112 protein-coding genes, 8 tRNA genes, 1 other RNA gene and 1 riboswitch (2 of these 122 running past the window's edge) are annotated in these 115,343 nt (G+C 36.0%); of the genes, 63 read left to right on the top strand and 58 right to left on the bottom strand.

Translation table 11 applies throughout. From position 1 onward, the window contains the following. From AC07UM_RS08690 to AC07UM_RS08845, 32 genes are all read left to right on the top strand, one after another. On the top strand, positions 1 to 382 hold the 3' end of the coding sequence (locus tag AC07UM_RS08690; protein WP_494682093.1) for a Kelch repeat-containing protein. It extends 794 nt beyond the left edge of the window; 382 of the gene's 1,176 nt are visible here — the last part of the coding sequence; its start codon lies beyond the left edge, outside the window; it ends in the stop codon at positions 380 to 382. Positions 383 to 557: 175 nt separating this feature from the next. Further along, positions 558 to 1,043 (top strand): ecotin family protein, encoded by a 486-nt coding sequence (locus AC07UM_RS08695; RefSeq protein WP_494682094.1) that lies wholly within the window; start codon positions 558 to 560, stop codon positions 1,041 to 1,043. A gap of 72 nt (positions 1,044 to 1,115) precedes the next feature. Further along, on the top strand, positions 1,116 to 1,769 hold the full coding sequence (locus AC07UM_RS08700) for a DUF4919 domain-containing protein (protein ID WP_494682095.1): 654 nt from the start codon (positions 1,116 to 1,118) through the stop codon (positions 1,767 to 1,769). Positions 1,770 to 1,808: 39 nt separating this feature from the next. Next, positions 1,809 to 2,054, top strand: a complete 246-nt coding sequence (locus AC07UM_RS08705) for a DUF5071 domain-containing protein (RefSeq protein ID WP_494682096.1) — start codon at positions 1,809 to 1,811, stop codon at positions 2,052 to 2,054. Between the two features lie 288 nt (positions 2,055 to 2,342). Continuing rightward, positions 2,343 to 2,543, top strand: a complete 201-nt coding sequence (locus AC07UM_RS08710) for a hypothetical protein (protein WP_494682097.1) — start codon at positions 2,343 to 2,345, stop codon at positions 2,541 to 2,543. Then, positions 2,534 to 3,100 carry a hypothetical protein gene (locus AC07UM_RS08715; protein ID WP_494682098.1) on the top strand — a complete coding sequence of 189 codons (567 nt, stop codon included), beginning with the start codon at positions 2,534 to 2,536 and terminating at the stop codon, positions 3,098 to 3,100. Before AC07UM_RS08710 ends, AC07UM_RS08715 begins: the two co-directional genes overlap by 10 nt. A gap of 17 nt (positions 3,101 to 3,117) precedes the next feature. Next, positions 3,118 to 3,777 (top strand): DUF2461 domain-containing protein, encoded by a 660-nt coding sequence (locus AC07UM_RS08720; RefSeq protein ID WP_494682099.1) that lies wholly within the window; start codon positions 3,118 to 3,120, stop codon positions 3,775 to 3,777. Between the two features lie 98 nt (positions 3,778 to 3,875). Next, positions 3,876 to 4,286, top strand: coding sequence for an SMI1/KNR4 family protein (locus AC07UM_RS08725; RefSeq protein WP_494682100.1), 411 nt, complete (start codon positions 3,876 to 3,878; stop codon positions 4,284 to 4,286). 96 nt (positions 4,287 to 4,382) lie between these two features. Beyond that, positions 4,383 to 4,943, top strand: a complete 561-nt coding sequence (locus AC07UM_RS08730) for an SHOCT domain-containing protein (protein ID WP_494682101.1) — start codon at positions 4,383 to 4,385, stop codon at positions 4,941 to 4,943. Between the two features lie 108 nt (positions 4,944 to 5,051). Then, entirely contained in the window at positions 5,052 to 5,609 is a 558-nt protein-coding gene (locus AC07UM_RS08735) for a hypothetical protein (protein ID WP_494682102.1), read from the top strand. 76 nt (positions 5,610 to 5,685) lie between these two features. Next, on the top strand, positions 5,686 to 6,654 hold the full coding sequence (locus AC07UM_RS08740; protein ID WP_494682103.1) for a hypothetical protein: 969 nt from the start codon (positions 5,686 to 5,688) through the stop codon (positions 6,652 to 6,654). A gap of 65 nt (positions 6,655 to 6,719) precedes the next feature. Further along, positions 6,720 to 7,361, top strand: coding sequence for a hypothetical protein (locus AC07UM_RS08745; protein WP_494682104.1), 642 nt, complete (start codon positions 6,720 to 6,722; stop codon positions 7,359 to 7,361). A gap of 73 nt (positions 7,362 to 7,434) precedes the next feature. Further along, positions 7,435 to 8,193: a hypothetical protein gene (locus AC07UM_RS08750; RefSeq protein WP_494682105.1), complete on the top strand. Its 759-nt coding sequence runs from the start codon at positions 7,435 to 7,437 to the stop codon at positions 8,191 to 8,193. Between the two features lie 37 nt (positions 8,194 to 8,230). Further along, on the top strand, positions 8,231 to 8,887 hold the full coding sequence (locus tag AC07UM_RS08755) for a hypothetical protein (RefSeq protein WP_494682106.1): 657 nt from the start codon (positions 8,231 to 8,233) through the stop codon (positions 8,885 to 8,887). A 63-nt stretch (positions 8,888 to 8,950) separates the two neighbouring features. Beyond that, a complete protein-coding gene (locus tag AC07UM_RS08760) occupies positions 8,951 to 9,712 on the top strand; it encodes a phosphodiester glycosidase family protein (RefSeq protein ID WP_494682107.1) in 762 nt (253 codons plus the stop codon). An 86-nt stretch (positions 9,713 to 9,798) separates the two neighbouring features. Further along, positions 9,799 to 10,338, top strand: coding sequence for a dihydrofolate reductase family protein (locus AC07UM_RS08765; RefSeq protein ID WP_494682108.1), 540 nt, complete (start codon positions 9,799 to 9,801; stop codon positions 10,336 to 10,338). A gap of 18 nt (positions 10,339 to 10,356) precedes the next feature. Then, positions 10,357 to 10,731 (top strand): VOC family protein, encoded by a 375-nt coding sequence (locus AC07UM_RS08770; RefSeq protein ID WP_494682109.1) that lies wholly within the window; start codon positions 10,357 to 10,359, stop codon positions 10,729 to 10,731. A 24-nt stretch (positions 10,732 to 10,755) separates the two neighbouring features. Then, entirely contained in the window at positions 10,756 to 11,529 is a 774-nt protein-coding gene (locus AC07UM_RS08775; protein ID WP_494682110.1) for a hypothetical protein, read from the top strand. Between the two features lies 1 nt (position 11,530). Then, positions 11,531 to 12,049: a hypothetical protein gene (locus AC07UM_RS08780; protein WP_494682111.1), complete on the top strand. Its 519-nt coding sequence runs from the start codon at positions 11,531 to 11,533 to the stop codon at positions 12,047 to 12,049. 48 nt (positions 12,050 to 12,097) lie between these two features. After that, complete coding sequence (locus AC07UM_RS08785) at positions 12,098 to 12,769, top strand: hypothetical protein (RefSeq protein ID WP_494682112.1); 672 nt, start codon at positions 12,098 to 12,100, stop codon at positions 12,767 to 12,769. Continuing rightward, a complete protein-coding gene (locus tag AC07UM_RS08790) occupies positions 12,753 to 13,256 on the top strand; it encodes a hypothetical protein (protein WP_494682113.1) in 504 nt (167 codons plus the stop codon). The genes AC07UM_RS08785 and AC07UM_RS08790 overlap by 17 nt, the downstream gene beginning before the upstream one ends. A 152-nt stretch (positions 13,257 to 13,408) precedes the next feature. After that, positions 13,409 to 15,025, top strand: a complete 1,617-nt coding sequence (locus AC07UM_RS08795; RefSeq protein ID WP_494682114.1) for a serine hydrolase — start codon at positions 13,409 to 13,411, stop codon at positions 15,023 to 15,025. 132 nt (positions 15,026 to 15,157) lie between these two features. Next, positions 15,158 to 15,541, top strand: coding sequence for a 5-carboxymethyl-2-hydroxymuconate Delta-isomerase (locus AC07UM_RS08800; protein WP_494682115.1), 384 nt, complete (start codon positions 15,158 to 15,160; stop codon positions 15,539 to 15,541). A gap of 33 nt (positions 15,542 to 15,574) precedes the next feature. Beyond that, the gene (locus tag AC07UM_RS08805) at positions 15,575 to 16,078 is read left to right on the top strand and encodes a DinB family protein (protein ID WP_494682116.1); all 504 of its coding nucleotides are present in this window, start codon (positions 15,575 to 15,577) and stop codon (positions 16,076 to 16,078) included. A 78-nt stretch (positions 16,079 to 16,156) separates the two neighbouring features. Continuing rightward, complete coding sequence (locus AC07UM_RS08810; protein WP_494682117.1) at positions 16,157 to 17,164, top strand: gliding motility protein GldB-related protein; 1,008 nt, start codon at positions 16,157 to 16,159, stop codon at positions 17,162 to 17,164. Positions 17,165 to 17,784: 620 nt separating this feature from the next. After that, complete coding sequence (locus AC07UM_RS08815; protein WP_494682118.1) at positions 17,785 to 18,615, top strand: hypothetical protein; 831 nt, start codon at positions 17,785 to 17,787, stop codon at positions 18,613 to 18,615. A gap of 96 nt (positions 18,616 to 18,711) precedes the next feature. Continuing rightward, on the top strand, positions 18,712 to 19,956 hold the full coding sequence (locus AC07UM_RS08820; RefSeq protein WP_494682119.1) for a hypothetical protein: 1,245 nt from the start codon (positions 18,712 to 18,714) through the stop codon (positions 19,954 to 19,956). A gap of 148 nt (positions 19,957 to 20,104) precedes the next feature. Beyond that, positions 20,105 to 20,893 carry an alpha/beta fold hydrolase gene (locus tag AC07UM_RS08825; protein WP_494682120.1) on the top strand — a complete coding sequence of 263 codons (789 nt, stop codon included), beginning with the start codon at positions 20,105 to 20,107 and terminating at the stop codon, positions 20,891 to 20,893. Next, positions 20,890 to 21,645: an SMI1/KNR4 family protein gene (locus AC07UM_RS08830; protein ID WP_494682121.1), complete on the top strand. Its 756-nt coding sequence runs from the start codon at positions 20,890 to 20,892 to the stop codon at positions 21,643 to 21,645. The genes AC07UM_RS08825 and AC07UM_RS08830 overlap by 4 nt, the downstream gene beginning before the upstream one ends. 2 nt (positions 21,646 to 21,647) lie before the next feature. Beyond that, positions 21,648 to 22,088 carry a DUF1801 domain-containing protein gene (locus tag AC07UM_RS08835; RefSeq protein ID WP_494682122.1) on the top strand — a complete coding sequence of 147 codons (441 nt, stop codon included), beginning with the start codon at positions 21,648 to 21,650 and terminating at the stop codon, positions 22,086 to 22,088. 126 nt (positions 22,089 to 22,214) lie between these two features. After that, a riboswitch (FMN riboswitch) is annotated at positions 22,215 to 22,340 on the top strand. A gap of 92 nt (positions 22,341 to 22,432) precedes the next feature. After that, positions 22,433 to 23,080 carry a 3,4-dihydroxy-2-butanone-4-phosphate synthase gene (ribB, locus tag AC07UM_RS08840; protein ID WP_103231925.1) on the top strand — a complete coding sequence of 216 codons (648 nt, stop codon included), beginning with the start codon at positions 22,433 to 22,435 and terminating at the stop codon, positions 23,078 to 23,080. Positions 23,081 to 23,212: 132 nt separating this feature from the next. After that, positions 23,213 to 24,211 carry a T9SS type A sorting domain-containing protein gene (locus AC07UM_RS08845; RefSeq protein WP_494682123.1) on the top strand — a complete coding sequence of 333 codons (999 nt, stop codon included), beginning with the start codon at positions 23,213 to 23,215 and terminating at the stop codon, positions 24,209 to 24,211. A gap of 62 nt (positions 24,212 to 24,273) precedes the next feature. Here the strand turns inward: AC07UM_RS08845 and AC07UM_RS08850 are convergent, their stop codons facing one another. Continuing rightward, entirely contained in the window at positions 24,274 to 26,358 is a 2,085-nt protein-coding gene (locus AC07UM_RS08850) for a TonB-dependent receptor domain-containing protein (RefSeq protein WP_494682124.1), read from the bottom strand. 165 nt (positions 26,359 to 26,523) lie between these two features. Between AC07UM_RS08850 and AC07UM_RS08855 the strand changes: the two genes are divergently transcribed. Both AC07UM_RS08855 and AC07UM_RS08860 read left to right on the top strand, forming a co-directional pair. Then, positions 26,524 to 27,276, top strand: coding sequence for a DUF3575 domain-containing protein (locus AC07UM_RS08855; RefSeq protein WP_494682125.1), 753 nt, complete (start codon positions 26,524 to 26,526; stop codon positions 27,274 to 27,276). A 109-nt stretch (positions 27,277 to 27,385) separates the two neighbouring features. Further along, entirely contained in the window at positions 27,386 to 28,678 is a 1,293-nt protein-coding gene (locus AC07UM_RS08860; RefSeq protein ID WP_494682126.1) for an MFS transporter, read from the top strand. A 61-nt stretch (positions 28,679 to 28,739) separates the two neighbouring features. Here AC07UM_RS08860 and AC07UM_RS08865 read toward each other — a convergent pair whose 3' ends face one another. After that, the gene (locus AC07UM_RS08865) at positions 28,740 to 28,955 is read right to left on the bottom strand and encodes a hypothetical protein (RefSeq protein WP_034696179.1); all 216 of its coding nucleotides are present in this window, start codon (positions 28,953 to 28,955) and stop codon (positions 28,740 to 28,742) included. 218 nt (positions 28,956 to 29,173) lie between these two features. Between AC07UM_RS08865 and AC07UM_RS08870 the strand changes: the two genes are divergently transcribed. After that, positions 29,174 to 29,848 carry a DUF4919 domain-containing protein gene (locus AC07UM_RS08870; RefSeq protein WP_494682127.1) on the top strand — a complete coding sequence of 225 codons (675 nt, stop codon included), beginning with the start codon at positions 29,174 to 29,176 and terminating at the stop codon, positions 29,846 to 29,848. A gap of 24 nt (positions 29,849 to 29,872) precedes the next feature. Here the strand turns inward: AC07UM_RS08870 and AC07UM_RS08875 are convergent, their stop codons facing one another. Further along, on the bottom strand, positions 29,873 to 30,370 hold the full coding sequence (locus AC07UM_RS08875; protein WP_494682128.1) for a GNAT family N-acetyltransferase: 498 nt from the start codon (positions 30,368 to 30,370) through the stop codon (positions 29,873 to 29,875). A gap of 337 nt (positions 30,371 to 30,707) precedes the next feature. On the opposite strand from AC07UM_RS08875, the gene AC07UM_RS08880 reads away from it, so the two are divergent. Genes AC07UM_RS08880 through AC07UM_RS08900 form a run of 5 tightly spaced genes read left to right on the top strand, consistent with a single transcriptional unit; the run spans position 30,708 to position 35,063 of the window. Beyond that, positions 30,708 to 31,559, top strand: coding sequence for an alpha/beta fold hydrolase (locus AC07UM_RS08880; RefSeq protein ID WP_494682129.1), 852 nt, complete (start codon positions 30,708 to 30,710; stop codon positions 31,557 to 31,559). Then, the gene (locus AC07UM_RS08885) at positions 31,559 to 32,029 is read left to right on the top strand and encodes an RNA polymerase sigma factor (protein ID WP_152290252.1); all 471 of its coding nucleotides are present in this window, start codon (positions 31,559 to 31,561) and stop codon (positions 32,027 to 32,029) included. Before AC07UM_RS08880 ends, AC07UM_RS08885 begins: the two co-directional genes overlap by 1 nt. Then, positions 32,019 to 32,612: a hypothetical protein gene (locus AC07UM_RS08890; protein ID WP_494682130.1), complete on the top strand. Its 594-nt coding sequence runs from the start codon at positions 32,019 to 32,021 to the stop codon at positions 32,610 to 32,612. Before AC07UM_RS08885 ends, AC07UM_RS08890 begins: the two co-directional genes overlap by 11 nt. Next, a complete protein-coding gene (locus AC07UM_RS08895) occupies positions 32,609 to 33,223 on the top strand; it encodes a class I SAM-dependent methyltransferase (RefSeq protein WP_494682131.1) in 615 nt (204 codons plus the stop codon). Before AC07UM_RS08890 ends, AC07UM_RS08895 begins: the two co-directional genes overlap by 4 nt. A gap of 58 nt (positions 33,224 to 33,281) precedes the next feature. After that, positions 33,282 to 35,063, top strand: a complete 1,782-nt coding sequence (locus AC07UM_RS08900; protein WP_494682132.1) for a GEVED domain-containing protein — start codon at positions 33,282 to 33,284, stop codon at positions 35,061 to 35,063. A gap of 183 nt (positions 35,064 to 35,246) precedes the next feature. Here AC07UM_RS08900 and AC07UM_RS08905 read toward each other — a convergent pair whose 3' ends face one another. The 3 genes from AC07UM_RS08905 to truA all read right to left on the bottom strand — a co-directional run bounded on the left by AC07UM_RS08905 (position 35,247) and on the right by truA (position 38,393). After that, positions 35,247 to 37,004, bottom strand: coding sequence for an ABC transporter ATP-binding protein (locus tag AC07UM_RS08905; RefSeq protein WP_494682133.1), 1,758 nt, complete (start codon positions 37,002 to 37,004; stop codon positions 35,247 to 35,249). Positions 37,005 to 37,291: 287 nt separating this feature from the next. After that, on the bottom strand, positions 37,292 to 37,633 hold the full coding sequence (locus AC07UM_RS08910; protein ID WP_494682134.1) for a hypothetical protein: 342 nt from the start codon (positions 37,631 to 37,633) through the stop codon (positions 37,292 to 37,294). A gap of 28 nt (positions 37,634 to 37,661) precedes the next feature. Continuing rightward, positions 37,662 to 38,393 carry a tRNA pseudouridine(38-40) synthase TruA gene (gene truA / locus AC07UM_RS08915; RefSeq protein ID WP_494682135.1) on the bottom strand — a complete coding sequence of 244 codons (732 nt, stop codon included), beginning with the start codon at positions 38,391 to 38,393 and terminating at the stop codon, positions 37,662 to 37,664. Between the two features lie 109 nt (positions 38,394 to 38,502). Here truA and lpxK point away from each other — a divergent pair, with 109 nt between their 5' ends. From lpxK to AC07UM_RS08945, 6 genes are all read left to right on the top strand, one after another. Next, positions 38,503 to 39,528, top strand: coding sequence for a tetraacyldisaccharide 4'-kinase (gene lpxK, locus AC07UM_RS08920; protein WP_103231910.1), 1,026 nt, complete (start codon positions 38,503 to 38,505; stop codon positions 39,526 to 39,528). Continuing rightward, entirely contained in the window at positions 39,512 to 40,327 is an 816-nt protein-coding gene (locus AC07UM_RS08925; RefSeq protein ID WP_494682136.1) for a purine-nucleoside phosphorylase, read from the top strand. The genes lpxK and AC07UM_RS08925 overlap by 17 nt, the downstream gene beginning before the upstream one ends. Before the next feature lie 201 nt (positions 40,328 to 40,528). Beyond that, positions 40,529 to 41,044 (top strand): TlpA family protein disulfide reductase, encoded by a 516-nt coding sequence (locus tag AC07UM_RS08930; protein ID WP_494682137.1) that lies wholly within the window; start codon positions 40,529 to 40,531, stop codon positions 41,042 to 41,044. Positions 41,045 to 41,132: 88 nt separating this feature from the next. After that, positions 41,133 to 41,585: a GNAT family N-acetyltransferase gene (locus AC07UM_RS08935; protein ID WP_494682292.1), complete on the top strand. Its 453-nt coding sequence runs from the start codon at positions 41,133 to 41,135 to the stop codon at positions 41,583 to 41,585. A gap of 192 nt (positions 41,586 to 41,777) precedes the next feature. Beyond that, the gene (gene dinB, locus AC07UM_RS08940; RefSeq protein WP_494682138.1) at positions 41,778 to 42,875 is read left to right on the top strand and encodes a DNA polymerase IV; all 1,098 of its coding nucleotides are present in this window, start codon (positions 41,778 to 41,780) and stop codon (positions 42,873 to 42,875) included. 44 nt (positions 42,876 to 42,919) lie between these two features. Further along, on the top strand, positions 42,920 to 44,392 hold the full coding sequence (locus AC07UM_RS08945) for an alpha-amylase (RefSeq protein ID WP_494682139.1): 1,473 nt from the start codon (positions 42,920 to 42,922) through the stop codon (positions 44,390 to 44,392). A gap of 85 nt (positions 44,393 to 44,477) precedes the next feature. Here AC07UM_RS08945 and AC07UM_RS08950 read toward each other — a convergent pair whose 3' ends face one another. The 3 genes from AC07UM_RS08950 to AC07UM_RS08960 all read right to left on the bottom strand — a co-directional run bounded on the left by AC07UM_RS08950 (position 44,478) and on the right by AC07UM_RS08960 (position 47,319). After that, complete coding sequence (locus AC07UM_RS08950; RefSeq protein WP_494682140.1) at positions 44,478 to 44,645, bottom strand: hypothetical protein; 168 nt, start codon at positions 44,643 to 44,645, stop codon at positions 44,478 to 44,480. A gap of 249 nt (positions 44,646 to 44,894) precedes the next feature. After that, positions 44,895 to 46,235 (bottom strand): carboxylesterase family protein, encoded by a 1,341-nt coding sequence (locus AC07UM_RS08955; protein WP_494682141.1) that lies wholly within the window; start codon positions 46,233 to 46,235, stop codon positions 44,895 to 44,897. Between the two features lie 181 nt (positions 46,236 to 46,416). After that, the gene (locus AC07UM_RS08960; RefSeq protein ID WP_494682142.1) at positions 46,417 to 47,319 is read right to left on the bottom strand and encodes a helix-turn-helix domain-containing protein; all 903 of its coding nucleotides are present in this window, start codon (positions 47,317 to 47,319) and stop codon (positions 46,417 to 46,419) included. A gap of 131 nt (positions 47,320 to 47,450) precedes the next feature. Between AC07UM_RS08960 and AC07UM_RS08965 the strand changes: the two genes are divergently transcribed. Continuing rightward, on the top strand, positions 47,451 to 47,861 hold the full coding sequence (locus AC07UM_RS08965) for a cupin domain-containing protein (protein ID WP_494682143.1): 411 nt from the start codon (positions 47,451 to 47,453) through the stop codon (positions 47,859 to 47,861). A gap of 14 nt (positions 47,862 to 47,875) precedes the next feature. Further along, the gene (locus AC07UM_RS08970; protein WP_494682144.1) at positions 47,876 to 48,928 is read left to right on the top strand and encodes an NAD(P)-dependent alcohol dehydrogenase; all 1,053 of its coding nucleotides are present in this window, start codon (positions 47,876 to 47,878) and stop codon (positions 48,926 to 48,928) included. A gap of 49 nt (positions 48,929 to 48,977) precedes the next feature. On the opposite strand, the gene AC07UM_RS08975 is transcribed toward AC07UM_RS08970, so the two are convergent. Continuing rightward, complete coding sequence (locus tag AC07UM_RS08975) at positions 48,978 to 49,406, bottom strand: winged helix-turn-helix transcriptional regulator (RefSeq protein WP_494682145.1); 429 nt, start codon at positions 49,404 to 49,406, stop codon at positions 48,978 to 48,980. Between the two features lie 83 nt (positions 49,407 to 49,489). Here AC07UM_RS08975 and AC07UM_RS08980 point away from each other — a divergent pair, with 83 nt between their 5' ends. Next, on the top strand, positions 49,490 to 50,368 hold the full coding sequence (locus AC07UM_RS08980) for an NAD(P)H-binding protein (protein ID WP_494682146.1): 879 nt from the start codon (positions 49,490 to 49,492) through the stop codon (positions 50,366 to 50,368). A gap of 155 nt (positions 50,369 to 50,523) precedes the next feature. On the opposite strand, the gene AC07UM_RS08985 is transcribed toward AC07UM_RS08980, so the two are convergent. From AC07UM_RS08985 to AC07UM_RS09030, 10 genes are all read right to left on the bottom strand, one after another. After that, complete coding sequence (locus AC07UM_RS08985; protein ID WP_494682147.1) at positions 50,524 to 51,807, bottom strand: alkaline phosphatase family protein; 1,284 nt, start codon at positions 51,805 to 51,807, stop codon at positions 50,524 to 50,526. Positions 51,808 to 51,917: 110 nt separating this feature from the next. Further along, positions 51,918 to 52,763 carry a GNAT family N-acetyltransferase gene (locus AC07UM_RS08990; RefSeq protein ID WP_494682148.1) on the bottom strand — a complete coding sequence of 282 codons (846 nt, stop codon included), beginning with the start codon at positions 52,761 to 52,763 and terminating at the stop codon, positions 51,918 to 51,920. Positions 52,764 to 52,794: 31 nt separating this feature from the next. Further along, positions 52,795 to 53,394, bottom strand: coding sequence for a GrpB family protein (locus tag AC07UM_RS08995; protein ID WP_494682149.1), 600 nt, complete (start codon positions 53,392 to 53,394; stop codon positions 52,795 to 52,797). 130 nt (positions 53,395 to 53,524) lie between these two features. After that, positions 53,525 to 54,283, bottom strand: coding sequence for a T9SS type A sorting domain-containing protein (locus AC07UM_RS09000; RefSeq protein WP_494682150.1), 759 nt, complete (start codon positions 54,281 to 54,283; stop codon positions 53,525 to 53,527). A 1-nt stretch (position 54,284) separates the two neighbouring features. Next, positions 54,285 to 54,809 (bottom strand): ankyrin repeat domain-containing protein, encoded by a 525-nt coding sequence (locus AC07UM_RS09005; RefSeq protein ID WP_494682151.1) that lies wholly within the window; start codon positions 54,807 to 54,809, stop codon positions 54,285 to 54,287. Then, entirely contained in the window at positions 54,806 to 55,351 is a 546-nt protein-coding gene (locus AC07UM_RS09010) for a YceI family protein (RefSeq protein WP_494682152.1), read from the bottom strand. Before AC07UM_RS09010 ends, AC07UM_RS09005 begins: the two co-directional genes overlap by 4 nt. A gap of 9 nt (positions 55,352 to 55,360) precedes the next feature. After that, the gene (locus AC07UM_RS09015; protein ID WP_494682153.1) at positions 55,361 to 55,708 is read right to left on the bottom strand and encodes a hypothetical protein; all 348 of its coding nucleotides are present in this window, start codon (positions 55,706 to 55,708) and stop codon (positions 55,361 to 55,363) included. A gap of 1 nt (position 55,709) precedes the next feature. Further along, positions 55,710 to 56,552 (bottom strand): DUF5777 family beta-barrel protein, encoded by an 843-nt coding sequence (locus tag AC07UM_RS09020; RefSeq protein WP_494682154.1) that lies wholly within the window; start codon positions 56,550 to 56,552, stop codon positions 55,710 to 55,712. A gap of 126 nt (positions 56,553 to 56,678) precedes the next feature. Continuing rightward, positions 56,679 to 57,329 carry a Crp/Fnr family transcriptional regulator gene (locus AC07UM_RS09025; RefSeq protein WP_494682155.1) on the bottom strand — a complete coding sequence of 217 codons (651 nt, stop codon included), beginning with the start codon at positions 57,327 to 57,329 and terminating at the stop codon, positions 56,679 to 56,681. A 270-nt stretch (positions 57,330 to 57,599) separates the two neighbouring features. Further along, positions 57,600 to 58,583, bottom strand: coding sequence for a helix-turn-helix domain-containing protein (locus AC07UM_RS09030; RefSeq protein ID WP_494682156.1), 984 nt, complete (start codon positions 58,581 to 58,583; stop codon positions 57,600 to 57,602). 652 nt (positions 58,584 to 59,235) lie between these two features. Between AC07UM_RS09030 and AC07UM_RS09035 the strand changes: the two genes are divergently transcribed. The 3 genes from AC07UM_RS09035 (at position 59,236) to AC07UM_RS09045 (ending at position 63,018) form a co-directional block, all read left to right on the top strand. Next, positions 59,236 to 59,562 carry a hypothetical protein gene (locus AC07UM_RS09035; protein WP_494682157.1) on the top strand — a complete coding sequence of 109 codons (327 nt, stop codon included), beginning with the start codon at positions 59,236 to 59,238 and terminating at the stop codon, positions 59,560 to 59,562. A 39-nt stretch (positions 59,563 to 59,601) separates the two neighbouring features. Then, a complete protein-coding gene (locus AC07UM_RS09040) occupies positions 59,602 to 60,522 on the top strand; it encodes a hypothetical protein (protein WP_494682158.1) in 921 nt (306 codons plus the stop codon). A gap of 315 nt (positions 60,523 to 60,837) precedes the next feature. After that, positions 60,838 to 63,018 (top strand): T9SS type A sorting domain-containing protein, encoded by a 2,181-nt coding sequence (locus AC07UM_RS09045; protein ID WP_494682159.1) that lies wholly within the window; start codon positions 60,838 to 60,840, stop codon positions 63,016 to 63,018. Between the two features lie 342 nt (positions 63,019 to 63,360). Here AC07UM_RS09045 and AC07UM_RS09050 read toward each other — a convergent pair whose 3' ends face one another. The 18 genes from AC07UM_RS09050 to tuf form a co-directional block, all read right to left on the bottom strand. Continuing rightward, positions 63,361 to 63,666 (bottom strand): DUF3467 domain-containing protein, encoded by a 306-nt coding sequence (locus AC07UM_RS09050; protein WP_002976436.1) that lies wholly within the window; start codon positions 63,664 to 63,666, stop codon positions 63,361 to 63,363. Positions 63,667 to 63,753: 87 nt separating this feature from the next. Further along, a complete protein-coding gene (rpoC, locus tag AC07UM_RS09055; RefSeq protein WP_124534786.1) occupies positions 63,754 to 68,019 on the bottom strand; it encodes a DNA-directed RNA polymerase subunit beta' in 4,266 nt (1,421 codons plus the stop codon). Positions 68,020 to 68,141: 122 nt separating this feature from the next. After that, the gene (rpoB, locus tag AC07UM_RS09060) at positions 68,142 to 71,963 is read right to left on the bottom strand and encodes a DNA-directed RNA polymerase subunit beta (protein ID WP_124534784.1); all 3,822 of its coding nucleotides are present in this window, start codon (positions 71,961 to 71,963) and stop codon (positions 68,142 to 68,144) included. Between the two features lie 441 nt (positions 71,964 to 72,404). Next, positions 72,405 to 75,002 carry a T9SS type A sorting domain-containing protein gene (locus AC07UM_RS09065; protein ID WP_494682160.1) on the bottom strand — a complete coding sequence of 866 codons (2,598 nt, stop codon included), beginning with the start codon at positions 75,000 to 75,002 and terminating at the stop codon, positions 72,405 to 72,407. Positions 75,003 to 75,032: 30 nt separating this feature from the next. Then, entirely contained in the window at positions 75,033 to 76,172 is a 1,140-nt protein-coding gene (locus AC07UM_RS09070) for a phage tail-like protein (RefSeq protein WP_494682161.1), read from the bottom strand. A 125-nt stretch (positions 76,173 to 76,297) separates the two neighbouring features. Next, the gene (locus AC07UM_RS09075) at positions 76,298 to 76,801 is read right to left on the bottom strand and encodes a hypothetical protein (RefSeq protein WP_494682162.1); all 504 of its coding nucleotides are present in this window, start codon (positions 76,799 to 76,801) and stop codon (positions 76,298 to 76,300) included. A gap of 273 nt (positions 76,802 to 77,074) precedes the next feature. Then, positions 77,075 to 77,440, bottom strand: coding sequence for a 50S ribosomal protein L7/L12 (gene rplL / locus AC07UM_RS09080; RefSeq protein ID WP_007845452.1), 366 nt, complete (start codon positions 77,438 to 77,440; stop codon positions 77,075 to 77,077). 46 nt (positions 77,441 to 77,486) lie between these two features. Beyond that, positions 77,487 to 78,080 (bottom strand): 50S ribosomal protein L10, encoded by a 594-nt coding sequence (rplJ, locus tag AC07UM_RS09085; RefSeq protein ID WP_494682163.1) that lies wholly within the window; start codon positions 78,078 to 78,080, stop codon positions 77,487 to 77,489. A 17-nt stretch (positions 78,081 to 78,097) separates the two neighbouring features. Next, complete coding sequence (rplA, locus tag AC07UM_RS09090; protein WP_047099699.1) at positions 78,098 to 78,790, bottom strand: 50S ribosomal protein L1; 693 nt, start codon at positions 78,788 to 78,790, stop codon at positions 78,098 to 78,100. A gap of 11 nt (positions 78,791 to 78,801) precedes the next feature. After that, positions 78,802 to 79,245 (bottom strand): 50S ribosomal protein L11, encoded by a 444-nt coding sequence (gene rplK, locus AC07UM_RS09095; RefSeq protein WP_103235446.1) that lies wholly within the window; start codon positions 79,243 to 79,245, stop codon positions 78,802 to 78,804. A gap of 283 nt (positions 79,246 to 79,528) precedes the next feature. Further along, complete coding sequence (locus tag AC07UM_RS09100) at positions 79,529 to 80,401, bottom strand: hypothetical protein (protein ID WP_494682164.1); 873 nt, start codon at positions 80,399 to 80,401, stop codon at positions 79,529 to 79,531. A 366-nt stretch (positions 80,402 to 80,767) separates the two neighbouring features. Continuing rightward, positions 80,768 to 81,436 (bottom strand): hypothetical protein, encoded by a 669-nt coding sequence (locus AC07UM_RS09105; protein WP_494682165.1) that lies wholly within the window; start codon positions 81,434 to 81,436, stop codon positions 80,768 to 80,770. Positions 81,437 to 81,442: 6 nt separating this feature from the next. Further along, entirely contained in the window at positions 81,443 to 82,090 is a 648-nt protein-coding gene (locus tag AC07UM_RS09110) for a hypothetical protein (protein WP_494682166.1), read from the bottom strand. Between the two features lie 8 nt (positions 82,091 to 82,098). After that, complete coding sequence (locus tag AC07UM_RS09115; protein WP_494682167.1) at positions 82,099 to 82,719, bottom strand: hypothetical protein; 621 nt, start codon at positions 82,717 to 82,719, stop codon at positions 82,099 to 82,101. Positions 82,720 to 83,267: 548 nt separating this feature from the next. Continuing rightward, a complete protein-coding gene (gene nusG, locus AC07UM_RS09120; protein ID WP_494682168.1) occupies positions 83,268 to 83,810 on the bottom strand; it encodes a transcription termination/antitermination protein NusG in 543 nt (180 codons plus the stop codon). A 20-nt stretch (positions 83,811 to 83,830) separates the two neighbouring features. Next, positions 83,831 to 84,037: a preprotein translocase subunit SecE gene (gene secE, locus AC07UM_RS09125; RefSeq protein ID WP_103233340.1), complete on the bottom strand. Its 207-nt coding sequence runs from the start codon at positions 84,035 to 84,037 to the stop codon at positions 83,831 to 83,833. Positions 84,038 to 84,049: 12 nt separating this feature from the next. Then, a tRNA-Trp gene (locus AC07UM_RS09130) sits at positions 84,050 to 84,120 on the bottom strand. Positions 84,121 to 84,177: 57 nt separating this feature from the next. Further along, a complete protein-coding gene (gene tuf, locus AC07UM_RS09135; protein ID WP_103233339.1) occupies positions 84,178 to 85,389 on the bottom strand; it encodes an elongation factor Tu in 1,212 nt (403 codons plus the stop codon). 321 nt (positions 85,390 to 85,710) lie between these two features. On the opposite strand from tuf, the gene AC07UM_RS09140 reads away from it, so the two are divergent. Then, positions 85,711 to 87,210 carry a DUF4394 domain-containing protein gene (locus tag AC07UM_RS09140; RefSeq protein ID WP_494682169.1) on the top strand — a complete coding sequence of 500 codons (1,500 nt, stop codon included), beginning with the start codon at positions 85,711 to 85,713 and terminating at the stop codon, positions 87,208 to 87,210. A 91-nt stretch (positions 87,211 to 87,301) separates the two neighbouring features. Here AC07UM_RS09140 and AC07UM_RS09145 read toward each other — a convergent pair whose 3' ends face one another. The 16 genes from AC07UM_RS09145 to rpsU form a co-directional block, all read right to left on the bottom strand. Beyond that, positions 87,302 to 90,400, bottom strand: a complete 3,099-nt coding sequence (locus tag AC07UM_RS09145) for an efflux RND transporter permease subunit (protein WP_494682170.1) — start codon at positions 90,398 to 90,400, stop codon at positions 87,302 to 87,304. A 68-nt stretch (positions 90,401 to 90,468) separates the two neighbouring features. Beyond that, positions 90,469 to 91,554, bottom strand: coding sequence for an efflux RND transporter periplasmic adaptor subunit (locus AC07UM_RS09150; protein WP_124534768.1), 1,086 nt, complete (start codon positions 91,552 to 91,554; stop codon positions 90,469 to 90,471). Positions 91,555 to 91,558: 4 nt separating this feature from the next. Continuing rightward, positions 91,559 to 92,800 (bottom strand): TolC family protein, encoded by a 1,242-nt coding sequence (locus AC07UM_RS09155; protein WP_494682171.1) that lies wholly within the window; start codon positions 92,798 to 92,800, stop codon positions 91,559 to 91,561. A 216-nt stretch (positions 92,801 to 93,016) separates the two neighbouring features. Continuing rightward, positions 93,017 to 94,381 (bottom strand): sensor histidine kinase, encoded by a 1,365-nt coding sequence (locus AC07UM_RS09160; protein WP_494682172.1) that lies wholly within the window; start codon positions 94,379 to 94,381, stop codon positions 93,017 to 93,019. Further along, the gene (locus AC07UM_RS09165) at positions 94,382 to 95,062 is read right to left on the bottom strand and encodes a response regulator transcription factor (protein ID WP_494682173.1); all 681 of its coding nucleotides are present in this window, start codon (positions 95,060 to 95,062) and stop codon (positions 94,382 to 94,384) included. A gap of 112 nt (positions 95,063 to 95,174) precedes the next feature. Next, a complete protein-coding gene (aroQ, locus tag AC07UM_RS09170; RefSeq protein WP_494682174.1) occupies positions 95,175 to 95,741 on the bottom strand; it encodes a gamma subclass chorismate mutase AroQ in 567 nt (188 codons plus the stop codon). A gap of 129 nt (positions 95,742 to 95,870) precedes the next feature. Then, positions 95,871 to 95,942, bottom strand: a tRNA-Thr gene (locus AC07UM_RS09175). A 41-nt stretch (positions 95,943 to 95,983) separates the two neighbouring features. Continuing rightward, a tRNA-Gly gene (locus AC07UM_RS09180) sits at positions 95,984 to 96,056 on the bottom strand. An 87-nt stretch (positions 96,057 to 96,143) separates the two neighbouring features. Continuing rightward, positions 96,144 to 96,224, bottom strand: a tRNA-Tyr gene (locus AC07UM_RS09185). Between the two features lie 21 nt (positions 96,225 to 96,245). Further along, positions 96,246 to 96,319, bottom strand: a tRNA-Thr gene (locus tag AC07UM_RS09190). Positions 96,320 to 96,408: 89 nt separating this feature from the next. Next, a tRNA-Gly gene (locus tag AC07UM_RS09195) sits at positions 96,409 to 96,481 on the bottom strand. An 88-nt stretch (positions 96,482 to 96,569) separates the two neighbouring features. Further along, a tRNA-Tyr gene (locus AC07UM_RS09200) sits at positions 96,570 to 96,650 on the bottom strand. A gap of 20 nt (positions 96,651 to 96,670) precedes the next feature. After that, positions 96,671 to 96,744 (bottom strand) — tRNA-Thr (locus AC07UM_RS09205). A 108-nt stretch (positions 96,745 to 96,852) separates the two neighbouring features. Then, on the bottom strand, positions 96,853 to 97,143 hold the full coding sequence (locus tag AC07UM_RS09210) for an HPF/RaiA family ribosome-associated protein (RefSeq protein ID WP_494682175.1): 291 nt from the start codon (positions 97,141 to 97,143) through the stop codon (positions 96,853 to 96,855). After that, positions 97,140 to 98,027 (bottom strand): phage lytic cycle repressor MrpR family protein, encoded by an 888-nt coding sequence (locus tag AC07UM_RS09215; RefSeq protein WP_494682176.1) that lies wholly within the window; start codon positions 98,025 to 98,027, stop codon positions 97,140 to 97,142. Before AC07UM_RS09215 ends, AC07UM_RS09210 begins: the two co-directional genes overlap by 4 nt. A gap of 83 nt (positions 98,028 to 98,110) precedes the next feature. Further along, complete coding sequence (gene rpsU, locus AC07UM_RS09220) at positions 98,111 to 98,308, bottom strand: 30S ribosomal protein S21 (RefSeq protein WP_045501128.1); 198 nt, start codon at positions 98,306 to 98,308, stop codon at positions 98,111 to 98,113. Positions 98,309 to 98,577: 269 nt separating this feature from the next. On the opposite strand from rpsU, the gene ssrA reads away from it, so the two are divergent. The 6 genes from ssrA to pyk all read left to right on the top strand — a co-directional run bounded on the left by ssrA (position 98,578) and on the right by pyk (position 103,751). Beyond that, positions 98,578 to 98,975, top strand: a transfer-messenger RNA (tmRNA) gene (gene ssrA, locus AC07UM_RS09225). 594 nt (positions 98,976 to 99,569) lie between these two features. Next, positions 99,570 to 99,809 (top strand): acyl carrier protein, encoded by a 240-nt coding sequence (locus AC07UM_RS09230; RefSeq protein ID WP_002976354.1) that lies wholly within the window; start codon positions 99,570 to 99,572, stop codon positions 99,807 to 99,809. A 34-nt stretch (positions 99,810 to 99,843) separates the two neighbouring features. After that, positions 99,844 to 101,088 (top strand): beta-ketoacyl-ACP synthase II, encoded by a 1,245-nt coding sequence (gene fabF / locus AC07UM_RS09235; protein ID WP_103233925.1) that lies wholly within the window; start codon positions 99,844 to 99,846, stop codon positions 101,086 to 101,088. Positions 101,089 to 101,097: 9 nt separating this feature from the next. Beyond that, positions 101,098 to 101,862, top strand: coding sequence for a ribonuclease III (rnc, locus tag AC07UM_RS09240; protein WP_494682177.1), 765 nt, complete (start codon positions 101,098 to 101,100; stop codon positions 101,860 to 101,862). After that, the gene (locus AC07UM_RS09245) at positions 101,840 to 102,313 is read left to right on the top strand and encodes an IPExxxVDY family protein (RefSeq protein ID WP_494682178.1); all 474 of its coding nucleotides are present in this window, start codon (positions 101,840 to 101,842) and stop codon (positions 102,311 to 102,313) included. Before rnc ends, AC07UM_RS09245 begins: the two co-directional genes overlap by 23 nt. Then, positions 102,306 to 103,751 carry a pyruvate kinase gene (gene pyk, locus AC07UM_RS09250; protein ID WP_124534754.1) on the top strand — a complete coding sequence of 482 codons (1,446 nt, stop codon included), beginning with the start codon at positions 102,306 to 102,308 and terminating at the stop codon, positions 103,749 to 103,751. The genes AC07UM_RS09245 and pyk overlap by 8 nt, the downstream gene beginning before the upstream one ends. Positions 103,752 to 103,864: 113 nt before the next feature. Here pyk and AC07UM_RS09255 read toward each other — a convergent pair whose 3' ends face one another. From AC07UM_RS09255 to hutI, 3 genes are all read right to left on the bottom strand, one after another. Next, entirely contained in the window at positions 103,865 to 105,160 is a 1,296-nt protein-coding gene (locus AC07UM_RS09255) for an aldehyde dehydrogenase family protein (protein ID WP_494682179.1), read from the bottom strand. 134 nt (positions 105,161 to 105,294) lie between these two features. Continuing rightward, positions 105,295 to 106,215, bottom strand: a complete 921-nt coding sequence (gene hutG / locus AC07UM_RS09260; RefSeq protein WP_494682180.1) for a formimidoylglutamase — start codon at positions 106,213 to 106,215, stop codon at positions 105,295 to 105,297. A gap of 88 nt (positions 106,216 to 106,303) precedes the next feature. Then, positions 106,304 to 107,527: an imidazolonepropionase gene (hutI, locus tag AC07UM_RS09265; RefSeq protein ID WP_494682181.1), complete on the bottom strand. Its 1,224-nt coding sequence runs from the start codon at positions 107,525 to 107,527 to the stop codon at positions 106,304 to 106,306. 246 nt (positions 107,528 to 107,773) lie between these two features. On the opposite strand from hutI, the gene ruvB reads away from it, so the two are divergent. The 4 genes from ruvB to coaE are packed head-to-tail and all read left to right on the top strand — an operon-like array spanning position 107,774 to position 110,968. Further along, the gene (gene ruvB, locus AC07UM_RS09270) at positions 107,774 to 108,796 is read left to right on the top strand and encodes a Holliday junction branch migration DNA helicase RuvB (protein ID WP_494682182.1); all 1,023 of its coding nucleotides are present in this window, start codon (positions 107,774 to 107,776) and stop codon (positions 108,794 to 108,796) included. 42 nt (positions 108,797 to 108,838) lie between these two features. Beyond that, positions 108,839 to 109,450, top strand: coding sequence for an FMN-binding negative transcriptional regulator (locus AC07UM_RS09275; RefSeq protein WP_494682183.1), 612 nt, complete (start codon positions 108,839 to 108,841; stop codon positions 109,448 to 109,450). Between the two features lie 13 nt (positions 109,451 to 109,463). Further along, positions 109,464 to 110,330 (top strand): MBL fold metallo-hydrolase, encoded by an 867-nt coding sequence (locus tag AC07UM_RS09280; RefSeq protein WP_494682184.1) that lies wholly within the window; start codon positions 109,464 to 109,466, stop codon positions 110,328 to 110,330. A gap of 8 nt (positions 110,331 to 110,338) precedes the next feature. After that, positions 110,339 to 110,968 carry a dephospho-CoA kinase gene (gene coaE / locus AC07UM_RS09285; protein ID WP_494682185.1) on the top strand — a complete coding sequence of 210 codons (630 nt, stop codon included), beginning with the start codon at positions 110,339 to 110,341 and terminating at the stop codon, positions 110,966 to 110,968. Positions 110,969 to 111,106: 138 nt separating this feature from the next. Here coaE and AC07UM_RS09290 read toward each other — a convergent pair whose 3' ends face one another. Then, positions 111,107 to 115,343: the 3' portion of a GEVED domain-containing protein gene (locus AC07UM_RS09290; protein WP_494682186.1), read on the bottom strand. The gene runs 440 nt beyond the window's last position; the window shows 4,237 of its 4,677 coding nt (coding positions 441-4,677); the start codon falls outside the window, past its right edge; the stop codon is at positions 111,107 to 111,109.

Genomic DNA, 115,343 nt, shown 5'->3' on the forward strand with positions numbered 1-115,343 from the left:
AAGACACGCAGCAGCGGAAATATATAACGATAAACTATACATCATCGGGGGAAGTACAACGTCTCTCACCAGCTCAGCTATTAAAAGTATACAGGTAGCAGATATCAGCGATAGTGTACTCGCAACCAATACACCCCCTGAAGATCCTGTATACAAGACAAAGGTCTATACAAATACATCCAGAGACGGTTTTGTCATCAGTAATAAAAATAACAGCAATCAATTTGAATACACTGTTTATTCCACAGATGGCAAGCAGATCAACAAGGGTTTTGCCTATTATAATAAAATGATAGATTTATCAAGAGTACAGCGCGGAACTTATATTTTTAGTTATAAAGATGAGAAAGGGGTTTTGCAACAGATTAAAATTTTCAGATAATCATAAACCCCTTCTTTTTTTAACTCTGTTTCAAATAATACTCTTGTATAACTGAAGTATTGAAACCAAAATTGACAGAGAATAAAAACAATGCTGACAAATACTTTTGAAAAATAATGAAACTTACAGTCATGAAAGAAGAAAAACAAATGTTATTCAATAATCCCCCCTTACTATGAAAAATATAATTTTATTCTTTTCTATTTTATATTCGTTCAATATTTATTCACAAGAAAAACCCGATTATCCGGGTCCTGAAAAAGGGATGAAAAGAGTGGATCTTCAACTCCCAAAAATTGAGAACTACAAAGACTATAAAGTTGAAATAAAATTTGCAATGGAAATAGAAGTTTCTGAATGCTCAACAATTACAGATTTTGGTTTTAATATCAAAAACTTAGAAGAAAAATATGCCATTCCACCATATAGATTTCCTTATTACGTATTGCCCAAAGAACTCCCAGTAGATATTATTTCATTAAATAATAACAAATCTGATTGTGATAAAACCAAAAAAGTAAAAAAGAAAGTTTTAAGTTCTCAGAATATTTTCAGAGAATATACCGGCTATTATGCGATTCCATTCTATATCCCTGAAAAATGGACTGTAGAATATAGATTGTGGAAAGTAAATTCGGAATTTAAAAACGCTGAACACTAAAAACATTATACCTTACTGTGTTGATATAATATAAGGTTATACAAACAATTTTTGAATTCAAATAAAAAAACAATGAGAAAAAATATTATTTCAGGTCTTTTAGTTTTAATTTTTCAGGTCTTCTATGCACAAATAAATACGGATCTGATCAAAAAGAATGTCACCGAAAATCCACAGGAAAATTTTTATAAACTTCTGGATGTATTCAAAGTAACCCCTTCTGAATTGACACAGGAGCAAATGAACCAATTGTATTACGGAAGTAAATTCGTGAAAATTGATTACACCATTGGAAATTACAACAGTGAATCCGGCACGTTTTGGAAACCAGCTCAAAAAAGATTGTCCAAAAGTAAAGCAGAAAAAATGGTCTCTGAAGCAGAATCAAAATATGCTATCAATCCTCTCAATAAAAATTTATTAGACGATATGATGAATATTTACCGGGCACTCGACGAAAAACAAAAAGAAAAACTATGCTCTAAGCAAAAAGATGCGATCATTCAAACGATAGAAAAAAGTGGGGATGGAAAAAGTGAAGAAACAGCAATTTGTGTTTTAACACCTGGAGAAGTTTTGCAACAGCTTGATAAATTAGCGAAATCTGGCCCCAGAGCCGAATTTAGTCAAAAAATGAAACAACTTTCAGACGGAAGTATATTGACGATATATCAAATCGGAGACAGAGAGGTATTTGTAAAATTAGTGGGCGGATATTTTTTTTAAAGCTCCTCACTGACAACCACACACTAAAAACAGCTAAAAATGATTGAAAATATTCAAGATTTAATTCCAAAAAATAAAGGTGATTTATCTACAGCTGAAAAACTAAAAAACTATTCCTACGAGGATCTCAAAGAAATTATTCCGAAATTACTTGAATGGCTGCAAGATTTGAACTGGCCCGTGGCAAAACCTGTTTCAGAATACTTAGAAAGTATCCATGATAAAATGACAACAGAGTTACTTGCCATTGTAAAAAGCAACGAAGATGAAGTATGGAAATATTGAATTATTACTATTTTTGGCCCTATCACTGAAAGTCCTGTTATCAAAAATGAAATAATTCGGATTGCTGCTTCTCCAACAAAAAATGAGAGGCTTGAAGAAGTAGATGAAGTTGCGAAGGAAATTGTGACTCGTAGAAATTGGAAATAAAAAACTGTTGACACCCAACTCCTCCGATACCTTCGATCTTACATGTGAGAATGAAAGGGTTTTCCAAATCATTGATTAAAGGAGATTACTTATATTTGAATGAAAAAAAATAAGGTACTTCCGCTAATATAACATTGTAAAATGATACACCTCCGGATCGATAAAATTAAAGAGAAATGGACCCGTGAAAATATAAAACTGAGTCCTCCTGCAACATCAGAATCCATTAAAATAACCGAACAAATTATTGACTTTCAGTTTCCGGATGATTTTAAAGAATTGTATTTAAAACTGGATGGATTTGCAGATTGGGACTCACAAAAAACATCCAAATGCTCATAGAAAACAAAGGAATAAAAACAGACCTATTCTACGTTCCCCCATTTACACTAAATGCAGGGGAGATTATTATTATAAACCTTTTCAATGGAGCACACTTTTATGAAACAGAAATGTTTCTTAAAGATATATTTTGTGGTAAGATACACCATGAAAGTGCTATTATCCACAAAAAAATGACTTTTGCTGAACATTTCAGAGAATCAAAGTTTAGAGATATTTTTTATCCTGTGACTGTGGGAAAATATTTAAAAAATAATGCAAATCCTGCCAGTCCTTATGCCTCAAAAATTTATGAGACGGAATCGATAAATAAAAAAATAAAAGTCAATACTCTTACAGGCATCCCGAGACGGCTATTATCATTGTATACTACTCTTTCAAATACAAATAATATTATTTTTGATTTAGTTGGACTAGGTCCTGATGCAGCCCAAGAAACTTATAAAATAGTAAAAGAAGTAGTGAAAAAAGGAGGTTCAGCAATTTTACTAGATGGGTATGATGATATGAAAAACGACTGTACGAAATACATTGAGCTGCAATGGGCTCAAGCATAAACTCACTTAATAACAATATGAAAAAAGCATTTGAATTTCTCAATCATTTAAAAGAAAATAACAATCGCGAATGGTTTGCGAAGCACAAATCTGAATATGATCAGATTGTGAAAGAAAATAAAGTTTTTTTCAATCAGATCTATACCGAACTTCAGGAGCATGATCAGCTCAAAGGAATCCATATTTTCAGGATTTACAATGACGTTCGCTTTTCCAAAAACAAGGCTCCCTATAAAAACAATTTTGGAGTTGGATATTCCCGTTCTAAGCCCATGCTGAGAGGCGGATATTATATTCAGCTGGAACCCGGAAACAGTTTTGTAGGAGGTGGATTTTGGGGTCCCGAAGCAAAGGATTTACTCCGTATCCGTAAAGAATTTGAAATCAGCAGCACAGAAATTGAAAAGGTTACTTCAGACAAAACCTTCGTAAAATATTTCGGAGAGCTCAAAGGCGATTCCGTAAAAACGGCACCAAGGGGTTTTGATAAAAATCATCCGGCTATAGATTTAATCAGAAAAAAGCAATTCCTGGTGATGCGGAAATTTACTGATAAGGAAGTTTTATCTGACAATTTTCAAAAGGAAGTCATTCTCACCTTACTGGCAATGCGTCCTTTTTTTGATTATATGAGTGAGGTACTGTCGACAGATCTCAATGGGGAGCCTTTATTTTAATTCTGAACCAGCTATTATCAAAAAATTCGCTAAAAAAGTTCACCAACTTTGAACTATACAAATACTTTAAGTTTTTTCAGAACATAAGCCTCATTAAAATGATACATCTTCGGATCGATAAAATTAAAGATAAGTGGGCAGGCGAAAATATAAAACTGAACCCTCCTGCAACATCAGAATCCATTAAAACAACCGAACAAATTATTGATTTTCAGTTTCCGGATGATTTTAAAGAATTGTATTTACAACTGGATGGATTTGCAGATTGGGACTGGGCAAAGAATATGTTTTCTATCTGGCCATTAGCGAAAATTCTGGAGGAATATCATAACGAAAGTGGCAAGAGTTTCATTGTATTTGCGGACTATTTGATCAATTCACATCATATTGGTTTTGTGAAAGGACAAAAAGGAGTATTTAAAAATTGTGGTGAAACACCTGAGTTAATCGCACATACTTTTTTCGAAGCGATATTTCTTATCAATTCGGATGCAGACATTTTGTACTGATACAAATAAATCCCCTACAGCTAAGGATTCCCGTAAGGCAAACCTCACCACTTGTTTTACTTTTGGTCTTCAATTTTGAATATTAAAAATAAAACAATGAAAAGACTAGTCGTAGTATTGACGCTCCTTATTTTTGGAATTTCTTACGCTCAAAGCACTCCCAAATTTGAAAATGACACCCTTACCACCTCAACAGGTTTTAAAGTGTATGAAGGGTTAGACCTGAAAATAGGGACAGGTTCTATGAATGATGGAGATTTTAAATTTATCCGAACCAATGCCTCTTCCTTATTCAACTATTCTTCAACTACGGGATATCAGGGATTGGCTAATCAGGCTAATTCTTTCAGAAGAAGTAATTCCGGACTGACATTCAAAGTCAAGAAAATAATGCCCAGAGGCAGCAAAAAAAATGGTTTTGTCTATTATGCTAAAATAGGAAGCGGCCTCATGAACTATGAAATTGATCTGGAAAATGCCATCCGATCTGGTGAACTGATTATTCCCGATGAATTCTTACCGAAAGAAAAATCCCAACATCTCAACTCGGAAACAAAATATGACAGATTGAAAAAAATTAAAGAACTGCAAGATTCAGGAGTCTTATCCGAAGAAGAATTTCAAAAGGAGAAAGATAAAATAATGGCTGAAAAATAGATATCATTCAGAACCGTTCTGTTTTCAGAGCGGTTTTGTTTTTTGTACAATTATATATGCTTAATATCAGTATAATACATAAATTTGAGGCTCTGTAACCATGCCCTTATGAAAATTATAACATTATACTTTGCTGTTTTCTTTATTATATTAAGCTGTTCTGAGAATTCCCAAAAGACAAAATCAATGGACTTTGGCGGCTTTACATTTCAGGCTCCTAAAGGTTGGAGCAGATTAAAAATGACGGCTTATGATAGTAATGCAGGAATTATTATTACAAAGAATAGCGATTCTATTTATTATGATTTTGGACCTTATTCAAGTTCCCTGGAAGAACCTTCGGCTCCTATTATCAGCAGACAGGATTTAAAGGAATTATTAAAGGTAAATCCCAAAATTGATACTTCAGAATTTATTATCATTAATGACAATGCAAATCATGAAGATTTCATCCAAAGTAAAATCACCTATAAAAAAATTGATGGATACAAGGCAAAAATATTAGAACCTAAACATATCGGAAAAGGTATGACCGGGATTTATATTGACAGCATTAAGACCGGATCCTTAGGAAAAATCAGATTCAACCTATACGGAACAAACCTGACGAAAGAAAGTCAGATTGAACTTTTAAAGGCTATTCAGACTTTTCAGTTTAGAAAATGATATCTGCAACACAACATTACCATCAGAAAAAATATAAAGCACAATTTTTGTACTTTATGCCCCTGAAAAACAACTCATGAAAATAAAAATCCTTCTACTCTTATTATTCATCGTAAGCTCAGCTAAAGCACAAGTCACAGAGAAAATAACCATTCCTAATGGAGTGGTTTATAATTATGCTGATGACAAAATAAATGAGAAAGCAAAAAAACTACTCACTGAAAGCCTTAAGAATATGACCAATGATGATCTGTTGGGAGATAACTTAATCATAGGTCCAACGCTTTGGAAAAGGTTTAAAAATCTTGAAAGCTTAAAAAGTATTCCGGATAGTGTCATTTTTCATATTGACGATATGGAAATAGAAGGAAAAATGTCAAAGAACCTAAAGGACTCCAAAAAGATTTGGGATGAAGTAAAAAAAGAAGTTTCTGGAAAATTTCAGATACGAAAAGCTAATGAAGATGAATTGAAATATTACTGGTCAACCATTTCATTTGATATTGAAGAACCCTTGTTTATGCTGCAAACCGAAAATCATGATTACATCGTAAATTTCCTGAAAGAAAAGCTGAAATTATTCTGGCTTGATGAGTTTCCCAATAAAAATGCTTACAATAATCCCATTGATAACGGAACTTATACAACGGATGGAACTTTCAAAAAGTATAGAAATGGTAATGAAGTTTACATGACCGATAAGGGAAACAAAGAAACAAAACTTGAAAAAGTACTCTTCTTAAGCAGTGAGCCTGAAATACAGGCTAATTCTTCCGTTGAGGATATTCAGTTTGTTATAGAAAAGACCAACAGAATCTTTGAGAATCTGTTCAAAAACTCTAAGAAAGAAGGAAAAATAATGGTTCAATTCGAATTAGGAAAAAAGAAGAATGACATCCAATATGCAGTTAAAGATGATCTGGATCTGGAAATTATGAAAGAATTCGAAAAACAGGTCAATGAAGAAAAATATCCCAATTCCAAGAAAAATACCGTAAAATTTCAGCTGATTTATAAGGTCAATTCTTATAATGACACAGAATAAACCATCTTTTATTCTATTTCCCTATTCACTTATTTGTAATTTAGTCACTAAAAAAAAACAAAACCATGAAACTGTATATTTTATTTTCTCTTCTTTTTATTTCCGGCATCGTAACCGGACAAGAGAAAGAATATCCATCTATCAAAAAAGGAGATTTTCCGGAAGGCGTTTATATGACACTGGAAGATGTTTTAAATAAAAAACCTTCTTCCACCGAAGAAGTATATTTCAAAGTTTGTGAAAAATGTGATTCTCTTGCTCTGCCGGAAAAAGCTCTTTTTTACTTTAAGCAAAAGAATAAAAGGGTTAAATTTCCGCTAGCCGTTTCGCATAAAGGGGAAATGTATTTTCAGACCTATAGAAAATATACCAACAGGGATGACAAAGGATATGATCCTGATCAATATTCAAGATTTTGTAAAGTCCTGAATTATGGAAGATTCATTTATTTTGAAGAAAATATGAAAGGCTTATGGTCTAAAGCATTCTTAGGGGCATTAAGTCCTCTTGCCTATTCTATCAATGGAAAAACCAAAGGAATTGTTTTAGATTTAGACAATAAAGAATTTAATATTCTCCAAAATTGTGATGATTTGAATGATTTCCTATCAGCCCATAATATTCCGCAAATACAGTGTAATTCGGAAACGTATACCATTGGAGATTTGAGAGCAAAAATTGAAGAAATTAATCTGCCTTACCGCTAAGCTGATGTTGACAATATATTGAAAGCCGTTCCCTTGTAAGAACGGCTTTATTCCTTTATAAAACTTTTAACCGATGAAAAAATATATCACAGTGTATCTAATTCTTTTCTCCTGTCTGCTATGGTCACAGGAAATAATTTATCCTAAATATATTTACGAAAAAGATTTAAATAACATTACAATAGAAAAAACTGAAGACATCAATTTTTTCAGATATAAGCAAATACAGTATATAGGTCATCCTCAAAAAAATATTAAGCTCAAGTACACTGGTAATGAATCATATAGTAAAATTTTAGAAAGAAATTACAGAAATAAGGACTTTATAGCTCTTAATAAAGAACTTAATGAGCGTCAGTATAAAGATCTCCGAATTTTTGTAGATACCTCCCAAAAAACACCATTAACTATAACCGATATTGATACTACAAAAATATCAAATGCAGCCTATAATGCTAAAATGGATAGTTTATTTGCAGGTTTAAAGCTCTCAAAAGAGATCCCACTCATTATAACCTATTACGGTGGATTTCCTGTTACCATTTATAACATGGAAGAAAAGGAGCGTGTAATTGGTATTGGTAACAATGTGTTATTAGAGCTGGAAGGTTTAGATAAAAATCATCAATGGAAAAAAATATATAATTTCAGAAGATATACTTGTGGAACAGGTATTAAGTTTTTCGTTTTAAAGCCAAAAGAAATAGCAACTGTATTTGAGCCTCGATTAACTGGTAATTTTAAAACAAAATTCAGATACAGACTGGGCAATATTGTTTCAAATGAATTTGACGGGAGTATCAATGATACCTATTTAGAAAATAAAAATTAATTCGCCCTTTCCTCCAATCAAGAAAAAAATCATTTCCATGAAATTCAGACTTTTTTTATTCTTCCTGTTATTATTTTCTGTAAAAATTGCAGCCTGCAAATGTAATGGTGAGCCCACTCTGAAGTCTTCCTTTGAAAACGCAGACTTTGTTTTTATCGGTGAAGTATATGATGTCACAGAAGTTCCTTCGGGATTCAAAACTGCACAAAATATTCTAAGCAAAGTAAAAATCAATAAGATCTACAAGTCAGATTACTACGATGAATTTTATACACAGAATGCTACTCTTTTCGGTTCTCCACTGCATTCCTGCGACGTTCTTTTCACAGAAAAAGGGAAATATTTAATTTTCGCTTATGATGAAAAAGATACAGGACTCCTCTACTCCAGTCAATGTTTTGTACAAAAAAGGCTGGATCAGCTTTCTCCGAAAGAATTAAAGGAGCTGGAATCTTTAAGTACTGAATATAAAAAATTAGCTGAACGCTCCAATGCCTCCAAGCATGCTGAACTTACGGATTGGGTTGTGGACGATTTTAATCAATCCGATCGAAAAATCAATGAACAGAAAAAAGAAATAGCAACGCTTATCCAACAAAATAGCAGGTACAAAATAATCATTTATATTTCAACATTTGTGATCGTCATGTTTCTGATGGCTTTAATTATTTTACGCAAAAAATATCAACGTTGAAATACCACAAAACCGTCTTAATGAATAAGCAGAAAGCAATATATTTGCTTTGAAAACTACATTATGACCAAAATTTCCAAAATAAAATACAAGAGATTTAATATAAAAACAATCCGTTATTTTCTCCTTTCACTTCTGCTCTTCTCTGGCTTTTGCTGTAAAGAAAAAGTAAAGGATGATACTCGTTTTATTACTTATCAGGTGAATCCTGAGAAACACAATATACAATTGTATTGGAAAAATAATAAAGGGGAAATTCTGAAAAGTCTTGATCATCTCAAGAATGATGTTCAGTCTAAACAAGAAAAATTAGTATTCGCTATGAACGGAGGTATGTTTGAACCAGACAATGCTCCCAAAGGGCTGTATATTGAAAATTTTAAAATACTGAAACCCATAGATACATTGCAGGGCAGCGGCAATTTCTATCTTCAGCCTAACGGAATATTTTATTTAACCCAACATAAGAAAGCAGGCATCGTAGAAACTAAAAAATACAATCAGGATAAAAACATTAAATACGCCACTCAATCCGGACCAATGCTGATCATCAATGGAAAAATTAATCCAATCTTTCAGGAAAATTCTAAAAATATGAACATCAGAAACGGCGTAGGAATTCTGGAAAACGGAGAACTCATTTTTGCGATGTCTAAGAAAGAAGTCAGCTTTTATACCCTGGCACAGTTTTTCAAAAATATAGGCTGTAAAGATGCGATTTATCTTGATGGATATGTTTCAAGAACCTATCTTCCTGAAAAAAACTGGATTCAGAAAGACGGAAATTTCGGGGTGATGATAGGGGTTACAGAGTCTGAAAAATAAAATAAAGTGATCTCATTCTGCCATAAAAAAGGTGAAAAATCCCTATCTTTCATGGTATTTCAAAATATTCAACACGTATTATAAAAATGAAAAAAGTAATATTAGATCTTGCCACTACTTTAGACGGTTTTATTGAAGGTCCCAATGGAGAAACAGACTGGTGCATCATGGATGATGATATGGATTTTGATGGATTTCTTTCAGGAATAGACACTATCTTTTACGGAAGGGTAAGCTATGATGCATGGGGAAATTATCAGCCGGAGGAAGGTGCAGGTCCGGAAGAGCAAAAACTATGGGAATCCGTTCATTCAAAAAACAAATTTGTGTTTTCAAGTCAAAACAGGGAAGATGAAAACGCTGTTTTTATCAGTTCTGATATTGCAGAAAAAGTTTCGGAAATAAAAAATCAGGGTGGAAAAGACATCTGGCTGTATGGAGGGGCAAGTCTTATTAAAACTTTTATTCAGAACAATCTTATTGACACCTATAGAATATCCGTTCATCCGGTCGCTCTGGGGAAAGGGAAACCTCTTTTTGAAGATTTGAAGGAAAGATTAAATTTAAAATTAATTAAAACCAATGTATTCAGATCTGGTGTAGTACAGCTTATCTACGAAGCTTAACCTAAAAATTGATACAACATGAATGCTCAGCTTAGTACCATCATTCTCTATGTAAAAGATGTGCCATTGCTTAAGAATTTTTATGTGGAAAACTTTAGTCTGAAAGTGATTGAAGAAGATCCGATCTGGGCTTTGCTTGATGCAGGAGCTGCGCAGATTGGGCTACACAAAATTGGAGATCAATATCTTGAGAAAATAGAAACTGGATATATCTTTGACAACAATACCAAAATCGTTTTTGAAATTGATAGCGATATAGAATTGGCGAGAAATGAACTGATTTCAAAAAATATTCAGATGAGAGAAATCAAAACTTTTGACAACTACCCCTTCTGGATGTGTGACGGAATAGATCCTGAGGGAAATGTATTCCAGTTAAAAAGCAAAAAATAAGACTAAAACAAACACCAATAAACCATGAAAAAAACAACCGGAATTTTATTCTTTCTGCTTTTGTATAATAGTGTATCCGGACAAAGTATAACTGCTATTGAAAAAGAACTGGATCTTTCTTTCCAGAAAATCAGTCACTGGTATGCTGATCTCAATCATAATACGAACGCTTATGACTCGCTTACTGTAGCCAATAATCAATTCGAAAAGTTATTGCTTCAGTACACATCCAATCCCCAAACGATGAGGCATGATTTTAAATCGCTCAGAAAAAATGGGTTGCAGGTTTCTTCTTCAGAAGATGGCAAGTTCAGGATCTACTCCTGGGATACATGGAACGGAGGAACCATGCACTTCTTTAGAAATATATTCCAGTATGAATCTGATCAGAAGGTATATTCTAAAATAATAGGTGATAACAGCGAAATGGATCCACAAACATTTTATTATCAGATCAACGATATTGTATCACAGGATAAAAAATATTACCTCGCTCAAAATACAGCGGTATACAGTTCTGCCCTCACTTCCCACAGCATAAAAGTCTTTTCCATTGATGGTGGCCAACTCAACAGTAATGCTCAACTTATTAAAACCAAAACCGGCATCAGAAACCAACTTGGTTACGAAATTGATCTTTCGGCAAAATCTAACCGGGATAATGAGATCAGAAATTACGATATTGAATATGATGCTAAAAAGAAAATCATCAGCATTCCATTAATCCTTGATGATTATAAAGTTACGGATAAAAAAATACGATATCAGTTTACGGGTAAGTATTTTGAAAAAATATAGCATGAAAAAAATAATTGCAGCCAGTAGTCTGGTCTTGCTTCTGAACCTTTTTTATTATCCCATTTTGGATGACGAAAAGATTTCCTTTGCTGTTATTTTCCTGTGCTTTGTTGTTATTATATTTTCGGCAGCAAAACTCTATTCTCCCGTTGAAAAAGAGGATTATGAATCCGTTGAAAAAGAAATGGACAGGTTACATGGAGATGATGGAATCTTTCGATATACAAACAGTGGATTTTACTTCAAGCAGAATAAAGAAACGGAATTTATAAAATGGGATGAAATCGTTTCAGTATATACATTTATTATTCCTTCTCCATTTGATAAAAAACAATCCGGACTGGAAATCATTACAAATGAAAAAAGTTATGAATTTGATGATAAGGTAACCCCAGGAATAGTGAAGCTAGCGGATCAGCTTTCCACCAAGCTTCCAAGCTGGAAAGTAGATTCACCAACGGTTAGGATGAACAATTTTGGGCTTGAGAAAACAAAGTTATATGAAAGGAAAAATCTTTAATATATTAAATACATCAATTTTATTCTAGTTTGATACCTTATTAATACCATGAAATATCTACTAACATTAACTCTATGTTTTTTCTTAAGCTTCATTGATGCACAAAAATGCGGGTGTTCAAAAAATACTGAATTAAAAAATTTAATCTCATGTAAAACTACTCAGTTTCAAAATGGAGCTAAGATATTTTGGGAATATGATTGCAATGCATCATGGATCACTTTTCAAAACGGAAATATTAAAAGAAAAATCTTTGAACTCAAAAAAGATGTTATAGAACTAAGCGGAAGGTTGGGTTATAGAAACTGGACGGAGTACAAAAAGTCGTTTCTCATAGAAAATAGTTTGGTATCTGGTTGTTGTCAACCTGGAGAATATATCTTGTATGACAAGAATAATGGCAAAAAAATAGCAGACCTGGGGTCTATCATTTTTAACAGTAATTATAAAAAAATCCCATATACTTTAACTTTAAAAACAAATAACAAATTACTGTATACCAATCTTAACAGCAATAAATCGTATTCTATAAAAATTCCAAAAGATAAAATTGAAAAAACATTGAAAAATAGCAGTGAATTCTATTCTGAAAATCTTTTTGAAAATATTAAAATCAAAAATAATATACTGTACATTCATCTAAAGTATAAAGAATCCAAAAAAGCTAACTGGAAAATAGAAACCATAACAATGAATATAAAAAATGCCAATCACTATTAGAATAAAAAATAAAACCAATTGGGCAGTAACCATTATACTGGGTTTAGGTTTACTCATGGCCTCTTTTATTATTCTGATTATTATTCCTCTTATGAGCGTTGAAGCAGATGGTTTTTCTTCTATTTTACACTATATTTCATCCGTTATTCCTTTTGCAGCCTTTTTTGTACTCTTCCTGTATATCTGGTTGTGGAATACTTTCGGGAAAACAATTCTCAAGATAGAACCCGAAAAAATAACAGTCCAATATAAAAACAAGTTATTTACAGCTCCCAAAACTTATCTAAAAAATGAGATTGATCAGATGCTGGTAAAAAATTTTGAAGTAGAAAAGTATAAGTTTGGGGTCCGTTACCACCTTTCGTTGAGTGGTTCAACGTATTCTGTTGTTCTGGTACAAAAAGACAACGAAACAAGAATTGTAGACTGGATCACTGAAAGCAGGGCAGATGAAATTACAGATGAAATAAAAAAAATGTGGTATTAAAATGCAGGATTTACCTCATACTTAAATTTACAATTAGCAAAGACATTAATCCAAATTAAATAAAAATGTCTCCAACTCTTCATCAATAAAATATTTTTTGCAATCACATGTAATATTATCACACCCAAAAGTGTCTTATTTAAAAAAAATAAATGAAATCCATTCTAACCTGCATTATTGTAATGCTTGTAGCCAGTCCTCTTTTTTCTCAGAAATCCAAACAGTTGGAACAATTATTCACCACCTATGAAAAGGCGGGTTTGTTCAGTGGTTCTGTTCTGATTGCCGAAAAAGGAAAAATTATTTTTGAGAAAAGCTATGGCTACAGAAATGCTCCTAAAAAACAAAAAAATACCAATAACAGCCTTTACCGGGTTTTCTCAACCACAAAAATGTTTACCACAACTGTGATTCTTCAGCTGGAAGAACAGGGGAAATTATCTTTGAACGACAAACTTTCAAAGTATTATCCTGATTTTCCAAAAGGAGACAGCATTACTCTTGCTCATCTTCTTTCTCACACTTCAGGAATTCCCAATGATACGAACTCTGAGTACACCGTAGACGAAGAAACCTTTATAAAATATATTTCCGCAAAGCCTTTAAACTTTTCTCCGGGTAAAGATTGGGACTATTCCAATTCCGGGTATTATATTCTCAGCTATATTATTAAAAAAGTTTCAGGCCTGAACTATGACGAGGCTATAGAAAATTATATTCTGAAGCCTTTGAAAATGGATCACAGTGGATTTCACTTCAATAGTGTTACCGATGAAAACAAAGCATTAGGATATGAATTCATATCTGATAAAAGATCTAACGAAGCATTACGTTTCAAAACCGATCACCCTTTTGGTGCAGGAGCTATGTATTCAACGGTCGGCGATTTGTTCAAATTCAACGAAGCCCTCAAGAACTATACAATCCTGAAAAAAGAAACCCTTGAGAAAGCTTTTACCCCTTACCTTAAAGATCACTATGGATTAGGCTTTCAGATTTCGTCTGTTTTTGGTAAAAAAAGAGTGGGTCATGATGGTGGTGGACCAGGTTACAGAAGCAGATATTACAGGGTTTTAGAGGATGATATATGCCTTATCGTACTCTCCAATTCAGAATTATCACACACTCATTATATCATTCCTCAAGTTGAAAACATAGTGTATAATAAGCCTTATACAATTCCAACAGTTGCAAAAGTGAGTCAAGAAGACTTAAAAAAGCTGGAAGGCGTTTATTCTACAGAAAATTCAAACTTCTATATAACCCCTACTGACGGACATCTGATCTTCAAAGAAGGAGGTTATCCAAGAAATTCCTTATTGCCGGTAAGCAATACATCATTTCAATTGGATGATAAATTCACCTGCACTTTTCAACCGGATCAAAACGGAAAAATAAATACTTTGGTGATTCATTTTTGGGATGGAACCGTGAAAACAGCGAAAAGAAATACTAATAAATTTTCCTGGGGAATCATAGGAAATGCTACTCCTATCGGCTGGGAAGGAAAAGAAAAAGACATCCCTCTACAGACAGATCCTAAAAATCCAACTATTTATTTTCTGAAAAATTATAAACTGAATAAAGGCAACTTTAAATTCAGGTATAATAACGACTGGGGATATAATTTGGGGTTGAATAATGATGGCAAAAGCGTTGCCTTTGATGCCTATGATTTTCCAATACTTGAAGATGGAGTTTATAATATCGTTCTTGATATGACCAACACAGTAGAACCACAATACAGCATCAAAAAATCTATTCAATAAAACTGACGCCTGTACAGTAAAAAATATATATTCTTTAACCGTTCTGAAAACAGAGCGGTTTTTATTTTGAATTTTCGTTAATATTTTTTATTACTTTTATGTCACACAAAATCAAACTACAAAATATAATCTATGCCTCATTTTATTATAGATTGTTCACAGGATATTCTTCAGCTGAAATCACCTGATGAATTAATGGATGCTGTATATGAAGTGGCTGATGAAACAGGTCTTTTTGCTCCCAATGACATCAAAGTAAGACTTCAGCCTTATCAATATCACCGATTAGGTACTCACAAAAAAAACTTTCTGCATGTGTTCGGATATATTATGGAAGGGCGCACCACAGAACAAAAAGCCCATCTTTCAAGTAAAATCAGTATCCGGCTTTCCGAGCTATTGACTGATATTTCTTTCCTTTCTGTAAACATCAGTGAGTTTGAAGCCGCCACCTACAGCAACAAAGCACTCATCAATCCTGAAAACACAAATAAAAACCGGCATTTCGGATTATAATATCTTCCATGCAAACCACTAAATAGTAATCATATGAACTTAAAAACATTAGTCAGCAAAAGTGCGCAGTACAACAATTGGGTAGTCAACAAATACATCGACTGGTTATCCACAAAGTCTGACGAGCAACTTAACCAGGAAACAATTTCAAGTTTTCCTACTATTTTAAAAACCTTACACCACATCTGGCAGACCCAGGAATATTGGTGGAGCCACATTTCTGAAAGCAATGATTTCGATTTTACTAAAACTGCAGAAACTACCAGTAAAGAAGATATTTTTAATGCTATAAAAAACAATTCACAAAAGCTGGTAGATTATGTGGAAAGCCTGTCTGAAGAAGATCTTTCAAAAAATGTAAAGATAGAATCCCAATGGTTTCAGTGTGATTTTTCCAAATATGAATACATCCAGCACGCCATTCTTCACAGAACATACCACAGAGGACAGATTGTAACTATGGGAAGAAATGTCGGGATAACAGATGCTCCTATGACTGATTTTAATTTTTGGAATATTTATAAAGATCAGCAATAGGAACTTTAATTTTGTGGATAAGTTTGACAGTTCCTCTCAAGCTTTCAGTATCATAGTAAGAAATACAACCTATTCCAAATGAAAAGAAGCATTCTGTTTTTATTACCTCTTACTTTTCTATTATTCTTAACACAACCATTGACCGCTCAAAGCATCGATTTAAAAAAAATAGAGCAGATTCCCGACAGTGTAAAAATTGAGAATATCCTTATCCTTAATTTATTTAAACATCAGCTTCTTGCTCATAAAAACAATAAATATGACTCTACAAGAATTGTTAATAATGTTTATTTGCCCCATAAAAAACTTTGGGACAGTTGCTATGGGGTGATATTTGGTGAAGAAAATGGCCGGCTTTTCAACAATCCAAAGGGCATGATCTCCTGGAATAAAACCTTGTACAGAGACAATAAAAAACAGTTTGAAGAAAAAATCAATCTTCTTTTAGGAATCGATGTTGAAAAAACATTTAAGAAAACACTCACAAAATTCAGAACATTGGTTCCTTTTCAGCCAAAAGCTAAAATAAGCCTACTTTTCACTCCTTTGACAGGAATTGCTTTTGGAGGCTGTAATGATGAGCAATTTGCATTAGAGCTCAACAATAAAGACCTAGATATTCTCTATGCGCTTGAAAAAGGTCTTCCTCATGAACTGAACCACCTCGTATATGAACATTTCAGAAAAACTGATCCGGATGGAGAATCTGCCTTAAGCCAAACCATCGATGAAGGTTTTGCCTGCTATTTTGCGTATGTATTTTTCGACAGGAAAATAGGAAAAAATGAAGCTGTTGAAAATATGACTCAGGAAAACTGGGCTTGGTATTGTAAAAATGAAAAAGAAATTTTCACAAAACTGAAACCCTATTTTTCTGATACATCCGGTAATAATCCCTTACTTCGAAATGATCAAATTAAACTATTTCCGGAAGCTCCGAAATCTATAAACTATTGGCTTGGATTCAGAATTATTGAAAAATATGTAGAAAAACACGGCTCAGATTCATGGAAAGATGTTTATAACATGACTCCAAAAGACCTCTTGGAAAAAAGTGGCTATGAAAAATATATCGAAAGCTTATAGTTATCCACAATACTATCCTCATTATAAAAAAAACAACTTCATAGACAGACTATAATCAATTGATTTTATGAATACTTAAACTCAAAATAGCTGTCTACCCACCTATTATTAAAAAATGTTGATAACTTTTTACACACTTATTACCTCTTGTGGATAAAGTATGGATAACTTTTTCAATGGGTACAGAGACTGGATATAATAGACTTATATTTAAAAGTTTACAATAAATATAGATTTTTGTGATATTTCCACAAAATAAAATCATGTGGATAAGTTTTGTGGATAAGTTATCCACCTTTTTTTACCTCATTTTCATAATCACGAATATTGATTCATCATTATTTTTGAATTGTTTTTTGTAAATTGCATTAGAAAAACAATTCACATATAATAGAAATAAATTCTTTAAATCAAAATTAAAATACTGATTTAAAGAAAAATATACTTAAAAATAAACCAAACGACAATAATTTAACATTCCCACTAGTCGAAAAAACATTAGAATTGATCAGATAAAAAATAAAACACATTTCAAATTTTAAATAAGCTGATTACCCACAAGAAAAAAAGTTATCCACAAATGAAAAATAAATTCACTAACCTAATAGCCCCTCATTCACATGACAACAACCGACATCCAAAAAAACATCATCCCCTATCTTGGGGAAGCAGCACCGTACATCATTATTCCTGAAAACATTATTTTCAGAGACGATAAGATTGAAACAGAAATAAAAAACTGGAATTTTGAAAACGAAAATTTTTCTCACCTGGTAAAGCTATTATTTTCACTAGGAAGCCTTGGTCTGTATAAGCTCCTAAACGATGACAGCAGGGAGAAAATTTATTTCCTGGGAGAAAAAGTAAGAATCAGAAAATTATCTTTCAAAGAACCCCGGACAGCTACTATCACCAACGAAAGCATTCTTGAATCTGACAGAAAAGGAAAATCTTATATTCATATAAGAGACAGCCAATCCGATGAGCTTCTATATTCCGGTGAATTAGATTATTATATTGTAGCTCAGGAAGCATTTGAGCTTTTTTATAAAGATCTGCACACTACAGTTCCTGTGGAGTATCACGACCGCAACCTCCCTCAAAGTAAAATAATCAATACGGATGTTCCCCATCATTTTACTATTTCAACAGAACCTTTTACCTCCAACCAGTGTAAGGGACATTTTGAAAATTATCCCATTGTCCCTTTTGCATTTATAGCCAATTGTATTTTAAAGGAGATATTTAACTTCCTCAATAATGAAATGTCCTATGAAATAGAAAGCCTTGAAGGATATGCCTCGAATGCACTTCCAACAGGGATTACTTTCCTGACCGAAGTTTTCTACCAAAAATATTTGAAAAACCTGATGTACTTCAAATGTGAGATAAAAGATACTTCCGGAAATTCATACGGAGTGGTTATTTTCAGTATTAAATCAAAAAAATAAAAATAAACACTGCTATGATGCAGTGTTTATTTTTTATATTAGAACGACATTAACATACAATTAAACCAGAAAAGTTTACAATAAAAATACAATTCAATGGAGAACACTACAATCCAAAAACAATGGTTCTCGGAAGGAGAACACTATGCAAAAGAAATCAATGAAATGATTGAGTTTGGTGAAAAAAACGGATGGGAAAACTGGAAAGGTGAAGAACCTGAAGATAAAAGATCAGAAATTGCCCGCGAAGTTTTTGAATTACTTAAAACGGCCAATAAAAACGGAGAAACAGAACTTTTCAGAGTGCATTTTCCTCCCGCCCATACCCCCATCATTCCATTAATGGAAAATAAAGCGCAGAATATTGAACATCTACATTGTATTTCTGATGAAAAAATGGTTTTCATGACAGGCAGTTCCTATGAAAAAAGGCAGGCTTATCTTCTTGATCAGGAAAGGATCACTCAACTTGATGAAAACATCCATGCTATCGGGAAATCCAAACAGGGAGATGTCTTTGCTATTGCAGATTCACATAGAATTTCTTTATACAAAGGTTGGAACGGAGACCTCATCAATGAATTTGAATTGGATGAAAACCCCGATTTTGGAATTACCGATATATACCCTTTCAATGACGGAAGCAAAGTTGTTGTTGTTTCCTCAGACGGGATTTTCCTGATTTCAAACAGAGAGAAAAAACTCATCCATCCTATCAATGAAGATCATGAAGAAGACTGGAGTTCTCAGATCGATATGGAAAATGCAGCATTATCCAACGACAACTCTTATATCGTAGTCGGAGACCAGGGGTATGATCACAGAATATTGGATCATGAAGGCAATACATTGGGGGCTATAGGACCTCAATCATCTTATCCCCATTTCTGCTTGTTTGCAAAAGATGACAGCCAGTTGATTACCAATTCATGTCATTTCTACAATGGGATTACTATTGGCATCAATGCGGATCAATATGTAGGTGCAGATATTGAAGCGTATACAGAAAGTGAAGACTTCACAGTCATTGATGAAGAAATGAGAGTATATGAAGGAGTTGCTGTAAAAGATTATTATATCCTGGGAGATGCTTATGGCTACATCAAAGCTTTTGATAAAAACGGGAAACAGCTTTGGAGACACTTTTTAGGTTCTACCATTACCGGAATGGCCCTTTCTGACGATGAAGAAACACTATGGGTAGCTGCCCACTCAGGTATTCTGCACAAACTAAAATTAGGAAAAGGACATAGGGATACCCATACCATTGGCAACGGAAAACATTTTGAAGAATTCAGATTACTGATCTGGAAAGATGAGCCGCAAATCTGGAAATGGTAAATAACTGACCAAAAATGGCTGCATCAACACTCAACTAAACATTAGCGTGCAGCCATTCCCCACTTTCAAATCAAAGAATATATTCAGCTTTAAGAGTCTTTTTGTAAATTAGACTTTAAAACATAACACACCAATTCAACAATTTTACATGGAAAAATACGCAATATCCTCAGACGGTCTGAAAATCCATTATAAGGAATCCGGAAACGGAAATACAACATTGATCTTCATCCACGGATGGCTTGGCAATACCGAATGGTGGACCGACTCTCAGAAATTTTTCAGCAATCAATATCATATTGTGCAGATGGATCTTGCAGGACACGGAAAATCTGATTCTTCAAGACAGGAATGGACAAGTGCCGGATATGCGGATGACATTAAAGCTGTTGCTGATGCTCTCAATTCAAATGAAATTATTCTTGTAGGACATTCTATGTCCGGAGCTTATGTACTTGAGGCTTCATTAAAAATCCCACAGGTAAAAGCTTTAATTCTAGTTGATACCCTAAAAAATCTGGATGAAGCTTTTACGGAACAGCAGGCTGAAGAAATTTTATTTACTCAGTACATGAAAGATTTTAAATATGCTGTGGAAAACTTCCTGCCTCAATATTTATTCGTTGAGCAAACTCCCGCTGATGTAAAAGAAAGATTGCAGCACGAATTTCTTCGGAATGCTCCTGAACTGGCGATTAATCTACTCAGACCTTTATATAAAACTGATTTCAATACCATTGCAAAACAGGTTAAGGTCCCTGTAATAGCCGTCAATTCTGACGCTTCTCCTACGAATCTGGAAGCCAACCGCAAATATTTGAAAAACTATGATTATGTAATCATTGAAGGAGTTGGCCATTATCCTATGTTGGAAAAGCCTGAAGAATTCAATACGATCTTAGACAAAGTACTAAAACAGTTTGAAAGCAGGATATGACACAGGAAGGGATTATTAAACAATTTACAGATCTGTCAGAAGGGAAGCTCGCTGCTGAAGAGTGGGCTGAATGGTTTAAAGCATATAAAGATGATATAGAAAAAATCTGTGGCAGAAGAGCTTTTCTTAGTATAAAACCTAAAGAAAGCTTCAGTGGGATCAGAAACCTATACATAGGACAATTAGGAGCTTTTGAATGGTTAAAATCCCAAAATAAAACTCCTCATTTATCAGACCTTTATCAAAAAGGATGGGAAAAAGAATTTGAAGATTTTTGTCAAGAAGAAAAACAAAAAGAAAAGCAGCTTCAAAAAGCCGTTGAAGATAAATTTGGCTACTTAAAAAATATATATCCTAAGTTTTTCAAACAGCTCACAAAATCATACAGTAGTTCTGATGGTATTGAGGCGGGTGTAAAACCCGATATGATTAAAGCCAAAGAAAAAGAACTCTCTATACAATTTACAGATGAGCTGTCCATTTTTTTTCAAAATATTTCAAAGCTTACACTGGAAGGAATAGAAATTGACTTTACAGAGCTGTCTGATGAAACAATTCAAAAAAAACAGTATTTGACCTTAGGTGAATTTTGGCTGTATGGAGATGGAGATCAATTGCTGTACAATTTAGAAAATCACCACATTTATATTTTTGCCCACGAAAGCCAACCTCCTAAAGCAATAAAAGTTGCCGATTCATTCACCGACTTTATTGAGAAAAAAATGGTAACTTATTTAAAAGAATATGAATAACTATGGCTAAACCCAATAAAACCAACGAAACAGATGTAAACGTAACCGATTTTATTAATTCATTTGTAGAAAAAGAGCAAAAAAAAGCAGACAGCTTTCAATTAATAGAGCTTATGAGCGAATGGTCTGGATTTGAGCCTAAAATGTGGGGACCCTCCATTATAGGATTTGGAAGTTATCATTATCAATATGCAAGCGGGCATGAAGGTGATATGCCGCTCATTGGGTTTTCACCCCGTAAAGCCGAGTTTTCCCTCTATGTGTATTCCCCAACTGAAGAAAGTAAGCTTTTATTAGATGACTTTGGAACGTTTAAAATGGGAAAAGCCTGCATCTATATCAAAAAGCTTTCTGATATCAGTATTGGCACCTTAGAAAAAATGTGCAAGGCAACCATTGCCTATTTAAATGAAAATCATGAATGTGCCTGTAGAGAAAAATAAGGTAAGCTAATTCATAATAAATCTCTTCTCCAATTCAAAAAACTTCCCGAAATTAGCAGTCTGTGCGTTAAATATAATTCAATGAAATAAAAATTTAAATTACAACATATAACAAAACTTAGTATAAGTTTTCTTCGGGGCAGGGTGAGATTCCCTACCGGCGGTTACAGTCCGCGACTCCTTTCTTCGGAAAGGATTGATCTGGTGAAATTCCGGAACCGACAGTTAAAGTCTGGATGGGAGAAGAAAATGAAATGACCAATAAGATTCCTTATGGACTCTTGCTGTGTCGTATTTCATTTCCATGTACCGAAGACTATTTTAACTTTTAAAAGTAAAATAACATGGAAAAATTATTAGAACAATTCGGAGCGACCTCCAGAGAACGTGTAGAAAAAGCACTTCAAACATTACAAAAGGGAAAAGGTATTCTTTTAGTAGATGATGAAAACCGCGAAAATGAAGGTGATATCATCTTTCCCGCTTCCACAATTACAGAACAGGACATGGCACTTCTGATCCGCGAATGCAGCGGTATCGTCTGCTTATGCATTTCTGAGGAAAAAAGCCGCCACCTCAACCTTCGTCCGATGGTGGAAAACAACAATTCAAAAAATCAAACTGCATTTACTATTTCTATTGAGGCCAGAGAAGGCGTGGAATCCGGTGTTTCAGCTAAAGACCGTGTAACAACGATCAGAACAGCTGTGGCAGGAGATGCCCAGGCAGAGCATATTGCGAGCCCGGGACACGTTTTTCCTCTGATCGCCAGAGAAGGGGGTGTATTTGAAAGACGTGGTCATACCGAAGGCAGTGTAGATCTTGTAAAAATGGCCAATCTGGGTGACGATGCCGTACTTTGTGAACTGACAAATGAAGACGGTTCTATGGCAAGGCTTCCGGAAATCGTAGACTTCGCCCTCAAAAAAGGGATGTGTGTCGTGACCATCGAAGATATTTATGCATACCGTAAAATGGTGATGAGCAACTAAACTTACATTTATTTAACGTACAGAACCGCCGGATGATATGATCATTCGGCGGTTTATTTAAATATTTAACCAAAAACAAGTTAAATTAAAATTCGAATTGTGATTTTAATTAACTTTAACAAAAAAATTACTATGAAAAAATCTATACTCTTTCTATTGGGAACTTCTGTCATGCTTTCTGCGCAGATCACATTAACAAAAGCAGCCAACGATCCTATTTCGGGAGATATTGTGAACTACAATCAATTAAACGGAACTGTAAACAACTCTGCAACAGGTGCTAATGCTACGTTTTCAAACGGAAGTCTTACCATGGGTGCTTCTTCACAAACTACCTATTCTGCTCCTACTTCTCCTGAACTCACAACATTTCCGGGTTCTACGATTAAAATGGTAGATGGGACAACAACTATTTATTATAAAGCATCTGCAACTAAACTGGAAATTACAGGAATTGTAAATCCACAGGCTACTTTAAACTTCAGTGTAGATAACGGTACTTATAATAATTATCCGACAACCTATGGACCGGCTCAGAATGACACTGCTAAAGGAACCTTCACCTCATCTGTTGCCAACGGATTGTTCAGCGGTACTCTGGCAACTCAGGCAGATGCATATGGAACCTTGATTATTGGAAATCAGACATACAGTAACGTTCTTAGAGTAAAGTATACACAGAACTTTAATTTATATGCATCTTTTGATGTTATTTACGCCAACCCGATCGGAACAGTTACCAATACAGCATATGCTTATTATGACGCTTCTCACAGATATGCATTATTGAGCACAACCAATGGAAATATCAGTGTTCCATTGCTAGGTATCAACCAGTCGACTTCAAGTGCACAGGCTTTAAGTGAAACATTCCTATCTATAAGCAATGTGACAAAGAAGGAAAATTTAATTGTTTATCCTAACCCGGCACAGGATTTCATCGGCTTTAAAGGAAATACCGATCATTATTCAAAAGCAAATATTTACAGTCTGGATGGAAAACTGGTTAAAACTTCAGATGTAAAATCAGGAAACATACAAATCTCAGACCTTCCGCCAGCTTCTTATTTTATTGAGATCAGTGGAAAAAATACAGCTGATAAAAAGAATACAAAATTCATTAAGAAATAAAAAAACAAAATCCCCGCTCCTACAAATGAGCGGGGATTTCTTATTAACATTCAAAATTGTTTCTAAAAAGTAGCTGCAGGAGCAGTTTCATTATTAAGCTTTCGCTGAATCTCGGTCTTTTTACCTTTTGAGAAATCATAACTTAGTCCTAGCACAAACATTGATTTATTGTTCATAATCTGGGTATGAACTTTATAGTCTACTAAACTTTCCGGCAAACTTTTCGTTTTATATTCCGATGGCATTCCTATCCAGTACATTCCGGTGGAAAATGTCCAGTTTTTGTATTTATAGCTGATAAAAATATTATTCTGATTCTCGTTGGTATTAAGGAAGGCACCACTAAGATTATACACGGGAATATTGAACTGGTATTGAACAGAGAACGATTTATATTCCGAGGAAAGCGAAAAATAATTTCCTAAATAATCATTTTTGATCAAATCCCCTTTACTTGTTCTCACGGTCTCAGAAGTCGGTGTAATAACTGCTTTTATAACAAGCAGGCTATTTCCAAAAGGTTTATAAGACCCCGTTAACTGTATTCCATATCGCTGTCCATTTTTTCCGTTTTCATACGTCAGCGCGTAGCCTCCCAATACATCATCCTGAACGTAATATTGATTGATCACCCTGTTGGTATACCGGTAAAACAGGCCTGCATTAAAATCAAAATATTTATTATTAAAAGAATATGTCAGGTTATTAGAAAAGACCTGCTGAGATTCTAAAAAAGGATTTCCTCTTTGAACAATATTGGGTGCCAGCTGCACAACGTTACTACTCAAAGCATTACTCCATGGGCTTACAGGATTGTAACTTGCTGTAAAACGAAGATTCTGATTTCCTTTAATCTGATATGCTAAAATAACCTTTGGAGTAAAGGTCCATTCATCAAAAGTATTCTCTGCACTTTTGTTGTGAATATTCGTAAGCCCTGCTCCAATACGATAACTGAATTTATCCACTTTTCCTGCAAACTCAGTGTACAAATACTGCTCCAGATAGGTAACACTGTATTGAGAATACCCTGCAAGATTATTCAGGTCATTGGAAATAGATGATCTTGAAATACGATATCCGGATGAAAGTTTTCCTGCTTTGAAATCATGGGTATGAGCAAGCTCTCCCACCAGACTCGTCTGTTTTGCTTTCAGAACCATATCATTGTCATATACTGAAAGTCCTGATCCAACCACCCATTCTTTGGCTGTTTCCGATGTATTGGTTGTATAATGAGATCCTACCACATTAATGCTCAGCTCATCTTTTTCACCCATTTTTTTAGAATAATAAAGATCCAGCTTGGGAATCACATAATCTGAATTATTATTTTTAAACATCGCGTGTTCTTCTTTCAGATTATCCTCTGTAAAGACACTCTGCCCTACTCCTTTTGAAAATCTGCTGAAAATATCCATATTCAGTTTTGCCTGAAAAGCATAATCATCAGGAACAAGCCTGGTATAGCGCAAGGCAACATTCTGGAATGTATATCCAAAATGATCAGTTCTGTTTTCATCAGAACGGTAATGATTTCCGTTCAGCTGATAATCATAGACACTATTTACTCTTCTGTCATTATAATCTCTCAGATTCAGGGAATATTCAAGTCCGAAGTTATTTTTTCCTTTGGTATAATTGGCGTAGGCAGAACCATTCACGAATCCGGTATTGGGAGCAGTAGAAACATCCGCTCCGAAAACATACCCCGTTTCCGTAGATCTTGTCAGAATATTGACCACCGTATCTGCCCGTGTTGCCCATCTTGCAGGCGGAATATCATAATACTCTACCTTGACAACCTCACTTGGAGCAACACTTCGGATCTGCATGTCTGTAGCTTCAATTCCGTTGATAAGAAATAGCGTAGTCCCTCCTTTGGTACTGGTAATTGTATTGGCTACTGGATCCAGCTGTAATTCGGGAAGTGTACGAAGCAGATCTTTTGCATAGCGTGCTCTTTCCAGGGCTTCTTTATCAAAAGTATAGACGGCTTTATCGGCATACTGTTTTTTACGTTGTGATTTCAAAATAACTTCCTGAATTTCTTTGGTTGCTGAAGCATCAGCCGTATCATTTTTTTTCTCCTGAGAAAAAATAAAAGTTCCGCAAAGAAAGAATATGGTATAAATAGTTTTTTTCATGTCTGAAGATGAATTATACTATTAGGACAATTAATGACCGATGTATATTACATTTACAATCATAACCAAATAAAATGATCAATAAATTTTCTTTAAATTCCAATTATTATGTTAAATTCAGCCCGTTTTTTGCTGGTATTTTTTTACATCACAAAATATAGAGTCATGAAAAAAGCATTCATATTAATTCCGTGCTTCCTGTTTTCTGCGTTGGAAGCTCAGGAAATCGAAAACAGTCCGGCAGAAAAGATGAATATCGTCAAGACCAATGTCACGGCTTATGCATTCAGAAACATAAATCTGTCTTATGAGCGGGCCATCAACCAATGGTTTTCCTTAAACATCGGTTTCGGAACAATGCCGGAAGGAAAAGTACCTTTCATCAATGCTTTTCTAAAAGATGAAGACGAGAAAAGATTCCAGAATCTTAGAGTAAAAGCAACGAATTTCACCATAGAACCAAGGTTTTACATTGGAAAGGGTTATGGAAAAGGATTTTATTTTGCACCGTATTACAGATATTCAAGTGTTTCTTCCAATACCTTTGATTTTTATTATGATTACAATGGTCCTAATGCAATTACCTATCAAATTCCGCTTAAAGGTCAGGGAGATACGAAAGGAAACAGCGGAGGATTAATGGTCGGAGTTCAGTTCTTTCTGACCACAAGTCAGAATCTTGTACTGGATTTCTGGATCGCGGGAGCTCACTATGGAAGCGGAAAAGGTGACTTTACTATGACCTCCGATTATATATTAACTCCTGATATGCAGGCTCAGCTTAAAAAGGAAATTGAAAATCTGGATATTCCATTTGTAAAGTATTCGGTAGAAACCAATGCCAATGGAGCAAAAATAAAAGTGGACGGACCGTGGGCTGGTTTCAGAAGCGGGCTTTCTATAGGATATCGGTTTTAAAATATACAACCCCATCATACTCAAGCCGTTCTTTTTCAGAGCGGTTTATTTTTTATAAAATTTATATCTTGGCAGCCATTATGAGAAAACTTGCCTGAAAATAACATCTATGAATCCAATCTCTATTACTACCGCTCAAAGAATCAAAGCCATCATAGGCGGGTCTATCGGAAATCTTGTCGAATGGTATGACTGGTATGCCTATGCAGCCTTTGCCATTTATTTTTCACATTCTTTTTTTCCGGATTCTGACCTTAATGCACAACTGATGAATACCGCAGGAATATTTGCTGTAGGCTTTCTTATGCGTCCTATCGGCGGATGGATGTTCGGGAGCATTGCAGATAAGGTGGGAAGAAAGAAAGCGATGACCCTTTCGGTGTTGCTTATGTCTTTCGGGTCCCTGCTTATTGCACTTACCCCAACTTATCAATCAATCGGTATTCTGGCTCCCTTATTACTTTTGCTTGCAAGGTTACTTCAAGGATTGAGTGTAGGTGGAGAATATGGTGTTTCGGCAACGTACCTCAGTGAAATGGCTACACAGGAGAGAAGAGGATTTTATTCAAGTTTTCAATATGTCACTCTGATTGGCGGACAGCTTATCGCTTTGGGAATTCAGCTTATTTTACAGAAATTACTGCTGACTGAAGCTCAACTGGAAGATTGGGGATGGAGAATTCCTTTTGTGATTGGGGCTATGCTTTCTATCATTGCATTGTACCTTCGGGCTAACCTTCATGAAACGGAAGCTTTTGAGAATAAAAAAGAGATGAGTGAAAAGAAAAAAGGAACTGTGAAGGAACTCCTGAAACACCCGAAAGCCTTGCTTACCGTTATAGGACTAACTTTAGGGGGAACATTGGCATTTTATACCTATACAACTTATATGCAGAAATTCCTGGTGAATACGGTACATCTTACGAAAGAAGAATCTACCTTGGTCTCTTTTATTTCATTGTTTATATTTGCTTGTCTTCAGCCCGTATTTGGAGCATTGTCTGATAAGATCGGAAGAAGACCTCTTCTTTTAGGCTTTGGTATCCTGGGAACTTTATGTACTGTTCCGCTTCTTACAGCACTCAGTACAACGACTTCAATATGGGGTGCATTTTTATTGATTATGGCCGCTTTAATTATTGTAAGCGGATACACTTCTATCAATGCCGTAGTAAAGGCAGAGCTTTTCCCTTCCGAAATCAGGGCACTTGGTGTAGGACTGCCTTATGCCGTTACAGTAGCTGTATTTGGGGGAACTGCAGAATATATCGCTCTTTGGTTTAAAAAGATGGGTTCCGAAGAATATTTTTACTGGTACATTACGGGATGTATTCTTTTTTCTCTTGTCGTGTATATCGGAATGAAAGATACCAAAAAGACCTCAACACTGGATAAAGATTAATATTTTATACCCTTATAAAAAACATGCGCCACAGAGGATCTGTGGCGCATGTTCTATTTTTTTAATGATAGGCTTGCTTAAATTTTTCAATCATACTGTCCAGATTATGACGCTGAACATATATACTTTTTACCTCCTCATACCTCGGCGATTTGTAGAAAACCTCATGGAAATCCATACTACCGTTTCCTACTTTCACAACTTTCTGTACTTCGATATTCAACTTTCTCAATTCGTCTTTGAAGACTTTAAATTCATCTTGTATACTACTACTCATTAATATTTTTGGTTTTTTAGTTAAAAATTACATTTACCCCTCTCAATGTTAGGGGTAACCTCTCAAATTCCGAATAAAGTTAGTAAATTTATCAACACAAAATAACACTTTGATAATATTTTATTGTATTTTTTACAAATTGTCGGAGAATATCATTCAATTGATACATATTTTGTATTTTTAACGCTACGAAAAATTGTAACAACGCTATACAATCCATGAATATCAAAGCATTCTTCTTATTATTCTTTTTAATACCGCTTAGCTTTTTACAAGCTCAGAAGCTGGAATTCAAAGCACCGGATTATGCTTTAATTCAAAAAAACATTGAGAATAAAAACTCAGAATTCTATTATCCGAAACTTTTACAAAGTTTAAAAAAGAATGATACGCTTCTTACAAGCAATCAATACCGTCATCTTTACTTCGGCTATACCTTTCAAAAAGAATATAAACCTTATAAAATAGGGAAGAAAGCGGAAGAAGTAGCCAAATATTATCGCGGTGAAGGTATTTCACAAAAAGATCTTTCGAAAGGCATCCAGCTGTTTCTGGATGCTTTGGATGAAAACCCACTGGATCTGCGTGCCATGAACTATCTCGCTTATTTGTACCATTTGAATAATGATGATGACACTGCCAAAAAAATTGCAGGAAACTTCCACGGATTATTAGGAGCAATTCTTACTTCCGGTGATGGTTTGAAATGTGAAACAGGTTTTCATGTCATTTCCGTTACTGATGAATATGTGCTTTTGAACAGATTTCAAATGGAAACCAAGGCACAAAGCCACAACGGAAAATGCGACTATCAGGAATTTGAAAAAGGCAAATATAAAATCCCAGGATTTTATTTTGATATCAGCAGGTTTTACGGAAGAATAGTAGACTAATCTGTTTTTAGTATTTTGAGTTTGTCAAGATGTAATATACTGGTATTCAATTTCATTATCTGGTAAATCTGCGATCTTTACAAAATTCAGGCGTTCCATTAGTTTTATTGCGCTTGCCTTATCTTTAGAGGTGATTGCCCCTACATGAGTGAGTTTTATAGTCTCTAACCCAAATTGTACAGCCATTTTGATTGCTTGCGTCATATACCCTTTCCCATAATATTGTGGAAGAAGCACACAGCCCAGCTCTCCCTCACCGTGATCCAGCCCTCTGTAATAGCCGCAAGTCCCTACAATTTTATTGGAAAACTTATCTGCTATTCCCCAGTGTATAGAATCTCCTTTAGCATAATCTGCATTGATTTTATCCTGCATTGCTAATGCTTCATCTACACTGGCAGCAGCTACAGCATCATAGTATGATATAGAAATGATATCAGGAACATCACTGGGTTCTATTTTTCTTAGTATAATCGTGTCTCCGATGATGGTAGGGAAATCTGCGTATGGTGGTAAATTCATTTTTAAAATTTATTTTGCTTATGGATATAAACTCCCTAATCGATCAGGATGTGATAAATATACAGTAAAATATTCATTTTCAAAGGTTTTTACATCACATAGACACTACTTAAGTTATTTTTTTTCACTTTTTTACTATGGAGATTTTTCTTCCAGCACTACTAGCTCCTTATTTATATTCCATTACAACCAACACCATTAAAATACTATATTACAATCACTTACAACAACAACCAGTAATAAGTTTTAAATTTTTTTCAAAAAAAATAAAATTTACTGTAACATTTTTAAAGGGTTCGTCTCTAAAAGACAAATAAACCTTAAAACTTTAGAAATCATGAAAAAATTCACATTCCTTCTTATCATCATGTTATTTTTTTTAGCAGTATGCAATATATTCGGACAGGAAACAGCATATCCATTTGAAGTAAAGAAAACCGGAAAAGGAACTCAGTCCTTACTATTTATTCCAGGGTTCGCCTCCTCAGGAGATGTATGGAACGAAACAACTGCAAAATTTGAAAAAAACTTTACCTGTTACACCTTAACAATGGCCGGGTTTGCAGGAACAAAACCACAGGCAGATGCCAGTTTTAAAGATTGGGAAAAAGCAATTGCCATTTATATAAAGAAAAATAAAATTGATAAACCTATTATCATCGGACACAGCATGGGAGGTGGTCTTGCTCTCGCAATTGCAGCAGACTATCCGGAGCTTGTAGGTAAGATCATCATTGTAGACACTCTACCTTGTCTGGCAGCATTATCTGATCCTAATTTTACTTCTAAAGAAAACAATGACTGTACCTCTACCATCGAGAAATTAACAGCTATGGATGATGACCAGTTTCGTAAAATGCAGACTCTGACTATTCCACGCCTATTGGCTGATCCTTCTATGCAGGAAACTGTGATCGGCTGGAGTATGAAATCAGATCGAAAAACATTTGCCAAAATGTACTGTGATTTTTCCAATACTGATCTCAGAGAAAAAATAAAAAATGTACAATGCCCTTCGCTCATTCTTTTGGAGTCATTTTTCGTAAATTTAAAACCTTCAATTGAAGAGCAATATAAAAATTTGAAAAACACTAACATACGGTATGCTTCAAAAGGTTTACATTTCATTATGTATGATGATAAAGATTGGTATTTTAATCAGCTTACTCACTTTTTATCTGTGAAATAATGGTTTTTGAGGAGATATACGAACTCTACTGGCAAAGGATATTCCGTCTATGCATGGGATATGTGAATGATACTGACCTCGCTCAGGATCTTGCTCAGGAAACATTTATCATTGTATGGCAGCAGCTCCCGAAATTCAGGAATGAATCCAGTGTAGGAACATGGATCTTCAGAATTGCTTCTAATAACTGTCTCCGGCAGATTGAAAAAGAAAAGAAATTTACCAAAACTGATTTACCCATCAATCTGGAAGAGAAAAAGCAGGAATCCATAGAACCTCAGATACAATTGCTGTATCAATTTATCTCAGAATTGCCCGAAACGGACAGAATCATCATTTCATTGGAACTGGAAGAGGTAAAGCAGGCTGAAATCGCCCACATTGTAGGACTTTCAGAATCTAATATCCGGGTAAAAATTCACAGGATAAAAGAAAAATTAACCCAAAAGTTTAAAGAAAATGGCTACTAATATAGATTTCAAAAATATATGGAAGCAGCAGACTTCCAGCAAACCCAATCTGGAAGAGCTTCTCGGAAAGCTGAAAAAATTCAGAAACCAAAATCTACGCAGATTGATCTTTGCCAACATTGGCTTAATCACCACTTCATTATTAATTATTTTCATCTGGTATCATTATCAGCCTCAAATGATTACTACAAAGATCGGTATCGTACTGGTTATTCTGGCCATGGTTATGTTCCTGTTTGCCTATAACAAAATGTTTATGGTGTTTTACAAAATTGACCAGACACAGTCGAATAATGAGTATCTCCAAAGCTTATATGTGGTAAAAAGCAAGCAGAAGTTTATGCAGACAACGATACTTAACTTGTATTTTATCATGCTTTTTCTGGGAATTTGCTTCTATATGTATGAATATACTTCAAAAATGACTCTTGGCTCAGGTATTCTGGCCTATGCCGTAACATTTGCATGGATTGCTTTCAACTGGTTTTATCTGAGACCGAGAACAATAAAGAAACAAGAAGGAAAACTTAACGAATTAATCAATAAATTTGAAGAGATCAATAATCAATTAAAAGACTCATGAGTTCTTCTGACAACAAAAACCACTGGGAAAACGTATACGAAACCAAAAATCCTGATCAGGTAAGCTGGACCCAGAAAAAACCTCAGACCTCGCTTGACTTTATCAAGTCATCAGGATTGGGAAAAGAAGCCCGCATCATCGATATTGGCGGCGGAGACAGCAATCTTGTTGATTTTCTTCTTGAAGAAGGCTATGAAAACATCACAGTCCTTGACATTTCCGCCAAAGCTTTGGAAAAAGCACAGGAAAGACTGGGAGATGCAGCCGCTAAAGTAAAATGGATTGCCACAGATATTACTTCATTCCAACCTATGGAAACCTATGACATCTGGCATGACAGAGCTGCATTTCACTTCCTGACAACTCCGGAACAGGTTGCAAAATATATTGATATTGCAGAGAAGAATGTGAATAACTTTATGATCCTCGGAACTTTTTCCAAAAACGGTCCTACCAAATGCAGCGGATTGGATATTCAGCAGTATGATGAAGAATCATTATCCGGAAAATTTGAAGCAGATTTTGAAAAGATAAAATGTATGACTGAAGATCATATGACTCCTTTTGGAACCACTCAGAATTTTGTTTTCTGTAGTTTTAAAAAGCTTTAATTATTTATAAGTATTTTTTATTTATTTTTAGATTCACAACTCTTAAATGAAAAATACTATGAAAAAATTATTATTTCTGCTTATTTCAGGAGCATTCTGCTCTCATTTTTATTCACAAAATGTGGAATTTCAAGAGTGCGGAACTGATGAATTAATGAAAAAACATTATGAAAGGTATCCGGAGGAGAAAGCACAGGATGATGCTTTCAACCTGAAATTATCAAAAATGATCAAAAGCGGAAAGCTCGCTTCAAAACTTAACAACCAGGTGTATGAAATTCCTGTTGTTGTACATGTTGTAGGAGATGGAAGCGCTGTAGGTACTACCAATAATAAGTCTGATGCCGATATCATTGCCTGGGTAAATTATACCAACGGGGTTTTTGCCGGCAACTCTAGCAGTGGTATGTCCGGAACAAGTGCTATTCTTCCTGTGAAATTTGTTTTTGCAACCAAGGATCCCAGCTGTAATGCGACCAATGGAATCAACAGAATCAATGCTTCCACACTTCCCAAATATGTAAGCGGAGGGGTAAATAACGACAATACCACCAATGCTGTAACGGCTTCTGAGATTACCGCAATGGGAATGTGGGACACTTCAAAATATTACAATATCTATGTTGTTAAAAAATTAACATCCAACTCCGGAGGCCTGAATGGTTTTGCCTATTATCCCGGAGGAAGCAATGACTATGCTTTTATGGCTACAAGTGCTTCTGCAGTGAATGCTCAGACTTTAGCCCATGAATTCGGGCATGCTCTAGGTCTCAGACATACGCATCAGGGATATAATGAAACGACAGGAGACTGCCCTGTAAACAACGATTGTACATTGGATGGAGATCTTGTTTGTGATACAGAGCCTATGAAAAGCCTTTATCACTCTACTGTTCCTCATACCTGCCAGACAGGACAGATAAACCCTTGCACCAGTCAGTTATACAGTGGAGGTGAGAGAAATGTGATGGCATATACGTACTGCTTCAGAAATTTATTTACCCAGGGGCAGACTGACAGAGCAACGGCACAGCTTTTACAGTACAGACTGTCATTAATCAATTCACCGGTAGCATCTACAACTACTATTAATAACAGTGCAACATTAACGAATGCATGTACTCCTGCTTCAATCACGAATCCTGGGGGATACAATGTAGGGATTACTTCAGTAAAATTCGGCAGCATCAACAATTACTCCAGTAATTTTAAACAGGCTGCCAATAACTTTTATGAGAACTTTACCGGTACTTATTGCTCAGGGATCTCAAAAACCACTATTCCTCAAAACTCCGCTACAACCCTTACTGTAGCTCCGGGAACAAACAACGCTCACGTTATCAAAGCGTATATTGATTATAATAATGACGGTCAGTTTAGTGAATCCACAGAATTGGTTCTTAACCAAAGCGGAGTGAGTAACGGCTCATTTGCGACCGCTCAGGTAACACCTCCAGCCAATGCGGTTCTCAATACTCCTTTAAGGATGAGAGTAATTGGGGAATTCAATGGAACAGCTGTAACAGCGTGCTATACTCCAAAATACGGACAGGTGGAAGATTATTCTGTAATTATTGAATCTCAGGGCTTATTGGCAGTAGAAAATGCAGGATTGAAAAATTCACCTTCTATTTTTAAAGATGAAAATTCTGTATCGGTAAGAAGTCATACGAAAATCTCTTCAGTGCATATTTATGATGCTTCAGGAAGGTTACTGATGAGAAAAACAGATGTCAAATCTTCAGAATTCAAATATCCGGTTGATCAGAAGAATCTGGTTATTACTATAACAGCAGTATTGGAAGATGGAAAAGTGATCACTAAAAAATTAAAATTCTAACATTCATTTATAAAAGCAGTCTCAACTTTACAAAGTCACAAAAGCTTTCATTTTAAAATACTTTTATGGCTTTTGTGGTTAAAATAATCAATCTAAATGGTTAGCCTGCGTCATAAAAAAAGAGAGTCATTGATGGCTCTCTTTTTTGTTTATATAATTTCTCAGGAATCATTTCTTCCTGTATTATGATTCCTTTTCTTCTTCCACTTCTACTTCGTGACGCAACTGGGCTTTGTACAGAGTAGAGTAATATCCGTTTTTATCAAGAAGATCAAGATGCCTGCCTTCTTCCACAATTTTCCCGTGCTCCATTACAATGATCTTATCCGCTTTTTCAATCGTAGAAAGCCTGTGGGCAATAATAATGGACGTTCTGTTTTTGGTAATTTTTTCCGTTGCTCTCTGAATCAGTTTTTCACTTTCGTGGTCTATGGAAGACGTTGCTTCATCCAGAATTAAAATTTTCGGATCGGATAGATAAGCTCTAAGGAAAGACAGCAATTGTCTCTGACCTAAGGAGATTGATGAACCTCTTTCACTTACTATATAATCATATCCCCCTGGAAGCTGCTCGATAAACTTATCTACTTCAATTTCTCTGGCTCCAGCTTTTATTTTATCAAGCGTTATGCTGTCGTCCCCGAAGGCAAGGTTTTCAAAAATACTTCCATGGAAAAGGAAAACATCCTGTAATACCACTCCGATATGGCTTCTCAGGTTATAAAGCTCGTAATCCTTTAAATCCACATCATCAATCAGAATATTTCCGGAATTGATATCATATAACCTTGTGATCAAACTGATAATAGTAGATTTTCCAGCACCAGTTGCCCCTACAATCGCTACTGTTTCGCCCGGATTTACTTTAAAATCAATTCCTTTAAGAACTTCCTGTTTCTCATCATAAGCAAAATGCACTTTCTGGAATTCAATTTTTCCGGCAAAATGATCTTTCTTCACCGTTCCGTGGTTCGGCATTGAATTTTCTTCATCCATTAATCCCAACACTCTTTCTGCTCCTACAATTCCTCTCTGGATATTATTGAAACGGTCTGCAATCTGTCTCAAAGGACGGATCAACATTGAAATATACTGAATAAAGGCAATCACTACTCCGGCACTGATCGTAATATAACCTCCGTAGAAAAGGATAAATCCTATAAATAATGAAGAAATAAGCTCCACTACAGGAAAGAATAGTGAGAAAATAAAGACCGTTCTCAACAACGCTCCTTTCAATGTAATATTGATATCATCAAATTTCTTAAACTCGGATTCCTGTCTGTTGAATACCTGAATAATTGACATTCCGGCCAGTCTTTCCTGAACAAAAGAGTTTTGGTTGGACGTCCAGTTTCTTTCATCCCCAAAAGCTTTCTTCAGTCTTTTCTGGAAGAATCTTGTAATAAGAACCATTAAAGGTAGAATAGCCAGCGTAATATAACTCAGGTGAACATTGGTACTGAACATCATTACCAATACAAACAAAATCCTCAGAATATCCCCGAATACCATCAGGAAACCATCTGTATACACCGTCGCAATTGTTTCCACATCTCCTACAGCACGCGTTACTAACTGTCCGATAGGTGTTTTATCAAAAAATGAGGTCTTAAAATAGATCAGCTTGGCATATAACCTCTCTCTTATATCCCGGATCACATTCTGCGAGATAAAATTTGAGAAATACACCAGGAAAAAGTTTAAAATCGTTTCTGCAAATACTAACCCTACAAGGATATAGATATGTTTCATCATCAAAGCTTTATCATGCAGCTTTGTAATATCGTTATCCACCACCTGCATGGTAAGATAAGGTCTATAAGTAGAAACTATTGAAAGGATGATGGAAATTACAAGAGTAAGGATGAACCATGAACGAAATTTCATTCCGATAAAGAACAGCCTTTTTATAATTCCCCAGGTATCTTGTTTTTTCATTGTACGAATCGAAAGAAAGAATTAAAATAAAATTCTATGCAAAAATAAGACTTTATAAATTGCCAGCCTTTACAACTTCAACAAATCGTCATAGAAAATTTCAGATACCTATGATTTACAATATGAATATATTAAGCATTCTTTTGTACCCAGTCCAAAACATATCCTTCTGCGGCTTCCCAATTTTTTTCTTCACAAATGAAATGACTTCTGCCTGCAAACTCTTTGAAATCCCAGTACTATTGGAATCTTAATTTCTGATACTAAAAAGAAAAATGTTTCTGTTCTTACTGATCAATAGTCTTCCCTATTTCTTCAATTTCAATTGTTTTTGTCGGCCTTTCTCTTATAAATTTGTTTTCAAGAAGTTTATAAACTCCCCAAACTGCGACAATAGAGATTAGCCAACTTAGAATATTAATTCCTGAAAAACCTGTATAATTTACATTATCTAAAGATTTAGGATCTGTTGAAGCTAAATACACACCATAGCTGAGTCCTAAAATAATCTGGGTTCCCAAATAAATACCTATTGCCAGAAGACCGTAGTGCCATTTTGTTTTCCCAAATCTTTCTGCTAATTGTGCGTAATATCGGTAGGCACCGATAAGAATAAAGATTGATAACATGATTATTATTTTGTTTTTAGTTTTTTATTTAAAATTCGTATCCCACATCCACCAGATACAATCCATGTCCCGGTGCTGAAGTTCCTGCTGCATTTCGGTTTTTATCTTCAATCACTTGACGAAGATCTTCCGGCTGCAGTTTTCCGGTTCCTATTTCTACCATGGTACCGACAATAGCACGAACCATATTTCTGAGAAAACGGTTGGCCGAAACGGTGAATTTCAATTCCGTTCCATTTTGTTTCCATTCTGCTTTATACATTTTGCAGATATTGGTTTTGTTGTCAGTCTTTAACTTTGCGAAACTGGTAAAATCCTCATATTCAAAAAGAATTTTGCAGGCCTCATTCATTTTATCAATATCGAGAGTCCTTTTCCAGTGCTGCCAGGCAGATTCCTGTGTGAATGGATTTTTTTCCAGCGAGATATAATATTCATACGTTCTGTAAGTAGCATCAAAACGGGCGTGAAAGTCATCTTTTACCGGAAAAATCCTTTTGATGGATATATCAGGCGGCAGAAAACTATTCAGCCTGCGCGGAAACTGATCGTTCAATTCCTGCTCTGTATCAAAATGGGCAAATATTTTTTTGGCATGAACACCTGTATCCGTTCTACCTGCCCCTGTCGTTTTAATCTCTTCCCTTAAAATCGTGGAAAGTGCTTTTTCCAGTTCTTCCTGTACAGAAATAGCATCCGGCTGTATCTGGTAGCCAAAATAATTCTTTCCGTTGTAAGAAAATTCTATAAAGTATCTCAATGTATTATAATAACTCCACAAAAATACTTTAATTTAATGAAATATTTATTGAAAAGTCTTTGAGAATATTGCTCAAAATGCTTGTGAAAATTCCTATTTTTGCAATCGTATGAAAAGATGGTACCTTTATCCTTTTTCCCTTGGTTATCATTTGGTAACGGGTATCCGGAACACGATGTATGATCTGGGAATTTTTAAGTCGACAAAATTCAAAACACCGATAATCAATGTCGGAAACCTTTCTGTGGGCGGAAGCGGAAAGTCACCCATGGTGATGTATCTTGCCCAGTATTTATCCAAACATTACAGAACCGGCGTACTTTCACGGGGTTACGGAAGGCTGACCAAAGGTTATGAAGTAACCAATTACGAAAGCAACTACAAAGTGGTAGGTGATGAAGCCATGCAGCTTTTTGAACGTTTTAAAAACCGTTTTGTTATTGCTGTTTCAGAAGAACGTGTTCCCGGAGCTAAAAAAGTAATTGATGATATGGATCTTCAGGTCCTAGTATTGGATGATGCCATGCAGCATAGAGCTATTAAGGCTGGATTCAATATTTTGATGACTGATTTTAATGATCCTTTTTTTAAAGATTATGTGCTTCCTGCAGGAGATCTCAGAGAGTCAAGATCCGGTTACAAAAGAGCAGACATCATTATGGTCAGTAAATGTCCTGATGAGCTTACTGAGGAAACAAAAAGGTATTACATTTCAAGAATCAGACCTTCTTACGGACAGAAAGTTTTCTTTTCATCCATTGGTTATGACGAAAATGTATACGGAAAAGATAAAATGCTTCCGGATAACAACCTGAATTATTATGATATTTTACTGATCACCGGAATCGCCAATCCTAAACCGCTTCTGGAACATCTTGCAAAATTTTCAAAAAGGGTAAAACATTTAAAGTTCAGAGATCATCATAATTTCACCGATGACGATATTAAAAAAATCGTTGCTGAGTATAAAAAATTAGGAGAATATAAACTGATATTAACCACAGAGAAAGATTATGTACGTCTGAAAACTTTTGACTATCTTAGAGATATTGTTTACTACTGGCCTATCAATGTACTTATTGATAAGAAAGAAGAATTCAATCAAATCATCTTAGATTATGTTAGAAAAAATTAAAGAGACTGCAGATTTTATTAAAAATATTATTCAGGAAACCCCTGATTTTGCAGTTGTTTTAGGATCCGGACTGGGAAAATTACAGAATGAAATAAAACCTATTCATTCTTTAGAATACAAAGACATCCCCCATTTTCCACAAACCACCGTAGCCGGGCATACCGGAAAGCTCATTTATGGACTCCTGGAAGGGAAAAAAGTTCTGATGATGAGCGGCCGTTTCCATTATTACGAAGGGCACTCAATGGAAACTGTAACTTTCCCTGTAAGAGTTTTTCATCTGCTGGGAATTCAAAATCTTATTCTTTCCAATGCCTGCGGCGGAGTGAATCCTGCTTATAGTGTTGCCGATATCGTTATTCTGAAAGATCACATCAACATGATGCCTGAGCATCCCCTTCGTGGAAAAAATATTGATGAGCTTGGACCTCGTTTTGTGGATATGAGCGAGCCTTACAACAAAAAAATGATTGCCACAGCAGAACAGGCTGCTGCTTACCATCATATTAAAATTCATCAGGGTGTTTATGTCGCATTACAAGGACCAACTTTTGAAACTCCTGCCGAATATGGTATGATCAAAGCCATTGGTGGTGATATGGTAGGAATGAGCACCGTTCCGGAGGTAATCGTTGCCAGACATATGGGAATGGATGTTTTCTGTATTTCCGTAATCACAGACCTTGGCGGACCAGATGTAGCTTTTGCCGTTTCTCACGAAGAAGTTTTGAATGCTGCTAATAAAGCAATGCCCAATGTAATTGCCGTTGTAAAAGGTTTGATTAAAAACTATCAATAAAAATATTTCACAAATATTACCACCGAAGATACAATATTCACCTCCCAAAAAGGGATGGCGAAAATTCAAAGAGTTTTTGACGGGGTGGTCCACTCTCATACCCCATAGAATTCATCAATATTATAAATTTTTCCTAATTCAACAGAAATCAATCTCAGATTGCGATTCATTGTTTAGATTTGTACAAATGAAATTGTCGAGATGAAAAAGTTGATAGTAATTTTTATGTTGGGTATTTTTGGGATAAGCTATTCACAAAAAGTTCCTGCCACTCTTAAAACAGGATTTTCAAAAGAAGCGTTACAACAGAAACTGGAAGATGAAGATGGAAAAACCATTAGTATCCAGCAGATTCTTGATCAGCATAAAGGAAAAGTTCTGGTTATCGATTTTTGGGCAGGATGGTGTAGAGATTGCTTAAATGCCCTTCCCAAAGCGAAGGAACTGGAAGAAAATAACAAGAATATTGATTTTGTATTTCTATCATTAGATCGTTCAAAAGAAGGGTTTGAGAAAAGTCTGGAAAGATTTGATATGAAAAACAAAGAAAATTATTGGTTTGCTTCCGGATGGAAAAATGATTTCAATAACTATGTAGATCTTAACTGGATCCCAAGATACATGGTGATTGATCAGAAATCATCTATTGCAAAATATTATGCAATATCACCTGAAGACCCTGAACTTCAGCAAACCATAAACAGACTTTTAAAATAACCGTCATTTATTTTAATTCGAAAAACATAAAAACTCATTGAAAATCAGTAGATTTCAATGAGTTTTAAAATTTTATTTATTGAACACCATGATCACAAGAGAAGCCAAAGAACAGGATTTAGAAATTCTTTTAGAATTCGAACAGGGAGTTGTTACTGCAGAAAGACCTTTCAACAGTACACTTATTGAAGGAGAAATTCATTATTATGATTTAAAGTCTCTGATACAATCTCCAGATGCAACCGTAATCGTTGCCGAAGAGAATAACGAGATTATTGCATCAGGATATGCCCTGATCAAAAAATCGGAAAAATATTACAATCAATTTGAGAAGTATTCTTATCTGGGATTTATGTACGTAAAGCCGGAACACAGAGGAAAAGGAATCAATAAAGTGATTACTGATGAACTTATTTCCTGGTCAAAGTCGAGAGGAATCAGCGAGATAAGACTGGATGTATATGCCCAAAACGAATCTGCCATAAAAGCTTATGAAAAAGCAGGTTTCGAGCCTCACCTTCTCACCATGAGACTGAAATAGAAAAAGGCTTGAAGCAGGAAGATCGAAGATGGAAGTAGTGTATGTCCTAAGAATAACTTTTATTTTTTTAATTAATTTTTAATAAATAAGACATAAATTTCCTTATCGATTTCATTAACCTTAAGCCTCCAGCCTCAAACATCCATTCTATAAAAAAATTTACCGTAAATAAAGGAATCCATATCTTTGTATATGGATTTTTCTTTGCCTCTTCGTAAAATTATTCATGTAGATATGGATGCATTCTATGCTTCTGTGGAGCAGCATGATAATCCTACCTTGAAAGGCAAACCTATTGCGGTTGGAGGACAACATCGTGGCGTAGTGGCGGCAGCGAGCTATGAAGCCAGAAAATATGGAGTACGCTCTGCAATGCCCAGTAAGACAGCCAAAGAAAAATGTCCGCATCTTATTTTTGTTCCTCCCCGATTTGCCAGATATAAAGAGATTTCAAAAAAGATCAGGGAAATTTTCTATGAATATACTGACCTGGTAGAACCTCTATCACTCGATGAAGCCTATCTGGATGTCACGGAAAATAAGAAAGGGATGGAATCTGCCAACCTCATCGCCAAAGAAATCCGTCAGAAAATTTTTGAACAGACCGGCCTTACAGCTTCTGCAGGCATTTCAGTTAATAAGTTTTTGGCTAAAGTAGCTTCTGATATTAATAAACCGAATGGCCAGAAAACCATTCATCCCGATAAAATGGAGCATTTCCTTGAAGAATTGCCTGTAGAAAAATTTTATGGTGTTGGAAAAGTTACCGCTAACAAAATGTTTAGTTTAGGAATTTATAAAGGGAAAGATTTAAAAAAGAGGTCACTTGAAGATCTGGTAAGGCTTTTCGGAAAGTCAGGAAAACATTATTACAATGTGGTACGCGGTATTCATACTTCTGAGGTAAAACCTCATCGGATTCAGAAGAGTGTGGCCGTGGAAAGAACTTTCTTTGAAGATCTTCTGGATGAACAGCAGATCAACGAGAAACTGCAAAGTCTTGCAGAGGAAATCCATCAAAGATTACAGAAGAATAATATTCTCGGAAGGACTTTAACTTTAAAGATAAAATATAAAGACTTTTCTCTTTTCACAAGAAGTATAACAAGGGAAGATTATTTCTCATCCCCGGAACAATATTTCAGCACCGGAAAAAAACTTTGGGAACTTCGCCCTTTTGACAAAGCGGTACGCCTGCTCGGATTATCTCTCTCTCAACTGAATACGGAAGAAAAAAAGCAGGTTTCCGTTCAACTAAAAATCCCGTTTGAAGAATTCGAAAATGAATAGGTCATATTTTTTCGCTACCTTGTATGAACCAAATCAGCAAATTTATGAACCCAACCATGATTCAGTTTTTCCATTGGTATTCTGAAGGCGACGGAAAATTGTGGAAAGAAGCCGAAAAACAAGCCGGATACTTAGCAAAACTTGGAATTACTTCTGTATGGTTTCCCCCTGCCTATAAAGGCACCAATGGTGGTTATTCTATCGGATACGATGCCTACGACCTGTATGATCTTGGAGAATTTGATCAAAAAGGAACCCTTCCTACCAAATACGGTACTAGAAACGATTATACAAAAGCAATTAAAGCCTTAAAGAAACAAAATATACAAGTCATTGTGGACATTGTGCTGGGGCATAAAGCCGGCGGTGACGAACTGGAAAAATTTAAAGTCGTAAAAGTAGATGAAGAGAACAGGGAAAAAGTAATTTCCGATGTCATCGAAATAGAATCTTACACAAAATTTACCTTTCCCGGAAGAGGAAAAAAATATTCTGATTTTGAATGGAACTTCACCTGCTTCAGCGGTGTGGATTATGCTGAAGGTATGGATTCCCATATTTTTAAAATACAGTCGGAATACGGAAATGACTGGGAAGAAATGATTGATGATGAAAAAGGAAATTATGATTACCTGATGTATAATGATATCGAGCACCGGAATCCTTTTGTACGGGAAGAACTCAACAATTGGGCTAAATGGTATTTTGATCAGACCGATTTCGATGGGGTGAGACTGGATGCTCTAAAACATATTTCTTTTGATTTTTATAAAGAATGGCTTATGCTACTTCGTTCCAATTCCGGAAAAGACATTTTCGCTGTCGGAGAATACTGGGCTCCCGGATATCTTCATCTGCTTCAAAAATATATTGAAGTGACAGAAGGCTGCATGAGTCTTTTTGACAGTTCATTACAGAATAATTTCCATACAGCATCCAGAGAAGGAGATTCTTATGATCTCAGGAGAATTTTTGAAGAAACTCTTACCCAGGCAGATCCTATGCATTCTGTAAGTTTGGTGGCCAATCATGACACACAACCTTTACAGGATCTTGAAGCTCCTGTAGAACCATGGTTCAAACCAATTGCCTATGCCCTTATTTTGTTGAGAAAAGATGGTTATCCATGCATATTTTATCCAGATCTGTATGGAGCTCATTATGTGGATAAAGACAGAGAAGGCAATGACCAGGAAATATTTATGCCCAAAGTAGATGGCATTGAAGAATTATTAAAAGCAAGGAAAGATCATGCTTATGGTGACCAGCAGGATTATTTTGAAGACGCCAACTGCCTTGGCTGGGTACGGATGGGCGATGGTGAACATAGCGGATGTGCTGTTGTTCTGAGCAATAAAGATTCTTATAACAAGCCTATGGAAGTAGGAACTTTATATGCAGGAAAGAAATTCAAAGACCTGTTGAAAAGATCTAAAGATAAAGTGACCATTGATGAAAACGGATGGGGAGATTTTCCTGCTCCGGCAGGAAATGTGAGTGTATGGATCCCTGAATAAGAATAAGATTAAAATTCAATACAAATAAAAAGGCATATCTGTTCAGATGATTAGGTATGCCTTATATTTATCAGCAGGCTATATTTTAGCAATAAATGTATCTGCAATTCCAAACGTCTATAGCCCATTCACAGCATTGTCCATCTTCGTTGGAAGTACAGCATACTTTACCCCAATTTAAATCTCCGGCTTTTACACTCTTCAATTCCTGACGGTTCAATTTTCTTACTTTAACATCTTTGTTTGTTTTCATAATTACTATTTTTTATGGTTTAGTAATTAAATATACATTAAAAATAACAATTATGAGTACATATTCAACACCAATTACATGATTAAACATACATAATCCACATGAAAACAGGTAAATATTGAAGATATGACTGACCGCCCCGTCAAAAAATTCTTTGAATTTTCGCCACCCCTCCAGAGGTGGGAAATTTTTACGTCTTCAGTTGAGGAATTTGTTAAAATGAGAGATTTTATAAGTTTTGATGTGTGGTTATATTTTTCTGAGTTCCAGGATTTCCGGTCTTTCGGAGGTATCAGATATTTTTCCGGTGCGGGCAAATTCAGCCCATAGAGCCCTCAACTTTTTACCATTCTCATGAATACGGCTCCAGGGAATATTTTTCAGCAGTTCGGAAGATTTCCAGGCTGATTCATTCCCAAAGATCAAAGGAAGATCAATGCAATGCGGTGCTCCAATAGGATTATCTTTCAATTTCGAATGAATTTTGAAGAGATAGACATTTCCACCAGCTTCAGCCAGATTTTGGGCCAACTGTATTGCCGGATTCCCATAGATAAGTGCAGTGGTTTTTTCAACAGCTTTATCCATAAGTTTTAAGCCAAATCCTTTTCCGAAATATTTATTTAAAGCCTCTGAAGTTTTAAGATAAAAAGCCGTTTCGTCATTATTCAAACCCATCAGCACATCATATTTCTGAGCATTCTTCCTCCACATTTCTACCGACTCCTCTTCTTTGCACAACGGAAAATGTCCGTATTGAGTACCAAAAGGCATGACTGCTTTGAGACCATATTTTATTACAGACGGTAAAAATTTTCTGTACCCATCCATCATTTTTAAAACATCGGTTTCCTCTTTCAATATTTCTGTTTTTGCCAGAAATTCCGCAGACATTTTCTGTCTTTTATGCCGTAGTCCCAAAGGAGCACTTTGAATAATCACACGCTGAAATAAATTCTCCACTCCTTCTGAAATCATTAAGTGTGCTATGGCATCACCTCCTGAAGACTGTCCGAGAAGGGTTATATTATTTTCATCACCTCCAAGATCTGCAATATGGGCTTTTATCCACTTCAATGCTTCAATCATATCCAAGAGCCCAAGATTAGCTGGTCTACCCTCATCTCCACCTAAGAAACCAAACAATCCTAAGCGATATGAAACAGCAACCACGATAATATGCTGTTCCCTCACCCATTCCGCAGGATCGGCAGTGGCGAGATCGCCACACCCTATCTCATGAGAACCTCCGTGAATCCAGACTACAACAGGAAGTTTTTCGTTTTCAGAAATTACTTCCGGGCGGGTTATGGAAAGGTATTGTGTAGCCTCATCGACCTCGAAACTTTCGACAGGTGTTGCTCCGATCATTTTTTCCACAAGCGGGCTTAAAACCTGCGGACATACCGGCGTCTTTTCCGGAGAAATAATCATCGAAAATAATGAGGGTTCTACAGAAATAGGTTTTTTAAATCTTTCAGAATGGGCATAACGAATACTTCTAGCCCTGATAATTCCTTCTTCTTTTAGTGCTAAAATTCTTCCGAAACGGGTTTCAAAAATAGGAGTGTCTTGCTGATTTGGTGCCATCTTTAAAACTGTGAAACTTTTCTCTTTAAATTTAATTATTTAAACACAAATTTCACAAACCATCATTGTGTTATTCGTGAAAAAATTAGTGCCATTAGTGTTAAAAAAATCTAAACACAAATTTCACAAATGAAAGCACGAATATCCACTAACCATAATAGTGTTATTTGTGTTGAAAAAACTAGTTCAGCATTTTGTATTCGCTTGGAGAAATTCCTACTTTGGTTTTGAATAGTCTTGTAAAATGCTGTGGATATTTAAAGCCTAAATCGTAAGAAATTTCGCTGATTGTTTTTGCCTGATCCAGAATTTGTTCTTTAGCAATATCAATAAGCTTATTGTGAATAAATTCCTGAGCGGAAATTCCCAATTCTTTTTTTATCAGGTCTCCGAAATAATTAGCAGACAGATTCAGTTTTTCTGCAAAGTAATTGACCATAGGAAAACCTATATTTTTGGGATTCTCGGATTTTAAATAATCATCTACCAGATTTTCAAATTTCCCGATAACCCCCTGGTTGACATGATCTCTTGTAATAAACTGACGGTCGTAAAATCGCATGCAGTAATTCAGGAACAGTTCAATATTATTAACAATTAAAGATTTACTGTGTTTATCTATAGCCTGTTCAAGCTCCAGTTTAATATTTTTAAAGCAATCCAGCACCACTTCTCTTTCTTTCTCGGAGAGATGGAGCGCTTCATGTACGTCATAAGAGAAAAATGAATAGTCTTTGATATTTTTTCCTAAGTTGGTTCCTTTTATTAAATCCGGATGGAAAATTAAGGCAAAACCTGCAGGCTGAACAAATCTGTCTTTATTATAAATTCCATAGGTCTGCCCGGGAGCAATAAAAACTAAAGTTCCTTCCTGATAATCGTAGCTATGTTTTCCATACTGCATGTCTCCACACATTACATCTTTCAGAAAAACGGTATAAAACCCAAACATTCTTTTATACTGGCAAATAGGATCGGATTTGGAAAAATCTATGATACTTACCAGCGGATGCAAGGTTTCATGATTCGCCATTTTATTATATTCCGAGACCGTATTATAGATTTCAACCTCCTGATTTTCCATGAAGTACATTTTTATTACTATTCAAAATTACCACTTTCATTTGTAATTGAAATGATGTCTGTAAAATTGGTAAGTAATTCGGTAATCTGTATAAGTATGGTTTACGGGAAAGTTTCGACTTTTGTATCGTTATGGAAACTTTTAATACAACCATCTTTCCGAAAGGGGAAAAAGCTCCTTCAGATTATTTCTCCGGAGGAACAGCATGGGTTCATATCCTGAAACCCAATGAAGATAACCTGAACTGTCAGATCGGAAATGTAGTGTTCGAACCGGGATGTAGAAATAACTGGCACTCTCATGGCGGTGGACAGATTTTAATCGTAACTTCAGGAACAGGATTTTATCAGGAAAAAGGAAAATCTGCTCAGGTTTTACATGTTGGAGAGATTGTCAACATTCTTCCAGATGTCATCCACTGGCATGGTGCTGCTCCAAACAGTGAGTTTACCCATATTGCCATCAACCCTAATACCCAAAACGGAATTGTGGAATGGCTGGAACCTGTAACAGACGAAGAATATAATAAATTATCAACCTAAACTAAATATAAAAAATGAGTACAATCACAGTAAAAGCTTATGGTGCAGAGTCTACCACAGCAGATCTGAAAGAAATGAATATTGAAAGAAGAGAAGTAACCCCAAAAGATGTAGAAATTGAAATTCTATACTGCGGGGTATGCCACTCTGATCTTCATACCGCAAGAAACGACTGGGGCGGATCTTTGTATCCTGCAGTTCCAGGGCATGAAATCGTGGGAAGAATTACTAAGGTAGGAAGCGAAGTTTCCAAATTTAAAGTAGGTGATCTTGCAGGAGTAGGATGTATTGTAGATTCTTGCGGACATTGCGAAAGCTGCAAGCATGATCTGGAGCAATATTGTCTGAATGGTTTCACAGGGACATACAACGGAAAGGACAAGCATTTGGGAGGTCATACTTTTGGAGGATATTCTCAAAAAGTAGTTGTAGATTCTCACCACGTTTTAAAAGTGCCTGAAAATCTTGACCTTGCAGCTGTAGCTCCTCTTCTTTGTGCAGGTATTACAACCTGGTCACCTTTAAAACACTGGAATGTAGGTCCTGGTTCTAAAGTAGCTGTTGTAGGACTAGGTGGTTTGGGCCACATGGCTATCAAACTGGCAAAAGGATTGGGAGCTGAAGTTACCCTATTCTCAAGAACTCCGGGAAAAACAGATGATGCTAAGCAGCTGGGTGCTGATCATGTTGTCATTTCTACAGATGACGCACAAATGGATGCTGTAAAAGGAAAATTCGATGTAATCATTGATACGGTACCTTATGTACATGACGTCAATCCATATGTTTCCACGTTAAATATTAATGGAACGCATGTTCTTGTAGGATATTTGGGAGGTTTAGAGCCTATTCTGAATACTGTTCCTATGATTTTAGGGAGAAAGTCTGTAGCCGGTTCAGTAATTGGTGGTATTGCGGAAACTCAGGAATTGCTGGATTTCTGTGGTGAACATAATATTGTTTCAGAAATTGAAATGATCAAAATGCAGGACATCAACGAAGCTTATGAAAGAATGTTAAAAAGTGATGTAAGATACCGTTTCGTCATTGACATGCAATCTTTGTAATTCTTCTATAGAATTACAAAATCAGGCTCTTCGGATTGAAGAGCCTGATTTATTTTTTAAGGTTTTGGCTAAAGGCATTATGATCGTTATTCAGCATATATTTGTTTTCTTCAGCATATTGATTATTATTTCTTTCCATATCCTGAAAAGCCCATGCTGCCATAGCATCAATAACAGGTGCCAGTTTATTGCCTGCTTCACTCAGTTTATAAGTCACATGAGGTGGCACTACAGATCTTGCTATTCTGATAATTAATCCATCTGCTTCCAGTTGTTTCAAGTGCTGGATCAGCATTTTTTCTGTTACCGCAGGAATTGCTTTTTTCAATTCACTGTATCTTTTTTCTCCTGTAGAAAGATTGAACAGGATAATGGGTTTCCAGAATCCGCCAATTCTTTCCATGACGTACATTACAGGACAATCCTGTACTGTCTTTTTATTTTCCTGGATAGTTGAACTCTCTTTAATCGCTGTCATAGTTACATACTTTAGGGTAAGTACTTGTATAAAAGTAAGTACAAATATAACTTTGTTCTCAGAAATAAAAAAATATTTTACCTATGAAAATTATAATCACAGGATCATTAGGAAATGTAGCCAAACCATTAGCACAACAATTAGTTGCAGAAGGACATGATATTACCATTATAAGCAGCAGCGATGCAAGAAAACAGGATATTGAATCTCTGGGAGCAACGCCAGCAATAGGGTCTATCACAGACGTTCAGTTTTTAACTCAAACATTTGAAGGAGCAGATGCTGTTTTTGTAATGACTCCTCCAGCGATCAGTCCGGATAAAATTGTGGAAAATACGACCAATGCGGGAAAAAATTATGCTGAAGCTTTAAAAAACACCCACGTAAAAAAGGCCGTAATGCTAAGCAGTGTAGGCGCTGAATCTCCAGTTGAAAACGGTCCGATTGCTGGTCTTCACAATATTGAAAAAATATACAATGAAGTAGAAAACACCTCTTTCACTTTTTTAAGAGCAGGGTATTTCTATAATAACTTTTTCAATGATATTCCATTAATTCAGAATGCGGGCATCATTGGAGGAAATTATCCTGCAGATATTGAAGTACCAGTAGTACACCCTACTGATATTGCAAAAGCTGCTGCTGAAGAACTTGTGAAAGTCGAAAATAATAACAGCATCAGATATATTGTAAGTGATGTACGAAAAGCTGCTGATTTTGCGAAGGTTCTGGGAACTTCTGTTAATAAACCTGAACTTCCATGGGTAGAATTTTCTGATGAAGATTCTTTAAACGGAATGCTTCAAGCCGGATTGCCGGAAGATATGGCTAAGCTTTATGTTGAAATGGGTAGAGGAATAAGAACAGGCGTTGTACAGAAGGATTTTATTGATCACGGTTCTCCTGTTGCAGGAAATGTTAAGTTAGAAGATTTTGCCAAAGAATTTTCTTCTCAATTTTAGTTTCTTTTGTCTTGAAATCGAAGATTCGACTTTGTCAAACGAAAGAAACAAAAGTTCAAGACTGAAATTAAAATGCTAAATCAGTAATAAAACAATTTTCGGCGCACCAAAGGTGCGCCGAAAATTTATTAACTATTATATTTTAAACCTTGAGACTATTTTTTATTTTTCAGGGTTTCTTTTAAAACTTTTAGCTTTCCATCGATAGGCTGATCAATTTTTAATCCTAAAACTTCAGCAACCAAAGGATAAACATTAATATTGGCAAATTCACTGATCACCAGATTATTTTTAAACTCAGGTCCCCAGGCAAAGAAAGTAGCTTTCATTTCCGGAACAACTTTAGGATTGTACCCATGTTTTCCTACCGATGATTTTTTACCTTTTTCAAGAAAAATTTTCGGAGCTTTCGGGATGAGAAGAATCTGTCCTATTCTGTTATATTGGTCATCTCTTGTTGCAAAGTGCAGATATTTAGGAAGTTTTTTATCCAGATATACTTCGTAATCATCTGTTTTATCCGCTTTCAGTTGTTTGTAAACTGCCTTTACCTCATCAGGATTTTTAACGTAAACTCTTAACAAAGTCTGGGAATTGTAAAAGTCAAATCTGTTTTTATCAAAAAGAATTGCCGGAATTTCCAGCGGTGTACCTCCGTCTACTTTGATCATTCCGTGATCAGAAACAAAAATAAAGTTGACATTTTTTAAGCCTAATCCATTTACTTTCTGAACAAGCCCCCCTATTGCCTGATCGATCAGATGAACAGCATCTTCAGTTTCTTTGGTATCGGGGCCGTAATGGTGCCCGCTTCCATCCACTTCCGGGAAATATAATGAAATAAAGTGGGGTCTCTTATCTTCCGGTAATTTCAACCAGTTGACTACTTTTTCTACTTTTTCGGAAGGGGTAAATTTTTCATGATAAGGATAATAATAAGAAGGTCTTATTCCACCGGCATCACTGGCAGATCCTACCCACATTAAAGAAGCTGATACCATTCCTTGTTTTTCAGCGAGTCCCCAAAGTGGAGTTCCCCCATACCAGCTGCCGTCTTCAGCATTTTTCTTGCTGCTCATCGCATAAGTTTCCTTTCTCTTGTAATCATAGAAAAAGTTATCAATCAAACCATGATGAGAAGGATAAAGTCCGGTGATCAAGCTCCAGTGATTGGGAAACGTAATACTTGGATAACTGGGAATCATTGCTTCTGCTTTTACTCCACTGTTAGCCAGCTTCAACAGGTTTTCAGCATTATATTTTTGAGCATAATCATAACGAAAACCATCTGTAGATATCATAATTACATAAGGTTTTGACTGTGCTTCCGTACTGTTTTGTCTACCCGGTATAACAACCTGGGCCGTATCAACATTTACCTGTTGCGCAAAAGCCGTAAAGGAAATAAGCAGCAGTAAAAAATGGATTCCTCGCTTCATTATTTAAAAATTTTCAGCAAAGTTACATCCTATACTTCTCCCTGAAAAGTTTAAGAGATTAAAAGTATATTAAAACCTCTTATTTTTTTTCGAATCAAAATTAATATCTGTTAAATAGGTCTTTTCATTTCAAATTGTGACAGCCAATTGTTGAGGCCAATCTTTTCACTGAGAAACTTACTGATATTTTCTGAGGAGTCATCTACATTGTTCAGGGCTATAGACTGTCCGTTATTTTTTTGTAAGACAGCATTGAAAAGCATGGTGCCAATTCCTTGATTTCTGTAATTTTTATCAACGGCAAACTGATATACTTTTTTTGATGCAGGACCGTAGATAATATAACCAACCAATCTTTCACCATCATAAGCTCCCAGCGTTACATAATTTTCGGGCATGGGTTCCAATACAAAAACAGATCCCTGCCAGGAAGGTTCAATATCCCAGAATGAACATAATTTCTCCCATTGAAAGTCTTTCAGTTCCTGGATAGAAACCTCAGCATTTTCTTTTCCTTTCTTAATATTTCCATTAAAGCAAAGCAGTCTTCGAACAATCGTAAAGCCCAAATTTTCATAGGCTCTGATCGCATTTTGATTTCCTTCAATCACTTCAAGCAGTAATATATTGGCATTTCTTTCTTTCAATATAGGAATGATAAAGTCATACATTTTCCTCACCAATCCTTTGCCTCTGCTCTCCGGAACGACACCTGTGCCTCCATTATAGATCGTTTTCTCTCCATTTTCATTTTTTTCAGACTGAAGAATAAAGCTTACCAGTCGCCCTTCCTCAAATGCTCCGACAGAGATATTCATATCCAATTTTTCAGCTGCAATTTTTGAAATAAGTACCTCTTTTGTTAAATGAAAAGGAACAATATAATCAGAAAACGAATGGTTGAATACTGATAAAAGTTCATCAATTGTAATATTAGCTAAGGTTTTGACTTCCATATACATTTAAAATTTATATAATAATTACGCTTTATTTCTGTTGGTTCAAATACCATTGAATGGCGTTTCGCTCTTCTCTTTTTATAAATGGGTCTTTTTCCTGATTATAATCGTTACCATCAAACCATTCTTTTTTACTCAATTCCTCTTTCAGTTTTTGATATTCGTCCTTTACCTCTGGATGAGTACGAAGATAATCTCTGAAAGCCAAATGGCGAAGCCAATGTTCTGAAGAAGTCGGAATAACATGAATATGAGCAATGCGGAGATGATGATTGTGAATTCTCTCAGGAATTTCATCCTTTGAATAAATAACATCAGGAAATCCTAATGCATGGGTACTATCTATAAGTTTAATAAAGAAACGACGATACGGCATATCTTCATTATACTTTTCATAATAGACATAATCTTTGCCTTTTAGTAAAGGCGGAACTTTATCAAGTTCTTTTTCATCCTTTACCCCAATCATAATATCAATAACAGGTTTTGCAGATAAATTTTCTACAGACGTGCTGCCAATATGTTCAATTTCCGGATTCAAAAAACCGATACAGTTCTCAAGTTCTTTTTTAATGGTTTCAAACTGTTTTTTCCAGAAAGGATTATATTTTTCAAAGGTAACTTTCATAGGTGTACAGATATTATACAAATATAAAAATTTTCTCAGCAATCCCTCTGGAATGGATACTTAACAAAAAATGATACCCCTGAAAAATCAGAGGTATTCATTGCTAAATATTTAAGGTGTATTAAAAAAATTATTCTTTAATCAGCTTTTCGTAAGATGTAGTTCCATCTTTAAGCTGAATTTCAAGATAATAGCTTCCTGTTTTCAGATCTCCGACACTGATGTTTTCTCCATCCGGTCTTACTGACTTCACTTTTCTTCCAGTTGCTTCGTAGATATCAATGGATTTTATCTTATCAGCGTTTTTGAAATTTACTATTGTTTTAGCAGGATTTGGGTAAAGATTTACCTTCTTGTTATTGGCAGCAATTTCATTGGTGGATAAAGTAGCGGCTGCCATTGTTAATGATGCATATCCTCTTCCTGCATCATGATAACCTATCCCTGTTCCTGTTTTTCTTGAATAAAAGATGTTGATTGTTCCGGCTGCATTAGCAATAGCAAAATCTCCCGCTCCTCCGGAAAGTGATCTTGTTGCCACCACAGTTCTTGTAGATCCAGATATGGTATTGGAGGTTTCCGTCCAATCTTGTGCAGCATCCGTGTTAGGTAGAGTCATTCCAATAAACGTATAATCTCTGTTAGCAGAAGAATTATAGATAAATCCATCTGAACCTGGGGCCATACCCCCTGTATTTACACCATTTCCTCCAAAACCTATACCCAACATAGAGTTGCTGTCTCCTGTTATGGTAAGAGTTACTCCTGCTGGAGTCGTGTCTAATTTCACCGTCATAGCTGTTGCCGGTAAATTTACCGTTCCTGACGAAAACTGTGCCCAAGCAAAATTTGCAAGAGCTAAACTAAGTGCTAGTAGAGTTTTTTTCATATCAATTTTTTAAAAGGTTAATAATTTCTTTGTTATTGGTTTGTAATGCGTATTCAAAAGGCGTCATTCCCATAGAATCTTTTTTTGTTTTATCTGCTTTATATTGAAGCAACTGTTCTATCAGTTCCTTATTTCCAGATTTTACAGCCCAGAATAAAGGGGTATATCCTGTAGCATCTGCAATATTGGGATCTGCTTTTTTCTTCAATAGATGTTCTACCAGATCTTTGTTGTATTTTATGGCGAGACCTGCAAGCGCCGTTCCTTCACGGCTTTTATAGTTCACATCTTTTACGTTGTCGATCAAAAAATCGGCAACACTTGTATTTCCTCTGTAACAGGCTAAAATAAGGGGAGAAAATCCGTTTTCGTTAACCTGATTAATGACCTCTGGATTTTGTTTCATCAGTTCCTGTACTTCAGCCACTGTTCCGCTTCTGGCAATATCAAATATTGATTTCGCCTTTTCCTGACCCAATAGCAATGAACTCAGAAATAGTCCTAATACTAAGATGATGTTTTTCATTGTTTTATCATTACATAGTTGTATTCAACATTCACATTCTCAGCTACTTTCTTGGTTACCATTTTAGGAATGGTTACTTTATAGTCTACAGGCCTGGCCACAAACCCGCCCTGCATATAGATTTTACCATCTTTTGCATATAAAGTGGCTGCAGAGGTAACAGCTTTGTCTACTCCATGAAAGTTGAGTGTTCCCTGTACGGTATATTTCTGCGGACTTGCGGTAAGTTTTGTTTTATCAAAGTTCACAATCTTCCCTTTGAAGGTGGTTTTCGGATATTTTGCAGATTCAGCATAACTTTCATTGAAATGTTCTTCCATTAATTTTGTTTTAAAATGAAAGTTTTTAACGTTTGAAACCGATGCCATCTCACCATTATCTGCATTGAGAATAACAACATTATTGTCATCCTGAGCAAAAATATCATCAAACAGAGGAACAGAAGCTTCAAAAGTCAATTTCCCTGTTTTAGAGCTGTATTTTTGTGCTGAAGCGTAACCCGCAGAAAGGAGTAATACGCTTAATAATACTAATTTTTTCATATCAATTTTTTAATTTTCATTTAATCCGTCAGCTTTCCATTTGATGAAAATATTGATCTGGGCTGCAGACAGCGAGCCTCCCTGCGGCATTTTCCCGGGATCACCATTAGGTCTTTGAATACGGTCCAGAATTCCGTCTATATTATTTTTCACCTGATCATAGGTAACCAGCGGTTTAAAACTTCCTGCTGAATGGCAGCCTATGCAGCTGTTGTCTACAATTGGTTTCACCTCTGCTGTATATTTTACAGGTGCAGTAATTGGTGTATTATCAGAAATCTCTTCATAAGTTCTGCTGTCACAAGCCATCAGTATAATTGCTGACGACAATATCAATAAGGATGTTTGCTTTTTCATATTAAAAAACTCTATAAAGATTAAACCCAAAGAAAATATGTCCCTTTCCCCATGCTCCTGTGGCATTAGTAAGATATCCGATATCGGAGTTTATCTGGGAGTTCGTTAATAAAAGCTGGAAAACATGTCCCCCAGTTTCTATATCCATCCCCAACGATAGTGGGTTTTTATAAAAACTGTGATCGTCGAAATTCACAAAGTATTCTGCATTCAGAGAAACTCTTTTTGAAATTTTATACCGTCCTCCCAAACCTGCCAGAAATTGATTTTTGTTTTCAATGGTAGGTTCGTAAAGGTTTTTATGAACAAAGGAAGGAGTAAGCTGTAATGAAAGCTTATCATTGAACCTTCTTGAGATTAATGCCTGGGTAAGATAAGAAAGCCTGTCACTGAACTTAAGGTGTGGATAAGTATCTTTATCCAACTCTGTATTGGCAGCCATCACATTATAACCTACAATATCTACAGGAAAGTTTTCGTTTTGCTTTACCAGTCTGTATTTCACTGCCCCTTCAAACGTTTTCATATTTGTTTCTCTGGAAAGGCTTACGGAAACTGCATCTGAAATACCGTAGATAACGCCCAATTTGGTTGAGGCATGATCCAGACCGAAAAAGTCTTTAAACCCTGCACTTATATCTCCAAATCTATGAGCTACGATGATGTACCATTCTTTTTTGGCAGCCAGTTTTGTGGATTGTCCCGTAGCAATCTGAAGGGCTTTGAAAGCGGGTTGTGAGGTTTCTGTATTGGTTTTCACCGTGTCAATATCTTTCAACAGATCTTCCTGTGCAAAGGCAAGACCTGAAGAAAATATTGACAAAAATAAGAGAGTTTTTGTCATATACAATTTAGATTAAATTATTGCTATGACAAACTTATTGAGTTCTCAATTCATAAACAGGTGATAAAAGTCACCAAAGAAATTGTTTTTATCAATTATAGAGATAAACTTTCCAAACAAATAAAATTAGCCAACTCTAACATTTTCATTTACAGGAACTTTTATTCCTTCTTTCGTCTGAACAATTTCACCTTCACTTTCAATTTTTTTCAAAACTCTGCTTACCACTTCTCTGGAAGTTCCCAAACTGCTGGCAATTTCACGATGGGTTATCTTAATAGGATTATTTCCGGTAGATGAAATCTGTTGGTTAATATAATTCAGAACCCTTTTATCCAATCTGTGGAATACGGCATCATTCACCATACTCATGACTTCTGAAAACCTCCGGTCATATTCATGGTAAAACACTTTATTGATCTCAGGAAATTTTATCAGCCATTCATGCATTACAGAAACAGGAATCAAAACAGCTTCTGAATCTTCTTCTGCAACGGCGTACACTCTGCTGATATAATCTGTCAGAATAGAAGAAAAGGTCATAAGACAGCTATCTTTTGGCTTAATATAATAGTAGATGAGTTCTCTTCCATCATTAAGGGTAAAAACCTTGATAGAGCCTTTTATTAAGAAGGGTACAAACTTATTCTTCTGCCCTTCTCTTATGATTTCAGTTTTTGCTTTTATATCTATTGCAACCGCATGTTTTTCCAGCTCAGATAAAAAATCAGAACCTAAAAAGCCAAATTTACTTACAGCGAACGAGTTATCAATCATATCTTATATTTTCTACTTTTTTCTAAAACAAAGATATAAAATTGCTATATCGTTAGTATATAATTTTATTTTATTAAATAAAATTAACAATTAGATAAATTTAATCTTCATTTCTTTATTGCAGAGTTGGGGATATAAAAAATGCCCTGGTAAAAACCAAGGCATTCTTATTTTATTGTAAAAAGAAATCTTACGCTTAAACATTCCTCCGCTCAACTTTTTTGATTGTTCCGAACTTCTATTTGAGAGTATATTCCTATTCTTAAAAAATTAAATAAACTCAGATTTAATTCTTTTTTTTTCTAAGCATTGTGCTGCGTATTCACTTGGAGTAATCCCTTCTATCTGTTTAAATACCCTATTGAAAGTAGCCTGATTACTAAATCCTGCTTCTGTATAAATATACATAAGGGTTACCTTCTGCAAATCACTTTCATTCATTAGTTTTTTTACATAATTAATTCTAAATATATTCAGATAACTGTTAAAGTTCTTATACCCTTTGTAACGAATAATCCTTGAAATATAAGTATAATTTACGTTTAGACGGTTACTTACCATTGATATATTGAGATTTGAATTTTTAAATAATTCTTCATCTCTCATGCTCCGTTCCAACTGTTCTGCTATTTCCTCATTAATCCCCTCATCTTTTTCTTCTGATTTTTCTAAAACAGGTACTTTTTGAGCTTTAAGTTTATGATGAATTAAATCCCGTTTTTGAACTTCTAACAAAAATTTAAATTTGTTGATTTCGTTATTAAACATAAACAGCAGCATGATGAATCCAAAATTAGAAACAAAACCAACAGTATCAAGAAGAATAATTTCTCCGCGAGAATAGTCTCTAAAATTAAAACTAAAATAATTGTAAACAATAAAAGTAGCGAGTATACTGACAATGATATACAATGAATAGGCTGCGGCTTCTTTTTTTGAGAAAAATACGTAAGCAATTAATGGCAAAGGAAGTAACCACGCAAAAGTGCAAACTGTACTATCCCAATGTACAAGCATGCTAAAAAAAAGATACAAGGGAAAAATAATTATATAGGTATGAACTATTTTATTAGCAGCATATCTTTCTCGCATCAGTATATAGCCATTAGATAAAAGTATAAGTCCACCTATATTATATAAAGCCATGACTGTATCATCTATAAAGAATCTAATCCCAATCTCTAATAAGACCATACTGCTCATTAAAATAAAATACTGATGTATAAAACGATGTTTAAGTTCTTCCATTTTCATCTTATAAATTATATTTAGTGTTTTTTTAAATATTTTTCAAATTTATTTCATTTAAAGCATTGTTTTTAAACACATTAAATAAACAATAAATTTATTTTCAAATTCAGTTTATATCCCCTGTATATGATTTGTAAAAGTACATAATTTTACAAATCATATACAGGGAAAGTATAAAAACAAAAAAACACCATTTACAAGTAAGATACAATGAATCAATCTATACAAGAAAACTTTAAATGTATCCATATAGGTCAATACCTAAAGATTAAAGTTGAGGAACTCCAAATTTCACAGACTAGAATATGCAATTTTTTAAATATCCTAGAAGAAGAAATAGAAATAATGTATCAATCTGAAAGTATAGACAGTCAGCAATTATTGAGGTGGAGCAAATTACTGAAATATGATTTTTTCAGGCTGTACTCCCAGCATTTGGTGCTTTACTCTCCGCCTTCAAAGCAGGGACTGTGTATTCCTGAAAATAATCGAAAAAGCAGACTCCCGGCCTTTAAAAAGAATATTTATACCCGAGAAATAATCAATTTTATTTTAGATCTGATCAATAGCCAACAAAAAACAAAGCAGCAAGTTATTAATGAATACAGAATCCCTAAAACCACACTTTACAAGTGGATATCAAAAAACACCATGTATGAAAAGCCCTAATTACAACAAAATTTATAGTGATCTGATTGAAAGAAAATATCCTGAAAGAAGGCAAGAGCTCAATTCATTATTATCCGAAGAAATAAAAACTTCTCTTAAATTCATTGAAGTTCATAAAAGTATTTTCACTCATGAAAAAAAAGAGATATATGCTTTTAATCAGAAACTCCATTCTTATGATGAGATAAGTGTCAGAACAATTATAGAATATCAGACAATGAACAAACTCAACAATACACAGACCTCTAAATTATTTAGAATAAGCAGAAATACACTTGCCAAATGGAAAAGTCAATTTCCACTAATACAATAAAGAAACAATTAATTTTTAAATATTCAAACACAAGGAGTAATGAAAAAAAAAAATTACTATTTAACAATTTGTATAATTTACTCATTATCAACGGGTAACATCTTTGCTCAGATCGGGATAGAAAACAGCACTCCAAGGGGAGCACTTGATATCAACAAACCTACTGCCACCAATAACATGGGATTAGTATTGCCTACCAATGCAGACCCTAATAATCTTATCAACCCAATGGGAGGTTCTGTAGCAATAGGAACCATTATGTATGATTCTACTCTCAGCTGCGTCAGGGTTTTTAGATCATCAGGCTGGTCCAACTGCTTATGTGATGAATGCAACAACACAGGCTCTGCCTCTAGATTAACCTGCAATGGAGCTCTTACAGGGATCTATAAATCGGGAATTAGCAGCTCGGGAAGCAAAGTCATTAACTACACAGCTCGCCAAGGACAAGCATACGAAGCCATCAGTATTGCATCTACGGGTGTTACGGGTCTTACCGCTACAGCACCGGCAGGTATTATGGCAAATGACAATGGCACTATTGAGCTAAGTATAAACGGTATACCAAGTGGTGAAGGTGTTGCTAATTTTGTGATAACTCTGGGAGGACGAACATGTGACTTCCAAATACAAGTGACCTCCGCTAACAACTTCGAATTCAAATGTGGAGAAGCTCAATTTTTCGGTAACACTTCTGTAGGAGGAACATCTTCAGGGCAACTAAGAATCCCCTATATCAATGGAAATGGTGCAAACTATGCTGGCGGAAAAATATTTAATTCAACTGGAGTTACAGGCTTAACTGCCACCTCTCTTCCTTCAACTCTTAATAACAACAATCCTCTTGATTTTACAGTAACCGGAACTGCCAACCAGCAAGGCTATGCTGTTTTCAATATAAGCATTTTAAATTCAGTACCATGTGTAGCTACAATCCAAGTACCTATTGAAAATCATTAGACCAAAAGTATTGAAAGGATCAGAATTCAAATAATCCGATCCATTCCCACTATAATATTTTCACAGGGTCGTTCTTAGATAAAATGCCCAAGTTTACGGTATATCATTCTGAAAAAATATTGGCAATAGAATCTTCGTAAGCAATAAATATTAAAAAAACATAGATGAATTGTATAGGCATACCATGTTATATACTACGGTTTTCCACAGAAATATAGCGTTATTCTTGTATTTGCTTTTTTGTTGGCAACCTTAGAAAAATTACCTGTACAAACTAAATTATTAAATAATTTTTTTACTTAAATAATCTCAGTTATGAAAAAAATCATTCTTCTATTAGCTGCTTCAGTACAATCACTGGCAATGGCTAATGAAACCCATTTTGATAACAAAATGGAAACATCAAAATTAACGGCAAGCAGATTCACCGTGTCTTCAGGAATCTCACCCTCCGGCGTTAATTTTGTTAATTCGGAATATTACGCTAATGTATATTCTTCAGGAACTCTGGCTGTACCATACACTGGGGGAGCCTATTCGGCAATGAGTATAGCATCCCAAGGAGTAACAGGATTAACAGCCGTAGCCAATGCCGGAACTGGGGGAAATATTACGTTCCATATAAGTGGAACTCCCTCTGCCGTAGGTACGGCATACTTCTGGACCATTATCAATAATACTCCTGTTCTATTTCAGGTTACTGTAAAAGAAGCGTTAAGCAGCGAAAGGGTAGCCTCTTTAGACTGTTCTTCTACAACTGTTGTCGGAACTTTTTCAGCAAACATGCCAAGCGCAGGAAACAAGGATATTCTATATACAGGGGGTAACGGACGTACTTATTTTGAGAAACAAATAATCTCTACCGGAGTAACCGGATTAACGGCTGTATTGAATAGTGGAACATTGAACTCCGGTAATTCAATCCCGGGAAAAATTTCACTTCATATTTATGGTGTTCCAAGTAGTGCAGGAAAAGCTTATTTCACAGTAGCTTTTGGTGGACAAAATTGTACTTTCTCTGTAGATGTGACCGATGCTGAAGGAAGTGTTCTTTCCTTAAGCTGTGCTGAATCAGAAGCAACAGGATCATTTATAGTAGGCGCTAACAGCAGTGGAACAAAAATAGTACAATATTTCTCTGGTAATGGAAAATCTCATGCTCCGCAAGTGATACATTCTACTGGGGTAACAGGGTTGACAGCAGTACTTACTGCCGGAGTATTGAATTCTGGTAATGGCAACGTTACTTACCAAATTTCAGGTGTTCCTGCTAGTGCAGGTACTGCAAATTTTGTAGCAAGAATAGGAAATCAAACATGTGCATTCTCAGTTAATATAGGAAGCCATCCTACTGTTACAAGCCTAAATTGTAATGGTGCATTAACAGGTACTTACAGAAAGAGAAGTTATACTTCCAATGGAACTAAAGTAATCAGTTATCAAGGAGGTGCATCAAGCACTTACAATCAAATGGTAATCAACTCAACAGGAGTAACAGGATTAACCGCAGTGGCACAGGCTGGAATATTAAATAACGGTTCTGGTACTATTACTTATAAAATTACAGGAACTCCTCAATCCAGTGGTATAGCAACATTCACTGTAAACATTGGAAACAAATCCTGTTCATTTATGGTAAGAGTAGGAGATGAAATCTTAGATGCAAACTGTACTGATGAGTTTGGTTATAATATCTCAGAGAATCCTAGTGCACCTACAACCCTTATTATTGGAGGAGAGCAGGTAAGGGTATACAGAAAAACAACCTTTAGAAGGGTATATCCAGCTTGTAATATGTCATTTGCGGCATCTCAGAGTGGAGTAACCATGACTAATGCATGTGCTCGTTTCAGAACAGGAGCTTATGTAACCAGTATGACTTTAGTTTTTGACAGACCTGTAAATAATATTGGATTCAAATCATCATGGTATGACGCTAGAAGTGATTATTCTGTCATAGAAACCAATGGAGGAGGAATTCTGGAAATGAAGGGAGTAGTAGGTAACGCAGGATTAATCACAAGCAGCAGCGGAAGCAGCCTGAGAACCCAAACTAATACTGGAAGAACAGCAATTGCCTATGTTATTTCATCAACGCAACCCTATACAGAGCTAACTTTATCAGGAGGTGATGTTATGGCGGTATTTACCAAATGTAGTGCACGTGTGGAAGAAGAAGATAATGGTACAATTTCCAATAGAATGGCACCAGTTTCAACAAATCAAATACAAAAGAACATTGAAGCAAATACTACTGCCCCTAAAGAATCAACCCCTTTAAAATTGTATCCAAACCCGGTAAAAGATTTCCTTAAGGTATCTCCGATTAAAGGAAAAGGGTCTTATCAGATCTTTAATATAGGAGGAAGACCTATCGTTTCAGGTACAATTTCAGAAGATACTGCAATAGATGTGAGCAATCTTATGAAGGGTGCTTATATCCTTACAATAGAAGATGCTGACGGAAAGCATACTAATAAATTTTTAAAAGATTAATTCTGGTCTTTTAATATAAAACTGCTTAAAATTCTATTCTATATTGAAAAATAGAAAAATTATAAAACAGTAACAAATGGTCGGATTTTTCCGGCCATTTCTATTTTATAAATCAATTTGTATCAAATAATCCGTGGTATGAGTAGAGCTTTTTAGCCTGAAATACGATCTGTAATTGTATCAATATTTACTTACTGGGTAAAAATATAATTCTAATATTTTTAAGCATCACATCAGAATTTTAGATATTTTTTTAGATTAATTTTTATTATTAATCTTACGTGAAATAATAAAAAAATGCCTCAATACATTGAGGCATTCTGATTTATTTTAAGAAAAATCTTACGCTTGAACGTTGTTCCCTCCTAATACGAAAGGCTCAACTTCTTTGATTTCTCCGAACTGCTGCTCGTAATTAGCGATGTTCTGCTGAAGAGCGTTTAATACTCTTTTAGCGTGAAGTGGAGCAAGAATAACTCTTGATCTTACTTTAGCTTGCTGAACACCTGGCATCAACTGAATAAAGTCTACTACAAATTCAGATGGAGAGTGGTTTACTAAAGCTAAGTTAGCATAGATACCAGCAGCTACCATTTCGTTTAATTCGATGTTGATGTTTCCGTCTTGTGGATTTTGATTGTTGTCCATTGTTATAAATTATGTTTTTAAAATTCGAAATTTGAGATTGTGAAAATATAAAAATAAATTCAAACCCCAAATTTCAAATCATTAATTTTAGTTAAGGTCTTCGAATTCTTTCTTAGAACCTACAATAACATTCTGATATTCTTTAAGACCTGTACCTGCAGGAATTCTGTGTCCTACAATTACATTTTCTTTAAGACCACCTAGTGCATCTACCTTACCAGCAACTGCTGCTTCGTTAAGAACCTTAGTTGTTTCCTGGAATGATGCTGCAGACATGAATGACTTAGTCTGAAGAGCTGCTCTTGTAATACCTTGTAGTACAGGCGTTGCTGTAGCAGGTAAAGCTTCTCTTACTTCAACTAAAGCCTGATCTTCACGCTTCAACTTAGAGTTTTCGTCTCTTAATTCTCTTGCAGTAATCATCTGACCTGGTTTGAATTCTTTAGAATCACCAGCTTCTACTACTACTTTAAGACCGAATACTCTGTTGTTTTCTTCTAGGAAGTCATATTTATGTTCAAGAGCTCCTTCAAGGAATTGAGTATCACCTCCATCTACGATAGATACTTTCGTCATCATCTGTCTTACGATAATTTCGAAGTGCTTGTCGTCGATTTTTACCCCCTGTAGACGGTAAACTTCCTGAATCTCATTTACTAGGTATTCCTGAACCGCAGTTGGTCCTTTGATCTTCAAGATGTCGTCTGGAGTCACTGAACCGTCAGAAAGTGGAGAACCTGCTCTTACGAAGTCATTCTCCTGAACCAAGATCTGGTTAGAAAGTTTTACCAAGTAAATTTTTCTTTCTCCAGTTTTAGCTTCTACGATCAATTCACGGTTACCTCTCTTAATTTTTCCGTAAGAAACTACCCCGTCGATTTCAGTAACAACCGCTGGGTTTGAAGGGTTTCTTGCTTCGAATAATTCGGTAACTCTCGGAAGACCTCCGGTGATATCCCCTGTCTTTGCAGCTTTTCTTGGGATCTTGATTAAAACTTTACCCGCTTTAATTTTTTCACCATCGTTTACCATTAAGTGGGCTCCTACCGGTAAGTTGTAAGCTTTTTGCTCAACTCCTTTAGAGTCTACCACCTTCAAGGTAGGTACGGCTTTCTTATTTCTAGATTCAGAGATTACTTTCTCTTCGAATCCTGTTTGTTCATCAATTTCAAGTTGGAATGAAATACCCTGGATGATATCTTCATATTCTACTTTACCAGCAGTTTCTGCAATGATAACCGCGTTATACGGATCCCACTTACAGATGACATCTCCTTTTTTCACTTTATCACCTGGTTTTACAGATAATATAGCACCATAAGGTACGTTAGCGATCATTAATGGAGTTTTAGTCTCATTCTCAGCTACCAATCTGAATTCCGTTGTACGTGAAACCACTACTTCTGCAGTGTTACCGTTTTCGTCTTCAGAAGTAATTGTTCTTACCTCATCCAATTCAACGATACCATCTCTTCTAGCAACAATAGATGGGTTTTCGGAAACGTTTGTTGAAACCCCTCCCTGGTGGAAAGTTCTCAATGTTAACTGAGTTCCCGGTTCACCAATTGACTGAGCGGCAATTACCCCTACAGCTTCACCCATATGGATCACTTTACCTGTTGCTAAGTTTCTACCGTAACATTTTGCACAGATTCCTTTCTTAGCCTCACAAGTTAACGGTGAACGAACTTCAACCGCTTCTAGTCCAGCTTCTTCAATTCTCTTAGCTAATGCTTCGATGATTACCTGATCTGCAGTAGCAATTAGCTCATCAGTTTCAGGATCATAGATATTATGAAGAGATACTCTACCTAAGATTCTTTCAGAAATCTTTTCAACGATCTCATCATTTTTCTTAAGTGCAGTAACTTCTGTACCTCTTAGAGTTCCACAGTCGTCTTCTGTAACGATAACGTCCTGTGCAACGTCTACCAATCTTCTCGTTAAGTAACCAGCATCGGCTGTCTTAAGAGCGGTATCCGCAAGACCCTTACGAGCACCGTGGGTAGAGATAAAGTACTCTAGAATCGAAAGACCTTCCTTAAAGTTTGCAAGGATCGGGTTCTCGATAATCTCCGCTCCGGTAGAACCGGCTTTTTGCGGTTTTGCCATCAAACCTCTCATCCCTGATAACTGACGGATCTGTTCTTTAGAACCCCTCGCCCCAGAGTCAAGCATCATGTATACAGAATTGAATCCACCTTGGTCAACTTTCATTCTGCTCATGATCATTTCAGTTAATCCTGCGTTGGTGTTTGTCCAAACGTCGATTACCTGGTTATAACGTTCTGTATCTGTAATTAGACCCATGTTATAGTTGGCTCTAATTTCGTCTACTGTTTCAATAGAAGTAGCAATCATTTGCTTTTTCTCAACAGGAACTACAATATCCCCAAGTGAGAATGAAAGACCTCCTTTGAATGCGTTTGAATACCCTAGGTCTTTCATTGCATCCAAGAACTTCACAGTTGTAGGGAAATCCGTATCAGCAAGAATCTTACCGATAACGTTTCTCAATGATTTCTTCGTAAGAAGTTCATTGATATATCCTGACTGCTTAGGAACGATTTGGTTAAATAAGATTCTACCAACAGAAGTTTCGATTAATTTCGTAGTGATTTCACCGTTTTCTTTGATTGGAAGTCTACATCTTACCTTAGCATTTAAAGATACTCTACCTTCAGCATAAGCGATTTCCGCTTCCTCAGGAGAATAGAATGCAAGACCTTCCCCTTTTACTTTCATATCTTCTGTAGAGCTCAATTCTTTAGTCATGAAATAAAGACCAAGAACCATGTCCTGAGAAGGTACTGTAATTGGAGAACCGTTTGCAGGGTTCAAGATATTTTGAGAACCTAGCATCAATAACTGAGCTTCAAGGATTGCTTCTGGTCCTAACGGTAAGTGTACCGCCATCTGGTCACCATCGAAATCGGCGTTGAATGCTGTTGTTACTAACGGGTGTAGCTGGATTGCCTTACCTTCGATCATCTTAGGTTGGAAAGCCTGGATACCTAGTCTGTGAAGCGTAGGTGCTCTGTTCAGTAGAACAGGGTGACCTTTCATCACGTTTTCAAGGATATCATATACTACAGGTTCTTTTCTGTCAATAATTCTCTTCGCAGATTTTACAGTTTTTACAATCCCTCTTTCAATTAGTTTTCTAATGATAAACGGTTTGTACAATTCAGCTGCCATATCTTTAGGAATACCACATTCGTGAAGCTGTAAGTTTGGACCTACAACAATTACGGAACGTGCCGAGTAATCTACCCTTTTCCCTAGTAAGTTCTGACGGAAACGACCCTGCTTACCTTTCAATGAATCTGAAAGTGATTTCAATGGTCTGTTTGATTCAGATTTTACTGCAGAAGATTTTCTTGTGTTATCGAATAATGAATCTACTGATTCCTGAAGCATACGCTTCTCGTTTCTCAAGATTACTTCAGGAGCTTTGATCTCCAATAATCTCTTCAAACGGTTATTTCTGATAATAACTCTTCTATAAAGGTCATTCAAGTCAGAAGTTGCGAAACGTCCTCCATCCAATGGAACTAATGGTCTTAGTTCTGGTGGAATAACAGGAAGTACACGCATGATCATCCACTCCGGTCTGTTGATCATTCTTGTATTAGCACCTCTTAATGCTTCTACAACGTTCAATCTTTTTAGAGCTTCTGTTCTTCTTTGCTTAGAACCTTCGTTGTGAGCTTTGTGTCTCAAGTCGAAAGACAATGCATCAAGATCGATTCTTTTTAATAGATCTTCAACAGCCTCAGCACCCATTCTGGCGATGAATTTGTTTGGATCAGAATCATCAAGATATTGGTTTTCTACAGGAAGGGTATCCATGATGTCAAGGTACTCTTCTTCTGTAAGGAATTCCATATTTTCAAAATCAGAACCGTCTAATTTTTTAGCAATACCCTGCTGAATCACTACATATCTTTCGTAGTAGATGATCATGTCTAACTTCTTAGAAGGAATTCCTAAAAGGTAACCAATTTTGTTTGGTAAAGAACGGAAATACCAGATATGAGCAATAGGAACAACCAAACCAATATGTCCGATTCTTTCTCTTCTTACTTTTTTCTCGGTAACTTCTACACCACAACGGTCACAAACGATCCCTTTGTAACGAATTCTCTTGTATTTACCACAAGCACATTCGTAATCCTTTACAGGACCAAAGATTTTCTCACAGAATAGCCCGTCTCTTTCCGGTTTGTGAGTTCTGTAGTTAATAGTTTCCGGTTTTAAAACCTCCCCTCTTGAGTCTTGCAAAATAGACTCCGGTGAAGCTAAACCGATGGTTATTTTATTAAATCTACTTGATTTATTTTTATTTGACATAATTTTTTTTAGATTTTAGATTTCAGATTTCAGATTTCAGACGAAATCATCATTCCAAATTCAAGGATTATAAAATTCTTAGAGTGTCATAGTCTGACATCTTGTGTCTGACATCTGATATTCTACTCCTCCAATCTTACGTCTAATCCAAGACCTTGTAACTCGTGAAGTAATACATTGAATGATTCTGGAATACCTGGTTCAGGCATAGATTCACCTTTTGCAATTGCTTCATAAGTTTTTGCTCTACCAATCACGTCATCCGACTTCACAGTCAAGATTTCTCTAAGGATATTCGATGCACCGAATGCTTCAAGTGCCCAAACCTCCATCTCTCCGAATCTCTGACCTCCGAACTGAGCTTTACCTCCTAACGGCTGCTGAGTAATCAATGAGTAAGGACCGATAGAACGTGCGTGCATCTTATCATCAACCATGTGTCCTAGTTTCAGCATGTAGATAATACCTACTGTAGCAGCCTGAGTAAATCTTTCTCCGGTACCTCCATCATAAAGGTGAGTGTGACCGAATTTAGGAACTCCTGCCTTCTCAGTATATTCAGTGATCTGATCAAGGGTAGCTCCGTCAAAGATCGGCGTAGCGAACTTCATACCTAACTTCTGACCAGCCCATCCAAGAACTGTTTCATAAATCTGACCGATGTTCATACGAGAAGGTACCCCTAGTGGATTCAATACGATATCTACTGGTGTTCCGTCTTCAAGGAATGGCATATCTTCTTCACGAACGATTCTTGAAACGATACCTTTGTTACCGTGACGTCCTGCCATTTTATCTCCTACATTCAGTTTACGTTTCTTAGCGATGTAAACTTTAGCCAACTTCATGATCCCTGCAGGAAGCTCATCTCCGATTGAAATTGCAAATTTCTCACGGTTTTTAACTCCTTGGATATCGTTATATTTGATTTTGTAATTGTGAATCAATTGTTTGATCAATTCATTCTTGTCAGCGTCAACTGTCCAGTCTGCACCACTAACGTTTACATAATCTTCAACTGAAGTCAATAATTTGTGAGTGAATTTTACTCCTTTACCGATAATTTCCTCATCAAGGTCATTTTGTACCCCTTGAGAAGTTTTACCGCTTACCAGTGTATTTAATTTTTCAATTAAAGTATTTCTTAACTCATCAAATTTAGCCTTGTAAGTGTTTTCAATTTCTTCAAGTCTAAGTTTTTCTTCAGTTCTTTTCTTTTTGTCTTTGATGTTTCTTGAGAACAATTTCTTGTTGATCACAACCCCTCTTAATGAAGAGTCTGCTTTCAATGAAGCATCTTTTACATCACCAGCTTTATCACCGAAGATTGCTCTAAGAAGTTTTTCTTCAGGAGTCGGGTCAGATTCACCTTTTGGAGTAATTTTACCAATCATGATATCTCCAGGCTTCACTTCAGCACCGATTCTGATCATACCGTTCTCGTCAAGATCTTTAGTAGCTTCTTCAGAAACGTTTGGAATATCTGCTGTAAGCTCTTCCATACCTAGTTTGGTATCACGAACTTCAAGAGAGTACTCATCTACGTGGATTGAAGTAAACCAGTCTTCACGTACAACTTTTTCATTGATTACGATTGCATCCTCAAAGTTGTATCCTTTCCAAGGCATGAACGCTACTACTAAGTTTCTACCAAGAGCCAATTCTCCTTTTTCAGTAGCATAACCGTCGCAAAGTACCTGTCCTTTCTCTACTACATCCCCTACTCTTACGTTTGGTCTTAGTGTGATCGTTGTACTCTGGTTCGTTTTTCTAAACTTAGTAAGTTTATATGTTTTAGTAGCAGACTCGAATTGTACTAAATCTTCGTCTTCGCTTCTTTCATATTTAATAACGATTCTGTCAGCATCTACGTACTCTACAGTACCTGTACCTTCAGCGTTAATTAAGATTCTTGAATCTCTTGCAACTTGCTGCTCAAGCCCAGTACCAACGATTGGAGCTTGTGGCTTCAATAGAGGAACGGCCTGACGCATCATGTTAGATCCCATCAATGCACGGTTCGCATCATCATGCTCCAAGAATGGAATTAATGAAGCGGAAATACCAGAAATCTGGTTGGGTGCAACATCGATAAGGTTAACCTGAGCCGGTTCAACTACCGGATAGTCACCATCTAATCTTGCAATAATTCTATCTGTTAAGAAATCACCGTTATCGCTCAATTCAACGTTTGCCTGAGCAATTACTTTGTCTTCTTCGTCTTCTGCATTCAGATAGATAGGATCTGCATTAAGCTCAATCTTACCACCTTCTACTTTTCTATACGGAGTTTCGATGAAACCTAGTCTGTTGATTTTTGCATAGATCCCTAAAGATGAAATCAAACCGATGTTTGGTCCTTCCGGAGTTTCAATCGGACAAATTCTTCCGTAGTGAGTATGGTGAACGTCACGAACCTCGAAACCTGCTCTTTCTCTTGATAAACCACCAGGCCCTAGTGCAGATAATCTTCTCTTGTGAGTGATCTCTGATAGAGGGTTGGTTTGGTCCATGAACTGAGAAAGCTGGTTGGTACCAAAGAACGAGTTGATTACAGATGTTAAAGTCTTAGCGTTTACAAGATCAAGTGGAGTAAAGATTTCGTTATCTCTAACGTTCATTCTTTCCTTGATTGTTCTTGCAATTCTTGAAAGACCTACCCCGAACTGTCCTGCTAATTGCTCACCAACAGTTTTAATTCTTCTGTTTGATAAGTGGTCAATATCATCAACATCAGTTTTTGAGTTTACTAACTCAATTAAGTGTCTTACAATCGCAATGATATCTTCTTTTGTAAGAACTTCAGTGGTAGTTGGGATGTTTAGGCTTAACTTTTTGTTTAGTCTGTAACGTCCTACTTCACCTAAAGAGTATCTCTGCTCAGAGAAGAATAATTTTTCAATGATTCCTCTTGCCGTTTCCTCATCGGGTGGATCTGCATTTCTTAACTGACGATAAATGTACTCTACCGCTTCTTTTTCAGAGTTAGTAGGGTCTTTTTGTAATGTATTCTGGATGATAGAGAATTCGTTGCTGTTTTCTTTGTGAATCAGGATAGATTTCACACCAGCATCCAAGATAAGATCTAAATGTTCTTTTTCAAGAATAGTTTCTCTATCCAAGATGATTTCGTTTCTTTCGATAGAAACTACTTCACCTGTATCTTCGTCTACGAAATCTTCGAACCAAGTGTTCAATACTCTCGCAGCCAATGTTCTCCCTTCTACTTTTTTCAGGGCAGCTTTAGAAACTTTCACTTCTTCAGCAAGGTCAAAGATCTGAAGGATATCCTTGTCAGATTCGTACCCGATTGCTCTTAATAAAGTTGTTAATGGTAATTTTTTCTTACGGTCGATATACGCGTACATTACGCTGTTGATATCTGTTGTAAATTCCATCCAAGATCCTTTGAAAGGGATAATTCTTGAATAGTATAGTTTGGTTCCATTCGCGTGGTAAGTTTGTCCGAAGAATACACCAGGTGAACGGTGAAGCTGCGTAACAATAACTCTCTCTGCACCATTGATGATGAAAGAACCACTTGGCGTCATGTAAGGAACCGGACCTAAATATACGTCCTGAACCACAGTTTGGAAATCTTCGTGTTCCGGGTCAGTACAATACAACTTAAGTCTAGCTTTTAGAGGAACTGAATAAGTAAGTCCTCTTTCCACACACTCATCGATTGAATAACGTGGAGAATCTACCAGATAGTCTAAGAATTCTAATACGAATTGGTTTCTTGAATCCGTAATTGGGAAATTCTCTTGGAAAGTCTTGTAAAGAGCTTCTGTCTTTCTGGCTTCAGGAAGTGTATCAAGCTGGAAAAATTCTCTGAAAGACTGGATTTGGATATCCAAAAAGTCAGGAGTGATAATTTTTCCTTTCGCTGATGAGAAATTAATTCTCGGATTTCCTTGAGTTGTTGATTTTGTTTTACTCATAAAACTTTTAAGAAAGGGTTAAAAAATATTTTGATTTAAAAAAAATATCAGAAAAGAACAAGAAACAAGGTAAAAGTAAAAAGGTAAAAGTGTTTTTGGCGCTTCACGAAGGACCTTAGGATCTTTTAACGTTGTACTTGGCTCTTTCTAACTGCAACACTGGTATATCTTTTCACAGTGTAATGCAAAATATTTTTATTACTTTTGAGGCTGTATTACCGCAATATCTATATATACGAAATCCCCCTTCATGTTTTCACAATGAAAGAGCTGATTTTCAATATTTTATAAATTTACAAACAATTTTCCGCGCCAAAAGAGGGGCAAAGATACAAAAATTCATCCACAATAACAAATAAATCATCTCATTTTGAGGCTCTTAAAATAAGAGAGACTGCTCAAACATGAGCAGCCTCCCCACAACACAAGCTAATCTTATGATTATTTTACAATAACCTTATAAGATTGTATTTTTGATCTGGTTTCTATTTTAATAATATATACTCCTGTCGGAAGTGAAGAAGTATCAATCCCTGTATTGGCATTAAACTTATCTGTCTTCACAACTTGTCCCTGTGCTGAGAACAATGTATACACCCCTTCTTCAGCTGATGTAATTCTAAGGTTGTCTCCCGCTTTTACCGGATTCGGATATACTTTTACATCGTTAGCTGCATCATTGATTTCCGTTGCAGTGATTCTTGCAGCAGCATTAGATGCATTTTTCAGCAATGAAGCGTACGGTGAAAGTGGAGAATTTGGAGATCCTCTCTTCACAAGATCTGTATCTACAACTGCCTGAATACCATCCCTATCCTTATCATCAATCGTAGAAATGAATCCACCACCTAGCGTATCAAGATTCCCTTTTCCAATCTGATAAAGGTCAAGATCTGAACCATTGGAAGTAATATCCAGGAAGTCAGGTTTATCATCTCCGTCTGTATTTTTGATAGGATATTTCAAGATTCCTGAATCAGGTGAAGTTTCCAGAATATCTGCAATACCATTTTTACCTACCGGAACATTACTATCAATCGCTCCATTATGGTCTGCATCAATCTGATTGATTACCGCCACCGGAATTCCCGATTCGAACAGATCTAAAACACCGTCGTTATCAGAATCCAGATCAAGATAATTAGGAACTGAATCTCCTAATACAGGTGTTAGAAGGATATCCCCTTCATCATCATCATCCTGGAACTTACCATTTTTATCAAAATCTTCAACAGCATCAGGAATACCATCATTATCAGAATCCAGATCACATGCATCTACAATACCATCACCATCGGTATCCAATGTTGGAGATTTATCATTTACAGCTGTACATCCTTCTGCACAGTCAGGAATTCCGTTTCCATTATTATCTATGCTGTCATCTCCTCCTGAGCACTGATCGAAACAGTTGGGTACTCCATCATTATCATCATCCCTACTAGCAAATGCATTGTAGATATAATAATTCTGAGGAATACGGATTGCTGTTCCACTATTGAACGTAATCTTCATACGGTTGAAAGGTTTTGTAGCCTTCCCTCCAACATAGAACTTATTGGAATTTGTAGTGAAGAAGTTTCCACTGATAAGGCTTCCTGAACTTGTAAAAGTATCAGTTAATGTATTTCCATTGTATAATGTTACCGTGATATTTTCCAACACGCTTACCCCGAGAAGATTCCCTGCTTTTTCTACCGTGAATCCAGCCATCGTATTGACAGGAAGCACAGCATTACTGCCTACAGTAGCAAATGCTGAGAAAAGGCTAAGGATAGAAGCTGCCGGAACGGTAGCGGTTGCATAATTGGACGGATTATTATCTACAATCGCTTCCGGATTGGTCATTTTTGCTAAAATAAGACCTAGAAATCCTGGTCCTGATGTCCATGAAGCTCCTGTTACCAATTTTCCAGGAACAGAAGAACCACTTGTCTGGATCTTATCATCACATTCACAAGAAATAGGCTCTTCGAAAGCATAGTATACTTTAAGTGCTCCTAAATTAAATCCTACAGTCTGGGTAATTTTTAATCTCACTTCATTAAAAGGCTTAGTGGTCGTCAATGTAACTTTTTGTTTTCCTGAACCATACCCTAAAACTTTAATATTAATCAAGCCTCCTCCGTCAGATAACTGCTTAGAATCCTGAAGCTGCCCGAAAAGATAAGTTTCTATCGTAATATTCTTTAAAAACTCAGCACTTAATAGTTTCCCTTGATCATCCGGCTCTATGACAAATCCAGTTCTGTTCCCTGCAGGATACACCTGATTTTTATCTAAAACCCCCACGGAATAAGATCCCAGTAATCCGATTGGAAGAACGATCGATCCATAAGAGTTCTTATTTCCATCCCCTATTCTTTCTTTATTCTGAACATAAGAAAGCGGAGCCAGGAAACTGCTGCTTCCGGATACATTCCCGTCAACACCGCTTCCCGCAATGATATCATCACAAAGACCATTATTATCTGTAGGTACTTTCGAAGGATCAAATGCAAATGCATAATACACATTCATCGCACTGAATACGGAAAGAACATTGGTTTGATATAATCTCACCTCATTAAATTCTTTTGATGTTTTGAAGTGGAGAAAAATCCTGTTCTTACTTCCTCCAAATGCAGGCACTGATAAAAGGGTACTGCTGGTAGTTGTTTCCTGAAGAACACCATTTTTATAAGTACTGATCCTCAAAGAACTCAAAAGATCTATCGTAATAAAACTTGTCCCAAGGTCTACATTAAATCCTGTAACATAGCCCGCAGGATAGGTTGTATTTTTATTTTTCACAGATATTCCGTTTCCACTTAATAAGGAAGCGAAATTTCCCATGCTTACGCTGTTATCCAGGCTGGCATCCACCACCGGATTCATACTTCCGTTATAACATGCTAAGCAAATCCCTGAATTGTTCACAGGTTTTGCTTCTACACCCATCCCACGGATTGGTTCATAGCCCTGCTGCCCAAATACTACTGCAGACATTATGAATGTCATGAGCATAGCAGCTAGCTTTCCGAATAATTTTTTGGTCATATTCATTTTTTTAAAGTTTGTGTTTTTTGATTAATTAGTATAAAGTGCTTTCCAGTTGGTTCCATTACAGCCCTCGTGTACTTTTGCGGTCGTATTATATCGGATAGCTCCTTCCTCAGCGCCACTACATGCTGCATCAGCACCAGAAGCAATTCCTTTCATCTGAATCGCAGCTCCCGTAGATGTGGCTGCAGTAGGGACCATATTGATTCCTAATATAGTATCTGTCCCATTACTTTTATTGAAGAAAACATGCGATTTATTGGCATAAACCATTTGCCCGGCAGCTGCCTGGCCTGAAAACCCAATCACCAGAGCTTCTGTACCAGAGGCTGTATTTGCAGAACCGATAGCAATATTATTCAATGATGTTGTATTTCCGCTTCCTACGGTAATTCCCCCACTGTTTATATTACTGTTCCCAACCGTTAGTCCCGTTAAACCTGTTACTGTATTTAAGTTACCAAAGACTAAATTATTCGGTCCGGTAGCATTATTCGTATTCCCTATTACTTTAGCACCATTGTTGGCTGTATTCCCTAGTCCAATAGCTACTGCAGGAAAGTTTCCCTGCGCAGAGACTGAGTTATCTTTTCCTAAAGCCACATTTGAAGAAGTACTGTTGGTTAATGTATTATTTGATCCCCAGGTAAATGAAGCATAAGGACCTGTTGCAGAATTAGAATTCCCTCCTTGTAATGTTCCATTAATATCCAGTATTCCTTTTACATTTTTCTGAGTGGCCAAAACCAAATTCTGACTATCACCTGTTCCTAAGTAATTTCCGGCACCAATATTTGATCCCAAAGCAGCCGTTGTTGCCGTTGTTCCAGTATTTCCTACCGTACGCCAGCTCCCACTTAAGCTTCCCCATTTGGCACCATCAAAATAATAGTACCCTGGTGAAACCACATCAGCAGTCTGCCCGGTAGGTGCAGCTTCAGCTACAGTAATGTATACGATTGCTCCTGTTTGAGCGGTAGTATAATTTTTGGCTTTCAACTCTACTCCTGTAAGTCTTGGAGCAATCACGCCATCAAGTTTACTTGTATTGGAAGGTGATCCCACTATATCAAAGGTTGCCTGAGGCTGAGGAGTATTAATCCCTACCTGAGCGAATAAAGGTAAGCCGGATGTTAAAAGAGCTAAGGTTAATAATTTGTTTTTCATTGTTAATGATATTTGCTGTTTTTATGTATATGTGTTTTTATTAAAAAGGCAATTCTCTGGCTTTCTCATTTAAATAGTAAATGAGTTATCGGAGATTCGCTAAAGAGTGGTAAAAATTATTAGAATTATTTAGATATAAGAGTATGGGCTGTTTTATCGGGGATTTTAATAAGAAATTTAAAACCATCAACGAGTTTAAAAGAATTCGTATAGAACTCTTTAATGTCTTTGATTGCCGGAAGAGCATATTCTTTATTGATTGAATAGGAACCTACCCATTTATTCCAGGCTGAAACAAATTTTACACCTCTAAGGAATACGATCTGAATATGGCTATCATTAAAAGAAAGAAAGCTGGATTGTGAAGGGATACTATAGAATCTATTGGATTGTTTTTGGTAAGCAGACTGTTCATTTACCTCTATAAGATTTCTCCCTTCTGCAGACCATTGATGAATTGAAGCACTTGCTAAGCATTGTTGTAGATAGCTATTTATATCTGTGTGATATGGTAATTCAGGCTTACCCATAGCTACAGATATAAACTTAGCGTTTAGTTTTCCTACAGCCGCCATCAGCAAAAGAATTGCTATCTTATGGCCACAGGAAAGAAAATAATTTCTATCCAATTATGTTGTGTTTTTTTTCGATACAAATATAATATTTTTTCAATAAAAACAATAATTTATTAGATAAAAATCAATTAAAATAGATAAATAATAAAATAAAGATGAAACAAACTATTAATTTTTATCAAATAATCAATCATAATAAAATATTACACAATAAGAAATAAGGATATTCAAATACTATTATATATTAAAGATCATATTTACAGAGTGTTACAACAAAAAAAGCCCGGGCAAATGCCCGGGCTTCTATATTTAGAATAAAATTGAAAATTATTTCAATTCTACTTCAGCACCAGCTTCTTCTAATTGCTTCTTAAGAGCTTCAGCTTCGTCTTTAGAGATACCAGTTTTGATTGGAGCAGGAGCACCATCTACGATATCTTTAGCTTCTTTAAGACCAGCACCAGTTAAATCTTTTACTAATTTAACGATAGCTAATTTAGAAGCACCTGCAGACTTAAGAATTACGTCGAATTCAGTTTTTTCTTCAGCAGCTTCTCCACCACCTGCAGCAACTACTACAGCAGCAGCAGCTGGCTCAATTCCGTACTCATCCTTAAGGATAGTAGCTAATTCGTTTACGTCTTTTACTGTTAAGTTTACTAGCGTTTCAGCTAAATTTTTTAAATCTGACATTGTTGTAATGTTTTTGTTGATTATTTATTTAATTTTTTGAGAGTAATTATTCAGCACTTGGAGTTTCTTCCGTGCTTTCTGCAGCAGGAGCTTCTGGAGCCGCCTCAGCAGGAGTTTCTTCAACGGCAGGAGCAGCTTCTTCAGCTTTAGCTTCTACAGTTTCAGATTTGTTTTGAAGAGCAGAAACAACTCTTTGAATTGGAGATTGAAGTAATCCAATGATTTCTCCGATCATTTCTTCTCTAGACTTGATGTTAGCAAGTGCAGATAAGTTTTCGTCTCCAACATAGAACGTTTCCTGAACAAAAGCAGACTTTAAAGCTGGCTTTTCTTCTTTCTTTCTGAACCCTTGGATTAATTTTGCTGGACCGTTTGCAGTCTCAGAAATCATTAATGCAGAGTTTCCTTTAAAAGTTTGGAACATTTCAGAGTAATCTACTCCTTCAATTTGTTCCATTGCTTTTTGTAAAAGTGTATTTTTTACAACTTTTACTTTGATATTTTGCTTGAAAGCCTGTCTTCTGAATTCTGAAGACTTAGCAGCGTTCAAACCGTCTAGATCCGCTACGTATACTACTTTTGCATCCTGAAGCAAGTCTTTGATCTCTTGTATTGCTACAACTTTTTGGTCTTTTGTCATTGTCTTAAGGATTTATATTAGTTAACAGATTTAGTATCAATTGCAATACCAGGGCTCATTGTAGAAGACAAATAAATGCTTTTTACATAAGTACCTTTAGCAGCAGTTGGCTTCATTTTGATCAATGTAGAGATCAATTCCTGCGCGTTTTCTTTGATCTTAGCAGCATCGAAAGATACTTTACCAATACCAGCGTGGATGATACCATACTTGTCTACTTTGAAATCAATTTTACCTGCTTTCACTTCAGTTACTGCTTTACCAATTTCCATTGTTACAGTTCCTGATTTAGGGTTAGGCATTAGACCTCTTGGACCTAACACTCTACCTAATGGACCTAATTTACCCATTACAGCTGGCATAGTAACGATAACGTCAACATCTGTCCAACCTTCTTTGATTTTTTGTAAATATTCGTCAAGACCTACATAGTCAGCACCAGCAGCTTTAGCTTCTGCTTCTTTATCTGGAGTTACAAGAGCTAATACTTTAACATCTTTACCAGTACCGTGAGGAAGAGATACAACACCTCTTACCATTTGGTTTGCTTTTCTAGGGTCTACACCTAATCTTACAGCGATATCTACAGAAGCATCAAACTTTGTAGTGTTCACCTCTTTTACAAGAGCAGAACCTTCTTCAAGGTTATAGATTCTTCCTTTTTCTACTTTACTTAAAGCTTCCTTTTGCTTTTTTGTCAATTTTGCCATTTCTTTAGGTTTTAAGCGTTAGTTGGTTTAGTTCCTGTTACTTTTAATCCCATAGATCTAGCAGTACCTGCAACCATAGAAAGAGCAGAGTCCAGTGTAAAGCAGTTAAGATCTGCCATTTTATCTTCAGCGATCTTTTTCACTTGATCCCAAGATACAGAACCTACTTTGTTTCTGTTTGGTTCACCAGAACCACCCTTGATTTTAGCCGCATCCATTAACTGGATTGCTGCAGGAGGAGTTTTAATTACGAATTCAAAAGATTTGTCTTCGTATACTGTAATTACTACAGGTAAAACTTGTCCTGGCTTATCTTGGGTTCTTCCGTTAAATTGCTTACAAAACTCCATGATGTTCACACCTGCAGAACCCAATGCTGGACCTACTGGTGGAGAAGGGTTAGCTGCGCCACCTTTCACCTGAAGCTTTACCATTTTAAAGACTTTCTTAGCCATTGTTTGTTTTTTAAATTTGAATAATTAATGAGTTTGGAAGCATTTATTATTCAGCAGGTTATCCTACTCACTTATGATAAACCTACTTTTTGGACTGCAAAAGTATAAAATATTTTTGAAATAGCAAACGGAAAGACTTGATTTTTAGAAAGATTATCAAAAAAAATGACATTACCTCTTAATTAGGTCAAAAAATACCATCTTATAAAATAAAACCCCTTCTAACTATATATCATAGTATAGAAGGGGGGGGGTATACAAAAATTAGGAACTTACTTAAATTCTATAATAGCTTATTGATTATTAATCGAGAAATGGTTTTCCTAATTTTTAAATCACCAAGATTTCCTACCATATTATTTGTTCCATACGTTAAAAACTGTAAGGAAACCTTTTGCCCAACTTTTAACCAAATCGTAGCATTACTTGTCAAAAAATATAAGTTGACGTTTGGAGGAGTTGTTATTGAAGGATTTTTATCCCCTCTGTGAATTATCGCATTGGTTGTTGAAACTCTTCCTGTGTCTACATACAAAGCGGTAAAAGCACTTCCCGAAGTACCGTCAAAAGTACCGGATCCACTTCCGGGTGTAGTAAATCCGCAAACACCATATAAAAAGTACAATCCATCTTTTGGTACAGTATATACTCCTGTTGCAGCATCATATGCATTTTGAGGATCATATTGCTCATCTAATTTCAATGTGGTGAATTCATTATCGTTCCAGTCAGCAGATGCACTTATATCAGTACCCCCAACAGCACTCAATACTCTATTTCCGCTATCTGATGCAGAAAAGGAATCTCCACCTGCTACTTTTATTAATCCATCTGGGTCAGCTACCAATAATTTGTCACTGGAAATTCCTACAGAATTATTTATATTTCTAATTCTTAAGTTACCGTTAGCTATATCCAAACTTTGGGTGGGAGTTGTAGTACCAATCCCCACTGTTATAGTACCCGTACCTAAACCTGATGATGTAATAACAGAGAAGTCATTTGATTGTTGGACAATATTGGGAGCGCCAGTTATTGGGTTATCCTTACTGCCATCAATATGAAATATACCTTGCGGATTTACAGTGTTAATTCCTACCTGAGCATAATAAAAACCGCTTATACCTATTAAAATAATTGATAATTTTTTTTTCATCGTCTTATGATATATTTTTAAAAATCAAAAGTAGAGATGCTAAACATTTAATCAAAGTAAACATTCCTAAAATCTATTTATAGGATAATAAACCAAAAAAAAAGGAGTCGTAAATTTAATAACATAAATCACTACAAAAGGAAATAAAAACAAGATTAAATTGCAATACAATGAAAAACAAAAAAAATAATTGGAAAATTGAAGAATATTAAAAAAAAATAAAGCAACACTTAAAAAATTAATAGTAATTACTAAAACAGAGATAAATGTTAATAATTTTCTTAAATAATAGTACTTACTCATGTATAAATAACAAAAAAACACCACCAAATTGGTAGTGTTTTTTGTTATTATGTAAAAGTATTTTTAAAAACCAGATGGTTTATTAATCGTTTTTGTAGAACCATCAGTTCCACCAAGATCAGCATTGATATCGCTGATATTCTGTTTTTCAATCAATCTTCTATATGCCATCAAATAAAGGTCAACCGTAAAGTTATTATACGTTCTTGATGGAGTGGATGAAGTTACTGCAAGAATTCTGCTATCAGTAAACCTTGCTCTGATATGCCATGTTCCGTTACTTTTAAAGGCAACAACATCCGGAGATCCCTGTTTGTTATCATTCACACCATTGTCTCCATAATCAAGCATAACATTTGTAGTTCCATCGTTTAGTTTGAATGAGTAGTTATGAAGTATAACCAGAAAATTGTTTGCATCAATTTTGGTATCATAGTCTGTAATTCCTGCTCCAGATATTCCTGTAAGGGTAAGCTTAAGATAATTAAATAATCCACTGCTTTCCAAAGTTGGATCATACAATTGCAAACCATTTTGTGAAGTTGCTAAAAAGCTACCTCCTGTCATAGTAGGCTCTCCCGGATTTCTTAAATATAAAGAATTCGTATATGTTTTTCCGTTAACGTCAAGTGTTTCTGTAGGGGTTGCGGTATTGATCCCTACTTTTCCTTTTTGGGCATTCAAAAATATCCCAAGGCACATGATTATTGTGATATAAATTTTTCTTTTCATAGTTTTTTATTGAAGCCCTATAGGCGTATTGGTTGATACTCCTGAATAAGCAGGTGACGATGATGCAGAAACTGAACCATTGAAGGTTCCCCAGTCTTTCACTAGTGATTTTTCAAAAACATTCAGCGTAAGTGTCCATGTTCCGTTTTGGGAAGAAACGGTTCCGGCACCCTTAAAAGCTAAATTAATGGCATGGTAATTTTTACCTCCACTCGCAACCTGAGTAATTTCTGTGGCATAAGAACCATATGATTTGGGATTTGTTGTCGTGTTTGCTGCCGACACCGCTCCTGTAAAAACAGCACCTGTAATTGCTACTACATATTTATTAACATCCAATCCTGTATTGAGATTCACAACTTCATCTTGTCTTACATTGGTCAATACAACATTATACATATTTACAGGGGCTACATTACGGAGCGAGATATCCAGCAGCTTCACTTTACCTACCGGTGAAGTATCTTTAGAACGAGTAAGGAGAAGATAATTTCCGCTTGCCTTCGTGTTTTCAGTATCAATTAAATAGGACTCTACCAATGTTTCTCCTTCAACATCAAGAGTTCCTTTAGGTGTTTTAGTATTAATTCCTACTTGAGCGTTTATGCTTAAAGCAGCAAAACCCGTAAAGAGTATCGCAATAATTTTTTTCATATTGTATTTTATTGAATTAATGGAGCTGCTGCAGCACCTGTAGTTGAACTATTAAGATTTTGGGTAGAATTAAAATCTTTGGCATATGATCTGTCAAATACCAATAAATTCAGTGTCCAGACCCCCGTCGGGAAAGAGTTATCGGGAGCAAATCCTTGATAATCTGCTTTAAGTTTCCATGTTCCTCCGGATGAATACGCAAAGATCTGAGGCATTGGAGTAACCCAGTCCGCAGTAAAAGTTCTTGTAGGCTGTGTAAACCCAAAAGATGAGATAACCACTAGAAATTTAGTAGAATTAATCATTGTATCAAACTGATTTACCCAATCTTTATCAGAAGGATCACAGGTGATTTTGAACTGAATAAGGTTAATGGGTGCCGGTGAATTGGGTACAAAAGAATCATTGTACGCTGTAATTTTGTTTTCTGGAGAAGGAGATTTGATAATGAAAGTGTAATTCTCATCCGCATTCAGTTTTTCCATCGGCTGCTTGAAAACAACTCCGGATGTCTTCATTGTACCGTTTACAGTAAGTTCCTTCTCTGGTGTCGCAGTGTTGATACCAACTTGAGCACTAATGAGCATAGATGTTCCCATCAAAATGATCATCGAAATAATTTTTGTCATTGGTTTATGTGTTTATATAAGCTTGTGTTTTGAATAGCTAATCCAGATTTTTATGCTTTTAGTTAAAAAAACATAAAATATTCATACACTTATAAATAATGTATAAATAAAAAACATAAAATTTATGGATTTGTTAATTCCTTGTTGGCAAGAAGTATGCCATCTAAAAGTGAGTTAAGTAAAAGAAAAAAGCTTTGAAGTAAAAAAACATAAGTAATCCCCAAAAGGGGAAAATTATTATAAAGCAAACTACGCGATAGAAGTAATTAACAGCAGAATATATATTAAACCGTTAAAAAAATAATCATCAGAAAGTTTATATACATTTAATATATATACTATATAGACAAAATCGAAATTCATTTTTAATATCTAAGCAAAATTTTACAGTAGTAAGACTTTACCTATTGAAAAATTTAAAGCTAAAATCTATTTTCATGGATTGCTTCATACGCTCACCTTATCATTTATAATTAATTAGTAACTCATGTATAAAAGTAAAAAAGACCGCTTAATAGCAGTCTTTTATATTTTTATATAAGTAATTATTATACTTTTTCTACTTGCATATAGCTAAGTTCCATTGGAGTTTTTCTACCAAAGATCAATACAGAAACTTCAATTTTCTTTTTGTCTTCAAGAATTTTCTCAACTGTACCATTGAATCCGTTGAAAGGTCCATCGATTACTTTAACGTTTTCACCTACTACATAAGGAATTTCAATATCGCTTGCAAATTCTGAAAGTTCATCCATTCTTCCAAGCATTCTGTTTACCTCTGATTTTCTCATTGGAACAGGATCTCCTCCTTTTGTTAAACTTAAGAAAGAAATAACCCCAGGAATATTCTTGATAGCGTGAGGAATCTCTCCCATCAGATCAGCTTCAATCATCAAGTATCCAGGATAGTAAGGTTTCTCTTTAGGAACTTTTTTACCGTTTCTAATTTGGATTACCTTTTCCATAGGAATAACCACTTGAGTAACGTACTGCTCAAACCCTAGACGTTTGATTTCTGTCTCAATATAGTTTTTCACTTTATTTTCCTGTCCGCTGATTGCTTTCAGCACATACCATTTCAATTCGCTCATTATGGGAAAATACTTAATTATTAATTGAACAAGTTGATTAGCATTCCTATTATGTTGCTGACTGCTTTTGAAAACAATTCATCAACTCCAAAGGTAAATAATGCCAGAATCACTGTCGCAATAGTCACCACGATTGTAGAAGACTGAAGGTCAGCCCATTTTGGCCATTCAACCTTATGTCTGAATTCGTTATAAGAACCTTTTAAAAAATCGACAAATGAACTCATAATTTATATTTGCACGGGCACAAGGATTCGAACCCTGATCAACGGTTTTGGAGACCGGTATCCTACCATTGGACGATGCCCGTAGATTAAAAGCTCCGTAAAGAAATTCCTTACGGAAGCTTTTTATATTTTTAAGATGATTAGTCTAGGATTTCAGTAACCTGACCTGAACCAACTGTTCTACCTCCTTCTCTGATTGCAAATCTAAGACCTACGTTAAGAGCGATTGGTTGTAACAATTCTACAGTGATCTCTAAGTTATCACCAGGCATTACCATTTCTACACCTTCTGGTAAGAAGATCTCACCTGTAACGTCAGTAGTTCTTACATAGAACTGAGGACGGTACTTGTTGTGGAATGGAGTGTGACGTCCACCTTCTTCCTTAGAAAGGATATAAACAGAAGCTTTGAATTTTTTGTGTGGCTTAACTGAATCTTTCTTAGCGATAACCATACCTCTTTTGATGTCAGTTTTTTCAATACCTCTCAACAATAGACCTACGTTATCTCCAGCTTCACCTCTATCTAGGATCTTTCTGAACATCTCAACTCCTGTAATAGTAGAAGTTAATTTCTCATCACCCATACCTACGATATCAACTGGATCACCAGTGTTGATAACACCAGCCTCGATTCTACCAGTTGCTACAGTACCTCTACCTGTAATAGAGAATACATCTTCAATAGGCATCAAGAATGGCTTATCCATATCTCTTGTTGGTTGCTCGATCCAATTATCAACAGCATCCATTAATTCTTCTACACTTTTGAACCATTTATCTTCTGTGTTAACAGGAGATGAAGTAGCTGCAGTAAGTGCACCTAGTGCAGAACCTTGAATTACTGGAGAGTTATCTCCGTCAAAATCATAAGTAGACAATAAGTCTCTAAGTTCCATTTCAACAAGCTCTAATAATTCAGCATCGTCTACCATGTCAACTTTGTTCATGAAAACAACAATTCTAGGTACGTTTACCTGACGGCAAAGTAAGATATGTTCTCTTGTTTGAGGCATTGGTCCATCAGTTGCAGCACATACTACGATAGCTCCATCCATCTGAGCAGCACCAGTTACCATGTTCTTAACATAGTCGGCGTGACCTGGACAGTCAACGTGAGCATAGTGTCTATTTTCAGTTTCGTACTCAATGTGAGCAGTATTGATAGTGATACCTCTTTCTTTTTCTTCTGGAGCAGAGTCAATAGCAGAGAAATCTTTTTTCTCAGCAAGACCTTTGCTAGCTAACACAGCACTAATTGCTGCAGTAAGTGTTGTTTTACCATGGTCAACGTGACCAATAGTACCAATGTTCAAGTGTGGTTTGTTACGATTAAACGTTTCCTTTGCCATGATTTAAATTATTTATTTATTGTTTTTCAAATTTTCAGTGTGCAAATATAATGAATTTTTAAATACCAAAAACTTTTTATTAAAAAAACTTTCAATATTCTCATCCACTGAAGGACAAACCTTACATTTCCACGTATTGAGAATGCAAATTTACACAAATTTCTTAATTGAAAAAAATCCTTAGAAACGTTTTATTAAAAATATAAACTATCTTACTAATTATGAATACAATATACAGGTGAAAAATCCTAAAAATAAGTCTGTCCGTAAATCCATTTGTATTTTTTTCTCGTACATACAAAAACAACTAAAATTAATATTATGAGAAAACTATTACACATCTACTTCGCCCTGTTTGCCATTGCAACTTTGTTTTCGTGTGACAATTCGGATGAAAACTATATGTCGGAAAATCCCCCTCAGGGTCCGGATCTTATGGTATACGGAATAACAGCAATGAATGAGCTTGTTTATTTTAATTCCAATAATCCAAAGACTTTCGCTTCAAAAACTGCTGTAACAGGTATTACATCAGGAGAAAAATTGTTAAGTATAGATTTCAGACCTGCAACAGGAGAACTATATGCATTATCTAATGCCAGTAAATTATACATCATCAATACTTCCAATGCTTCAGCAAGAGCCGTAAGCTCAACAGCATTTGCTCCTTTGATTTCGGGTGCCATAGCTTCTATTGATTTCAATCCTACCGTTGACAGAATTCGCCTGGTGAGTAATACCGGGCAAAACCTGCGTTTGCATCCGGAAACCGGAGCTGTTGCCGCTACTGACATTAGTATTAACGGAACGGGAAATCCTTCAATAACAGGATTAGCCTATACAAACAGTAAAGCAGGTGCTACTACAACTGTTTTATATGATATTGATCCGGCTTTAGGAAAGTTATATAAACAAGATCCTCCCAACAATGGAACTTTAGTGGAAGTGGGAAGTTTGGGGACCTCTTTTACCGGGCAGGCTGCTTTTGATATTAAATTTGATAACAGTACTGCTCTATTGGCTCTCAGTGATAAATTGCATGTTCTGGATCTGAATAATGGAAAAACAACTTATGTAGGTTCTCTTCAGCAGGCAGTCATTGATCTTGCTATCCCCACAGAGCCGGTAGCCTATGCCATTGACAATTCCAATAATCTCCAAATTTTCAATCCAAACAGTCCGATGCCTGTTTCCAAGACGGTGGCAGGGTTACAAAGTGGCGAGAATATTTTAGGGATAGATTTCCGTCCTGCAAACGGACAATTGTATGCATTAGGAAGTTCAAGCAGAATTTACACCATCAATTTGGGTACAGGTGCCGCTACTGCTGTGGGTACTACTCCTTTTGCTACTTTACTTTCCGGAACAGATTTCGGCTTCGATTTCAATCCTACTGTGGATAGAATAAGGGTAGTGAGCAATACTGGGCAGAATCTTCGCTTAAATCCTAACGACGGAACAATTGCCGCTGTAGATCTTGCATTAAATCCTGGAAGTCCTATGATAAGCGCTGCAGCGTATACTAATAATTTTGCAGGAAGCACCGCTACTACTCTATTTGTCATTGATCATAATACGGATAAATTATACCAGCAGAACCCTCCTAATAATGGAACTTTAGTAGAGACGGGTTCTTTAGGAATTAACATTACAAGTGCTAATGGGTTTGATATTGGAAGCATGAGCCAAAAAGCTTATTTAATGGCGTCGGTAGGTTCATCTACAAAAATTTACTCCATCAATACAACAACAGGAGCTGCAACTTCAGTTTCCGATTATCCGAATGCTGTAAAAGCTTTTACAGTGGGATTAGGATTTTAAACTTCGACTCATCCTATTTTTATTTCAATAAATGCAGAAGCGCGGAAAACAAAGTTTTCCGCGCTTCTTACTAATATAAATGAAAGATAATTTAAATTTGACTGAGCTTCTTCGTCCTGTTGAATATCCAGAAGATAATCGGAAAAATAAGCAGTGTAAGAACTGTTGCCGTAATAAGTCCTCCAATAATTACAATAGCCAGAGGCTTTTGAGATTCCGATCCAATACCTGTAGATAAAGCTGCCGGCATCAATCCGATAGACGCCATAAGTGCTGTCATAATTACGGGTCTGGTTCTGGATTTCACTCCGTTTAATATTGCTGAGTCTATATCCATACCGTCTTTAACGTTCTGATGGAACTCCGTGATAAGGATGACACCGTTCTGGATACAAATTCCCAAAAGGGCAATCATTCCTACTCCGGCAGAGATTCCAAAATTGATTCCCGTAACATGTAGTGCAATAATACCACCGATTAAAGCAAAAGGTACGTTGGCCAATACCAAAAGGGAATCCTTCATATTTCCAAACAGAATAAACAGCAGGAAGAAAATCATCAGAATGCTCACTGGTACCACCTGCGTAAGCCTGTGCGATGCCCGTTGCTGGTTTTCAAACTGACCGGTCCATCCTACAGAATAACCATCAGGTAGTTCAATAGCATCCACTTTTTTCTGGGCATCGGCAATAGTACTTCCTAAATCTCTATCACGAATGGAGAATTTAACTCCAATATATCTTTTGATATTATCTCTATAAATAAATGCCGCACCGTTATCTTTAACGATAGTACTGATTTCTTTTAAAGGAATCTTTGCTCCATCCTGTGTAGGAACCATCAAAGCTGCAATGTCATTTTCATTGGTTCTGTATTCCTGGGAATATCGTAGACGGATTGGAAACTTTCTTTCGCCATCGAACATTTCTGAAGCGGTTTTTCCTCCAAAAGCCATTTCCAATACAGCTTGTGCATCCGCCGGCATTACTCCATAAGCAGCCATTTTATCTCTGTCCAATACAACACTTACTTCCGGCTGTCCGATATTTTTAATAATTCCCGGATCTTTTACCCCTTGTACATCTTTAATTTTTAGTACCACTTCGTTGGCTAATTTATCCAGGGTTTCCAGGTTATCACCATAAATTTTGATTCCGTTTTCGGCTTTAAAACCTGCTACGGCTTCTGCTACGTTATCGGAGATCGGCTGGGAATAGTTGAATGTAATTCCCTGATAACTTCTGAGCTTTTTATCAATTTCATTAATCAATTCATCGTAGGTGATCTTACGTTTCCATTCTTCTCTTGGCTTAAGATTAACCGCAAACTGTACAAATCCGAATCCATTGGGATCTGTTCCATCGTTACTTCTCCCCGTCTGTGCAAGAACATCTGTGACTTCCGAGAAGCTCATTATGTCTTTCTTTAAAAGATCTGCTGTTTTCAATGATTCTTTCAATGAAGAACTCATAGGCATCTCAGCAGTGATCCAAAGCGAACCTTCGTTAAGTTGCGGCAAGAATTCTGTTCCTAAAAACTTACCGGAAAACAAAGTGACTGCCAGAAAAGAGATCGCAACGATCATACTCGTTTTTTTATGCTTAAATGTTAAATTAAAGCCTTTCAAAACGATGCTGTCCCAAAAATTAACAAACGGATTATTTTTTTCTCTTACATTTTTATTTAAAAGGAGATGAGAAAGAACAGGAACCAATGTTAATGTAAATATCAATGCTCCTATCAATGCAAATCCCAACGTAAACGCTAAAGGTGAGAACATTTTCCCTTCCACTTTCTGGAATGAGAAGATGGGAATAAGAGAGGTAATGATAATCAATTTTGAAAAGAAGATTGCTTTTCCTAATCCTGTTCCGGTCTGCTTGATCCAGCCTCCCTTTGCGAGTTTATTAAATTTCTCCATGCCATACCGTTTGGCTTTATGATCCAGCATTACGAAGAGTCCTTCTACCATGACGACGGCTCCGTCAATGATAATCCCAAAGTCTACTGCTCCTAATGAAAGCAGGTTGGCACTCATCCCGGCCAGTTTTAAACATAAAAATGCAAATAGCAAGGATAGAGGGATAATGATGGAAACAATTAATGTTGTTCTCCAGTCGGCCATAAAGATCAAAACAATTACCGTTACCAGTACAATTCCTTCAATAAGATTATGCATTACAGTATGAGTCGTAAAATCCATCAGATTATCGCGGTCATAGAACGTAACCATTTTCACATCTTTTGGAAGAACTTTTTCGTTGAGCTCTTTAATCTTAGCTTTCACTCCCACCAAAACTTCTCTCGGATTTTCTCCTTTTCTCATGACCACGATTCCTTCTACCGTATCATCGTGATTATTAAGAGCCGCCTGCCCTACTCTAGGCATAGAACTTTCATGAACTTCTGCCACATTTTTTACCAAAACCGGATTTCCACTATCATTTTGAATGGTAATATTTCCGATGTCGGCAATCGATTTTACCAAACCTATTCCTCTTACGACATAGGCCTGGCCATTTTTCTCAATAACATCGCCCCCTACATTCAGATTACTCTTGGTAACGGCATCATATACCTGAAGCGGTGTCAGGTTGTATTTATCTAATGCCCGTGGATCGATACTCAATTCGAACACTTTATCCTGTCCTCCGAAAACGTTAATATCTGCTACGCCAGGCACTCCTCTTAAAGCACGGTCGATCACCCAATTTTGCAGCGTAAGCAGACTACGGGAATCCTTTGTTTTACTTTCCAGCGTATATCTGAAAATCTCACCGGTTGGCCCGTAGGGTGGCTGTACTTCCGGGTCTACCTCATCAGGAAGGCTAATGGTTCTTAACTGGTTATTGACCTGATTTCTGGCAAAAGTATCGTCCACCCCATCATCAAACAGAATTTTAACAATGGAAAGTCCAAACATCGTGGTACTTCTCACACTTGTTTTCTTCTGAACCGGGCTCATCGCCAATTCAATGGGGGTAGTAACAAAACGTTCTACTTCTTCTGCACTACGTCCATTCCACTGGGTAATGATTACAATCTGGGTATTGGTAACATCCGGAAAAGCTTCAATAGGCATATTTTTGAAACTTATAAACCCGGAGATCGCTAAAATCGCCACCCAGATAAAGGTAAATGCTTTATTTTTTAATGAAAAAGCGATTATATTTTTTATGAATTTATTCATGATAGATAAATTGATGACCTAAAAAAGCCGTTGAAAGAAAATACAATATTCTTAATGGTTTAATAAGACTAGCTGTTCAGTGAACGGTATATCAGCAGCTGATTGTTGGTAATCACTTCTTCTCCTTCTTTCAGTCCATCTGCAACATAGGTAACATCTCCTACCTGCTTTAATACTTTAATTTCTCTGATTTTCACATCTGTTCTGGATTTGAAAATAACGACAAAGCTTTTATTGTCATCAAAAATGACAGCCTTCGATGGTAAAGTAAGCATCGTACTGCTTTCTAAGCTGGATACTTTTATCGTAGCTTTACTATCCGGAATCAGAAGTCCATTAGCATTGTCCAGCACCACTCTTGCCTGCATGGCATTGGTCTGTGGATCAATAATCTTGAATATTTTATCAATTTTTCCGTCAAAAAATTTATCCGGATAAGAAAGAGTAGATACCTGCGCTTTCATTCCAAGGCTGATCTTATCAATATCAGATTCATTGACGTTCATGATGGCCCATACATTAGTTGTATTGGCAACGTCAAAAATATTATCACTTCTGTCACTTCTCAGCTGCATATCTTTATTGATACTTTTCTGAACAATATAACCGCTGATAGGGGCTACTACACTGTATATATTTCCGCTTTTTACATTATAAACCGTACTTATTGCTGCTGTTCTCTGCATTTGGTCTTCGGCTTTTTGCAATTGGCTTTTAGCTTCCAGGACATCTCTTTCTGTATTAAGTTTTCCTTCATACAATTCTTTGGCAACACGAAGGTTATTTTTAGCCACTACCATATCGGTTTTAGCATCACTTACATCTTTTTGAATTTCTGCAAGCTCAGTGCTTCGGATTGTTGCCAGCACCTGCCCTTTTTTCACATAATCTCCCAGCTCTACATTTACGCTCATCACGTTTCCTCCTACCAATGGATAAACATCTATATAACTATTTTTATCTGCAGAGATCTTTCCATAAAAGCTATACTGATCTTCTATATTCTTCTTTTCAACTTTTGCCAGAGAAATAGAACTCAGCATGGTATTGCTAAGCTCAAATCCTTTTTTGGCCTGATTGGGTTTTTCTTCCTCTTTTTTTGAACATGCCAATAATGAGAGGGCTATCAATACGGGGATAATATATGTTTTCATGATTTTAATAGAAGATTTTCGTTTGTACTAATTGATTAAGCTGTTCTGCCGACTGCATGATTTCATTTTTCATATCATAGATCTGAAGGGCTGTTTCCCTATAGCTGTCCATGAAGTCTGTAAATTCTATCAGGTTGACATTTCCTTTTCTGAAATTGGTCAGCATTCCATTGTATACAAGATCCATATTCTGCAGATCTGTCGTTTTAATATCCAGAAGCTGATCATACTGGGTCTTCCAGGTTTTATAGGCAGACTGAATTTTGGTTTGTAGCGTGAGTTTCTGGAAATCTGCATTTTTCTGGTTCTGCTGAATAGCATAATTTGCTTTTTCCACATTCCCTTGATTGGATTTCCATAAAGGCAAAGGAATTCCCAGAGTCAGGTTCGCTTCATTATTAAATGTTCCTCCTGCCTGATCCCATGCAGCTCCTACTGTAATATCAGGTACATTCAATGATTTCTGCCATTGTGCATATAGCTTGCTGTTATCAATAAGTTTCAGATTATATCGGTAATCTGCATTATTTTCGAGTGCCTTACTTTTAAGCTCTTCTTCATCACCGAAGGGTTGTGCCGCCAATGCTTCTTTAGCTTCAGTCTCAGACATTGTGGGCTCTATATCTTCTGAAGTTCCCGTTAACACTTTTAAATTCTGTTCAAAATCAAGAATGTTTTTATTGATCTCCAGTTTATCATGATTCAATTGGATCACAATACTCTGAAGTCTGACAGCATCTTTAAGAGAAACATTTCCTTTTGCCGACTGTACACGATAGGCATTTAAGAGGTCATTCATATACCCTAGCTGCTTATTGGTGTTCTCAAGTTTTAGTTTTTCGTAATAAAGATTAAAATACGCAGAACGAAGCTGAGATCTTAAATCGGCAAGCAATTGGGAAAACTGAAGCTGCGCCAATTCTTTATTGGATTTGGCAAAAGCAATTTCATTTTTCTTTTTCCCACCCATATAGATCAACTGTGTAATTCCTGCTCCTTTTGAATGTCCTATATCAAAAACCTTTTTGTCCTGAGGGTTGTAAGCATTAAACTGCCCGCTCAATTGGGGCAATTCCCAGATTTTAGCTTGCAGAATATCTGCATCAGCCATATTGATGTTGTATTGTTCGGCGAGCAGTTGTAAGTTGTTCTTCTGAAAAGCTTCTTCGCAGTCCAAAAGAGACATCTGCTGTTGTGCCGCCATGAATGAGGAAATGGTGAGGCACAGCACTGCAATTCTGTTCATTATTTTTCTTTTTAAAATACAAAATTGCTTTGAAGTGATTAAAAGAAACTTAAATGACGCTTAAAAAAATATTAAAATAGGCTTGAATAGCGCATTTACAAGAAATCTGAAAAAATAAAAAAAGTATTTTATTCTCTTATTGTTGAATTTTTAATTAAAAATTCAATCTGTAGTTTAACAAAAAGCAACTGTTTTTTAAGACAATTGCTTTTATACTTATTTTTTAAAAAATAATGTGAATGTATTAATGTAATCTTCAGGAGAAGAGTATATAATATCAGCATCGTGATATTCCAGAATTCTTTTAACGATTCTAAGGCCCAAGCCTGATCCTGATATATTTTGAGCATTATTTCCTCTAGTGAAAGCTTCAAACAGTTTCATCTGCTCTCCTTCAGAAATCGTATTTCCGTGAGAAATAACTTCTATAGAAAGATTATCGTTTGTTTCGGTAATCAAGACATTCACTTCTGTATTGTCTGAATATACCGCTGCATTTTTGAACAGATTAATAAAGACAATCACCAGCAGCGACTGGATCCCTTTTATGGTCAGAAAAGCATTTTCAGAACTATCTTCATTAATCAGGAAATCCATCTTAAGTTGCGGATAACTTTTCTCGACTGCTTCAAAGGCTTCAAAAATGACTTCATCAATCCTTACTTCTTCATAGATACTCTGAATATTTTCTTTATCAAATTTCGTAAGCAGCAAAAGAGAATTCGTCAGATCCGATAACTGGTATACATCCCGCTGAATCTGCTGCAACGCTGATAAGGTTTCTGGAGAATGTTCCTCAAATTTAATAAGGTTTTCCAACTGAAATGCCATTCTTGTAATGGGTGTCCTGATCTCGTGTGAAGCACTTGCTGTAAAATCCTTTTGTGACTGAAATACATCATCTAATCTTCCGATCATCGTATTAAAAGATTTTGCAAGGACACTCACTTCATCATTCGACTGCTGAACAGGAATCTGTGTTGTTAGTTTATGAGCAGTAACTTCAGAAATTTCTTTATTCAGGTCTTCCAGCGGACGAAGGAATTTTTCAACAAAATAATAACTAAAAAAACCAATAAGCATTGTGCTCATCACATACGCTGTGATCAAAAGATATTTAAGATACCCCAGCTTTGATTTTCCATTAGTATCAAAAGCACTGGTAAGAATATAATAGTTTTCACCATTGATATTTCTAAGTGCAGCATAGATCTCCGGAATTGTTTTCTCTGTATAAATAATCTTCTTTCTATCCAGCTCTTTAAGCATCGCACTGTCCCAAGTGACATTCCTGTCCTTGATTGTACTATAGATCAGTTCCTTTTTTTCATTGAAAATTAAAATCTTTTCATTCAGAAGGATATTATCTGAATTTTCATTGAAAAAAACCGGAGCTTCTTCTTCAAAGTCTTTGGATTTTGAAATGAAATGGGAAGTAAATTCAAGTCTCTGCCTGAATCTTTCTTTAAACTCATCTCTTCTAAAATCATTAAAAGATAAATAAATGACCGCCATCACCATTCCAAAGAGTAATGAAAAGGCGATACTGATCGTTAAAGCTATCTTTCTTTTTAAAGACATTTATAATGGGCTTAAATAATATCCGAAACCGGAACGGGTATGAATTAATTTTACTTTGAAATCTTTATCAATCTTTTTCCTTAAGAAATTGATATAAACTTCCACTGTGTTGGTATTTGTATTAAAATTGTGCTCCCATACATGTTCTGTGATCTGCTGTTTGGAAACCGTTCTCCCTTGTGCTTCCGCAAGATAGACCAGCAGTTGAAATTCTTTCAACGTGAGTGTTATTTCATTTCCACCTCGATAGATCTTTTGCTCAGTTTTATTGATGATGAGATCATCTATCCTCAGAATATCCTGATCCGAATTATCAGAGGGTGCTTTTCGCCTCAACAAAGAATTTATTCTTAAAAGAAGTTCTTCAAACTGAAAAGGTTTTACCAGATAATCATCAGCCAGCCTGTTAAAGGCATCTTTTTTGTCAGAGATATCTCCATAAGCAGAGATGATAATAATGGGTGTATTCTTGTCGAAAGAACGAATCGTCTGGCATACATCAAGTCCATTCATTTTGGGAACATTGATATCCAATAAATACAGATCATACGTATTGTTTTTTATCTGACGGAGAAAGGTCTCTCCATCATATATTTTATCACAGGTAAAATTATTGGATTCTAAAAATCTGCAAAGCTCTGCAGAAAGAATGAGATCGTCTTCTAACAAAAGAATATTCATCAAGATTTATTTTACACGAATTTAACGAAAATTTTTATGTTTTTAGAAGGAAATAAGTATCAGCCAAATTTTAAGGTTTATCTTTTATTAAGAAAATAGTATCCTGATTGAGTTACTTTTTTCTACAATAGTCATCAATAGGCTTTACCGCAATGTCAACAATGTTATCATCAAAAGAAGAATCAATCATTTTTCGAGCTTCTGTTCTTATTTTTTTCAAAGATGAAGTGTTGCAAGAATTTGGCTTTACTTTTTTAAGCTCAATTAATAAAAGTGGTGTCAAACTATCCAAAACCGGCCGAACCTTCGTTGCCAAATCAGGAGCAGGATCGAAAGGAGCTTCATTTTGAGCTTCCCACTTTTTATGTAATTGTCTTTGCTTTACTTTTCCGGCTTCAAATTGTGCCTGAAAAAAATTATGTGCAAATTGCTTGTCAATATTCAATTTTCCAGCCTTTCCCTCTACACTATCCAAAATAATTTTCTCACGTACAGGATCATCAATTGGAGCTTTTGTATTCCATTTGCTTTTCGCAACCAGAGGGGCAACCTGAAGTCTTTTGTTTACTAACTTTAAGAGAACTTCTTCTTCGCATTTATCAAGAGAATGATCCTGAACTGAACAAGAAAAAATATTTAATAAAGTTCCTATTAATAATATGTAATATATGATCTTCATTATTTTAAAATTCAAGTATTTACAAGAACAATTGCCCATTTTAAATTTTCAAACACAAATTGATATTTATGATTAAAAATAAAAAAAAATATTACAACTAAAAGCTGTAATATTTTTTAGACTAAAGAGAGCCAACTACGGGACTTGAACCCGTGACCTCTTCCTTACCAAGGAAGCACTCTACCGCTGAGCTAAGTCGGCATTAACTAAAAAAATCACACTAAGTAGCGTGATTTTTATTGAGCGGAAGACGGGGGTCGAACCCGCGACATTCAGCTTGGAAGGCTGACGCTCTACCAACTGAGCTACTTCCGCAATTTTGTTTCCAAAACTATTGGTAAACGCTGTGCAAAACTAAGAAAACTTCTTTGATTTTGCAAGTTTTTTTTATAATATAAAAAGTGGGGAGAGCAGGATTCGAACCTGCGAAGCCGAAGCAACTGAGTTACAGTCAGTCCCATTTAGCCACTCTGGAATCTCCCCAAATATGTTATATTAAAATTGAGCCTCCAGAGGGATTCGAACCCACGACCCCGAGATTACAAATCACGTGCTCTGGCCAACTGAGCTATGGAGGCATTTTAATAAAAGACTGAAAGTGATAGAGAGACTCTACTCTACACGTTTCAGTGTTAAAAAAAACCACTTTAAAAGGGTGATTTTTTTGAGCGGAAGACGGGGGTCGAACCCGCGACATTCAGCTTGGAAGGCTGACGCTCTACCAACTGAGCTACTTCCGCAATTTTGTTTCCAAAACTATTGGTAAACGCTGTGCAAAACTAAGAAAACTTATTTAATCTTGCAAGTTTTTTTTATAAAAATATAAAGTGGGGAGAGCAGGATTCGAACCTGCGAAGCCGAAGCAACTGAGTTACAGTCAGTCCCATTTAGCCACTCTGGAATCTCCCCAAATATGTTATATTAAAATGAGCCTCCAGAGGGATTCGAACCCACGACCCCGAGATTACAAATCACGTGCTCTGGCCAACTGAGCTATGGAGGCAAATATAAAAAAGAATTCAAAAGATCGCTGTTCCTTTTTTGCGAGTGCAAATATAGAACGGATTTTTTGAATTCTCAAATATTTTATAAACTTTTTTCGACTTTTTTTCTAAGCCATTTCTTTCTTCTTGATTAAGAGCTTTTTAGCAGTATCAACGCAAAGGTCCATACTTTCTTCAAAACTCGCTGTTGTCTTTTTTACTACGATATCGTCACCCGGAACCGCCAAAATAATCTCAGCAGTTTTATTCGCTTTATCAGCGTTATTTTCGACTTTCAAGAATACCTTACACTCATGAATCTTGTCATAAAAGGTATTTAATTTGCCTACTTTTTTTTCGATGTGTGATTCTAATGGTTCGTGTGGAGTTAAACCAATTGATTGTACTGAAATCTTCATAATTCTTCTTTTTTTGATGCTCGAGGGTGAGCCTGATTAAACACTTTTTTCAATTGTTCAATATTAGCATTCGTATAGACTTGAGTACTGGCAAGACTGGAATGCCCTAATATTTTTTTCACTTTGGAGATCTCCGCCCCATTATCCAATACGTGAGTAGCAAAGCTATGACGAAGGATGTGAGGACTTCTTTTTTCTTTCGTTGTTATAAGACTAAGGTACTTATTAACTACCACATAAACAAATTTTTCGCTGAGTTTTTTCCCTTTCTTATTTACAAAAAAATACGATTGATATTCTGTCTGTGGTTTTCTTATTTCCATATAGCTCTTAAGAAGCTCAGACAATTCATGTGAAATGGGAACTACCCTTTCTTTATTCCCTTTCCCTATTACTTTTAACTCATTTCCGTATAAGTCAACATTCTCAAATATCAGGCCACAAAGTTCAGCTTTACGCATCCCTGTTTGGTAAAGCACCTCCATAATGCATTTTTCAAGTACATTATGTACCTGTTCAAAAATTCTTTCATTAAGATCCTTCATTTCTTCTTCAGACATAGGGATCTGTTTTTCAGCGTAAAACTTCAGGGAAGAGATTCCTTCTGTAGGAGAAACTTTAATCTCCCCTATTTTCAAAAGAAATAGATAAAAACTACGAAGAGAGGATAGCTTCCTGTTGATACTTCTTTTGGAAATATTGTTTTCACTCAGTTCAACAATAAAATTCCTTATAATTTTCTTGTCTGCTTTGGCTAAATTGTCGGAAGATTCTGTTCGGAGACAGAAATGGGAAAAGTCTGCAAGGTCTTTTTTGTAGCTTGTAATGGTATGAGGAGAATACCTTTTCTCGAATTGTAAGTAGTCTATAAATTTATCCAACATGAGCTAGGGCATAAAATAAAAAATTCACTCCTCAAATATAATATTTAAGAAGTGAATTTAATATGTGTTTAAGAAAAAAATTCTTAAGCCTGCTCTTCCTTGCTAAGTGCTCTTTGTTTGTAAGCAGCTTTTAACTTAGATTGTCTCAAAGTTACAGAAGGCTTGATAAACGCTTGTCTAGATCTTAATTGACGAACTGTACCTGTTTTATCAAATTTTCTCTTGTATTTTTTTAAAGCTCTGTCGATGGATTCACCATCTTTTACTGGAATTATTAACATATTTTACATCTCATTTTGGATTGCAAAACTAGACTTTTTTTCTTAAAGTACAAAATATATTACAACAAACAATTACTTTTTTATTCAAAATTTGCTTAAAAATCTAGTATTTAAGATCGTTAACAAAGAATATAATTTTTATCCACAATGATCAAATATGCTCATCACAAGATGTTTAGTCCGTATACCCTACCCCTAATTTTCATTAAATTCAGCCATATTAATGAAATGTAAACTAAAAGCATTATCTTTGCATTCACTTTATTCATGGGGTTGACTGGTTTCGACAGCAAGACCAATGGGTAAGTAAGCATGCAGAGAACCGTAGCGCGATCTCTATAATTCCTTGCTACAAAATTTTAACTGGCAACGAAGAGTTCGCTCTTGCAGCTTAATATCGAAGTATAGTAGATCAAGCGTTTTCCCGAAGATAGTAAGGAAGCAAGATATTCCACAAATGCTCTGTTCTGCGGCGTTTGATTCTGGGATATAGGAATGCGGAAATAAGGTTTTAGAAGCTTCGGCTAAAACACGAAAACTTAGAAGATAAGCTGGAAGTTGGGTGTCTGCTCTCTGCCTCCAGTCGAAAATCAATAGTAGAATAAGCATGTAGAAAGCTTATGTATTGCTTGTTTGGACGAGGGTTCGAATCCCTCCAACTCCACAAAAAGAGAATCTATTATTTAGATTCTCTTTTTAATTTATCACATACTCATATAACAAAGAAACCGGAACAAGCCATCAACACAATGTCTATATAATAATATGAGCCACATACTATATAGTATACCTATTCAACATAAAGAACTGCTTAACATTTAATAGAATAAGTTTGTTCGATTGGATTTATTAATTACCTTATTGTTTTCCGAGTTTAATTCCTATCATACTTCTCCATTAAAATGATCTGGTACTATATATTGTACTAATATTTTTAAATAATAAAATCTTTCTATCATTTAAAATGAAATCTTTGGAGCTAAAAAACGAAGATAAATTACTTCTTAAAGATCATATTTCTTGAAACTAAAGTTCACAATAGTGAAATTTGGAAGATATATCTTTATATCATCTATTAGACTTTCCATGATTGGCTTTATATTTATCTACAAGTAACAAATATAACCTTCTGAAAACTAAAAGACTAAACCGAGACAACCCAAAATGAAAGCTTCTACCCCACAAAAAAGACTAAAAAAATGTTTTATCGTAAAGAATTTTATATATTTGCACCATCTAACAATTAAAAAAATAATTTACTATGTCAGACATTGCATCAAGAGTAAAAGCTATCATCGCTGATAAGCTTGACGTTGAAGAAACAGAAGTAACTCCTGAAGCTAGCTTCACTAACGATTTAGGAGCTGATTCACTAGATACAGTTGAACTTATCATGGAATTTGAAAAAGAATTTAATATTCAAATCCCTGATGACCAGGCTGAAAAAATTACTACTGTAGGACACGCTATCGCTTACATCGAAGAAGTAGTAAATAAATAATATTCTTCAACAAAAAAGAAATTAAACAAAGTTTATGGAATTAAAAAGAGTAGTTGTAACAGGATTTGGAGCAATAACACCAATAGGAAATAATGCAAAAGAATACTGGGAAAACCTTGTAAAAGGTGAGAGCGGTGCCGCTTCGATTACTCTTTTTGATGCCACAAACTTTAAAACAAAGTTCGCCTGTGAGGTGAAGAGTTTCGATCCACTACAGCATTTCGATAAGAAAGAAGCTAAAAAAATGGACCGAAATACTCAATTGGGGCTTGTTGCTGCTAGAGAAGCAGTGGCACATTCCAGAATTATTGAAGACAATGTAGACAAAAACAGAGTTGGTGTAATCTGGGGATCCGGAATTGGAGGTTTAGAGACTTTCGAAACTGAGGTATTAGGATGGGCAAATACGGAAATTCCGAGATTTAACCCTTTCTTTATTCCTAAAATGATTGCAGATATCACTCCTGGTCATATCTCAATTGAATATGGTTTCCACGGACCCAACTATACTACTGTATCTGCATGTGCATCTTCAGCAAATGCTATAATTGATTCCAAAATGCTGATCCAGTTAGGAAAAGCAGACGTGATTGTGTGCGGAGGCTCTGAAGCAGCCGTTACAGCAAGTGGTGTCGGTGGATTTAATGCAATGATGGCCCTTTCTACAAGAAATGATGATCCAACAACAGCTTCAAGACCTTTTGACAAAGACAGAGATGGATTTGTATTAGGAGAAGGTGCAGGAACAATCATCCTTGAAGAATATGAGCACGCAGTAAAACGTGGGGCTACAATTTATGCAGAATTATTAGGAGGAGGTTTGAGTGCTGATGCACATCACATGACTGCTCCACACCCTGAAGGTCTTGGTGCTTATCTGGTAATGAAGAGTTGTTTGGAAGATGCAGGTTTAACTGCTGATGAAGTAGATCATATCAATATGCATGGTACATCTACTCCATTAGGAGACATCGCAGAATCCAATGCAATCTCAAGATTATTAGGCGAGCATGCTTATGACATTCAGATTAATTCTACAAAATCAATGACAGGACACCTTTTAGGTGCTGCAGGTGTTATTGAAGCTATCGCTGCATTAGGAACTATTATTCATGGTATTGTTCCTCCTACCATCAACCATTTTACTGATGATGAAAATATTGACAGCAGACTAAACTTTACGTTTAATTCAGCTGTGAAGAAAGATGTAAAAGTAGCCATGAGCAATACTTTCGGATTTGGCGGGCATAATGCTTGCGTTCTATTTAAGAAAATCTAAATTCAATGAATGGAGTTACAGAAATACTTTTCTAAATTCCTTATCAAAAAAAGAAAAAGACAACTCACGGAGAGAGAATATTTTCTCAGTACCGAACTTAAAAAAGTATTGGGTACCGAGGTACAAAATATAGCTCTTTACCGCGAAGCTTTTTCTTTGAAAAATTCTTCTAAAAATCAAGACAGCAATTACGAAAGACTTGAATTTTTAGGAGATTCTGTTTTGGGTACAATTATTTCTTGTCATTTGTTCCAGACTTATCCTCAAGCTAATGAAGGATACCTGACACAGATGAAATCTAAGATTGTTAATAGGAAAAACCTCAATAAATTAGGAGAAGACCTTAAGCTTACCAGCCTTTTGCAAAAGCAAAACAGTTCTTCAGCTTTGGGCGAAAATATCTCCGGAAATTTATTCGAAGCTTTAATCGGTGCCGTTTATTTAGACTTCCACTATGACGCCTGCAAAAGGATCATTCTGGAAAAATTACTGACCCCTTCCGAGATCAACAAGCTTGAAAATAAAATTGTAAGCTACAAAGGCCTCTTGCTTGAGTGGAGCCAAAAGAAGAAGGTTAATATAAAGTACGAAACCTGCGAGGAAATACAAGTTAATAAATCTGTCGTATTCAGATGCCACGTGTGGCTGGGGGATGAAAAAATTGCAAATGCGACGGAAACATCCAAGAAAAAAGCAGAGGAAAAAGCAGCACAGAGGGCATTTTATATTTTAAATAAAAAAGAAAATATACTTGGAAATTCAAAAACTTTATGATCTTGATGATATAGAATTTGAAGATATTGCCATAGGATTGGTAAGATTAGCAAAAGATATACCTGCTCATGAGTTTTTCTATAAAATAAATCAAATCAACAACCTTACTTTTGAAAGAAAGAAAGATCTTGTCTTTCATGGGGGGTATTATGATTATTTTTTTCCTAGATATGAGGCCTACCACAAGTTTTCAAAAACTTGTTTTACCTTTATTTCAAATAAATCTTCGGAAAGTAAGCAAAAAAAAGTTCAGACGGAACTGTTTACAGAAGAAGAAAACATTAAATTTTTATTAAATAATCAGGCAGATGTCGAATATATTTTACATAGTTCGGAACAGTTTCCTGATTTTTCCGTAATTTTGCTCCCTGAAAATCTTGTGTTTCCAATTCAAGATTATACACTGAGTTCTGATGAGGAACTTTATCAAATTATCCAGTATTATGAATAAGTATTTAAAGAAGACAAAAATTATCGCAACACTAGGACCTGCTTCATCATCGAAGGAGGTAATGTTAGATTTAATGAAAGCGGGTGTTGACATTTTCAGAATAAATTTTTCCCATGCAGATTACGACTTAGTTCGATCAAATATTGAAATAATTAGAGAGCTAAACAGCGAGTATGGGTATTCAGTGGGTATTCTAGGAGACCTTCAGGGACCTAAACTAAGAGTAGGTGTTGTAAAAGAAGGTTCTTATCTGAACCCTGGAGATATTCTTACTTTCACTAATGAAAAGATGGAAGGAGATTCTACCAAGGTTTATATGACTTACCAACAGTTTCCACAGGATGTAAAAGTAGGGGAAAGAATCCTTATTGACGATGGGAAACTAATGTTAGAAGTTATCGAAACCAATGAAATAGATACTGTAAAAGCAAAAACCATTCAAGGAGGTCCGTTAAGTTCTAAAAAAGGAGTTAATCTACCTAATACGAATGTTTCTCTTCCTGCTTTGACAGAAAAAGATGTTCAGGATGCTAATTTCATGCTTGACATGGAAGTTGACTGGATTGCCTTATCATTTGTTCGTCATGCTCAGGATATTATCGACTTGAAAGAGCTTATCAACGCGCATCCAAATGGTAAATTCAAAACTCCAATCATTGCGAAGATTGAAAAACCTGAGGGGGTAAAAAATATTGAAGAAATTCTTCTAGAATGTGACGGATTAATGGTTGCCCGTGGTGACCTGGGTGTAGAAGTTCCAATGGAAGAAGTTCCTGCTATCCAGAAAAATCTGGTAGAAAAGGCTAGGTTCTATTCTAAACCAGTTATCATTGCTACTCAGATGATGGAAACCATGATCAACAGCTTAACTCCTACCAGAGCAGAAGTAAATGACGTTGCTAACTCTGTATTGGATGGAGCTGATGCTGTAATGCTTTCCGGAGAAACTTCTGTAGGGAGATATCCGGTACAAGTTGTGGAAAACATGGCTAAAATTGTAAAGAATATCGAAACAACTCATTTTTACCAACATAAAAATGAACCTATCGAAAAGGATTACAACTGCATCGATGAGAGATTCATTACCAATAGAGTTTGTCTTGCAGCAGTAAGAATTGCTAAAACAACCAACGTTTCTGCTATTGTAACGCTTACTCATTCGGGGTATACCGCTTTCCAGCTTGCAGCACACAGACCTAACTCTCAGATCATTGTTTACAGTGGAAACAAAAGAGTAATTGCTATGCTGAACCTTCTTTGGGGAGTTCATGCTTACTATTATGATATGAAAAAGTCTACTGATGAAACCATCATCCAGGTAAATATGCTAACCCATAACTATGGCTATATCGAAACAGGAGATTTCGTAATCAACATCAATGCTACTCCATCATATGAAGGTGGGAAAACGAATACATTGAGACTGACTACCGTTTAAAAGAAGAAAAGACAAATTACTTTTGTCAAAACATACAAAAACAAAAACTCCCGGAAATTGATTTCCGGGAGTTTTTTATTTATAAAAATAAGGCTGTGTCATTAATACCCACCTTAATAATGTCCTACAATAGTTCTCGCTGTTACAAACTCTTTTAAAGCCAGCAAAGAAAGCTCAGTTCCATATCCTGAAGCCTTGCTTCCCCCAAATGGAAAACGTGGATCAGAACTCGTCATTCTGTTGATATTCACCGTTCCGGATTCAAGATTCTCAATAAAGAATAATTGACGCTCGGGTTTCTTTGTCCAAACTGAATTGGAAAGTCCGAAAGGAATATCATTGGCCATTTGTAAAGCTTCTTCATCATTTTTTGCAATCATGATCATTCCAAGAGGTCCGAAAAGTTCTTCTTTCAAAATTGGATTTCCTTCCTGAACTCTGATTAAACCAGGTTTAAATTCATTCTCTGAAATTCTCTCCAAAGGAATAATAATTTCTGCGCCATTTTCCAATGCTCTATTGAATTGAGCCTCTAACTCATCAGCAAGATCGGGTCTTGCCATTCCGGCTAATTTAGTTTCCTTATCTAAAGGATCTCCAATTTCATATTTTTTATATTCTTCAATGAATTTAGGTAAAAATTCACCTTCAATCTTTTCATCTATGATAAATCTTTTTGCTGCAGTACAGGTTTGTCCACAGTTTTGAAGTCTGGATTTTACTCCTGCTTTTGCTGCTGTTTCCAGATCCGCATCATCGAAAATGATAAAAGCATCACTTCCTCCTAATTCAAGTAAAGATTTTTTGATATTTAAACCAGCTATTGAAGCCACTTCTCCCCCTGCTTTACCACTCCCTGTTAAGCTTACTCCTTTTACAACATCGTGTTCAAGAATTTCCTTTACAGCCTGATGTCCTACTTCCAGATTCTGGAAAATACCTTCCGGAAAGCCTGCTTCCAAAAGAACATCTACTATTGCATTTCCACTTCCGAAACAAATCGAAGCATGTTTCAAAACAACTGTATTTCCAGCTAAAATTGCAGGAACAGCAAACCTCAATACCTGCCAGAAAGGAAAATTCCACGGCATTACTCCTAAAATCACTCCTTTTGGAACATAATGAACTTCTGAATAAGCAAATTCGGATTCAACCTTTTCAGGTTTTAAAATATTCTCAGCGTCTGCATAATAATTCATCATTAAAGCACACTTTTCTACTTCAGCAATCGATTCTGAAACAGGCTTATTCATTTCCTTCGTAATGATTGTCCCAAACTTTTCAGAATTATTTTTTAAAATTTCTGCTGCTTTTGCAATTAACTTCTGCCTTTCCTCAAACGGCACTTTTCTCCACACTGAAAACGCTTTATCTGCTTTAATAAGCTTGCTTTCAATCAATTGTTCCATAATATAATTTCTGTTTTAAATTCAGCTAATGAATTTATGAGCGCTTTTATTTTAAAAGCACGATGAAATCAGCAAATTTCATTCCTTAGGGGTTAATAAAATAATGATTTTCTCTATCGGAAGAATATAACTTTTTACATCATTAGCCATTCATTCACAAGACATGCTGCCAGCCTCGCCGTCCTATCCTGAATATCGAAAGACGGATTAACTTCTGCTACATCCAGTGCAACCAGTTTTTTGTTTTTTAAGATATGTCTGTAAAAATGCATAAAGGTTGTATCTGCAAAGATACCATTATATGCTGAAGCGGAAACTCCTGGAGCGATAGATGCGTTAAATACATCCATACAAATAGTAAGATAGGCGAAATCCACATTATCCAGCAGCTCATCTATACGCTGATAGATAGAAGGAAGGTTTTCAAAAAATAATTCATCTGAAAGGATGTATTTCATCCCAAATTGATGAGCTGTATCAAAAAGCTTTAGCGTATTCGAGTTTCTCTGAATTCCGATATGAAGAGAATTAATAGGACCTTCCTGAGCAATCTGCCAGAATCCAGTTCCGGAACTTGGCCCTACCCCTTTTTCCGGCTGTCTGTTATCAAAATGAGCATCAATATTAATGATCCCGATTTTTTGTTCAGGAAAGGCTGTTTTCACCCCTAAATAATGGGCATACGTGACTTCATGACCGCCGCCCAGCACAAGAGATTTTCCGCCTTTTAAAAGTACTTTTGAAACATTTTTGGCTAGATTATTCTGAGTGTTTTCCAGATTCCTATCTTCACAGGTAACATTCCCAAAATCCAGCATTGAAAAGCCCGGGATAATCACCGGAAAATTAGCCATATTCTTTCTGATCAGATCAGGCGAATCTTTGGCTCCCTGACGACCTTTGTTTCTCCTTACTCCTTCATCTACAGCAAAACCATGCAAAACAAAATCATCTGTAGAAATGTTGTCGTAATTACGTTCTTCCTTTACCCTTTGAAATAATCTGTGATAGAGAAGTTCTTCTCCGTCCAATCTGCCTTGCCAAATATTACTCATTATTCAGTCATTTGCCTATTGTCTATTCTTCAACCAGCATATATCAGAAACTAGCTGATTGAAGAACAAATATGGTTAATTTATAATTTTAAATGTGATTCCCATCAATGTATACACTTTCCGCTTTTAAGCTTCCCTGATTATAAAGTACATTCTGGAAATTATTGGTTTTGAAAGTTACAAAATCTGCCTTTTTTCCTGCGTCCAATTGTCCTCTATCTTCAAGATTAAGTGCATAAGCAGCACGGAAAGTCATTCCTGCTAAAACTTCGGCAGTCGTCAGTTTCTGGAAAGTTGCCAGAATAGAAGCCTGTGTAATTAAATTTCCCATGGGAGCTGATCCCGGATTCCAGTCACTTGCGATGGCTACAATAGCTCCTGCATCTAATAACTTCCTTGCCGGAGTAAATTTTTCACCCAATCCTAAGCTTGCGCCAGGAAGAGCTGTTGCCACAGTATCTGATTCAGCCAAAAATTGAATATCCTCATCAATGGTTGCTTCCAAATGATCTGCAGACTTCGCTCCTACTTCCACCGCAATTCTTGAACTTCCCGGGGTAAACTGATCCGCATGAACAGTAATTTCAAAACCTAATGCTTTTGCTTTAAGTAAGAATTCTTTACTCTCATCAGGCTGAAATGCAGACTTTTCAATGAAAATATCTACTCTATTCGCCAATCCTTCTTCTTTTACTTTTGGTAAAATTTCGGTAATGATATATTCCAGATATTCGGGATTACTTCCCTCAAAATCTCTTGGTTTTAAGTGTGCCGAAAGGCAGGTAGGTACCAAAGTGGCCTTCGTTGAATTTTGTGCTTTTTTAATAATTCTAAGCATCTTCAGCTCATTTTCCAGGTCCAGTCCGTAACCACTCTTTACTTCAATTGTGGTAATTCCCAGGTCAACCAGAAAGTTGATTCTTTCAATCAAAGTTTTCAATAATTCTTCTTCTGAAGCATTTCTTGTGTGCTGTACGGAACTCCATATTCCACCGCCGCTTTCTGCAATTTCCAGATACGTTTTCCCAGCATTACGCATGGCAAAATCATTAGCACGGTTTCCTCCGAAACAGATATGGGTATGTGAATCTACAAAAGCAGGAAGAACAATCTGTTCTCCTTCTATCTTTTCGATTTCTATGGTAGGATTTTCTGTTTTTAATGTTTCAAAATTCCCAACTTTCTGAATGGTATTCTGATTGACTATAATCCCTCCGTCTACAATAATTTCCAGTTGTTCATCGGAAAGTTTTCCTCTTAATGGTAAGTTAGCAAGTGTTACCACCTGCTTAAATGGTCCTATTAATTTCATTTATTTAATATTAAGGCGAATGTTTACGTCATCAATTGGTATTGATCTATCTAAACAATCAAAATTTATTAATTTTTATTAATAATTTCTTCTCTCAAAAATACTTAAAATATCCCAATTATTTCAATCTTAGCGATTCTCATTTTTAACGTGAGTCTAAACGTCTGTATCAATCTTAACCTTTTCTCAATCTGCCCTTCAACCTTAGTCTAAATTTGCTATCTTTGAAGTAAATGAAATGAATTAATGCCAGATTTTTTACATCCAGATAAGGAAAACTACTCACGAGAGGAACTCATGCAGGAAGAACAGATCCGCCCCCAAAGCTTTAAAGATTTTGCGGGACAGAGAAAAACGCTGGAGAACCTTGATGTTTTCGTTACCGCTGCGAAAAGACGTGGTGGAGCACTAGATCATGTTTTATTACATGGTCCGCCAGGGCTTGGAAAAACTACTTTAGCCAATATTATTGCCAATGAATTGGGGGTAAATTGTAAAATCACTTCGGGTCCTGTATTGGATAAACCCGGCAGCTTAGCTGGTTTATTGACCAATCTGGAAGAAAATGATGTTCTTTTCATTGATGAAATTCACCGTTTATCCCCTGTTGTAGAAGAATATTTGTATTCTGCAATGGAAGATTACAAGATTGACATTATGCTGGAAACAGGTCCTAATGCCAGAAGTGTACAAATCGGACTGAATCCGTTTACCCTGGTGGGCGCAACAACCAGAAGCGGAATGCTTACGAAACCTATGCTTGCCCGATTCGGGATTCAAAGCAGGCTGGAATATTATTCTATTGAACTTTTATCAATGATTATTCAAAGAAGTGCAAGGGTTTTAGGGGTTGTTATTTATGAAGATGCCGCGATAGAAATTGCAAGAAGAAGTCGTGGAACACCAAGGATTGCCAACGCATTATTGAGAAGGGTACGTGACTTTGCTGAGATCAAAGGGAATGGTGAAATTGAAATCAATATCACAAAATATGCATTAAATTCTCTGAATGTGGATGAATTCGGTTTGGATGAAATGGACAATAAGATCATGCGTGTTATGATTGAAAACTTCAAAGGAAAGCCCGTTGGTATTTCTGCTCTTGCCACATCTATTGCTGAAAACCCTGAAACTTTAGAGGAGGTTTATGAACCATTTTTGATCCAGGAAGGATTTATTATCCGGACTCCTCGAGGAAGAGAAGTTACTGACAAGGCTTACAAACATTTAAATATTACAAGACCTAAAAATCCGGGTGAGCTTTTTTAAGGCAAAGTTCATGGTTTAAGGCTAATTAGAATTTCTTAGTTTATGTTTATACCCAAATTATACAGAAGTGAAGATTTTGATGTGATGAGAGATATCATCAAGGAAAATTCTTTTGCTTTACTGATTTCTTCCGCTGATAAAATCAGGGCGACTCATTCTATGATGATGCTGAATGAAGATGACCCTGAAAATGCTTATATTGAAACTCATATTTCGAGAGCAAATCCTCAGGCAAAAATCTTAAAAGATGGCGATGAAGTGCTCTGTGATTTTTTGGGAGCCCATACTTATATTTCCAGCAGCTGGTATGATCATATTAATGTTTCCACATGGAATTACGAGGCAGTACAGATCTATGGCAGGGTTGAATTGATGAACCATGACGAGCTTTATACCCATTTGGATAAATTAACATCCAAATATGAAAATTTCCAGCAATGTCCAATGATGGTGAAAGATATGGGAAAAGAATTTGTAGAAAAGGAAATGAAAGGAGCTTTTGGGATGAAAATAATTCCTACCGAAATATTTATCAAGCAAAAACTTTCCCAGAACAGGAAAGAGGCTGATTTTAACAACATCATTACGCAACTTGAACAATCTGACGATAGCGGAAAAAAGGTTGCGGAGAAAATGAAATTAATAAAGAAATAATCAAAATATACATATGAAGTTATATCCAATACAATGTGGAAAATTTAAACTGGACGGCGGCGCTATGTTCGGAGTCGTCCCAAAGAGTCTGTGGGAAAAAACAAACCCAGCAGACGAAAAAAACCTAATCGAGTTGGGAACACGTTCCCTGCTTATAGAAGACGGAAAAAAACTCATCCTTGTAGACTGCGGTCTCGGCAACAAGCAGGATGATAAATTTTTCGGACATTATTCTCTTTGGGGAGATGATACTCTTGATAAAAATCTAAAGAAATATGGCTTTATAAAGGAAGATATCACCGATGTATTCCTTACCCACCTTCACTTCGACCATTGTGGTGGTGCTATAGAGTGGAATGACGACAGAACCGGATATAGACCGGCTTTCAAAAATGCCCACTTCTGGACTAATGAAAACCACTGGCAGTGGGCAACTGAACCTAATGCGAGAGAAAAAGCAAGTTTCCTGAAGGAAAATATTATGCCGATACAGGAAAGCGGCCAGCTTAATTTTTTACCCCTTCCTACTACCGGTAATTATGGTTTTGCCCCGGATCTTAAAATGGATGTCATTTTTGTAGACGGCCATACGGAAAAGCAAATGCTCCCGGTAATCCAATACCAGGAAAAGACTGTTGTTTTTGCGGCAGACCTTATTCCTACAGCAGGGCATATCAATCAGGTTTATGTAATGGGATATGATACGAGACCTCTTTTAACCTTGGAAGAGAAAGGAAAATTCCTTAAACAATGTGTAGACAACGAATATCTATTGTTCTTTGAACATGATGCTCACAATGAACTTGCAAGCCTTAAAATGACTGAGAAAGGCGTAAGACTTGATGAAACGTTCACCTTTAATGATGTTTTTGGATATTAATTTTAATTATGGAAGAATTACATTCAGAAATACAACAGATAGAACCGGAACCATCGCCCAAGGTTATAGGATTAACAGGCGGAATAGGTTCTGGAAAAACAACAGTAGCCCAATTTATAGAAGAGCTCGGTTTTCCGGTTTACTATTCTGATGACAGGGCAAAGGCAATCGTTAATGAAAGCGAAGAACTGAAAACAAAAATCAAGGAACTTCTTGGTGAAGAATCCTATGATGAAAACGGATTGTACGATAGAAAATTTGTTGCAGATAAGGTTTTCAACAACAAAGATCTACTCCAGCAGTTAAACGAAATTATTCATCCTGCTGTGCGGATTGATTTCGAAGACTGGGTGAAAAAGCAGAGTAAATATTTGGTATTCAAAGAAACAGCACTCTTGTTTGAACTCAAGCTCAACAGAAAATGTTATAAGTCGCTTTTGGTAACAGCTGAGGATAATATCAGGATCAAAAGAGTGATGGACAGGGATAACAAAACCTACCGTGAAGTAGGAGTTGTCATGGAGAAACAAATGCCGGAAAGGGATAAAATTAAAATGGCAGATTGTATTATCTACAACAATACCAATCTGGAAGAATTAAAAGAACAGACTGAAAAAGTGATTTTCAGTATTGAATAAATAAAAACTCGTTAGAAGCTTTTCTAACGAGTTTTTTTTATGTGAAAATATTATTTGGATATTTATTCTCCAACAAGATCTTTTAGCAAAAATAAGCCTCCATTTCTGGAGGCTTATTCTATTTGAAATTTAGTTTACTTATTCCTTGATAAATTTCTTCTGAACAGTTTTACCGTTATCATCGATATCAATTACATAAACACCATTGATCAATCTGCTTACGTTGATCTGGCTGTTAAGTAAAATACCATCGCCGATTACCTGTCCTGCAGCATTGTAAATCTTATATTTAGCTCTTTTGCTGATATTCTTCACAAACAATACTGAACTTACAGGGTTCGGATAAATCATGATTCCTGTCTGATCTATTGGATTAGCAGTAATTGGCTTAGAGATTCTTACCGTGTAATCCTCTACTTCTCCATTCTTGAAGTCTGCACAGTTTACCGGAATACCGTCTCTTGACATCGCTACTCTCATGACAACATACTTATAGTCTGTCATACTCACAAAAGCATCTGCAGGTACATTAAACTTACCGGAAACAGGGCTGTTTGAATTTGGTGAAGAAGTAAACACTCTTTCGTTAATATCAAACTCTCCGTTTCTGTTGAAGTCAATCCATACAGCAATTCCTTCGTTATAAGTAGTTCCTGTCCATTTCTTCTCAATGATTATCTCATTGTCTGTAGAACCCTGGATCATTTCGATGAACGTCTTAGGAACTCCTGTATAATCGGTATACGTGGAAGCTCCGGATTCATTCTCCATCGTTTTCTTACCTGTAGGCTTCACCGTAACTTTAGAAATATGTTCTCCTGTAGAACTTTCTGCTTTCATCTTACAGTAGATTACTGTAGGCGTCGTGAAATAGTACGGAGGAGTATAATTTCCTGGAGTACCGCTACAGATATTCACAACCTGCATTTCATACTTCGTTAATTCTGTAAGACCTGTCAACACAAGGTTATTAACTAATGATGGTACTTCTGTCCAACTTGGAATACCTACTTTTCTGTATCTAAGAACATAGGTTGCTCCAGGGAATGGGTCCCATGTAATCTCTGCTGAGGTTGGAAGCAATTGAGTAATAGTTAATCCCGGAGGAGGAATCTGACATATTCTTTCTGTGGTAAATACTTTAGGGTTAGAATATGGATTCAGAGTAGTTTCTCCGTTACACTGATTAGCAATCTGAACTTCATAAGTGGTGTAAGGTTCTAAAGGCGTTACACTACCCAACACATATGTGTTTGCAGGAGCTGCAGGTAAACTTATAATATTCCATGTTGTAGTTCCTACTTTTCTCCATCTCATCGTATACGTAGAACTTGGTACGATCGGAGCCCATGTAATCAAGGCTGTAGTTGGAGTAATGTTATCAACAGTCACATTTGGAGGCGTTGGATCACATCTCGTCGTAAATGTTTTGATTGGAGTGGCTGTTCCTACAATATCTCCACAAATAGCCGCTACTTCTACTTCGTAAGTGGTAGCTGGTATTAATCCATTAATAACTAATGGAAGGTTACCCAATTGGGCAGAAGCATATACTTGTGTCCATGCTGTTGTTCCCTGAACCCTGTATCTTACCACATAACTTACTCCTGCTCCTGTAATGGTAACAGTAGCCGTTGTATGAGTGGTAGTAAATGTAGGAGCATTCGGCATTGCATTACTGCAAGGTCTTATTCTTACCCGGTAATCTTCTACTTCTCCATCTACTGCATTCTGACACATAATAGGAGCACTTGTACGCTTTAATACGACTCTCATCGTTGTTGTCAATGGCCCTGTATATGCATTTGAAGGAACAGCAAAAGTTGTAGTAACCGGTGTTGTTGTATTGGCAGGAGAAATTAAGATTCTCTCAGCATCGGTAAACTGTCCGTTTCTGTCAAAGTCAATCCATGCCGTCACAGCATCATTTCCTGTTGCACCGGTCCAGCCTTTTGCTACAGAGATTTTATTATTTTGAGAATTAACATCTAAAGTAATAAGAGTCTCTGGAGTAGTATAGCTTGTATAGTTAGTCTGTACTGAAGTATTATTCATTGGAGGAACTCCAAGGTTCGAAGAGGTAACGGTTACATTCGAAATATGGTCATTCGTTCCAGACCCTGTCATCTGACAGTAAGACAACGGCGGCGTTGTAAATGCTACTGATGATGAGTAAGATCCTGTAGAACCTCCACAGGTTGTTGAAACCTGAACTTCATAGTTTGTTTGTTCTGTAAGACCCGTAATTCCATAGAAGTTCTGACCAGCTGGTATAGTAGCGGTTTGCCAAGCCCCACTTGGAGCAACTCTCCATCTTACAGTATACGTAGCTCCAGTTGTAGAAATCCATGATACGGTTGCCGTAGTAGCTGCAACATTATTTACTGTAATACCTGTTGGAGGAGCTGTTGTACAGGTTTGAGGATCTACAAATCTTACAGGATAATCTTCTACCTCTCCTTGAGTGAATGTTCCACATGGGTTGTTAGTACTACTTGTACTCATTACAACACGCATACGCGTTGGTTGAGTTCCTGTATAAACTCCGCCTGCAGCATTAGGAACAGAGAAAGTAGCTGTTACAGGAGTAGTTGTACTGGCTGTAGTATTCAGAACTCTTTCATTTGTTTCAAATGTTCCGTTTCTGTTAAAGTCGATCCACGCTGAAATTCCATAAGAACTGCTAGAACCTGGCCAGTATTTGTTTACAGAAATTTTATTTGTATTTCCTGAACCTCTTTCTAAGATAACTATTCTTGTAGCATCTGTTGTATAATCTTTATAGCCGTCCGATCCTGAATTACTAAACATGATAGGAGCATTCGTCGGAGTAACTGTTACATTATTAATATAGCCACTTGTACCTGTATTACCTGTAGGGTTAGCTGTACAATAAGTAAGAGGCGGAGTTGTAAAGTTCACACTTGGTGAGAAGGCTCCTGTAGCGCCTCCACAAATAGTAGCTATCTGAACTTCATACTGTGTCTGATCTACTAAGTTGGTAAGCAGCTGACTACTTGTAAGTGCAGTTGTAATGTTAATCGTTGTCCATGTAGCATCCGTAACCTTTTTGTATCGTAAGGTATACGTTGCTCCTATTGTAGGAACCCAGCTTACAACAGCTGTACTTGCAGTAAGGTTTGAAACGGCAATATTACTTGGGGGAGTCGCTGAACACGGTTGTAAAGCAATAACATTTAATGTAAAGTCCACATAGTTACCCGCACTCGCAGGTCCACAAGAAGTAATAGTATTTAATTCCGAGGTTCCCATTCTTACTCTATAGTTTCCAGGAGCCTGTCCAGCTGTAATTGGAATAGTACCTGTTGCAGTTGCAGTATAGCTTGTAGTAGCAAGAATAGTTTCACCAGGGCCATTGAAATTCATATCATTATTCCAGTCAACCCAAATATAATAGTAATATGTATTATTTCCTGCGGCGGCAAGGTTCACATTTACTGAAGTACTCGGTATTGCGGAAACAACAGTCGCAGAATTATTGACATATGCTGTATAGCTGTTTGCAGTATAATTCAAGTTGGCAATACCACCTGTTGTTGTAATATTATTCAAATAATATGATGTACTTGAAGTACCTCCTGTAGGTACACAATATCCTGTATAGAAAGAAAGAGGTCCTTTCCATGCACTTTGATCCGTTGCACTACATCTTGCTCTTACCCATGCATAATATGTTGTATTAGGTACTAATGGTGAAAGAGTTGTTGTGGTTCCGGAAGGAACATTTTGTGAAGGTACAGTTGCTCCTGTTGGAGCCGTATTACTTGTACTGTAATAAATATCATACCCTCCTGCAGGCACATATGAAAAAGCGGTCCAGTTTAGTACTGCACTTGTAGGGGTTACCGTACCAATAGATAATGATCCGGTTGTAGGCATTGGTGGACATGTAGGAGGCGTGGTAAGGGTTATTGATCCTGACCATACACTTTGATCTGTAGCACTACATTTTGCTCTTACCCATACATAATACGTTGTGTTAGGCACTAATGGTGAAAGAGTTGCAGTAGTTCCGGAAGGAACATTTTGTGATGGAAGTGTCGCTGCTGTCGGAGCAGTATTCGTGGTACTGTAATAAATATCATATCCTCCTGCAGGCGCAGATGAATAAGCTGTCCAGTTCAGTACTGCGCTGGTAGCCGTTATTGTTCCCGTAGATAAAGATCCTCCCGGAGGCATAGGTAAACATGTAGGTGCTGTACCAAAAGTTAATCGAACATTTGGTCTGTTGGCCGTTACTGTACCATTTCCTGTAGGTGCTGTAGTATCCGCTTCGAAATACATATGACTTGCCGTGGCAGTACTGTATTTAAAGCCTGCTCCACCCGTTCCAGAGCCTCCTCCGGATCCTCCA

This window comes from Chryseobacterium sp. GW821-FHT04C04, assembly GCF_059420365.1.

Excerpts from the sequence above, each read along its gene's own strand:
- AC07UM_RS08695 (WP_494682094.1), top strand. The coding sequence starts at position 558 with ATGAAAAATATAATTTTATTCTTTTCTATTTTATATTCGTTCAATATT.
- AC07UM_RS08700 (WP_494682095.1), top strand. The coding sequence starts at position 1,116 with ATGAGAAAAAATATTATTTCAGGTCTTTTAGTTTTAATTTTTCAGGTC.
- AC07UM_RS08705 (WP_494682096.1), top strand. The coding sequence starts at position 1,809 with ATGATTGAAAATATTCAAGATTTAATTCCAAAAAATAAAGGTGATTTA.
- AC07UM_RS08710 (WP_494682097.1), top strand. The coding sequence starts at position 2,343 with ATGATACACCTCCGGATCGATAAAATTAAAGAGAAATGGACCCGTGAA.
- AC07UM_RS08715 (WP_494682098.1), top strand. The coding sequence starts at position 2,534 with ATGCTCATAGAAAACAAAGGAATAAAAACAGACCTATTCTACGTTCCC.
- AC07UM_RS08720 (WP_494682099.1), top strand. The coding sequence starts at position 3,118 with ATGAAAAAAGCATTTGAATTTCTCAATCATTTAAAAGAAAATAACAAT.
- AC07UM_RS08725 (WP_494682100.1), top strand. The coding sequence starts at position 3,876 with ATGATACATCTTCGGATCGATAAAATTAAAGATAAGTGGGCAGGCGAA.
- AC07UM_RS08730 (WP_494682101.1), top strand. The coding sequence starts at position 4,383 with ATGAAAAGACTAGTCGTAGTATTGACGCTCCTTATTTTTGGAATTTCT.
- AC07UM_RS08735 (WP_494682102.1), top strand. The coding sequence starts at position 5,052 with ATGAAAATTATAACATTATACTTTGCTGTTTTCTTTATTATATTAAGC.
- AC07UM_RS08740 (WP_494682103.1), top strand. The coding sequence starts at position 5,686 with ATGAAAATAAAAATCCTTCTACTCTTATTATTCATCGTAAGCTCAGCT.
- AC07UM_RS08745 (WP_494682104.1), top strand. The coding sequence starts at position 6,720 with ATGAAACTGTATATTTTATTTTCTCTTCTTTTTATTTCCGGCATCGTA.
- AC07UM_RS08750 (WP_494682105.1), top strand. The coding sequence starts at position 7,435 with ATGAAAAAATATATCACAGTGTATCTAATTCTTTTCTCCTGTCTGCTA.
- AC07UM_RS08755 (WP_494682106.1), top strand. The coding sequence starts at position 8,231 with ATGAAATTCAGACTTTTTTTATTCTTCCTGTTATTATTTTCTGTAAAA.
- AC07UM_RS08760 (WP_494682107.1), top strand. The coding sequence starts at position 8,951 with ATGACCAAAATTTCCAAAATAAAATACAAGAGATTTAATATAAAAACA.
- AC07UM_RS08765 (WP_494682108.1), top strand. The coding sequence starts at position 9,799 with ATGAAAAAAGTAATATTAGATCTTGCCACTACTTTAGACGGTTTTATT.
- AC07UM_RS08770 (WP_494682109.1), top strand. The coding sequence starts at position 10,357 with ATGAATGCTCAGCTTAGTACCATCATTCTCTATGTAAAAGATGTGCCA.
- AC07UM_RS08775 (WP_494682110.1), top strand. The coding sequence starts at position 10,756 with ATGAAAAAAACAACCGGAATTTTATTCTTTCTGCTTTTGTATAATAGT.
- AC07UM_RS08780 (WP_494682111.1), top strand. The coding sequence starts at position 11,531 with ATGAAAAAAATAATTGCAGCCAGTAGTCTGGTCTTGCTTCTGAACCTT.
- AC07UM_RS08785 (WP_494682112.1), top strand. The coding sequence starts at position 12,098 with ATGAAATATCTACTAACATTAACTCTATGTTTTTTCTTAAGCTTCATT.
- AC07UM_RS08790 (WP_494682113.1), top strand. The coding sequence starts at position 12,753 with ATGCCAATCACTATTAGAATAAAAAATAAAACCAATTGGGCAGTAACC.
- AC07UM_RS08795 (WP_494682114.1), top strand. The coding sequence starts at position 13,409 with ATGAAATCCATTCTAACCTGCATTATTGTAATGCTTGTAGCCAGTCCT.
- AC07UM_RS08800 (WP_494682115.1), top strand. The coding sequence starts at position 15,158 with ATGCCTCATTTTATTATAGATTGTTCACAGGATATTCTTCAGCTGAAA.
- AC07UM_RS08805 (WP_494682116.1), top strand. The coding sequence starts at position 15,575 with ATGAACTTAAAAACATTAGTCAGCAAAAGTGCGCAGTACAACAATTGG.
- AC07UM_RS08810 (WP_494682117.1), top strand. The coding sequence starts at position 16,157 with ATGAAAAGAAGCATTCTGTTTTTATTACCTCTTACTTTTCTATTATTC.
- AC07UM_RS08815 (WP_494682118.1), top strand. The coding sequence starts at position 17,785 with ATGACAACAACCGACATCCAAAAAAACATCATCCCCTATCTTGGGGAA.
- AC07UM_RS08820 (WP_494682119.1), top strand. The coding sequence starts at position 18,712 with ATGGAGAACACTACAATCCAAAAACAATGGTTCTCGGAAGGAGAACAC.
- AC07UM_RS08825 (WP_494682120.1), top strand. The coding sequence starts at position 20,105 with ATGGAAAAATACGCAATATCCTCAGACGGTCTGAAAATCCATTATAAG.
- AC07UM_RS08830 (WP_494682121.1), top strand. The coding sequence starts at position 20,890 with ATGACACAGGAAGGGATTATTAAACAATTTACAGATCTGTCAGAAGGG.
- AC07UM_RS08835 (WP_494682122.1), top strand. The coding sequence starts at position 21,648 with ATGGCTAAACCCAATAAAACCAACGAAACAGATGTAAACGTAACCGAT.
- ribB (WP_103231925.1), top strand. The coding sequence starts at position 22,433 with ATGGAAAAATTATTAGAACAATTCGGAGCGACCTCCAGAGAACGTGTA.
- AC07UM_RS08845 (WP_494682123.1), top strand. The coding sequence starts at position 23,213 with ATGAAAAAATCTATACTCTTTCTATTGGGAACTTCTGTCATGCTTTCT.
- AC07UM_RS08850 (WP_494682124.1), bottom strand. The coding sequence starts at position 26,358 with ATGAAAAAAACTATTTATACCATATTCTTTCTTTGCGGAACTTTTATT.
- AC07UM_RS08855 (WP_494682125.1), top strand. The coding sequence starts at position 26,524 with ATGAAAAAAGCATTCATATTAATTCCGTGCTTCCTGTTTTCTGCGTTG.
- AC07UM_RS08860 (WP_494682126.1), top strand. The coding sequence starts at position 27,386 with ATGAATCCAATCTCTATTACTACCGCTCAAAGAATCAAAGCCATCATA.
- AC07UM_RS08865 (WP_034696179.1), bottom strand. The coding sequence starts at position 28,955 with ATGAGTAGTAGTATACAAGATGAATTTAAAGTCTTCAAAGACGAATTG.
- AC07UM_RS08870 (WP_494682127.1), top strand. The coding sequence starts at position 29,174 with ATGAATATCAAAGCATTCTTCTTATTATTCTTTTTAATACCGCTTAGC.
- AC07UM_RS08875 (WP_494682128.1), bottom strand. The coding sequence starts at position 30,370 with ATGAATTTACCACCATACGCAGATTTCCCTACCATCATCGGAGACACG.
- AC07UM_RS08880 (WP_494682129.1), top strand. The coding sequence starts at position 30,708 with ATGAAAAAATTCACATTCCTTCTTATCATCATGTTATTTTTTTTAGCA.
- AC07UM_RS08885 (WP_152290252.1), top strand. The coding sequence starts at position 31,559 with ATGGTTTTTGAGGAGATATACGAACTCTACTGGCAAAGGATATTCCGT.
- AC07UM_RS08890 (WP_494682130.1), top strand. The coding sequence starts at position 32,019 with ATGGCTACTAATATAGATTTCAAAAATATATGGAAGCAGCAGACTTCC.
- AC07UM_RS08895 (WP_494682131.1), top strand. The coding sequence starts at position 32,609 with ATGAGTTCTTCTGACAACAAAAACCACTGGGAAAACGTATACGAAACC.
- AC07UM_RS08900 (WP_494682132.1), top strand. The coding sequence starts at position 33,282 with ATGAAAAAATTATTATTTCTGCTTATTTCAGGAGCATTCTGCTCTCAT.
- AC07UM_RS08905 (WP_494682133.1), bottom strand. The coding sequence starts at position 37,004 with ATGAAAAAACAAGATACCTGGGGAATTATAAAAAGGCTGTTCTTTATC.
- AC07UM_RS08910 (WP_494682134.1), bottom strand. The coding sequence starts at position 37,633 with ATGTTATCAATCTTTATTCTTATCGGTGCCTACCGATATTACGCACAA.
- lpxK (WP_103231910.1), top strand. The coding sequence starts at position 38,503 with ATGAAAAGATGGTACCTTTATCCTTTTTCCCTTGGTTATCATTTGGTA.
- AC07UM_RS08925 (WP_494682136.1), top strand. The coding sequence starts at position 39,512 with ATGTTAGAAAAAATTAAAGAGACTGCAGATTTTATTAAAAATATTATT.
- AC07UM_RS08930 (WP_494682137.1), top strand. The coding sequence starts at position 40,529 with ATGAAAAAGTTGATAGTAATTTTTATGTTGGGTATTTTTGGGATAAGC.
- AC07UM_RS08935 (WP_494682292.1), top strand. The coding sequence starts at position 41,133 with ATGATCACAAGAGAAGCCAAAGAACAGGATTTAGAAATTCTTTTAGAA.
- dinB (WP_494682138.1), top strand. The coding sequence starts at position 41,778 with ATGGATTTTTCTTTGCCTCTTCGTAAAATTATTCATGTAGATATGGAT.
- AC07UM_RS08945 (WP_494682139.1), top strand. The coding sequence starts at position 42,920 with ATGAACCCAACCATGATTCAGTTTTTCCATTGGTATTCTGAAGGCGAC.
- AC07UM_RS08950 (WP_494682140.1), bottom strand. The coding sequence starts at position 44,645 with ATGAAAACAAACAAAGATGTTAAAGTAAGAAAATTGAACCGTCAGGAA.
- AC07UM_RS08955 (WP_494682141.1), bottom strand. The coding sequence starts at position 46,235 with ATGGCACCAAATCAGCAAGACACTCCTATTTTTGAAACCCGTTTCGGA.
- AC07UM_RS08960 (WP_494682142.1), bottom strand. The coding sequence starts at position 47,319 with ATGGAAAATCAGGAGGTTGAAATCTATAATACGGTCTCGGAATATAAT.
- AC07UM_RS08965 (WP_494682143.1), top strand. The coding sequence starts at position 47,451 with ATGGAAACTTTTAATACAACCATCTTTCCGAAAGGGGAAAAAGCTCCT.
- AC07UM_RS08970 (WP_494682144.1), top strand. The coding sequence starts at position 47,876 with ATGAGTACAATCACAGTAAAAGCTTATGGTGCAGAGTCTACCACAGCA.
- AC07UM_RS08975 (WP_494682145.1), bottom strand. The coding sequence starts at position 49,406 with ATGACAGCGATTAAAGAGAGTTCAACTATCCAGGAAAATAAAAAGACA.
- AC07UM_RS08980 (WP_494682146.1), top strand. The coding sequence starts at position 49,490 with ATGAAAATTATAATCACAGGATCATTAGGAAATGTAGCCAAACCATTA.
- AC07UM_RS08985 (WP_494682147.1), bottom strand. The coding sequence starts at position 51,807 with ATGAAGCGAGGAATCCATTTTTTACTGCTGCTTATTTCCTTTACGGCT.
- AC07UM_RS08990 (WP_494682148.1), bottom strand. The coding sequence starts at position 52,763 with ATGGAAGTCAAAACCTTAGCTAATATTACAATTGATGAACTTTTATCA.
- AC07UM_RS08995 (WP_494682149.1), bottom strand. The coding sequence starts at position 53,394 with ATGAAAGTTACCTTTGAAAAATATAATCCTTTCTGGAAAAAACAGTTT.
- AC07UM_RS09000 (WP_494682150.1), bottom strand. The coding sequence starts at position 54,283 with ATGAAAAAAACTCTACTAGCACTTAGTTTAGCTCTTGCAAATTTTGCT.
- AC07UM_RS09005 (WP_494682151.1), bottom strand. The coding sequence starts at position 54,809 with ATGAAAAACATCATCTTAGTATTAGGACTATTTCTGAGTTCATTGCTA.
- AC07UM_RS09010 (WP_494682152.1), bottom strand. The coding sequence starts at position 55,351 with ATGAAAAAATTAGTATTATTAAGCGTATTACTCCTTTCTGCGGGTTAC.
- AC07UM_RS09015 (WP_494682153.1), bottom strand. The coding sequence starts at position 55,708 with ATGAAAAAGCAAACATCCTTATTGATATTGTCGTCAGCAATTATACTG.
- AC07UM_RS09020 (WP_494682154.1), bottom strand. The coding sequence starts at position 56,552 with ATGACAAAAACTCTCTTATTTTTGTCAATATTTTCTTCAGGTCTTGCC.
- AC07UM_RS09025 (WP_494682155.1), bottom strand. The coding sequence starts at position 57,329 with ATGATTGATAACTCGTTCGCTGTAAGTAAATTTGGCTTTTTAGGTTCT.
- AC07UM_RS09030 (WP_494682156.1), bottom strand. The coding sequence starts at position 58,583 with ATGAAAATGGAAGAACTTAAACATCGTTTTATACATCAGTATTTTATT.
- AC07UM_RS09035 (WP_494682157.1), top strand. The coding sequence starts at position 59,236 with ATGAAAAGCCCTAATTACAACAAAATTTATAGTGATCTGATTGAAAGA.
- AC07UM_RS09040 (WP_494682158.1), top strand. The coding sequence starts at position 59,602 with ATGAAAAAAAAAAATTACTATTTAACAATTTGTATAATTTACTCATTA.
- AC07UM_RS09045 (WP_494682159.1), top strand. The coding sequence starts at position 60,838 with ATGAAAAAAATCATTCTTCTATTAGCTGCTTCAGTACAATCACTGGCA.
- AC07UM_RS09050 (WP_002976436.1), bottom strand. The coding sequence starts at position 63,666 with ATGGACAACAATCAAAATCCACAAGACGGAAACATCAACATCGAATTA.
- rpoC (WP_124534786.1), bottom strand. The coding sequence starts at position 68,019 with ATGTCAAATAAAAATAAATCAAGTAGATTTAATAAAATAACCATCGGT.
- rpoB (WP_124534784.1), bottom strand. The coding sequence starts at position 71,963 with ATGAGTAAAACAAAATCAACAACTCAAGGAAATCCGAGAATTAATTTC.
- AC07UM_RS09065 (WP_494682160.1), bottom strand. The coding sequence starts at position 75,002 with ATGACCAAAAAATTATTCGGAAAGCTAGCTGCTATGCTCATGACATTC.
- AC07UM_RS09070 (WP_494682161.1), bottom strand. The coding sequence starts at position 76,172 with ATGAAAAACAAATTATTAACCTTAGCTCTTTTAACATCCGGCTTACCT.
- rplL (WP_007845452.1), bottom strand. The coding sequence starts at position 77,440 with ATGTCAGATTTAAAAAATTTAGCTGAAACGCTAGTAAACTTAACAGTA.
- rplJ (WP_494682163.1), bottom strand. The coding sequence starts at position 78,080 with ATGACAAAAGACCAAAAAGTTGTAGCAATACAAGAGATCAAAGACTTG.
- rplA (WP_047099699.1), bottom strand. The coding sequence starts at position 78,790 with ATGGCAAAATTGACAAAAAAGCAAAAGGAAGCTTTAAGTAAAGTAGAA.
- rplK (WP_103235446.1), bottom strand. The coding sequence starts at position 79,245 with ATGGCTAAGAAAGTCTTTAAAATGGTAAAGCTTCAGGTGAAAGGTGGC.
- AC07UM_RS09100 (WP_494682164.1), bottom strand. The coding sequence starts at position 80,401 with ATGAAAAAAAAATTATCAATTATTTTAATAGGTATAAGCGGTTTTTAT.
- AC07UM_RS09105 (WP_494682165.1), bottom strand. The coding sequence starts at position 81,436 with ATGAAAAGAAAAATTTATATCACAATAATCATGTGCCTTGGGATATTT.
- AC07UM_RS09110 (WP_494682166.1), bottom strand. The coding sequence starts at position 82,090 with ATGAAAAAAATTATTGCGATACTCTTTACGGGTTTTGCTGCTTTAAGC.
- AC07UM_RS09115 (WP_494682167.1), bottom strand. The coding sequence starts at position 82,719 with ATGACAAAAATTATTTCGATGATCATTTTGATGGGAACATCTATGCTC.
- nusG (WP_494682168.1), bottom strand. The coding sequence starts at position 83,810 with ATGAGCGAATTGAAATGGTATGTGCTGAAAGCAATCAGCGGACAGGAA.
- secE (WP_103233340.1), bottom strand. The coding sequence starts at position 84,037 with ATGAGTTCATTTGTCGATTTTTTAAAAGGTTCTTATAACGAATTCAGA.
- tuf (WP_103233339.1), bottom strand. The coding sequence starts at position 85,389 with ATGGCAAAGGAAACGTTTAATCGTAACAAACCACACTTGAACATTGGT.
- AC07UM_RS09140 (WP_494682169.1), top strand. The coding sequence starts at position 85,711 with ATGAGAAAACTATTACACATCTACTTCGCCCTGTTTGCCATTGCAACT.
- AC07UM_RS09145 (WP_494682170.1), bottom strand. The coding sequence starts at position 90,400 with ATGAATAAATTCATAAAAAATATAATCGCTTTTTCATTAAAAAATAAA.
- AC07UM_RS09150 (WP_124534768.1), bottom strand. The coding sequence starts at position 91,554 with ATGAAAACATATATTATCCCCGTATTGATAGCCCTCTCATTATTGGCA.
- AC07UM_RS09155 (WP_494682171.1), bottom strand. The coding sequence starts at position 92,800 with ATGAACAGAATTGCAGTGCTGTGCCTCACCATTTCCTCATTCATGGCG.
- AC07UM_RS09160 (WP_494682172.1), bottom strand. The coding sequence starts at position 94,381 with ATGTCTTTAAAAAGAAAGATAGCTTTAACGATCAGTATCGCCTTTTCA.
- AC07UM_RS09165 (WP_494682173.1), bottom strand. The coding sequence starts at position 95,062 with ATGAATATTCTTTTGTTAGAAGACGATCTCATTCTTTCTGCAGAGCTT.
- aroQ (WP_494682174.1), bottom strand. The coding sequence starts at position 95,741 with ATGAAGATCATATATTACATATTATTAATAGGAACTTTATTAAATATT.
- AC07UM_RS09210 (WP_494682175.1), bottom strand. The coding sequence starts at position 97,143 with ATGAAGATTTCAGTACAATCAATTGGTTTAACTCCACACGAACCATTA.
- AC07UM_RS09215 (WP_494682176.1), bottom strand. The coding sequence starts at position 98,027 with ATGTTGGATAAATTTATAGACTACTTACAATTCGAGAAAAGGTATTCT.
- rpsU (WP_045501128.1), bottom strand. The coding sequence starts at position 98,308 with ATGTTAATAATTCCAGTAAAAGATGGTGAATCCATCGACAGAGCTTTA.
- AC07UM_RS09230 (WP_002976354.1), top strand. The coding sequence starts at position 99,570 with ATGTCAGACATTGCATCAAGAGTAAAAGCTATCATCGCTGATAAGCTT.
- fabF (WP_103233925.1), top strand. The coding sequence starts at position 99,844 with ATGGAATTAAAAAGAGTAGTTGTAACAGGATTTGGAGCAATAACACCA.
- rnc (WP_494682177.1), top strand. The coding sequence starts at position 101,098 with ATGGAGTTACAGAAATACTTTTCTAAATTCCTTATCAAAAAAAGAAAA.
- pyk (WP_124534754.1), top strand. The coding sequence starts at position 102,306 with ATGAATAAGTATTTAAAGAAGACAAAAATTATCGCAACACTAGGACCT.
- AC07UM_RS09255 (WP_494682179.1), bottom strand. The coding sequence starts at position 105,160 with ATGGAACAATTGATTGAAAGCAAGCTTATTAAAGCAGATAAAGCGTTT.
- hutG (WP_494682180.1), bottom strand. The coding sequence starts at position 106,215 with ATGAGTAATATTTGGCAAGGCAGATTGGACGGAGAAGAACTTCTCTAT.
- hutI (WP_494682181.1), bottom strand. The coding sequence starts at position 107,527 with ATGAAATTAATAGGACCATTTAAGCAGGTGGTAACACTTGCTAACTTA.
- ruvB (WP_494682182.1), top strand. The coding sequence starts at position 107,774 with ATGCCAGATTTTTTACATCCAGATAAGGAAAACTACTCACGAGAGGAA.
- AC07UM_RS09275 (WP_494682183.1), top strand. The coding sequence starts at position 108,839 with ATGTTTATACCCAAATTATACAGAAGTGAAGATTTTGATGTGATGAGA.
- AC07UM_RS09280 (WP_494682184.1), top strand. The coding sequence starts at position 109,464 with ATGAAGTTATATCCAATACAATGTGGAAAATTTAAACTGGACGGCGGC.
- coaE (WP_494682185.1), top strand. The coding sequence starts at position 110,339 with ATGGAAGAATTACATTCAGAAATACAACAGATAGAACCGGAACCATCG.